112 protein-coding genes, 2 pseudogenes and 3 riboswitches (2 of these 117 only partly in view) are annotated in these 115,343 nt (G+C 38.9%); of the genes and pseudogenes, 25 read left to right on the top strand and 89 right to left on the bottom strand.

The annotated features are described in order from the left end of the window. The 8 genes from RGB74_RS04635 to RGB74_RS04600 form a co-directional block, all read right to left on the bottom strand. Positions 1-1,789, bottom strand: partial view of a carbamoyl-phosphate synthase (glutamine-hydrolyzing) large subunit gene (locus RGB74_RS04635; RefSeq protein WP_310761831.1) — the 5' portion only. It extends 1,304 nt beyond the left edge of the window; the window shows 1,789 of its 3,093 coding nt (coding positions 1-1,789); it begins with the start codon at positions 1,787-1,789; its stop codon lies off the left edge, out of view. Beyond that, positions 1,782-2,834, bottom strand: a complete 1,053-nt coding sequence (locus RGB74_RS04630) for a carbamoyl phosphate synthase small subunit (RefSeq protein WP_310761829.1) — start codon at positions 2,832-2,834, stop codon at positions 1,782-1,784. The genes RGB74_RS04635 and RGB74_RS04630 overlap by 8 nt, the downstream gene beginning before the upstream one ends. 90 nt (positions 2,835-2,924) lie before the next feature. After that, entirely contained in the window at positions 2,925-4,079 is a 1,155-nt protein-coding gene (locus RGB74_RS04625; protein ID WP_310761827.1) for an acetylornithine transaminase, read from the bottom strand. Then, positions 4,076-4,810, bottom strand: coding sequence for an acetylglutamate kinase (gene argB, locus RGB74_RS04620; protein WP_310762791.1), 735 nt, complete (start codon positions 4,808-4,810; stop codon positions 4,076-4,078). The genes RGB74_RS04625 and argB overlap by 4 nt, the downstream gene beginning before the upstream one ends. Before the next feature lie 24 nt (positions 4,811-4,834). Further along, entirely contained in the window at positions 4,835-6,061 is a 1,227-nt protein-coding gene (gene argJ, locus RGB74_RS04615) for a bifunctional ornithine acetyltransferase/N-acetylglutamate synthase (RefSeq protein WP_310761825.1), read from the bottom strand. Between the two features lie 19 nt (positions 6,062-6,080). After that, on the bottom strand, positions 6,081-7,112 hold the full coding sequence (gene argC, locus RGB74_RS04610; RefSeq protein WP_310761824.1) for an N-acetyl-gamma-glutamyl-phosphate reductase: 1,032 nt from the start codon (positions 7,110-7,112) through the stop codon (positions 6,081-6,083). A 371-nt stretch (positions 7,113-7,483) separates the two neighbouring features. Then, positions 7,484-8,263 carry an SDR family oxidoreductase gene (locus RGB74_RS04605; protein ID WP_310761823.1) on the bottom strand — a complete coding sequence of 260 codons (780 nt, stop codon included), beginning with the start codon at positions 8,261-8,263 and terminating at the stop codon, positions 7,484-7,486. A 45-nt stretch (positions 8,264-8,308) separates the two neighbouring features. Further along, a complete protein-coding gene (locus RGB74_RS04600) occupies positions 8,309-9,274 on the bottom strand; it encodes a 2-hydroxyacid dehydrogenase (RefSeq protein ID WP_310761821.1) in 966 nt (321 codons plus the stop codon). Between the two features lie 265 nt (positions 9,275-9,539). On the opposite strand from RGB74_RS04600, the gene RGB74_RS04595 reads away from it, so the two are divergent. Continuing rightward, positions 9,540-10,067 carry a P-loop nucleotide/nucleoside kinase family protein gene (locus RGB74_RS04595; protein WP_310761819.1) on the top strand — a complete coding sequence of 176 codons (528 nt, stop codon included), beginning with the start codon at positions 9,540-9,542 and terminating at the stop codon, positions 10,065-10,067. Positions 10,068-10,348: 281 nt separating this feature from the next. On the opposite strand, the gene yutH is transcribed toward RGB74_RS04595, so the two are convergent. Next, positions 10,349-11,371 (bottom strand): spore coat putative kinase YutH, encoded by a 1,023-nt coding sequence (gene yutH / locus RGB74_RS04590; protein WP_310761818.1) that lies wholly within the window; start codon positions 11,369-11,371, stop codon positions 10,349-10,351. 194 nt (positions 11,372-11,565) lie between these two features. Between yutH and RGB74_RS04585 the strand changes: the two genes are divergently transcribed. Further along, a complete protein-coding gene (locus RGB74_RS04585) occupies positions 11,566-12,063 on the top strand; it encodes a phosphatidylglycerophosphatase A family protein (RefSeq protein ID WP_310761817.1) in 498 nt (165 codons plus the stop codon). A gap of 52 nt (positions 12,064-12,115) precedes the next feature. On the opposite strand, the gene RGB74_RS04580 is transcribed toward RGB74_RS04585, so the two are convergent. From RGB74_RS04580 to RGB74_RS04570, 3 genes are all read right to left on the bottom strand, one after another. Further along, positions 12,116-12,883 carry a TIGR01457 family HAD-type hydrolase gene (locus RGB74_RS04580; RefSeq protein WP_310761816.1) on the bottom strand — a complete coding sequence of 256 codons (768 nt, stop codon included), beginning with the start codon at positions 12,881-12,883 and terminating at the stop codon, positions 12,116-12,118. Between the two features lie 68 nt (positions 12,884-12,951). Next, a complete protein-coding gene (locus tag RGB74_RS04575; RefSeq protein WP_310761815.1) occupies positions 12,952-13,608 on the bottom strand; it encodes a helix-turn-helix transcriptional regulator in 657 nt (218 codons plus the stop codon). A gap of 84 nt (positions 13,609-13,692) precedes the next feature. Continuing rightward, positions 13,693-14,133, bottom strand: a complete 441-nt coding sequence (locus RGB74_RS04570; protein ID WP_310761814.1) for a DUF86 domain-containing protein — start codon at positions 14,131-14,133, stop codon at positions 13,693-13,695. Positions 14,134-14,241: 108 nt separating this feature from the next. Between RGB74_RS04570 and RGB74_RS04565 the strand changes: the two genes are divergently transcribed. Beyond that, positions 14,242-14,511, top strand: a complete 270-nt coding sequence (locus RGB74_RS04565) for a DUF3055 domain-containing protein (RefSeq protein WP_310761813.1) — start codon at positions 14,242-14,244, stop codon at positions 14,509-14,511. Between the two features lie 100 nt (positions 14,512-14,611). Beyond that, on the top strand, positions 14,612-14,899 hold the full coding sequence (locus RGB74_RS04560; protein ID WP_310761812.1) for a hypothetical protein: 288 nt from the start codon (positions 14,612-14,614) through the stop codon (positions 14,897-14,899). Positions 14,900-14,919: 20 nt separating this feature from the next. On the opposite strand, the gene RGB74_RS04555 is transcribed toward RGB74_RS04560, so the two are convergent. After that, positions 14,920-15,195 carry a YutD family protein gene (locus RGB74_RS04555; protein ID WP_310761811.1) on the bottom strand — a complete coding sequence of 92 codons (276 nt, stop codon included), beginning with the start codon at positions 15,193-15,195 and terminating at the stop codon, positions 14,920-14,922. Positions 15,196-15,318: 123 nt separating this feature from the next. Here RGB74_RS04555 and RGB74_RS04550 point away from each other — a divergent pair, with 123 nt between their 5' ends. Continuing rightward, on the top strand, positions 15,319-15,930 hold the full coding sequence (locus RGB74_RS04550) for a YhcN/YlaJ family sporulation lipoprotein (RefSeq protein WP_310761810.1): 612 nt from the start codon (positions 15,319-15,321) through the stop codon (positions 15,928-15,930). A 52-nt stretch (positions 15,931-15,982) separates the two neighbouring features. On the opposite strand, the gene lipA is transcribed toward RGB74_RS04550, so the two are convergent. Further along, complete coding sequence (gene lipA / locus RGB74_RS04545) at positions 15,983-16,867, bottom strand: lipoyl synthase (protein WP_310761809.1); 885 nt, start codon at positions 16,865-16,867, stop codon at positions 15,983-15,985. Positions 16,868-17,070: 203 nt separating this feature from the next. Between lipA and RGB74_RS04540 the strand changes: the two genes are divergently transcribed. Beyond that, positions 17,071-18,072 (top strand): M23 family metallopeptidase, encoded by a 1,002-nt coding sequence (locus tag RGB74_RS04540; protein ID WP_310761808.1) that lies wholly within the window; start codon positions 17,071-17,073, stop codon positions 18,070-18,072. Positions 18,073-18,446: 374 nt separating this feature from the next. Here RGB74_RS04540 and yunB read toward each other — a convergent pair whose 3' ends face one another. Genes yunB through RGB74_RS04525 form a run of 3 tightly spaced genes read right to left on the bottom strand, consistent with a single transcriptional unit; the run spans position 18,447 to position 20,641 of the window. Beyond that, positions 18,447-19,310: a sporulation protein YunB gene (gene yunB / locus RGB74_RS04535; RefSeq protein ID WP_310761807.1), complete on the bottom strand. Its 864-nt coding sequence runs from the start codon at positions 19,308-19,310 to the stop codon at positions 18,447-18,449. Between the two features lie 57 nt (positions 19,311-19,367). Further along, the gene (locus RGB74_RS04530; RefSeq protein WP_310761806.1) at positions 19,368-19,850 is read right to left on the bottom strand and encodes a dihydrofolate reductase; all 483 of its coding nucleotides are present in this window, start codon (positions 19,848-19,850) and stop codon (positions 19,368-19,370) included. Continuing rightward, the gene (locus RGB74_RS04525; protein ID WP_310761805.1) at positions 19,847-20,641 is read right to left on the bottom strand and encodes a thymidylate synthase; all 795 of its coding nucleotides are present in this window, start codon (positions 20,639-20,641) and stop codon (positions 19,847-19,849) included. The genes RGB74_RS04530 and RGB74_RS04525 overlap by 4 nt, the downstream gene beginning before the upstream one ends. A gap of 131 nt (positions 20,642-20,772) precedes the next feature. Here RGB74_RS04525 and RGB74_RS04520 point away from each other — a divergent pair, with 131 nt between their 5' ends. Then, positions 20,773-21,075: a YunC family protein gene (locus RGB74_RS04520; protein ID WP_310761804.1), complete on the top strand. Its 303-nt coding sequence runs from the start codon at positions 20,773-20,775 to the stop codon at positions 21,073-21,075. 614 nt (positions 21,076-21,689) lie between these two features. On the opposite strand, the gene RGB74_RS04515 is transcribed toward RGB74_RS04520, so the two are convergent. The 5 genes from RGB74_RS04515 to RGB74_RS04495 all read right to left on the bottom strand — a co-directional run bounded on the left by RGB74_RS04515 (position 21,690) and on the right by RGB74_RS04495 (position 28,157). After that, entirely contained in the window at positions 21,690-22,532 is an 843-nt protein-coding gene (locus RGB74_RS04515; RefSeq protein WP_310761803.1) for a DUF72 domain-containing protein, read from the bottom strand. Between the two features lie 25 nt (positions 22,533-22,557). Then, entirely contained in the window at positions 22,558-23,304 is a 747-nt protein-coding gene (gene nfsA, locus RGB74_RS04510; RefSeq protein ID WP_310761802.1) for an oxygen-insensitive NADPH nitroreductase, read from the bottom strand. A 119-nt stretch (positions 23,305-23,423) separates the two neighbouring features. Beyond that, a complete protein-coding gene (locus tag RGB74_RS04505) occupies positions 23,424-24,239 on the bottom strand; it encodes an alpha/beta hydrolase family protein (RefSeq protein ID WP_310761801.1) in 816 nt (271 codons plus the stop codon). 151 nt (positions 24,240-24,390) lie between these two features. Beyond that, a riboswitch (SAM riboswitch) is annotated at positions 24,391-24,505 on the bottom strand. 193 nt (positions 24,506-24,698) lie between these two features. Next, entirely contained in the window at positions 24,699-26,153 is a 1,455-nt protein-coding gene (locus RGB74_RS04500) for a phospholipase D-like domain-containing protein (RefSeq protein WP_310761800.1), read from the bottom strand. Between the two features lie 549 nt (positions 26,154-26,702). Continuing rightward, complete coding sequence (locus RGB74_RS04495; protein WP_310761799.1) at positions 26,703-28,157, bottom strand: MFS transporter; 1,455 nt, start codon at positions 28,155-28,157, stop codon at positions 26,703-26,705. 172 nt (positions 28,158-28,329) lie between these two features. On the opposite strand from RGB74_RS04495, the gene RGB74_RS04490 reads away from it, so the two are divergent. Both RGB74_RS04490 and RGB74_RS04485 read left to right on the top strand, forming a co-directional pair. Next, entirely contained in the window at positions 28,330-29,700 is a 1,371-nt protein-coding gene (locus RGB74_RS04490; RefSeq protein WP_310761798.1) for an amino acid permease, read from the top strand. A gap of 475 nt (positions 29,701-30,175) precedes the next feature. Beyond that, positions 30,176-30,745 (top strand): hypothetical protein, encoded by a 570-nt coding sequence (locus tag RGB74_RS04485; RefSeq protein WP_310762790.1) that lies wholly within the window; start codon positions 30,176-30,178, stop codon positions 30,743-30,745. A gap of 160 nt (positions 30,746-30,905) precedes the next feature. Here RGB74_RS04485 and RGB74_RS04480 read toward each other — a convergent pair whose 3' ends face one another. From RGB74_RS04480 to RGB74_RS04460, 5 genes are all read right to left on the bottom strand, one after another. Next, positions 30,906-31,226, bottom strand: coding sequence for a (2Fe-2S) ferredoxin domain-containing protein (locus tag RGB74_RS04480; protein WP_310761797.1), 321 nt, complete (start codon positions 31,224-31,226; stop codon positions 30,906-30,908). Positions 31,227-31,268: 42 nt separating this feature from the next. Next, entirely contained in the window at positions 31,269-32,126 is an 858-nt protein-coding gene (locus RGB74_RS04475; RefSeq protein ID WP_310761796.1) for a hypothetical protein, read from the bottom strand. Between the two features lie 12 nt (positions 32,127-32,138). Then, positions 32,139-34,547 carry a heavy metal translocating P-type ATPase gene (locus RGB74_RS04470; RefSeq protein WP_310761795.1) on the bottom strand — a complete coding sequence of 803 codons (2,409 nt, stop codon included), beginning with the start codon at positions 34,545-34,547 and terminating at the stop codon, positions 32,139-32,141. A 76-nt stretch (positions 34,548-34,623) separates the two neighbouring features. Continuing rightward, a complete protein-coding gene (gene copZ, locus RGB74_RS04465; RefSeq protein WP_310761794.1) occupies positions 34,624-34,830 on the bottom strand; it encodes a copper chaperone CopZ in 207 nt (68 codons plus the stop codon). 26 nt (positions 34,831-34,856) lie between these two features. Next, positions 34,857-35,189, bottom strand: a complete 333-nt coding sequence (locus RGB74_RS04460) for a metal-sensitive transcriptional regulator (protein ID WP_310761793.1) — start codon at positions 35,187-35,189, stop codon at positions 34,857-34,859. Positions 35,190-35,531: 342 nt separating this feature from the next. Here RGB74_RS04460 and RGB74_RS04455 point away from each other — a divergent pair, with 342 nt between their 5' ends. Beyond that, on the top strand, positions 35,532-35,738 hold the full coding sequence (locus RGB74_RS04455; protein WP_310761792.1) for a hypothetical protein: 207 nt from the start codon (positions 35,532-35,534) through the stop codon (positions 35,736-35,738). A 280-nt stretch (positions 35,739-36,018) separates the two neighbouring features. Next, positions 36,019-36,207 (top strand): YfhD family protein, encoded by a 189-nt coding sequence (locus RGB74_RS04450; protein WP_310761791.1) that lies wholly within the window; start codon positions 36,019-36,021, stop codon positions 36,205-36,207. Positions 36,208-36,593: 386 nt separating this feature from the next. Here the strand turns inward: RGB74_RS04450 and RGB74_RS04445 are convergent, their stop codons facing one another. The 26 genes and pseudogenes from RGB74_RS04445 to RGB74_RS04320 all read right to left on the bottom strand — a co-directional run bounded on the left by RGB74_RS04445 (position 36,594) and on the right by RGB74_RS04320 (position 63,157). Then, the gene (locus RGB74_RS04445) at positions 36,594-37,808 is read right to left on the bottom strand and encodes a M20 family metallopeptidase (protein WP_310761790.1); all 1,215 of its coding nucleotides are present in this window, start codon (positions 37,806-37,808) and stop codon (positions 36,594-36,596) included. An 18-nt stretch (positions 37,809-37,826) separates the two neighbouring features. Further along, positions 37,827-38,795, bottom strand: coding sequence for a P1 family peptidase (locus RGB74_RS04440; protein ID WP_396136045.1), 969 nt, complete (start codon positions 38,793-38,795; stop codon positions 37,827-37,829). Continuing rightward, entirely contained in the window at positions 38,792-39,349 is a 558-nt protein-coding gene (locus tag RGB74_RS04435) for an ECF transporter S component (protein WP_310761788.1), read from the bottom strand. The genes RGB74_RS04440 and RGB74_RS04435 overlap by 4 nt, the downstream gene beginning before the upstream one ends. 74 nt (positions 39,350-39,423) lie before the next feature. Beyond that, a complete protein-coding gene (locus RGB74_RS04430) occupies positions 39,424-40,269 on the bottom strand; it encodes an energy-coupling factor transporter transmembrane component T family protein (protein WP_310761787.1) in 846 nt (281 codons plus the stop codon). 5 nt (positions 40,270-40,274) lie between these two features. Further along, positions 40,275-41,147 (bottom strand): energy-coupling factor transporter ATPase, encoded by an 873-nt coding sequence (locus RGB74_RS04425; protein ID WP_310761786.1) that lies wholly within the window; start codon positions 41,145-41,147, stop codon positions 40,275-40,277. Then, positions 41,144-42,007, bottom strand: coding sequence for an energy-coupling factor transporter ATPase (locus RGB74_RS04420; RefSeq protein ID WP_310761785.1), 864 nt, complete (start codon positions 42,005-42,007; stop codon positions 41,144-41,146). The genes RGB74_RS04425 and RGB74_RS04420 overlap by 4 nt, the downstream gene beginning before the upstream one ends. Before the next feature lie 30 nt (positions 42,008-42,037). Then, positions 42,038-43,363, bottom strand: coding sequence for an MFS transporter (locus tag RGB74_RS04415; protein WP_310761784.1), 1,326 nt, complete (start codon positions 43,361-43,363; stop codon positions 42,038-42,040). A gap of 39 nt (positions 43,364-43,402) precedes the next feature. Continuing rightward, positions 43,403-44,176 (bottom strand): SDR family oxidoreductase, encoded by a 774-nt coding sequence (locus RGB74_RS04410; protein WP_310761783.1) that lies wholly within the window; start codon positions 44,174-44,176, stop codon positions 43,403-43,405. Further along, positions 44,173-45,620: pseudogene (locus tag RGB74_RS04405) on the bottom strand (aldehyde dehydrogenase family protein). The gene RGB74_RS04410 and the pseudogene RGB74_RS04405 overlap by 4 nt, the downstream one beginning before the upstream one ends. A 15-nt stretch (positions 45,621-45,635) precedes the next feature. Beyond that, positions 45,636-46,721, bottom strand: a complete 1,086-nt coding sequence (locus RGB74_RS04400; RefSeq protein WP_310761782.1) for a tartrate dehydrogenase — start codon at positions 46,719-46,721, stop codon at positions 45,636-45,638. 159 nt (positions 46,722-46,880) lie between these two features. Continuing rightward, a complete protein-coding gene (locus RGB74_RS04395) occupies positions 46,881-48,710 on the bottom strand; it encodes a sigma-54 interaction domain-containing protein (protein ID WP_310761781.1) in 1,830 nt (609 codons plus the stop codon). A 417-nt stretch (positions 48,711-49,127) separates the two neighbouring features. Beyond that, positions 49,128-49,268: riboswitch (cyclic di-AMP (ydaO/yuaA leader) on the bottom strand. 276 nt (positions 49,269-49,544) lie between these two features. Then, positions 49,545-50,942, bottom strand: a complete 1,398-nt coding sequence (gene sufB, locus RGB74_RS04390) for a Fe-S cluster assembly protein SufB (protein ID WP_310761780.1) — start codon at positions 50,940-50,942, stop codon at positions 49,545-49,547. Between the two features lie 53 nt (positions 50,943-50,995). After that, entirely contained in the window at positions 50,996-51,436 is a 441-nt protein-coding gene (gene sufU / locus RGB74_RS04385) for a Fe-S cluster assembly sulfur transfer protein SufU (protein WP_310761779.1), read from the bottom strand. Next, complete coding sequence (locus tag RGB74_RS04380) at positions 51,426-52,646, bottom strand: cysteine desulfurase (RefSeq protein WP_310761778.1); 1,221 nt, start codon at positions 52,644-52,646, stop codon at positions 51,426-51,428. Before RGB74_RS04380 ends, sufU begins: the two co-directional genes overlap by 11 nt. Before the next feature lies 1 nt (position 52,647). Then, complete coding sequence (sufD, locus tag RGB74_RS04375; protein WP_310761777.1) at positions 52,648-53,946, bottom strand: Fe-S cluster assembly protein SufD; 1,299 nt, start codon at positions 53,944-53,946, stop codon at positions 52,648-52,650. Positions 53,947-53,965: 19 nt separating this feature from the next. After that, positions 53,966-54,751, bottom strand: coding sequence for a Fe-S cluster assembly ATPase SufC (sufC, locus tag RGB74_RS04370; RefSeq protein ID WP_310761776.1), 786 nt, complete (start codon positions 54,749-54,751; stop codon positions 53,966-53,968). Between the two features lie 508 nt (positions 54,752-55,259). Next, a complete protein-coding gene (locus RGB74_RS04365) occupies positions 55,260-55,391 on the bottom strand; it encodes a YuzK family famiily protein (RefSeq protein WP_310761775.1) in 132 nt (43 codons plus the stop codon). Between the two features lie 228 nt (positions 55,392-55,619). After that, the gene (locus RGB74_RS04360) at positions 55,620-56,000 is read right to left on the bottom strand and encodes a carboxymuconolactone decarboxylase family protein (RefSeq protein WP_310761774.1); all 381 of its coding nucleotides are present in this window, start codon (positions 55,998-56,000) and stop codon (positions 55,620-55,622) included. A 544-nt stretch (positions 56,001-56,544) separates the two neighbouring features. Continuing rightward, positions 56,545-57,363, bottom strand: coding sequence for a MetQ/NlpA family ABC transporter substrate-binding protein (locus RGB74_RS04355; protein WP_310761773.1), 819 nt, complete (start codon positions 57,361-57,363; stop codon positions 56,545-56,547). 24 nt (positions 57,364-57,387) lie between these two features. Further along, complete coding sequence (locus RGB74_RS04350) at positions 57,388-58,056, bottom strand: methionine ABC transporter permease (RefSeq protein ID WP_310761772.1); 669 nt, start codon at positions 58,054-58,056, stop codon at positions 57,388-57,390. Beyond that, positions 58,049-59,074, bottom strand: a complete 1,026-nt coding sequence (locus tag RGB74_RS04345) for a methionine ABC transporter ATP-binding protein (RefSeq protein WP_310761771.1) — start codon at positions 59,072-59,074, stop codon at positions 58,049-58,051. Before RGB74_RS04345 ends, RGB74_RS04350 begins: the two co-directional genes overlap by 8 nt. Positions 59,075-59,159: 85 nt before the next feature. Beyond that, a riboswitch (SAM riboswitch) is annotated at positions 59,160-59,278 on the bottom strand. Between the two features lie 77 nt (positions 59,279-59,355). After that, the gene (locus RGB74_RS04340; protein ID WP_310761770.1) at positions 59,356-59,700 is read right to left on the bottom strand and encodes a hypothetical protein; all 345 of its coding nucleotides are present in this window, start codon (positions 59,698-59,700) and stop codon (positions 59,356-59,358) included. Between the two features lie 120 nt (positions 59,701-59,820). Continuing rightward, complete coding sequence (locus RGB74_RS04335; RefSeq protein WP_310761769.1) at positions 59,821-60,984, bottom strand: anti-sigma-I factor RsgI family protein; 1,164 nt, start codon at positions 60,982-60,984, stop codon at positions 59,821-59,823. Between the two features lie 85 nt (positions 60,985-61,069). Beyond that, a complete protein-coding gene (sigI, locus tag RGB74_RS04330) occupies positions 61,070-61,825 on the bottom strand; it encodes an RNA polymerase sigma-I factor (RefSeq protein ID WP_310761768.1) in 756 nt (251 codons plus the stop codon). Positions 61,826-62,288: 463 nt separating this feature from the next. Then, positions 62,289-62,630: a thioredoxin family protein gene (locus tag RGB74_RS04325; protein WP_310761767.1), complete on the bottom strand. Its 342-nt coding sequence runs from the start codon at positions 62,628-62,630 to the stop codon at positions 62,289-62,291. A 179-nt stretch (positions 62,631-62,809) separates the two neighbouring features. Beyond that, positions 62,810-63,157: a toprim domain-containing protein gene (locus RGB74_RS04320; RefSeq protein WP_310761766.1), complete on the bottom strand. Its 348-nt coding sequence runs from the start codon at positions 63,155-63,157 to the stop codon at positions 62,810-62,812. 276 nt (positions 63,158-63,433) lie between these two features. On the opposite strand from RGB74_RS04320, the pseudogene RGB74_RS04315 reads away from it, so the two are divergent. Continuing rightward, a pseudogene (locus RGB74_RS04315) lies at positions 63,434-63,679 on the top strand (KGG domain-containing protein); the annotation flags it as partial. Positions 63,680-63,970: 291 nt separating this feature from the next. Here RGB74_RS04315 and RGB74_RS04310 read toward each other — a convergent pair. From RGB74_RS04310 to pyrH, 13 genes are all read right to left on the bottom strand, one after another. Continuing rightward, the gene (locus tag RGB74_RS04310; protein WP_310761765.1) at positions 63,971-64,210 is read right to left on the bottom strand and encodes a YusG family protein; all 240 of its coding nucleotides are present in this window, start codon (positions 64,208-64,210) and stop codon (positions 63,971-63,973) included. Between the two features lie 64 nt (positions 64,211-64,274). Continuing rightward, complete coding sequence (gene gcvH / locus RGB74_RS04305) at positions 64,275-64,661, bottom strand: glycine cleavage system protein GcvH (RefSeq protein ID WP_310761764.1); 387 nt, start codon at positions 64,659-64,661, stop codon at positions 64,275-64,277. A gap of 71 nt (positions 64,662-64,732) precedes the next feature. Further along, positions 64,733-65,092: an arsenate reductase family protein gene (locus RGB74_RS04300; protein ID WP_310761763.1), complete on the bottom strand. Its 360-nt coding sequence runs from the start codon at positions 65,090-65,092 to the stop codon at positions 64,733-64,735. A 188-nt stretch (positions 65,093-65,280) separates the two neighbouring features. After that, the gene (locus RGB74_RS04295; RefSeq protein WP_310761762.1) at positions 65,281-67,065 is read right to left on the bottom strand and encodes an acyl-CoA dehydrogenase family protein; all 1,785 of its coding nucleotides are present in this window, start codon (positions 67,063-67,065) and stop codon (positions 65,281-65,283) included. A 19-nt stretch (positions 67,066-67,084) separates the two neighbouring features. Further along, positions 67,085-68,263: an acetyl-CoA C-acetyltransferase gene (locus RGB74_RS04290; RefSeq protein ID WP_310762789.1), complete on the bottom strand. Its 1,179-nt coding sequence runs from the start codon at positions 68,261-68,263 to the stop codon at positions 67,085-67,087. Between the two features lie 19 nt (positions 68,264-68,282). After that, positions 68,283-70,679 carry a 3-hydroxyacyl-CoA dehydrogenase/enoyl-CoA hydratase family protein gene (locus RGB74_RS04285; protein WP_310761761.1) on the bottom strand — a complete coding sequence of 799 codons (2,397 nt, stop codon included), beginning with the start codon at positions 70,677-70,679 and terminating at the stop codon, positions 68,283-68,285. A 458-nt stretch (positions 70,680-71,137) separates the two neighbouring features. Continuing rightward, positions 71,138-72,055 (bottom strand): proline dehydrogenase, encoded by a 918-nt coding sequence (locus RGB74_RS04280; protein WP_310761760.1) that lies wholly within the window; start codon positions 72,053-72,055, stop codon positions 71,138-71,140. A 183-nt stretch (positions 72,056-72,238) separates the two neighbouring features. Next, a complete protein-coding gene (locus tag RGB74_RS04275; protein WP_310761759.1) occupies positions 72,239-72,490 on the bottom strand; it encodes a DUF2573 family protein in 252 nt (83 codons plus the stop codon). Positions 72,491-72,594: 104 nt separating this feature from the next. Next, positions 72,595-73,683, bottom strand: coding sequence for a copper resistance D family protein (locus RGB74_RS04270; protein ID WP_310761758.1), 1,089 nt, complete (start codon positions 73,681-73,683; stop codon positions 72,595-72,597). Between the two features lie 156 nt (positions 73,684-73,839). Next, the gene (locus tag RGB74_RS04265) at positions 73,840-74,712 is read right to left on the bottom strand and encodes a hypothetical protein (protein WP_310761757.1); all 873 of its coding nucleotides are present in this window, start codon (positions 74,710-74,712) and stop codon (positions 73,840-73,842) included. 151 nt (positions 74,713-74,863) lie between these two features. Next, positions 74,864-75,964 (bottom strand): Ger(x)C family spore germination protein, encoded by a 1,101-nt coding sequence (locus RGB74_RS04260; protein ID WP_310761756.1) that lies wholly within the window; start codon positions 75,962-75,964, stop codon positions 74,864-74,866. Next, positions 75,964-77,487, bottom strand: a complete 1,524-nt coding sequence (locus RGB74_RS04255) for a spore germination protein (protein ID WP_310761755.1) — start codon at positions 77,485-77,487, stop codon at positions 75,964-75,966. Before RGB74_RS04255 ends, RGB74_RS04260 begins: the two co-directional genes overlap by 1 nt. A 93-nt stretch (positions 77,488-77,580) precedes the next feature. Next, positions 77,581-78,315, bottom strand: a complete 735-nt coding sequence (gene pyrH / locus RGB74_RS04250; protein WP_310761754.1) for a UMP kinase — start codon at positions 78,313-78,315, stop codon at positions 77,581-77,583. A 363-nt stretch (positions 78,316-78,678) separates the two neighbouring features. On the opposite strand from pyrH, the gene RGB74_RS04245 reads away from it, so the two are divergent. From RGB74_RS04245 to RGB74_RS04230, 4 genes are all read left to right on the top strand, one after another. Next, a complete protein-coding gene (locus RGB74_RS04245) occupies positions 78,679-79,461 on the top strand; it encodes a hypothetical protein (protein ID WP_310761753.1) in 783 nt (260 codons plus the stop codon). Positions 79,462-79,534: 73 nt separating this feature from the next. Beyond that, positions 79,535-79,693, top strand: coding sequence for a hypothetical protein (locus tag RGB74_RS04240; RefSeq protein ID WP_310761752.1), 159 nt, complete (start codon positions 79,535-79,537; stop codon positions 79,691-79,693). After that, positions 79,686-81,044, top strand: coding sequence for an arsenic transporter (locus tag RGB74_RS04235; RefSeq protein ID WP_310761751.1), 1,359 nt, complete (start codon positions 79,686-79,688; stop codon positions 81,042-81,044). The genes RGB74_RS04240 and RGB74_RS04235 overlap by 8 nt, the downstream gene beginning before the upstream one ends. A gap of 12 nt (positions 81,045-81,056) precedes the next feature. Beyond that, a complete protein-coding gene (locus RGB74_RS04230; RefSeq protein ID WP_310761749.1) occupies positions 81,057-81,731 on the top strand; it encodes a DUF2642 domain-containing protein in 675 nt (224 codons plus the stop codon). 119 nt (positions 81,732-81,850) lie between these two features. Here the strand turns inward: RGB74_RS04230 and RGB74_RS04225 are convergent, their stop codons facing one another. From RGB74_RS04225 to RGB74_RS04200, 6 genes are all read right to left on the bottom strand, one after another. Further along, positions 81,851-82,579: a ZIP family metal transporter gene (locus RGB74_RS04225; protein ID WP_310762788.1), complete on the bottom strand. Its 729-nt coding sequence runs from the start codon at positions 82,577-82,579 to the stop codon at positions 81,851-81,853. Positions 82,580-82,888: 309 nt separating this feature from the next. Further along, positions 82,889-84,643 (bottom strand): mechanosensitive ion channel, encoded by a 1,755-nt coding sequence (locus RGB74_RS04220; protein ID WP_310761748.1) that lies wholly within the window; start codon positions 84,641-84,643, stop codon positions 82,889-82,891. A gap of 235 nt (positions 84,644-84,878) precedes the next feature. Further along, positions 84,879-85,457 (bottom strand): superoxide dismutase family protein, encoded by a 579-nt coding sequence (locus RGB74_RS04215; RefSeq protein ID WP_310761747.1) that lies wholly within the window; start codon positions 85,455-85,457, stop codon positions 84,879-84,881. 120 nt (positions 85,458-85,577) lie between these two features. Then, complete coding sequence (locus RGB74_RS04210) at positions 85,578-86,270, bottom strand: Type 1 glutamine amidotransferase-like domain-containing protein (RefSeq protein ID WP_310761746.1); 693 nt, start codon at positions 86,268-86,270, stop codon at positions 85,578-85,580. A 656-nt stretch (positions 86,271-86,926) separates the two neighbouring features. After that, positions 86,927-88,246 (bottom strand): ABC transporter permease, encoded by a 1,320-nt coding sequence (locus tag RGB74_RS04205; protein WP_310761745.1) that lies wholly within the window; start codon positions 88,244-88,246, stop codon positions 86,927-86,929. Continuing rightward, positions 88,230-88,934, bottom strand: coding sequence for an ABC transporter ATP-binding protein (locus RGB74_RS04200; RefSeq protein WP_310761744.1), 705 nt, complete (start codon positions 88,932-88,934; stop codon positions 88,230-88,232). Before RGB74_RS04200 ends, RGB74_RS04205 begins: the two co-directional genes overlap by 17 nt. Positions 88,935-89,204: 270 nt before the next feature. Between RGB74_RS04200 and RGB74_RS04195 the strand changes: the two genes are divergently transcribed. Beyond that, complete coding sequence (locus RGB74_RS04195; protein WP_310761743.1) at positions 89,205-90,848, top strand: M20/M25/M40 family metallo-hydrolase; 1,644 nt, start codon at positions 89,205-89,207, stop codon at positions 90,846-90,848. Positions 90,849-90,868: 20 nt separating this feature from the next. Here the strand turns inward: RGB74_RS04195 and RGB74_RS04190 are convergent, their stop codons facing one another. The 3 genes from RGB74_RS04190 to RGB74_RS04180 are packed head-to-tail and all read right to left on the bottom strand — an operon-like array spanning position 90,869 to position 92,915. Further along, positions 90,869-91,630 (bottom strand): DUF4931 domain-containing protein, encoded by a 762-nt coding sequence (locus tag RGB74_RS04190; RefSeq protein ID WP_310761742.1) that lies wholly within the window; start codon positions 91,628-91,630, stop codon positions 90,869-90,871. Positions 91,631-91,673: 43 nt separating this feature from the next. Then, on the bottom strand, positions 91,674-92,357 hold the full coding sequence (locus RGB74_RS04185; RefSeq protein WP_310761741.1) for a hypothetical protein: 684 nt from the start codon (positions 92,355-92,357) through the stop codon (positions 91,674-91,676). Between the two features lie 6 nt (positions 92,358-92,363). Continuing rightward, entirely contained in the window at positions 92,364-92,915 is a 552-nt protein-coding gene (locus RGB74_RS04180) for a sigma-70 family RNA polymerase sigma factor (protein ID WP_310761740.1), read from the bottom strand. 316 nt (positions 92,916-93,231) lie between these two features. Here RGB74_RS04180 and RGB74_RS04175 point away from each other — a divergent pair, with 316 nt between their 5' ends. After that, entirely contained in the window at positions 93,232-94,533 is a 1,302-nt protein-coding gene (locus RGB74_RS04175) for a murein hydrolase activator EnvC family protein (RefSeq protein WP_310761739.1), read from the top strand. A gap of 152 nt (positions 94,534-94,685) precedes the next feature. Here the strand turns inward: RGB74_RS04175 and RGB74_RS04170 are convergent, their stop codons facing one another. The 3 genes from RGB74_RS04170 to RGB74_RS04160 form a co-directional block, all read right to left on the bottom strand. After that, positions 94,686-95,462, bottom strand: a complete 777-nt coding sequence (locus RGB74_RS04170) for a protein-glutamine gamma-glutamyltransferase (protein ID WP_310761738.1) — start codon at positions 95,460-95,462, stop codon at positions 94,686-94,688. A gap of 63 nt (positions 95,463-95,525) precedes the next feature. After that, complete coding sequence (locus tag RGB74_RS04165; RefSeq protein WP_310761737.1) at positions 95,526-96,554, bottom strand: ABC transporter permease; 1,029 nt, start codon at positions 96,552-96,554, stop codon at positions 95,526-95,528. Further along, positions 96,551-97,405, bottom strand: coding sequence for an ABC transporter permease subunit (locus RGB74_RS04160; protein WP_310761736.1), 855 nt, complete (start codon positions 97,403-97,405; stop codon positions 96,551-96,553). The genes RGB74_RS04165 and RGB74_RS04160 overlap by 4 nt, the downstream gene beginning before the upstream one ends. A gap of 133 nt (positions 97,406-97,538) precedes the next feature. Between RGB74_RS04160 and RGB74_RS04155 the strand changes: the two genes are divergently transcribed. Both RGB74_RS04155 and RGB74_RS04150 read left to right on the top strand, forming a co-directional pair. Beyond that, entirely contained in the window at positions 97,539-98,366 is an 828-nt protein-coding gene (locus tag RGB74_RS04155) for a hypothetical protein (RefSeq protein WP_310761735.1), read from the top strand. A 178-nt stretch (positions 98,367-98,544) separates the two neighbouring features. Continuing rightward, complete coding sequence (locus RGB74_RS04150; protein WP_310761734.1) at positions 98,545-100,002, top strand: NAD(P)/FAD-dependent oxidoreductase; 1,458 nt, start codon at positions 98,545-98,547, stop codon at positions 100,000-100,002. A gap of 330 nt (positions 100,003-100,332) precedes the next feature. On the opposite strand, the gene brnQ is transcribed toward RGB74_RS04150, so the two are convergent. The 6 genes from brnQ to RGB74_RS04120 all read right to left on the bottom strand — a co-directional run bounded on the left by brnQ (position 100,333) and on the right by RGB74_RS04120 (position 105,144). Beyond that, positions 100,333-101,643, bottom strand: coding sequence for a branched-chain amino acid transport system II carrier protein (brnQ, locus tag RGB74_RS04145; RefSeq protein WP_310761733.1), 1,311 nt, complete (start codon positions 101,641-101,643; stop codon positions 100,333-100,335). 197 nt (positions 101,644-101,840) lie between these two features. Continuing rightward, positions 101,841-102,368 carry a YhcN/YlaJ family sporulation lipoprotein gene (locus RGB74_RS04140; protein WP_310761732.1) on the bottom strand — a complete coding sequence of 176 codons (528 nt, stop codon included), beginning with the start codon at positions 102,366-102,368 and terminating at the stop codon, positions 101,841-101,843. Between the two features lie 122 nt (positions 102,369-102,490). Beyond that, entirely contained in the window at positions 102,491-103,141 is a 651-nt protein-coding gene (locus tag RGB74_RS04135; protein ID WP_310761731.1) for a DedA family protein, read from the bottom strand. Between the two features lie 100 nt (positions 103,142-103,241). After that, positions 103,242-103,748, bottom strand: coding sequence for a GNAT family N-acetyltransferase (locus tag RGB74_RS04130; protein WP_310761730.1), 507 nt, complete (start codon positions 103,746-103,748; stop codon positions 103,242-103,244). Positions 103,749-103,800: 52 nt separating this feature from the next. Next, positions 103,801-104,715 (bottom strand): Nif3-like dinuclear metal center hexameric protein, encoded by a 915-nt coding sequence (locus RGB74_RS04125; RefSeq protein WP_310761729.1) that lies wholly within the window; start codon positions 104,713-104,715, stop codon positions 103,801-103,803. A 12-nt stretch (positions 104,716-104,727) separates the two neighbouring features. Further along, complete coding sequence (locus RGB74_RS04120; RefSeq protein ID WP_310761728.1) at positions 104,728-105,144, bottom strand: GNAT family N-acetyltransferase; 417 nt, start codon at positions 105,142-105,144, stop codon at positions 104,728-104,730. A 74-nt stretch (positions 105,145-105,218) separates the two neighbouring features. Between RGB74_RS04120 and RGB74_RS04115 the strand changes: the two genes are divergently transcribed. Next, a complete protein-coding gene (locus RGB74_RS04115; protein WP_310761727.1) occupies positions 105,219-105,530 on the top strand; it encodes an MTH1187 family thiamine-binding protein in 312 nt (103 codons plus the stop codon). Positions 105,531-105,668: 138 nt separating this feature from the next. Here the strand turns inward: RGB74_RS04115 and RGB74_RS04110 are convergent, their stop codons facing one another. Together RGB74_RS04110 and RGB74_RS04105 are read right to left on the bottom strand one after the other, a co-directional pair. Continuing rightward, complete coding sequence (locus RGB74_RS04110; RefSeq protein ID WP_310761726.1) at positions 105,669-107,237, bottom strand: flotillin lipid rafts scaffold protein FloT; 1,569 nt, start codon at positions 107,235-107,237, stop codon at positions 105,669-105,671. Between the two features lie 15 nt (positions 107,238-107,252). After that, entirely contained in the window at positions 107,253-107,789 is a 537-nt protein-coding gene (locus RGB74_RS04105) for an NfeD family protein (protein ID WP_310761725.1), read from the bottom strand. A 234-nt stretch (positions 107,790-108,023) separates the two neighbouring features. On the opposite strand from RGB74_RS04105, the gene RGB74_RS04100 reads away from it, so the two are divergent. Next, complete coding sequence (locus RGB74_RS04100) at positions 108,024-108,704, top strand: DNA alkylation repair protein (RefSeq protein ID WP_310761724.1); 681 nt, start codon at positions 108,024-108,026, stop codon at positions 108,702-108,704. A gap of 16 nt (positions 108,705-108,720) precedes the next feature. Here RGB74_RS04100 and RGB74_RS04095 read toward each other — a convergent pair whose 3' ends face one another. Further along, entirely contained in the window at positions 108,721-109,494 is a 774-nt protein-coding gene (locus RGB74_RS04095) for a hypothetical protein (protein ID WP_310761723.1), read from the bottom strand. A gap of 233 nt (positions 109,495-109,727) precedes the next feature. On the opposite strand from RGB74_RS04095, the gene RGB74_RS04090 reads away from it, so the two are divergent. From RGB74_RS04090 to thrB, 3 genes are read left to right on the top strand one after another with little or no spacing between them, the layout of a single operon-like run. Beyond that, positions 109,728-111,020: a homoserine dehydrogenase gene (locus tag RGB74_RS04090; protein WP_310761722.1), complete on the top strand. Its 1,293-nt coding sequence runs from the start codon at positions 109,728-109,730 to the stop codon at positions 111,018-111,020. Position 111,021: 1 nt separating this feature from the next. Beyond that, positions 111,022-112,080: a threonine synthase gene (gene thrC / locus RGB74_RS04085; protein WP_310761721.1), complete on the top strand. Its 1,059-nt coding sequence runs from the start codon at positions 111,022-111,024 to the stop codon at positions 112,078-112,080. Then, entirely contained in the window at positions 112,080-112,997 is a 918-nt protein-coding gene (gene thrB, locus RGB74_RS04080; RefSeq protein WP_310761720.1) for a homoserine kinase, read from the top strand. The genes thrC and thrB overlap by 1 nt, the downstream gene beginning before the upstream one ends. 350 nt (positions 112,998-113,347) lie before the next feature. Here the strand turns inward: thrB and RGB74_RS04075 are convergent, their stop codons facing one another. Continuing rightward, complete coding sequence (locus tag RGB74_RS04075; protein ID WP_310761719.1) at positions 113,348-114,523, bottom strand: glycosyl hydrolase family 18 protein; 1,176 nt, start codon at positions 114,521-114,523, stop codon at positions 113,348-113,350. A gap of 57 nt (positions 114,524-114,580) precedes the next feature. After that, positions 114,581-115,343 carry the 3' portion of a 2-phosphosulfolactate phosphatase gene (locus tag RGB74_RS04070; protein WP_310761718.1) on the bottom strand. Its footprint extends 8 nt past the window's final position, so only the last 763 of its 771 coding nucleotides appear in the window; its start codon lies off the right edge, out of view — the gene reads right to left on this strand; the stop codon is at positions 114,581-114,583.

Genomic DNA, 115,343 nt, shown 5'->3' with positions numbered 1-115,343 from the left:
TGTTGTTGATGAGTATTGCTTCACACCCCATCTTGTTTAAAGCTAATGCGCTATGCACACAGCAATAATCAAATTCGACTCCTTGGCCGATACGTATGGGTCCTGAGCCAACGACTGCAACCTTTTTCTTTGCCTCAGGTTTCTTATCGTTTTCTCCGGTCCAGCTGGAATAAAAATATGTGGTTTTTGCTTCGAATTCGGCAGCGCACGTGTCGACCATTTTGTATGAAGGAACGATGTTCAGTTGTTCCCTTTTGCTTCGGACTTGTTGCTCAGAAACCGACCAGATCCCAGACAAATACTGGTCTGAAAAGCCAAATTTCTTAGCAAGCTGCAGTTGTGATTCTTCTATTGTGTCTAGGTCCAATTCGCTTAGCGTTTTGTCGATTTGGACCATTTGGTTAAACACCGATAAAAAATAGGGTGTGATTTTCGTTATCTCATGAATTTTCGCTGTGGATACCCCGCGTCTCAAAAGTTCCAGAACGACAAAGAATCGGCGATCATCAGCTTCAGCTGCTAATTCATATAAAACATCTTCCTTCACGGATGTGAGCTCTGTTAAGTACATTCCGTTTGTTTTCAGTTCGAGTGATCGTATGGCCTTTTGGAACGCAGCTGCCATGTTTCGCTCAAGCGCCATAACTTCTCCGGTCGCTTTCATTTGCGTGCCAAGTTTTCGATCTGCTTGGTGGAATTTATCAAACGGCCAGCGCGGCATTTTTACAGCGACATAATCCAAAGCAGGTTCAAAGCTTGCAAACGTCGTCCCTGTCACTGGGTTTTTAAGTTCATGCAGATTGTATCCCAGTGCCAGCTTTGCTGCGATTTTAGCGATTGGATATCCTGTTGCCTTAGACGCCAATGCAGAAGAACGGCTGACACGCGGATTAACTTCGATCAAATAATATTCAGAATTATGAGGGTGAAGAGCAAACTGAATGTTACAGCCTCCTACGATCTCCAGTGCATTAATTATTGTTAGTGATGCTTTTCGTAATGATTGGTACTCATCATCAGTGAGCGTCTGGCTCGGAGCAACAACGACGGAATCACCTGTATGGACTCCGACAGGATCCACGTTTTCCATATTACAAACGGTAATACAAGTCCCATTCTCATCACGCATCACTTCATATTCAATCTCTTTATAGCCTGCGATGCTTTTTTCGATCAAGCATTGATTGATCGGACTAGCTGATAATCCTTGTTTTACAAGGATTGAAAGATCCTGCTTCGTTTTTGCAATTCCGCCGCCAAACCCGCCGAGTGTATAGGCAGGACGAACGATTACGGGATAGCTAGTTTTATCAGCAAACACCAGTGCATCTTGAACCGAGAAAACAATCTCACTCTCTGGAACGGGTTCGTTCAATTCTTGCATCAGTGAACGGAATGCATCACGATCTTCTGCTTTTTGAATGGAGTTAATATCTGTACCCAACAGTTTCACGTTATATTTTTTCAATATGCCTGCTTCATCCAAGTCCATCGCGAGATTAAGTCCTGTTTGGCCACCAACTGTCGCCAGAAGTCCGTCCGGTTTTTCTTTTTTTATAATTTGTTCCGCGTATTCAACTGTTAGTGGTTCAAAGTAAATTTCATCAGCAAACGTTTTGTCTGTCATGATTGTTGCCGGATTGTTGTTGATTAAGACAACTTCGATTCCTTCTTCTTTCAATGCTTTACATGCTTGTGTACCTGAATAATCGAATTCTGCCGCTTGCCCGATTACGATAGGACCAGAACCGATTACGAGTACTTTTTTTATGTCGTGTTGTTTAGGCATAACTTCTCACCTTCTCTTTTTGCTGTACAGTTGTGATGAAATCTGTAAAAATTTGAGCATGTTCTTGCGGGCCAGGCGCTGCTTCCGGGTGGAATTGCACGCTGGAAATTTCATATTGACTGTGCAACAGTCCTTCGACGCTCTTGTCGTTTACATTTTCATACCAAATATTGAACCCTGTAGATTTCAAACTGTCTTTCTTTACGACATAACTATGATTTTGCGAACTCATAGACACCTTGCCAGTTTTAACGTTCATAACAGGATGATTGGCTCCGCGATGCCCGAATTTGAGTTTCATCGTTTCACCGCCAAAAGCCAACGCAAGTATTTGATGCCCAAGACAAATGCCTAGAACCGGATAGCGTGTTGCAATGTTTTTATAGCGATGAAAATAACTCGAGAATCTCATCGGATCACCTGCACCATTTGAAAAAACAAATCCATCAGGCATTAGCTTTTCTATATCAGTCATATCTGTATCAAATGGAACGACTGTAACCGAACAGCCTTCATTTACAAGTGAGTCAACGATTGATTTTTTAAAACCAAAGTCGATAAGCACGATGTGTTTATCGCCTTTACCTGCTTTTTTTACCGTTGTTCTTGGCCAGCACACTTCTAGCTGAAAGGAATCTGCAGGAACGCTCTTTGTATGCATAACTGCCGGGACTGATCCTTCATTTCGAATTTGCTGAATAAGCGCCCTTGTGTCCACATTCGTTAGAGCAGGAATCTGTTTTTCATTTAAGTAAGATATGAGTGAGTGCCGATCTCCTTCCAATTGAAAAGGAAAGCATTCTGCCATGATAACGCCCGATACTTGAATCTCAGCAGACTCCATGCTTTCGGGCTTAAAACCATAATTTCCGATAAACGGATATGAAAACACGACGATTTGGCCTTGGTAGGATGGATCTGTCAATACTTGCTCATATCCTGTCATTCCTGTATAAAATACAACTTCACCTGTACTATATTGGTTGTCTCCCAGCCATTCTCCCTCGAATGAAGTGCCGTTTGATAAGGTAATACAGCCTTTCATGTCTAATTCCACTCCTTGTATAAAACATTTATCAGTTCGTATTTTTATTCATTTATACGTATAAAAAATAAGGATTATTCGTCCTTTGTTTTAAGAACTTATATGAAATTGATCAAACATTTGTTTAAGAATTTCTGCTGCCGTTTGTAATTCTTCTTCTGATACGGTTAAAGGCGGAAGTAATCGTATGACTTTCTCCCCAGCTGGAACAGTTAGCAACCCATGCTCCTCCAGCCATTCTACGTAACTGGCAACCGGTTTTTCACATTCGATTCCAATCAATAGCCCTTTTCCTCTAACTTCTTTTACAAAAGATTGATTTTGCAGTGATTCGGCTAATGTTTCTATAAATTGTTTTCCTTTTTCTTCGACTTCACTTAAAAATGCATCTTGGAAAATAACATCGAGGACGGATTGGCTTACAGCACATGCTAAAGGACTTCCTCCGAACGTAGTGCCGTGGCTTCCTGGTCCAAAAGCTTCTTTGCACTCATTCTTCCCTAACATCGCGCCAATCGGAAATCCGTTACCCAATCCTTTTGCGAGAGTAACGATGTCGGGATTTAGATTGTAATGTTCAAACGCATACCTCTTCCCGGTTCTTCCAATGCCTGTTTGGACTTCATCAATAATTAATAGAATTCCTTTTTCCACACACATTTTCTGAACCGTTTCATAGAAACTAGCATCTGCCATACGCAGACCGCCTTCGCCTTGATAGACTTCCATCATGATAGCGGCTGTTTGTTCATCTACGGCATTCTTTAGCTGGTCCGTATCATTCCACGGTATATGGACGAATTCTGAAACAAGCGGACCATAGCCTTCTTTAATTTTTTGCTGGCCTGTCGCAGACATCCCGCCAAAAGTACGGCCATGAAACGAATTTTCAAAGGTTATGATTTTATTTTTCCCGGTATACTTTTTAGCTAGTTTAATAGCAGCTTCGTTCGCCTCAGCACCACTATTGCAAAAAAACGCAAGATCCAATGGACTGTCCTTCACGAGTGTTTCTGCTAGTTTCTCTTGCTGTTCTATCTGAAATAAGTTAGATGTATGCCATATTTGTTCGCTCTGTTTCTTAATGGCTGAAACTACTTCTGGATGACAATGACCCAGATTCGTTACAGCAATTCCGCTTGTAAAGTCCAAATAACGATGATTGTTTTCATCAAATACATATGTTCCGCTTCCTTTTATAAGCTGAAACTTTTTTCTTTTGTACGTTGGGAATAATGCACTCATGTTGTTAAAACCTCCTTAAAAACACGTGTGCCTGTAAGGGTTTGATCTGTAATGACCACTTCCTCAATGTTTAAATCAAGGCATTTCATAGCTGCTTCTACTTTTGGTACCATGCCGCCATAAATTTGTCCGTCATTCATACCATCGTTTATTTCCGATATGCTCAATTCATTTGCTGTCTTTCCATCTATTTGAATTCCCGTCGTGTCAGTCACAAAACAAACAGAATCAGCAGAAAGTGCAGATGCTACTTCCCCTGCGACGGTATCGGCATTTATGTTAACTTCTTCGCCATCTTCTGTGATGCCTAATGAAGCAATAACAGGTACTTTTCCGTTTGCTAAGTAGCTTTTGATAACAGCTGTATCCACTTGCTTAACCTTGCCGACCAAACCGTACTTCTCTTGATTTAAGTATTCACATTGGATCAGTTGATTTTCAGATCCGCATAATCCTACTGCTTGTATGTTTGATTTCTTTATCCGCTTTACGAGGTTAGCATTTGTTGTGTTTTTAAGAGCATCCTTAACGCAAGAAAGCGTATTTTGTGACGTGACCCGTATGCCATCCATCATCTCCACGGGGAGATTTTTCTCCTGAAGCTTTTTATTGATTTCTGGACCTCCGCCGTGTACAATCACAATTTTTTCACCATTATGCAGACGTGACTGTAAACTCGTAAAAAAAGTATCTTTCAAGTTTGCTAGCGTGCTTCCCCCGATTTTAATCACATGAATCAATTTTCCCACATCCTTTTACGTTCGGTAACTAGCGTTAATCTGGACATAATCATATGTTAAATCGCAGCCCCAAGCTCTTCCGCTTCCAACACCCTCTGATAATAAAACCGTAATATGAATTTCCTGGCCTTTTAAATAATTCCGAACCTCTTCTTCAGAAAAAGGAATGGGTTCTCCATCTAATACCACTTCACTGTCACCGATTAATATCCTCATTTGATCTGGATCGAACGATACTCCGCTATAACCTGCTGCACATAAAATTCTTCCCCAGTTTGCGTCACATCCGAACACCGCCGTTTTTACAAGAGGTGAACCGACTACGGTTTTTGCAATTACTCTAGCATCTTTATCCGTCTGCGCTCCCTCAACGGTTACTTCAATGAGCTTGCTGGCTCCTTCACCATCTTTGGCGATAAGTTTGCCTAGATCTTCACAAACCATAACAAGTGCGTCTAAAAAAAGTTCCCATTCAGGGTGATCTTTGTTCAGTTCTTCATTTTCAGCCATTCCATTTGCTAGCATCAGCACCATATCATTAGTAGAAGTGTCGCCATCTACTGTGATGCAGTTGAACGTTCGGTCTACGGCATAAGAAAGTGCGGAGTGAAGGTCGGCTTGATTAATATTAGCGTCTGACGTAATAAAACCAAGCATGGTTGCCATATTTGGGTGAATCATTCCAGATCCTTTTGCAGTACCTGCGATCGTGATGTCTTTATCATTGATTTTTAATGTGTAAGCTGTATTTTTTGATACTGTATCTGTCGTTAAAATAGATTGCGAGAAATCAATCGAACCTTTGATTTCGTCATCAAGAACGAGGTTTTTAATACCTGCTGTAATTTTTTCAATCGGAAGGTGCTCTCCGATAACACCGGTTGAAGCCACACCAACAAAATGAGAAGGAATTCCAAGTTTCTGAGCCGTTTCAAGCTGCATTAGTTTAGCATCTTGAAGACCTCTTTTACCTGTAACTGCATTGGCATTTCCTGAATTGACGATAATCGCCTGCAGTTTTCCTTCTTGTTTGATGTTTTCTTGGGTGACTTTTAAAGGAGCAGCTTGAACTCTGTTCGTCGTGTAGACACCGGCGGCATTTGCGGGAACTAAACTGTATAACAGTCCTAAGTCTAGTTTCTTATGTTTTATCCCGCAATGCAGTCCGCTCGCATAATAGCCTTTCGGAGTTGCAATGTTTATTCCTGTTATTTTGTGTATAGCTGGTTTCACTGCTTGCATGCATCTTGCCTCCTTATTATTAAGGGAACAATGGTGATTGGTTAAGTCCCTTTGTTTCATCAAAATCAAACATGACATTCATATTTTGCACTGCTTGACCTGCAGCACCTTTTATTAAATTGTCGATCACAGATACAACAGTGATTCGATTTGTTCGTTCATCAATACCAAATGTAAGATCACAATAATTTGATCCGTATACTTGTTTGGTGAATAAGTCCGCTTTTTCTTTGAAAACACGGACAAATGGCTTACTGGCGTAATATTCGTGAAAGACTCGGGTTACATCCGGAGATTGAAAATCTTTTGATAAATCTGCATAAATCGTTGCCATGATGCCTCTTGTCATCGGAATGAGGTGTGTATTAAACGTAATGTTCGTATCAACATTCGCGATCATTTGTATGGTCTGCTCGATCTCAGGAATATGCTGATGGTTGTTCATTTTATAAATACTCATACTATCGTTCGCTTTGACGAAATGAGAAGCTTTCTGAGGTGTTGCCCCCGCTCCTGACAGACCGCTTTTTGCATCGATGATCAGTGAATCGGGATTAATGATTCCTTCTTTTAATAAAGGTAATATCCCGAGCAATGTGGCTGTCGGATAACATCCGGGATTTGCAATAAATCCAGCTTGCTGAATCTCTTGTTTGTTCCATTCTGTTAAACCGTACACCGCTTCATTAATAAGTGATGTATTCGGAGCTTCTTTTCCGTACCATTTCTGATAGGCATCAGCATCTTTTAAACGGTAATCCCCAGCAAGATCGATCACTTTCATTTTTCGTTCAATAAAAGGAGGAAGCAGCTTTGTAGATACTCCGCTTGGAGCCGAACAAAACAATACATCCAATTCATCTGATTCAAGCTGTTCCAAAGAACGTAGCTGATCTGTAAACCCGTATAAATGCTGAGCGTCATCAGAGAGTAAATTTCCTTCTTTGGAGGATGAATAGAGAAACACTTGCTTAATCTCCGGATGTGCAGACAATAGCCGGAACAATTCTAATCCACCATATCCGGTTACTCCAATAATTCCTGCTCTCAATTCATATCACTCCTTTAATAAGTTATGGTTCATTATAGGACTGTATAAAAATTAATTCAAGGGTATATTTATAAAATTTTATTCTTTTTCGAAAATTGTATGTATAACCATGCTGATGAGATTAGTATGAGAGGTTAGCGTCGAAATTTGCAGACTCGTGGCTAAGTATAGGAAAAGTGTGGCATTTTGTATAAAATGTCTGAGATAAAAGCTAAGATATGTGGGAATTTGAGAGAAAACTCTCGGATTTTAGTAAAAAAATGTGAGAAAATCTTTTTAAACAAAAAAATTCCTTGTTCTATCATCTAGACAAGGAATTTTTAGTAGGAGGATGTCCAAAATCGGACAGCATATTTCATTATTTATGCAGATTATTGCCTTAAAAACCCGCCTTCCGAATGAATCACTTGCCCGGTGATCCATTCTGCTTCTGGACTTGCTAAAAAGGCGATTAATTTCGCTGCGTCTTCTGGTTTCCCGATTCTTCCTAGCGGGAACTTAGGCAGCAATACCTTTTGCAGATCCTCTGTCATCCAGCCTGTATCGGTCGGACCAGGATTTACTGCGTTCACGGTAATCCCTTTGTTTCCAAGTTCTGCAGCCATAGTAACCGTAAGAGCTTCAATAGCTCCTTTTGTAGCTGCATACGCAAGTTCTCCTACCATCGGTCCTTTTGATTGACCTGATGTTAAATGAATGATACTGCCCTTATTGCCCGCAAAACACTTCGCAAATTCTATGCTCAAAAGCGTTGTTGCACGAAGGTTGATTTCATAATGACGATCCAGCACATCAACCGTTAATTCTTCCCAAGAGTGATTTTGTGAATAACAGGCATTGTTAACCAAAATAGATGGTTGTCCAATTGTCTCTTTTATTCTCGTAAACAATCGAGGAAACTCCGTTGCCTTGGTTAAATCAATCTCCTCATAAGACGCTTTCACACCAAATTCCCGCAGTTTCGCAAGCAATTTTTCGGCATCACTCTCATGGTTGCCATCGTGAAATTCTTTATCGTACACACCCCAAGTTGTAAAAAATACATTAGCGCCTTTTTTGGCAAGCTGCAAACAAGTTGCTGCACCTATCCCGTTTAAGCGGCCAGCTCCTGTAACGATTGCAGTCATTCCCATCAATGGAGTTTCTGTCATCTTTCACCCTCCTTTTTGTTGGAGATTCTAACTTTTACATAAATTTTATTTCACAGGCGTTTCTGCTTCTTTTCCTTCTAGAATTCTTGCAATATTCCTGCAAGCAAGCTCAGACATTTTTAATCTTGTTTCCACGCTGGCACTTCCGATGTGCGGTAAAGCGACTACTTGTTTCATCGCTAATAAAGGATGATTCGGATCGATCGGTTCTTTTACAAACACATCTAATCCCGCACCTGCAATCTCGCCAGTTTGGAGGGCTTCTACTAATGCATCCTCATCCACAGATGCCCCTCTTCCTGCGTTAATAAATATGGCGCTTTTTTTCATGAACTGAAATGCTTCTCTATTAAACATTCCTTTTGTTTCGGACGTTAATGGTGCCAAACAAACCACAAAATCAGATTCCTTTAATAGATCATGAAATTCTTTATATGTAGCTCCTAATTCATATTCTGTTCCGGGTTTACGGTTTCGGTTATGATACAGAATATTCATATCGAATCCTTTAGCTCGTTTTGCAACTGCTTCTCCAATTCTTCCCATACCGACGATTCCAATTGTTTTATGATGAACATCAGCTCCGGCTAATAATAGAGGCCCCCAGCTGTTCCATTTTCCTTCTTGTACATAATTTGCTGATTCAACAATCCGGCGAGCGGTAGCTAACATGAGCGAGAACGCTAAATCTGCTGTAGAATCCGTTAAAACGTCAGGTGTATTGCATACTGTAATGCTTTTATTTTTTGCTGCTTCTAGATCGATGTTGTCATAGCCTACTGCTAGGTTTGCAACTACTTTTAATGGTTTTGCATGATTGAGCAGTTTCGCATCAATTTTATCCGATAACATCGTCAGCAGACCTTGTGCTTTCTCAGCTTCAGCATACAGTACTTCATTTGGAACTGCTTCCTCCTCATGTGGCCACATTCCAACTTCGGCAGTTTCTTTTAAAACAGCCAGTGTTTCTTCCGGCAACTTTCTCGTCACATATACATATGGCTTTTTCATCTGCTTCCACCCCTTTTTCTCTATTTTCTCATTTCATAAAAGAGAAGACAAAAAATTAGGGTCGATAGTTAGTTTATTGTATGATGGCTTCCCAATTCCGGCGAAAAGAGGAGTAAAAGACTGCTAAATAGAATTATTTATTAAGTTTGAATATAGCAGTCACTTTTTCAGCAAACGTAACAGTTTGGTATAAAAGTCGATTGAGAACTTATACAGAATGATGATGAATATAATATCAAAAAGATTTTTGGGGGGGCGTATCCAGATGTTTGGAAATTTTAACTTTGACTTAATTTATCAAGAACGAGATGAATTCACCCCTCTTGTGGTAATGATGTGTGGAGTAGCTGGTTCTGGGAAAACGACTTTCTCACAACAATTAGAAAAAGAAGGTTTTGTACGTCTTTCTATTGATGAAGAAATATGGGCTACCAATGGCCGTTATGGGATTGATTACCCCATTGAAAAAGTTGAAGAATACAAAAAAGAGGCAGAAAGAAAACTACGCAACCTATTAATTGAGCTAATTCATGATAAACAACAAGTGGTGATTGACTTTAGTTTTTGGGATCAAGTAAGGAGAGATCACTATAAACAACTTATAGAAATGGCCGGCGGTAAATGGAAACTTATTTATTTAAAAGTTCATCCTGATGATTTGCGTGAACGACTTAAGATCCGAAACAAACGTTTTGATGCAAATGCATTCCCTATAACAGAAGAAATTTTAACATCCTACCTTAATGGTTTCGAAATACCAAAAGGTGAAGGCGAAATTGTAATTGAAAATTAAGCCTAACAAATAAAAACCATGAAGAATGAGAAAACGATCAGAAACAAATCTGATCGTTTTTGCTTGTTTTTACATATCCAATGATAATGCTGGTTCACCATCAAACAGCCTTGTGAATTCGATTTTCTCCTCCAAAAGAGAATATATTATCCATCCCAGAACCCATGAAATTTAAAATACTTAATATAATCTCAAATTTCCGATCATTTATACAGGACTGTATTCTAAAATGAGCATGGGAAATAAATGGTTGGGGGTCAGACCCCAACCATTTATTTTCTTTAGATGGTAGGAACGAGCCAGTCGACGATCGGAATATTCAATTCATGAACAGGCAGTCCGATCGATCTGAAGAAGCTTTTTAGAAAATATTCATTTTGTCTTTCATACGAGATTAAGTCAGTAAAGCGGCTTGAATAGAGTTCCATTCCAATTTCCCTCTCATTTTTATAATGTCCTTCAACCGTGTCGAAGTATTGAGTAGGGAAAAGCAGTCTTCCATATAACAATCTCCATGCACCTTTTGATAATGGCTTCACTTTTTCATAATCGTCGATCAGATCCACTATCTCATTATTTCTAAACTGAGGCTGATAGATTTTTTCACGGATACATTCAGCTACATCACGCATTGGACTGTCGATCAGCCAGCCTACAGGCATTTTAATATATCCATTATCCGTCTCAATCCAAGAGCGTTCGCTGAAACGATCATAGCAAATAGACGCAGAACCTATTCCTCTAGGCCCTCTTTCCATCTGATAATCCGTGATATACTGAATCGCGTTTTCAGCGAGCCCTTCATAATACGGAAATGTTGTTAAAAATAATGTATCAAAATCATTCTTTTGTTTTCTAACTGAGATCTCTGCATATTTGTTGTGCATTTCATCTACTCGCGAGATCCATAGCAGCGGCCATTGGCCATATGCGATCTGCTGGACCGGATAATACTGTTCAACACCTTTGCCGCGTTTGTGGAATTCTGCAAGTTCCATTCCTAATGAAGCAACTTTCCTTTCTTGCTTTTTATGTTCCATTCTAAAAATAATGACCGACTCTCCATCAACATACGCACTGGGCATGCCCGTGATGGTCGGCTGGAGCACAGGAAGTTCATTTTCTCCTCTTTCCTGAAGGACACTGCTTAGAAATGTCATTTCTTGCAGAAGTTCATAGGACATTTGGAGTTGAGGAATTACAATATACCTGTCACCTCTACAAGTGAACGTCCGATAACCTGACTCAGATTTTCTTTCGTCACATACTAATTGATAATAATGAAAAATGTCTCTTTCAAACAAAGGCGATCCCCCCACCTCTTCAGCTTTCCTGCGGTTGTTTAAGGGTGGCGCATTCAAACCTCCGCATATATGGATACAACATTGTATGCCCAACTAGGCAAAGTGGTTAGCGTTTTTTGATAAATTCATAACTTTAGCCTGGAAACATATACTATACAAAGCTGTGGAGACTACTATAGAAAAGGAGTACAGGGATGCCAAACAAAAAAGTGGAAAACGTCGAAGAAACTGCTCGCAAATTGCTGAATGAACGGGGCGTTACAGTAAACGATATTGCGGAACTCGTTTATTTTCTCCAAGTTCCCTATCATCCTGACTTAAAAATGGACGTTTGCAGAGAAAACGTGGATAGAGTTATTGCAAAACGAGAAGTGCAAAATGCTATACTTACGGGTATTGGGCTGGATGTATTGGCTGAAGAAAAGAAACTAAATCAGCCTCTTCAAGAGATATTAGCAAGAGATGAAAGTCTTTATGGCATTGACGAAGTAATCGCATTATCAATTGTGAATATATATGGTTCGATCGGGTTTACAAACTACGGATTCATTGATAAACAAAAACCGGGTATTCTGGAAAAGTTAAACGACAAATCCACCGGAAAAGTTCACACATTCTTAGATGATATCGTTGGTGCTATTGCTGCAGCTGCTTCGAGTCGCCTGGCTCACCGTGCAGTAAATGAAGAATAATAAAAGGGCTCGAGACAAGAGAATCATTCTTTTGCCTTAAGCCCTTTTTTATTTATTTAATTTCCCACTCGTCTAATCCATCCACCGCATAAGTTGGATGAATGTCGATGTCTTCTAAATGTTTCTTTGTTGTAACCCCTGTATGAACTAAAAGAGTGTCCAGCCCTGTTCGAATACCAGCTAAAATATCGGTTTGGTAATTATCACCGACCATGAGCGTCTCTTCCTTTTTCGTCCCCAATGTCTCTAATGCCATCTCCATAATAATAGGTTCCGGCTTTCCGATAAAAATCGGATCTGTTTGAGTAGATACCGTAATAACTGAGGTTAGAGAACCGTTCCCAGGCAGAAGTCCTCTTTCTGTCGGCAGAGCAATGTCTCCATTTGTTGAAATAAATGTTGCACCATTTCTTACAGCCAGACATGCTTTCGCTAGCTTTTCATACGTAATTGATCTGTCAATTCCGATCACGACATAATCTGGATTCTCATCAACAAGCTTTAATCCTTTTTCGGTGAGGGCTTCTCGAATACCGTCTTCTCCTATACAAAACACGGTCGCCTCTTTTTTTAAGTTGGAGATATAGCTCGCTGTTGCCATACTTGTTGTAAATACATGCTCAGAATTAGCAGGAATTTCAAATCCTTTTAAGACTTCTGCTACTTGCTGTTTCGTTTTCGATGAATTATTGGTAACAAAAAGGTAAGGCAAGTTCAGCTCATTTAATTTTTTTACAAATAAAACCGCTTCTTCTATTCGTTCTGTTCCACGGTACATCGTTCCATCTAAATCGATTAAAAATCCTTTATAAGACTTCATTTGGTATCTCTCCTTTATTCACATTTCCATTGTATCCAAGTACAAAAAAAAACACACCTGAAGTGGTTTTATACTTCAGATGTTTCTTTATTATCTTTAATGACATAGCAGCAATAATCGCCGCCTTTTGCCATACAAGTCTTACGCTCAATATGATCTGTATGGAGCATTCGTTTAAAGAGCGATAATTCACAAGAACAAGCTTGCTGATATTCGTTCGCTACTTTGGCGATTGGGCAATTATATTCGGTCAGGACATAGGTTCCCGCTTCTTCGCCTTTTTTCCAATCGACCATGTATCCAGCTTCATTTTGAATATTTGCCAGTTCATTGACCTTTTCTTCAAAGTCCGTAAGACTGTTCATCCGGTTCTTGTATTTATCTTGCAAACGATCTTCACGTCTCTGAAATAATCCATCAACCGTATTCGTACCGCTCATATCTTCCAAATCTTTTAATAACTCCACGGTTAACCCTGAGTAATTACGAGGAAATTGTTCGTCACCAGCTGCTGATAAATGGTAAAAATTAATTGGTCTACCCATTGCTTGACGAACTAAAGTCGTTTCTACAACGTGATCCCGTTCTAATGTATTCAGATGGCGTCTAACAGCCATTTCCGTAATGCCAAGTGATTTAGCCAATTCAGTTACGGTCATCCGCTTATGTCTTTTTAAAAGATAGATGATCTCATCACGAGTAGAGGTGTGATTCTTCATGGTCATCACCATCCTTTTTTACCATTTTACCGTAAAATACCGAATTCGTACATTTTTTAAACTAAAATGTATATAAACTATTCCTTCGATTTATTCAGGTAAAAAGGCAGAAACTGGTCCGAGTTCCTCTTCTAAATAACGAGTGATGTGTGATGGAAATGCCGTCAGCTCAGGCAAATATTTCGATATGGTTTCAAAGATTTTTTTCACATCTGCACTCGGATATTCTTGCACTAATGCTTTTCGAAGATTAACCACATTTTTTAATGATGTGCCTTCTTCATCAGGAAGTACTTTCTCATCAATCAATATGTCCAGAATATCTTCAAAGCTCCCTGGGTCACGCATTATAAAGCCATCTATAATCATATTCCCAATATCCATCATGGATTCAATAAGCAGATGCCCTATTCGTTCAATAGCTAGCTTTTGAATATGATCTTCCTTATACGCTGTGGTCTTAAAAGTATCAATCAATTGATTCATGTACATTAAATGCTCATTTATTTTTTTTCGGTCAACAAAATACATAGTCATCACCTTTTGTAAGTTTCTCCACTAAAGTGTAACATAAAAGAAGGAAATCCTTTACGACTTGATTTAAAATGAGAGCAGATATTCTTAAGGGGGAAACAAGAGATGTCAGAAGAAACCTTTTTCTTATATGATGATACTGAAAAAACAGAAACGCGTTTTGTAAGCTTTATGGGTAGAAATACAAGGTTTGATCTAGCAATAGTAAAATCCAATCGTCACTACGGAAAATCACTTGTCTTAAATATGCTGGGCAGCCATTTTGCCATTATTGGACAAGATGACTTGGAAGAGGAAGGCTATTTGGAGCATGCCTTTAACTTAACGGAAGAAGATGCGATGGAACTTCGAGATTTTTTAGCAGAAGTCGTTTAATCAACAACTCAAAATGTACCAAGGAACGAATCATTCTCTCTAGGACAGAATACCGTTTAAGGATATTTTTATCCTTAAATAGCCTGAGAGGGTGGTTTTTTTGTTCGAAAAAGAAAAGAAGCAGATATATACAGATTTTTCGAATGTAGAGACCGGACGCAATAACGTACTTCCAGAGGATTTGCCTGAGGGTCCGTATGGATCTCCCGTTAATCGCGAGTTAGGCAAATCAACACCATGGAGAGAAAGTCAAAGGTATTACAGTGCTTTCAACTACGAAAACAAATCCCTTCATGAAGGTTTAGAAAGACAGTATCCTGGAGCCCATCCTACCCATGATGATCCGGATCTCCATACTGAACAGCCTTATGAAGATTCTCGCGGCTAAAGAAAAACCCCTGAATGGACTCAGGGGTTTACTTTTTTTACAACAAAATACGGACAGCCGAAATTACAATATTCATATATGTATTCCGGTAACGTGCTGATTTTTGTGTCGAACGTAGCCTTTTCGTGATTATCTTCAAAGAATCCACGCAAACGAAGCTGTTCGTAACCGAGGTCACCTACGATATAATCGTATTTATGTAAAATCTCACTGTATCGCGCTTTAAATTGTTCCTCATTAAAGGCTTCCTTTACATCTTCAATCACTTCCCAGGAATAATTACCAACTGTAATCAAAAATGCTTCACCTCATTTCCTGATACTTATTTTACCATGCTTTCTCCTTTTTCAGCCAACAATTTCTTTGTAAAAAGAAAGTGATTTAAGGTCATTCTAATGAATAAGGAGGTGAACACACCAGTGAAAAAATTAGGTATGCTTTTGATTCTCTCCATCATGCTTTCCGGCTGCGGTGGTGATGACCAAAAGAAAATGGGGCAGGAATACAAATTTTCAAAAACAAATGTAAAAGATGAGAACCGGCTTGGCAGCAACCAAAACACTGGAGATTTCGGATATATGCGCCATCAATCAGGCGATAACGTAAAAAAGGGCAATCAAGTTCCTTCTCTTAATCGGCAGAAAGCTGCAGATATGATTTCAGATATGGTTCTTCAACTGCCAAATATTAAAGATGTGGGAACACTTGTAACAGATGAAGAAGTTTTCATTGCGTATAAAACAACAAATAAGGACAGAAATGCAGCAGCCGATCAAGTGAAAATGACAGCATTTTCAGTTGTTCCTCGTTATTATCATGTTTATGTATCAGATGAAAAAGGCATGATCAATAAAATTGAGCAATATCAGGCGATGAACAAGGATACAGAAAACATCGAAGGCATCATTGGCCGCTTAATCCAGCAAATGAAAAAATCACCACAAGGGAAAAAGTGGAACTATGGAGAAAACCCGAATGGTGAAATGAACGGTGAAACAAACAATATGAGAGATGAAATGACCGGAAAGTAATAAAGGCCTGGCTCAAAAGTACATTAGCTTTTGGTCCAGACCTTTTTGTATTTTAGCTATTTTGCGCAGCTGCGTTTACTTGCTCGTCTGCATGATAGGAAGAGCGAACTAACGGGCCTGATTCACAATGTTTGAAGCCTTTGCTGAAGGCAATATCACGTAATTCTTTAAATTCTTCAGGTGTGTAGTATTTTTGAACTTTTAAATGCTTTTTCGTTGGCTGCAAATATTGGCCGATCGTCATGATATCAACATTATTTGCACGAAGGTCATCCATTGTTTCAATAATTTCTTCCCACGTTTCACCTAGCCCGATCATCAGACTGGATTTTGTAGGGATATTCGCATTCATTTCTTTTGCACGGCGTAAGAATTCCATAGTTCTTTCATACGTAGCACGAGCACGAACTCTTGGAGATAGTCTTTTTACTGTCTCAATATTGTGGTTCATGATGTCTGGTTTTGCATCCATCAACGTTTTCAAAGCGTCGAAGTCACCAAGCATATCTGAAGGCAATACTTCGATCGAACAGAACGGATTACGAGCTCTAACTTGTCTTACCGTTTCAGCAAAAACATGAGCTCCTCCATCTTTAAGATCATCACGTGCAACCGCTGTTATCACGACGTGCTTTAATCCCATTTGTTCAACAGATTCAGCAACACGTTCAGGTTCTTGAAGATCTAGCTCAGTAGGCAATCCCGTTTTAACCGCACAAAAACGGCACGCACGTGTACAAATATCCCCTAAAATCATGAAAGTTGCTGTCTTACGAACAGCCCAGCATTCGTGGATATTGGGACATTTTGCTTCTTCACATACAGTATGTAGCTTCTTTTCGCGCATCATTTTTTTTAATTCTTTATAATTGTCGTTCGTATTTAATTTTATTTTTAACCATTCCGGTTTACGTAAATATTCTTCCTTCTTAGCCAAAATAATCACCCCAAATTTTATCGCTGAATATTCATTGTTTTTCAATCAAGTTGAGTGGGTTCTAAACATTCTACACCCATCAATACTCTACCATACCGCCGCTAAAACTCCAAACAGAGTTTTTTTCCAACATTTTTCCTTCATGTTTTTCATGAAGTTTAACAAACTAAAGATAAATGATAGAAAGGAGTGGATTGGAACGTATGAGGAAATTTTCAATCCTGTTCCTCACTCTGGCCGCCTTTCTTATAACTTTTCTTCCTGAAAGAACAGCTGAGGCAGCCGAGCGATATACAAAAGAAGACGTTGGAAGGCTCAGCCTCTATAAAAAAATGGAGTCCGTTACGCTTATTCCTTGGTATTACTTTGCTGGCGTTGACCAATATGAAAGAAGTGTCAGGAAAGCGCGCAGAGATATACCAGCTAGAAAAGGTTTAGTCGGTATTTATTTTTCACCGATTCAATGGTCGGGTCCCCTGAACCCAAAGATGGATGATACGAACCCTGATCGTATTTCGATGTTTGGCGGTATTGGAAGAGACGGAAATAATGATGGCATCGCCGACCGGAACAATGATGAGGACATGCTGTTTACTTTTGCAGAAATTGTTCAAAAACATGGTCACGATATCGAAAATTTTCGGATTGGTCTTTGGAGTTATTACCAAAGAGATAAAGCAGTAGACATTATTATGGAAAATGCAAAAATTTATAAAACGTATGGTACAGTTTCCCTTGATAAGCACAGTTTCGTTGTCCCATTACGATCAAATTATAGCTACCGAAACACGTGGGGAGACCGTCGCGGTTATGGCGGACTGCGTATACATGAAGGAACTGACATTTTTGCAGACTATGGTGTTCCTGTAAAAGCAGCATCCTTCGGTATCGTTGAAATAAAGGGCTGGAACCGATTTGGCGGCTGGCGTATTGGAATTCGCGATATCAATAATGTGTATCATTATTACGCTCATCTGAGCAGTTTCAATAAAGAAATTGAAAAAGGGTCAATTGTAGAACCAGGAATGGTGGTTGGATACGTAGGGAGTTCAGGTTATGGACCGCCCGGCACTTCAGGAAAATTCCCGCCTCACCTTCATTTTGGTATGTATCGGGATAATGGCATTACAGAATGGGCATTTGATCCTTATCCTTATTTAAAAGCTTGGGAACGTCAAGACAGAATTAGTGCTAGAAGAAGATAAAATGAAGGAAGCAAGCAGCTGAATTGACTGCTTGCTTTTTTGTATGCCGTGCGTATTTTCAGTATGGTGCGCATATTTTCCGCATAGCGCTCGCATTTTCCGCATGACGGTCGTATATCTTTAAAAACATATAAAAGCTGATTCGTTTTTTTGCTGAACCAGCTTTTTTCGTATATTTTTTCTAGAAAAGGAAATATGTTTGCAATATTTACGGGAACCCGCCCCAAAGATTGACCATTCTGATAACAATCATCTTAATTGGACTCGTATACATATCAGCCACCTCTTTTTTATCTGCTAATTACACTTTAAAAGCATAAGAAAAAGTGCCTGCTATACTGCCAGACACTTGAAAATTCATTTGGTTTAGGATTTTATTCTTCAGATGGTTCGGATGACTCGTGATCTGCACTCGCCTCTTCTTTTTCTGCGTTTTTATCTGATTTCTTAGTCTTTTTTTCGGCTTCCTTTTTGTCTTTTATGTCCGGATCAATTGGGAGTGCAGGCTGAATAGGGTCACCAGATTGATTATAGTAAATAGGAACTTCACCAGGAATGAATTGTCCCATGATCTGTATTGGACGGGTAACTGTAGCCGTTTCCGTTGCGAATGGAATAACTACTTTGGCTTTTACAGTTACGATAATATTAATAGAGATCCAAGTATTATTAATCCCCACTGTTTCAATCTTTTCTTCAATATCTGTATTTACGTCACCAACGATTGTAAATTTAATTGGAATTTTCGGTCCTAGGTTAGCGAGCAATGAATTGTTTGTAGCTTGCCCTAACGGAATTTCCATAATGACACCAGGCTGATTTGTATAGTTCTTTGCTAAACCTAATTTTTCAGGCTCAATGCTGTCAGGTATATGTCCTTCTTCTATTTCTTTTAAAAACTCTTGGACGACAATTGCCGCTTGGTTTTGAACACTGTTGACGACTTTTTGATTTACTCCCGCAAAAACGATGTTACCCTCGTTGTCTTCTTTAGAAATTAAAATATCCTTCATATCTGTAGAATCGAATACTTTATTCAGGATGGCCTCATTGATGGCTAATGAAGCGATTTCCTCTGTTTTCCTTTGTGCTACATACATCAACGTCGGCTCGATTCCTTTATTGACAAGCCATAGCCCTTGCAGTGTGATAAATACAAAAAGGGTGAATGAGATTAATATAACAAACCGAAATGGAAGCGGACCTTTTCGGAGTTTCATTTTCCGTCGTTTCAGCAAAAGGCAAACCCCCTTTATCTACATATATGCAGACAAGAGGGGGGCTCATTCAAACTTTTACGACTTAATTTTTTCTAATACCACAAAATCGTGAGGATATTTGTTTTTCTCATCGACCGTTCCAGATTCACGGGAAACCTCTTGCCACTCGCTCTCATTAAGCGGCGGGAAGAACGTATCGGCTTCAAATGTTTCGTGAATCTCCGTAATATATAGACGATCGGCTTTCGGCAAAAACAGTTTAAACAATTCCGCCCCACCGATTACACAAATTTCTTCAGCATCAATTTGCAAAACCTCATTTACAGAATGAACAACGGTAGTACCTTCTGCTTGATATTGCTTATCTCTTGTTACAACAATGTTCTCTCGGCCCGGAAGCGGTTTGCCAATCGACTCATACGTTTTGCGTCCCATGACAATTGGTTTGCCCATCGTTACTTTTTTAAAGTATTTTAAATCATTTGGCAAATACCAAGGCAGGTCATTGTCTTTTCCGATTGCACGGTTTTCATCCATCGCGACTACGAAAGATATCATACACTCACCGCCCCTTTTATGTGAGGATGCGCATCATAATCAACAAGTTCAAAATCGTCATAAGTAAAATCAAATATACTTGTCACGCTTGGATTCAGCTTCATTTTTGCGAGTGGTTTCGGTTCACGTGATAACTGCAATTCTACTTGTTCAATATGGTTGTTATATATATGTGCATCTCCAACCGTATGAACAAAATCGCCTGGTTTCAGGCCTGTAACTTGTGCGATCATCATCGTTAATAACGCATATGATGCGATATTGAACGGAACACCTAGAAAACTATCTGCTGACCGCTGATACAGCTGGCAAGATAACTTTCCATCCGCTACATAAAACTGAAATAGAAGATGACATGGCGGCAAAGCCATTTTCGGCACATCAGCAGGATTCCATGCTGAAACTATCAGTCTTCTCGAATCAGGATTTGTTTTAATATCATGGATTACGTTTGTGATCTGGTCGATTGTTTCTCCATCAGGATTTGACCAAGAACGCCATTGATGTCCATAGACTGGACCCAGGTTGCCTTCTTCGTCTGCCCACTCGTCCCAAATTCTTACGTTATTTTCTTTTAGGTAGGCAATATTTGTGTCACCTTTTAAAAACCAAAGCAATTCATGAATGATTGATTTTAAGTGAAGCTTTTTTGTCGTTACAAGCGGGAAACCTTCTTCTAAGTTAAACCTCATTTGCCGACCAAAAACAGATACCGTTCCAGTGCCTGTCCGATCTTCTTTTTTCGTTCCGTTATGTAAAATATCTTGAAGAAAATTTAAGTATTGTTTCATATGATTTCGCCCCCTTGTCTTTCTTTAATCCTATCATAGAAAGCTTATGATTTCGTCACAAAATTGACGCCAATACCTAACACTTTTTTCTAATTCACACATAAAAATAGTAAGGAGAAAGGAGTGGAAGCATGTTAGAGATGAACCCGATCTTCATAGAAGGACATCCATTTACCGCTGTCACCCTTCGTTTACCAAAAACTAATTTCATGGCTGTTTTTAATGAAAATGGATACATTATGTGTGGAGCTTTAGATGTCGCTTTATTGAATGACAAGCTGGCTGACCGTAAAATCATTGCAGGCCGTGCAGTAGGAGTACGTACGATTGAACAGCTTCTTGATGCACCGCTTGAGTCCATAACGTACGAAGCGCAAGCAAGAGGTATAGAGGTTGGTATGCAAGGGAGAAAAGCACTTTTAAAGATGCTTTAAAGAATGGCTGACACTAGATAAGTGTAAAAAAATAAGATGATGACCCAAGAAAAGATCCATAAATCGTTTGGGTCATTCTTTTTGTCGAAAAATCGAATATTTGTGAGTTACATGGAATTATCGAAATTAACGTGGATATATATTGGAGATTACCGTGGAATTAAATAAAAATGATTTCTTCTTAAGATCAAAAACAACAAGTTTTTGGCCAGACTAAAGGATTTATCTTGTTTTTACAATAAAATGCCGTAAAAAAGGCTTCAAAATAACAAAAAAACGACTCTAAGAGGTTCATTTATCCTTTGAGTCGTCTACTTTTTATGCTTTAAATCGGTCCCTCATGACTTTTAGGGAGATTAAGTTAATACATAATACAAGTGTGAGTATTTGGATCCTTTTGGAGTTGTTCGTTACTATGTAGACAAATAGCAAATAAAGACCGCTGACGACAAAGGCAATCTGCAAGTAGTACATCATTTGAACTAACTTTTTTAAATCCAAATGTATCCCCACTTTCTTCATCCAGTGCACTTTATAAGTATATCAAGTCATTTGAAAAATTAAATCGGATAGAGACTTTTGAAACCAATTTGTAATATTAGGAAGAAATTCTGTTAAAACAAATCTAATTGTCTCGGTGCTAAGAAGTCATATTGAATATTTAGCATCTCGATCATCTGCTTTGCATTATCGGCAGCATCTCCGCCTGAATTATTATTAAACAGGATCGTTAAGTCCCTCGTCTCTTCAGCTAAATTTTCGATCCGTTGCTTCCAATCCAATAATTCAGCTTGATTATACCGGTACAAATACCGAACCTCTCTCCAATTTGGCTGTCCTCTGTTCTCCCAGCCATAAACGTTTCGGCCATGCAAGCGGATTAATGTTTTGTCTTCGGATGTATGCATTACAATCGGAATCGATCCTTTGCCTGCTTGCGGCTCATCGCACACTGTATGAATCCACCCCGCTTCATCAATGAACTGAAGCGTTTTTTCTTCCAAATCATCCGTAAACCATGACTGATTCCGGAATTCAAGTGCTGCGGGTATATCGCCCATCATTTCTTTCGTAAAACGGAGCATCTGGACGTTCTCTTTTTTACAGTCAAACCAGGGCGGATATTGAAATAGAACCATCTCTAACTTCCCGGATGAGATAACAGGCTGAATGGATTGTATGAACGCCTCAAACATCTTTTTTACAGAATCAAAAGGGATCTTTCCACGGGAATGTCCAGTCATGCCTTGATAAGCTTTTACGACAAATGAAAAATCTTTAGGTGTGGCTGAAACCCATTTTTCATAGTTTTTTATCGGTTGTACTGCATAAAAGGATGAATCGACTTCTACCACTGGAAAATGACCGCTGTAGACGGCAAGTTTATCTTTTGCTGGCGTACCATCCGGATATAGCGAATCATGATCTCCCCAGCCAGTTACCCCAATTTTAATCATATGATCCTCACCCGCCTGTCCTCTCTTATCTTTTATTCAATCCTTTCGACCGTACAAACTCTTTCATATAAGTCCGTTTTGGTGAAGTCATACTTGCGGCCATCTGACTTACCCAGCCTTCAATACGCTTGCCGCCAGTACGTTTCGTATAATAGTCAGCGGACTCTTTTTCATATTGATTCAAATAAGTTAACGAATCTTCTTTCTTCTGATAGCTATCCTTATGGAATACGCCTTCTATAGGCATCCGAGGCTTTTTCCCCGGCTCAGCATCTGGGTAGCCGACGGCCATCCCGAACAGCGGAAGTACATAATCAGGACAATCGAGAAGTTCGGATACTTCTTTTAAATTATTTCGTATTCCACCAATATAAACAATACCCAAACCTAATGATTCAGCTGCAATGGCAAGGTTTTGAGCCGCAAGTGCAACATCTATAGTACCTACGATAAATCCTTCTGTCGATTCAACCGTGTCTTGCACATTTGTTTCCATCATTTCAGACGCAAGCAAATGGCGGTTGTAATCTAGACAAAAAACAAAGAAATAGCCGTTATCAGCAACATACGATTGATTCCCTGCCAGCTCTGCAAGCTTTCTTTTTTTCTCTGAGTCTTCTACACCTATAATCGTATAAACTTGCTGATAGCTCGACGTAGATGCTGCCTGAGCACATTCTACGAGTGTTGTAACGATTTCATCACTTACTATTTCCGACTTAAATTTTCGGACGGATTTATGAGCTAAAATGGTTTGTATAACTTTGTTCATGTCAGCAGCTCCTTTATGTAAATAGATTGATTGCATTATATCCTTTTCTTATGTAAAAAAGCGAACCGCAGAAACTCGGATTCGCTTTTACTATTCCCCTTTTTTAGACAATAGTATCTCTACATACTTTTTTTCAGGAGATAATGATGATCTATTGTCACATGCTTTAAAAGCCATTGAGAGGTCTCTGAAATAAGCTCATTAAATTGCTGAATCGAAGAAAATGTATGATTTCCCCCTTCAATTAATGTCATATCACTTCTTCCATGCGGGCGCTGTTTAGCTTGCTGATAATATAAGGTGCAATAGTCAGGCGAAATGGTATCGTCGGCAGTTCCATGGACAAAAAGGACGTTACCTTTAAATGGGTTCCAGATTGTTATCGGCGAAAAATGCCTTAAAGATGAAATGAATTTATCGGTAATAGCGTATCCTAGGTGATCAATAATTACTTTCCTTTGAGAATGGTGGTTGTTAAAACCGACGATTCGGGTAATATCCTCGAATGGATTACCTACTGCGGACCACAAAACAGCATTCTTGATCCGTTGGTCGGCAGCCGCGGTACAGGCTGCCACAGCCCCGCCTAAACTATGACCGATTAATGAGATTTGATTGGAATCAATCGCCTTCAGTTTACTGCCATAAGAAATAACTGCCTTTGTCTGATCAATAAAATCGGCAAATTCATTTTCGCCATAATCCCCATCACTTTCACCACAACCTGCATAATCAAATCGAATTACAACAAAACCAAGGTTTTCAAATTTTTGTGCAGCTTTAACGAATAAGCGATCGACACCGATTCGGGTACTTGTAAAGCCATGGCAAATAATAACTAAAGGATATATACGATCTTCAATTCTCCGTGACGGGTAATGAATGGTGAGTGCCAGTTCCTTTCCTCTCCAACTCAAACAATCCTGCTTTTGCATGGAACAAAACTCCTTTCTCCTTTTTTAAAACATAGCTCTGTTAATGGATAGAGTTGATCATCCTTGGAAGTCAGAAAATCCACTCCTTTTCCAATACAAAAAAGCCATGTTCATAAGAGAACACGGCTGATCACTTTTAATTCCGTATATTCTCTCATCTCTCAGCCTTTGCTGTTAGATTTAGCACCGTTTCAATATAAACATATTTATATTGATGGTTGCCGGGCTTCATTGGGCTAATTCCCTCTGCCTGCTCTTAATAAGAGTTACTTTTTAAATTATGGTTAATTTTAAGTCAATTAATTCTATATGTCAACTCGGATTTAATAATATATAATTTAAAATTAACTTTATACTGAATATCATTGGGCATATGGATTAAATATGACGTTTGAGCACAAAAAAATAAAACTGGATAGCCTTTATGCTATCCAGCTTACATGATAATTTTTGAGTGTTTTACTGAACAATTAGAGAAGCCGCCTGATAATTTACAGGCAAGTAATCATAAAGATCGGCTGCAGAGCTGGCAACTGTTTGGGTATACCATGTATAATCTCCAGCTATGGTTGGAGCAGTCCAGTTTGAAAAAGTAAACGTAATGCTCTGGTTTCCTAACAAGTTAGCAGTATCAATATATACATAATTTCCTGAAAATTTTAATTGGCTTGAAACGTTCGTCCCATCACTCTTTACAGCCGTTACCGTAGACGCTGTTGGATCCGGCCATTTCGGTGGAGCCATTATATCAACTTTTTGTATCGGATATGTTGAAGGTGCTTTTAACGTTACATTAACCGTTTGATTGCTTCCGGCTGCAACAGTGCTCTTATCGATAGATACCGTTCCGCGTCCATATGAACCTCGAATTCTTAAAAATTCATTATAGTATTTGTCAGCTGTCGTCTTATCATGAATAACCATCAAATTTTCGCTGTTCGAATCATTTGCATTTGCACTTGCGTTAAATGAACCTGTGACTACTGCCGCACTCGTATATCCTTTATCTGCAATAAGAACTTTGTCGTGTAATTTTCCGTTATATGGGTTATCAGCAATACTAACCGGGATTCCCTCTTTTGCTAAATAGGCAAATTCTCCATAAGGGCCGTTGCTTCCATATTGACTTTGATCAAGGATCCCTTCTACATTCACTCCACGGTTCTTTGCATTGATTAATGCCGTACGTAAGTTATCATCTGTGAAGGAGAAATAATCAAAGTAAACATTATATTTTGCATTATTAACAACATCGATAATAGCTGAAATCGGATTATCTTCCGGTGCAAAATATACTTCAACCGGGATATTTGCTGTGGAAGTGGCAACTGTTACTTTTTGTTCGCTAACAGTTGAAGGTGATGCCGTTTTTGTAAACTGATTGTATACATACATTTCCTCAAAATCTGTTTTATAGATGGATGCAAGTGAAGATGAGTCCCATAGAATCGTATTATTATAGTTGTTCGCATTACATGTATCTGTGGCGTTTGTTGATCCCATCCAAACTTCTTTTCCGTCAATGATCGCATATTTGTTATGCATCAGAGCAGACCGGTTATCTCCTTTTACTGAGATCCCTGCATCAATAAGCTGTTGGGTAAAACTGTTAGTAAGGTAGTCTGAATCTGTAACAATGCGAATGGCAACGCCGCGATTCTTGGCTTGAATAAGAGCATCTACAAATGGCTGATAGCGGATTTCATAAAATGCCCCATCAATAGTGGAAGTTGCTTTATCAATTTCTGAAACTAATGCATCTACAAGATTTACGGTTTGACCTGGTCCAAAGGAAACCGTTTCAGAATCATAGGTTGCTGCGTTTGTTTTCTGCATATTGTCCGGTACAAGATTAAATGCCAGCACCATAGAAAAAACAAGCACAGTAATTCTTTTCAAAAAGCTATGAGACATAAATTTACCACCTTTCAAGAATATGTAACATGAATATCATAGCGATTTCTTTATGCAACAATCTATGGGGCAAATGTAATTATTAAGTATTATTATTGTAAAATTCTATTTTTACCAATTATGTCCTGGTGAGGTATTTTGGTGTCTAATGAGCTTTATGATGCTTCCTGGTAGATTTATTTGGATTCGTGTATCGGATAAAAGAACGATACCGTAAAACTTGTTCAGATCAATATGTAAAGAGACTGCCTCAAAGTGTCTTCTTTACTCACTATTGGAACAGTCTCATATAGTGCTTGTGCTATCTTTTTCTAATACTAAACGTCAAAAGACTATCAAGTTCTTTCACATGTACTAGCCCTGTTTACTTAGACGTTTAATTTTAACTCAATGCTTTTGGAACCTTCACGGGATGAAAAGCTGGGCTGAAAAATAAAGCTCCACACCAGTGAGTTAGAATGATTTTCATCGCGCTTAAAACAGTGGTAGGTGCAAAAAAAAAAGACACAATTCCCTTTAAAAGAATTGGTCTTTAAACTTTAAATCAATTTAACTAGACTGCTTTCTGCTATTCTTTTCGCCATCAGCAATCTGTAATTCTTCTTCCCACCATAAAGCTTCATCTGGATTTTGCAGTACTTCTTTAATTTCACTTGGCTCTTCAACTGCTGGGAGTGATCCTCTTAGTGACCGCCCTGCCGTTTCTTTTACAAAGAAGGCGACTACAACGATACCGATCACACAGACCGCCATTAAATAGTAAGCGGGAAGCAGTTTGTTATTTGTTTCTTTTACAAGCCAAGCCACTATAAGCGGTGTTGTTCCGCCAAAGATAGAAGTGGACACATTATACGTGAGGGCAAGTGAACCATACCTTACATTGGTAAAAAATAAAGACGGTAATGTTGCAGGCAATGTCCCTTGAAAAGCAGTCAGCAAACAGCCGAGGATAAGCACACCGAAAAAGGCATTATAGCCATTCCCGTTTCCTGCGAGCATAAACGCTGGAATGCTTAACATAATAGTTAAAATCAGGGCACCTATCAATATCTTGTTACGGCCGATTTTGTCTCCCAAATAGCCCATTCCAATAACAAAGGGAATCATAATAACCATTACAATCAAAATAATGAGCAAACCTTTTGTTTCACCATAGCCTAGCTGTTCGGACAGATAGGTCGGCATGTACGTTAAAACCATATAAACAATAGTATTGTAAAAGAGGACAATACCCGTGCAAATTAATAGTGCTCCCCAATGATTCGTGAATATTTCTTTCAAAGAAGAATCGTTTTTCTTTTCTTCTTTCTCTTCTTCCATCGCTTGAAATGCCGGTGTTTCTTCTAGATGAGACCTAAAATATAACCCAATTAATCCCAGAGGCGCTGCAATAAAGAAAGGAATTCTCCAGCCCCAGTCCAGCATAGCCTCTGAACCTAGAATATAAGTCAGAAGTGTCACAAGACCTGATCCGGCAATATAACCGGCTAAAGTTCCAACTTCAAGAACACTGGACATGATACTTCGCTTTTTATCTGGTGTAGACTCTGCAATAAATGTCATTGCGCCTGCATATTCTCCACCCGTTGAAAAACCTTGAACGAGTCTGGCTACCAGTAATAGAATAGGCGCTGCAATGCCAATCGATGAATAACCTGGGATGAGCCCTATGCTCAATGTAGCAATCGCCATCATAATCAGCGTGATCGCTAATATTTTCTTTCTGCCCAGTCTGTCACCCATCATTCCAAAAATAATTCCACCAATCGGCCGTGCAATAAATGCTACCGCAAATGTGGCAAACGCATAAATAACCTGAGCGGATGGGTCAACTTCAGGAAAAAACACTTTGCCGATCGTTACTGCTAAATAGGAATAAATACCAAAATCAAACCATTCCATGGCATTACCAAGTGAAGTTCCTAAAATCGACTGCTTTGCAATCTTACTATCAACCACTGTTATGTCTTCTTGCTGCAATTTATTTCCTTTCTCTTTATCCACTGCGTTCCTCCTTATTATTCACTAAGTTAATATTTACTTAATGATTCATTTCCCTAACTCCATGCTATCTATTCATGAACTTCCTAGATTACCAACTGATTTTAATTGCCATACTAAAAGAAAATAAGATGTTAAATTGTCTTATTTGCCGCAGGAAAGGTTGTGCAAAAAGATGAAGAAAGATGAAAATTTGAAGAGGGGTTTGAAAAATCGGCATATCCAGCTGATTGCGATTGGCGGAGCAATTGGGACAGGTCTTTTTTTAGGGGCAGGGAAATCAATTAACCTTGCTGGACCATCCATCATGCTGAATTACGCACTGATTGGAGTTATGCTGTTTTTTATGATGCGTGCGTTAGGTGAAATGCTTATGTACAATCCGACATCTGGGTCGTTCACATATTTTGCTGAATCGTTCATCGGTCCTTGGGCAGGTTTTCTCACTGGGTGGACATACTGGTTCTGCTGGATCGTAACTGGGATGGCTGAGATTACGGCGATCGGACTCTACGTTAAGTTTTGGTTTCCTAGTATTCCTCAGTGGCTGCCGGCACTCGCCGCAGTACTCGTATTGCTTCTTATTAATTTGTCGGCTGTAAAAGCGTTTGGAGAAATCGAGTTCTGGTTCGCTCTTATTAAAATCATTACTATACTAGCACTCATTATTATTGGGATCGTCTTGATCGTTATGGGATACAAAAGTCATGGCACTCAAGCTTCGTTATCCAATCTTGTGAGTCATGGAGGATTTTTCCCTAATGGATTTACTGGATTTGTTCTCGCTTTCCAGATGGCGCTCTTTGCATTTGCAGGGGTGGAACTTGTCGGTGTAACAGCCGGTGAGGCACAAGACCCTGACAAAACCCTTCCAAGTGCTATCAACAACATTCCAGCACGGATTCTGCTTTTTTACATCGGATCACTGATTGTTCTTATGTCTATCTATCCATGGGATAAAATTGATCCTGAAACCAGTCCGTTCGTGTCGGTCTTTAAGCTGATTGGCATTCCGGCTGCATCAGGCATCATCAATTTTGTTGTTTTAACCTCAGCGATGTCGTCTTGCAATAGCGGTCTATTTAGTACCGGGCGAATGCTGTATACACTGGCGAATGAAGGAAAAGCTCCGAAAAAGCTTGGTTCACTCAACAAGAAGCAAGTTCCAGCCACCGCATTGATCGTGTCGACATTCTTCCTGTCCTTTGGCGTATTGCTTAATTATTTATTACCAGAAAAGGTGTTCACTCTAGTCACAAGCATCGCTACGATCTGTTTCATCTGGATATGGGGAATTATCCTTGTATCTCACCTTCGCTTTCGAAAACTGAAACCAGAGGAAGTACGAAAGATTTCGTTTAAAATGCCCTTATCACCAGTTATTAACTGGATTGTACTCGTATTCTTTGCTTTTGTGCTTGTGGTACTCGGTTTTGCATCTGATACACGTATCGCCCTTTTCATCACACCGGTCTGGTTTGTGATTATAATCATCGCCTATATGTTTACAAAGAGAAATACTGAAAAAAAGTGCAATAATAATTGATGCATTTCATCCAATTATATTAATACTACAAATGAATTCGAGAAAAATACCTTTGGTGCGACTTGCGCCAAGGGTTTTTGGCTTTTAAAAATTTACAAATTAAGACTAATTATCTAATACAATATCCTTATATAATATAAATCGACAGAATATTAAGACAAATTATTCATTTACAATTATACCCAAATAAGATAAATTGGCAGTGTCTTGGTTATTTGAAGTAAAACGCTCACAAAAATAGCCAAACAAAAAAAGCATACCTGACACGTTTTGCTAAAGCGGATCGGAAGCTTTGGAAAGGAGGAAACCTGAAACCTTATCTAATTAAGACTGGATTCAACATTGGTTACAAGCAGAATTTACTGTTCCGTCTAGATTTTAAACAGAAGCTTTCAGTATCGATCATTATTAGACGAAAGTATCTAAATAAAATAATACGGGAGTGAAAAAAATGCGAGTAAAACTTTGTATTTCCATGATAGGTTTTCTTTTAGTTGCGGTGGGCTTTACAACCTTGTCGACGTATGCAGAAAAAGATTATACGATTAAATCGTTTCATTATTTAACAATGGACGGAAATGATATTAATTCACAGGCAAACGTGAATACACAATCAGATAAAAATATAAAAGTAACGATGGTTCTTCCCATACAAAATAAAAAAGGCGATTGGCTGGCGTATGGATTTACTAGCAGGGAAACTTTGGAGACATTTATCGAAAAAGATAAACAGCGACTTCAAAATAAAGTGGATATAATGGGCAGCGGTGCTTGTTGTACTGATTTTTATGAATATAAAAACAAAGGCGGCGCCTATATTTATTGGAGAGATGGGTTTACAAACTTATCCTCCAGATGGAATGACAGAATTTCATCTTTAAGTACAGCATCCCCTTCTTCAAGCTATTCAACAACACTGTGGGAGCATACTTCATCTCAAGGATATGGCAGAGGAGTCTTATTCAGACACTCCGATTGGTATGGCAAAACGGCTAATATGGCTTCGGATTGGAACAACGTTGCATCGGCGATCGAAATCAAATAAGAGCATTAACACGAAAAAAGTGACGAATACATTTAAAAAGACCTAGGCATGCAGCCAAGGTCTTTCAATGTTTATCCGATTGGATTGAACCTTCCATCTCGAACTCAATTAATGAACACTTTCAGATGAATAAACCTTGTTAAATCTAGGTTTTCCAGGTTTATATTGTTTTAAATGATTTACCTTCAAATTTATATGAAAGAGAGTCGATTAACTTTTCGTTGTTATTTATCTTATTAATCAGCTGACTACTCTTTTTGGGAGTTATTTCTTTATACCAGTCACCATCAGGATAAACAATAACTATAGGCCCTTCTTTACATCTCCCGTTACAAAGTGTTTTTGTGGTATGAATTTTTTCCATTAATCCTAATCTTTTAATCTCTTGTCGGATTAAATTAGTCACTTCTTCTGAACCATTCTTTGAACAGCTGACTCCGTTACATAAAAGAACATGCTTTGAAACACCTGTTAGTTCCATATGATGATTCACCCCGTAGATTTGGAATTTACAAGTTAAAGATTATTTAACATCAACAACAAATGGAAAAACATGAACTTTTCCATTCATTTTAAATTCAGCCCAGATTTTGTAGATACCGGGTTTACCAAATTTTGTTGCAAATCTTGTATCTGTTTCCGATGCGGGATGAACGTGAACATACTTATCTCCACTTTCGTCTAAAATGACAACATGACCAAGAGCACCTAAATATGGCTCAGGTTTGATTTCTTTTAAGTCGAAATCTAGGACGATTTCTTCATTTGATTTAAAGGTTTCAGGAGTCATGGTTACCGTGTAGTCATCGACTGTTTTAGTAAACTCCGTATCTGGCTTTAATGAAACATGTTCACCGTGAGTTTCACCAGCGCCTACCTTGATCGGTAATGGCTTCACCTCATAATTTTTATCTTTTGGTTTAATATCTATGAACGCTTTATAGCTGCCTTCAGAAAGGTTATGTTGAACCGTAAAAGCTCCTTTCCCTTTTTTTTCAGGATGAAGGTGAAAGTATTGCTTTTGCTCATCACTAACGATGATTAGATGCATTATTTTCTCATGATTAACTTCAAGTTCCTCTCCGTCAACTGCATTACCCGCTTTATCTTTTAACTCAATATGAATCGTGTCGTCTTCATAGTGAACAGTTGGAATGACATCACTTTCAGAAGAAGTATTATCATATCTGTGTTCTCCGTGACCACCGTGTTCATCATTTTGCTTTTCCTCTGGTCCAGCAGAGTTGCTGCTTTTACCATGATCTTCATGTTCAACCGTCGTAGGTCCAGCAATACTCGCATACCCGAGATAACTCCCCATGACGATCAACAGGATTACAACAGCCGATAATGTCCATCGTAAAACGATATTGTTCCTCATCTTAAAGCCTCCCTATAGTTTTACCTTTTGAAGTCTAAGTGCGTTCAAAACTACGGATACTGAACTGAAGGCCATCGCAGCCCCTGCAAGCCAAGGTGCAAGAAAACCTAGTGCTGCAACTGGAACACCTAAAGCGTTATAAGCAAATGCCCAAAATAGGTTTTGTTTGATATTTAAAATCGTTTTTTTACTCATATAGATAGCATCAGCAATACTGTTTAGATCTCCACGAATCAACGTTACATCAGCAGCTTCCATAGCTACATCGGTACCTGTACCGATCGCCATCCCGATATCTGCTACAGCTAGTGCAGGAGCATCATTTATTCCGTCACCGACCATCGCTACTTTATTTCCTTGCTGCTGCAGTTTTTTCACTTCATCTGCTTTCCCTTCAGGAAGAACTTCAGCGATCACATGATCAATACCTACTTGATCTGCGATGTATCTAGCGGTTTGCTGGTTATCACCAGTGATCATTATGACTTTGAGATTCATTTCCTTCAACCTGGCAATAGCATCTTTAGAAGTCCCTTTAATGGTATCTGCTACAGCTATGATACCAGCATATTGATTATCAATCGCAATCAGCATGGCGGTTTTCCCCGCTTTTTCAAAAGTCTCCATCTGACTGTCTGGATCATTAATCGTAATGTTGTTTTCTTTCATTAACTTTCGTGTTCCGATAAGGAGAATCTTATTATCCACAATTGCTTTAATTCCAAACCCAGGTATAGCATCAAAATGATCCGATTTGGTTAACAGAATTCCCTTTTTAGTAATCCCTTCGACAATAGCTTGTGCAAGAGGATGCTCAGAATTTTTTTCAGCTGAACCGACAAGTTTTAATACTTCTTCTTCATTAAATGCAGATTCTACAAGTATATCTGTAAGTTCCGGTGCTCCGTTTGTAACGGTTCCTGTCTTATCTAGGATCACTGTATCGATTCGATGAGTGGTTTCTAAATGTTCTCCACCTTTAAATAGAATCCCAAACTCAGCTGATCGGCCAGATCCAGCCATGATAGAAGTTGGAGTCGCGAGTCCTAATGCACATGGACATGCTATAACGAGAACAGCTATTAATTTTTCAAGCGCAACAGCGAACTCACCTGGACTTACCCAGAAAAACCAGATGATGAACGTTAGAATGGCAATCCCAACTACTATAGGTACGAATATTCCTGAGATTTGGTCAGCGAGTCGCTGAATGGGAGCTTTCGATCCCTGAGCTTCTTCTACAACTTTTATGATCTGTGCGAGAGCTGTTTCTTTACCTACTTTGGTCGCTTTTATCTTTAGAAAACCGTTTTTGTTTATCGTCGCACCGATTACTGTGTCACCAACTGTTTTATCTACGGGAACGCTCTCGCCTGTTAGCATCGATTCATCCAAAGCGGAATGCCCTTCGATGATCTCACCATCCACCGGTACTTTTTCACCCGGTTTTACAAAAACGATGTCTCCAGTTAAAACTTCTTCAATCGGAATCTCAATTTCTTTATCCTCACGGACAACGATTGCGGTTTTTGCTTGTAGTCCCATGAGCTTTTTGATTGCTTCTGAAGAACGACCTTTCGCTTTTGCTTCAAAAAGCTTCCCTAAAACGATAAGAGTGATTAACACCGCCGATGTTTCAAAGTACATCTCAACCATTCCCTCATTGGTACCGATGGAAAGGATAGAGAGATATAAACTGTAGAAATAGGCTGCCGATGTTCCAAGAGCAACAAGTACATCCATGTTCGCACTTTTATTCTTGAGTGCTTTGTAAGCCCCGACATAAAATTGTTTACCGACAATAAACTGCACAGGCGTTGCAAGCGCCAATTGAACCCATGGGTTCATGAACATCTCAGGTAGATATATAAAAGATGCAAACTCAAAGTGGTTGACCATCGCCCATAATAAAGGGAGGGATAGTATGACAGAAAATATGAATTTCCCTTTTTGTTTTTCAATTTCTAGTGCTCTGTGATCAACTGATTCCTTGTTATCTTCCTTTATGGCTGCACCATATCCCAGTTGGTCAACTTTTTTAATCATATCTACAATAGAAACTTCAGAGGGATTATATTGAACAGACCCTGTTTCTAAAGCTAGATTCACGTTGGCTTTAAGCACTCCAGGCAGTTTGTTCAGCCCCTTTTCAATCCTTGTGGCACAAGCTGCACACGTCATTCCAGTTAGATTGAATTCAGCTTTTTCCTTGATAACGCCATATCCGAGATCCTCAATTTTTTTCTCGAGATCTGCTACCTTTAAAATTTTAGGATCATAAGAAACGGTTGATTTTTCAAGAGCAAGGTTTACATTTGCCTTCTCGACGCCGTCCAACTTATTCAACCCTTTTTCAATTCGGACTGCACATGCTGCACAAGTCATACCGGATATTTGTAAAGTTGTTTCTTTTGAACTCATGTCTTATCTTCCTTTCTATATACCTATATAGGGTATATTTTTAATAAAAAGAGAACGTGCTATAATTAGCACGCGATTATTTTACATCGTAACCTTGATCATCAATCGTATCTTTGATTTTCTCCAAGCTAACTTTTGATGAATCATATTCTACAGCAACGTTACCTTCACTAAGATTTACTTTTGTACTGGAGACACCCTCTAACTTTCCAACACTACCCTCAATAGCATTTACACAGTGGTTACATGACATTCCTTCAACACTTAATGTTACTTTTTCCATCGCTATATCTCTCTCCCTTTATCGTTCTACTTCATTAATTTTTTTACGGTAATTAATAGTTCATCCAGTACTTCTTGATCGCCTTCTTGAAGTCTCTCAACAACACAACTTTTTAAGTGACCTTCCAGTAAAATCTTACCTACACTATTTAATGCTGATTGAATGGCAGCTATTTGTGTAATGACATCATCACAATAAGTATCTCGATCAATTAGTCCTTTAACTCCTCTAATTTGACCTTCGATTCGATTTAATCTTGTAATTAAATTATTTTTTACTTTATCTGAATGATGGCTTTTTCGTTCACTTGTAACACCACAATTATCATTAGTTAGATCATCTGGTTTTTTAAATTCCATCAAGTAGCCTCCCTTTTCTACATCTTACTATACCCCCCTACCCTATGTAAAGGCAAATACTTAATTTTTTTGTGAAAATCAAAGGGGTTCAGAATTTTATAAACAAAAAAATCTTTTTTGATTAAATATAACCATTCAATAATTTCGTACTTTGCAGCGATTGTAAGTGAAAAACAAATTATAATGAAAAAACTACGATCATTTGGAGGGTTGAGCATTACAAAATATTATTTCCCTTATTATGATTTTCCTTTTAAAGTATTTTAGGTAATTATTTATAATAATAAATATTAGATGCATGGTAAATATATAGAGGTATTAAAATTTAAAGGAGAGATTCAGATGCCTCAAAATATTGATGTCAACCAATTAAACCAAGCGAAAGCTAATGTTACTTTAAGTCAATCGTTATTAAGCCAAGCGATTGAAAAATCCTCTTCCGATCCGACACTAGCCCAAGAAGCACTCAAGCAAGCAACAAATGAAATCACATCAGCTCTTACAGCAGTTAACCAAGTACAAGGAACATCAAATATTAAAAAATCTTAATAAATTTATTGTAGAAAAGCCCACTAACCCATTGAGATGATCAGGGTTATTAGACTTTTTCATTTCATATTTGAACAACTGACGGTTTTCTAAGGTATTGGGCGAAATAATTACCCCAGAATTTGGACCCGTTATGGAATAAAACAGAGAGCTTTTATTGCCCGCTGAATTTTTAACTAACGCATCTTTAGTTGAACAAGCACATATTGTTCAGGGTTTTAAAATAGACCTAGATAGCACAGTCTATAGAAGAAGCTATCAAATTGAAAGGAGAAAAAAGATGAGACACAATAGACATAAGGGAAATCGGGACAAAAACAAAACCTCTCTCCCTCAAGTTCCTAAAGCTCAAATCTCGAATTCGGAAAGTGATGAATACGAATTCGCAAAAGAATTATCAGATCAATATGAATTAGTAGCAAAACCGGGTTTTGGACCAACCGAGGTAAAACGCAAAGACGAAAAATAGGAAAAGAAATTGAGTTCATCTTCTGTTATCCCTTGTATTACAAAAAATAAATCCCTATCGGCACGAACTAAATTCAATATAAAAAAACCTTGGTATAATCCTTATATACCAAGGTCTTTTTGAGTTTACCCGATTGAATCTTCCATCTCGAACTTGATTAACGAAGGTTTTCATTAAATCGCGATAAACCATACTTACGCTTGATGTTATAGAGATAGGTTTAATAGGTTTAACAGATTTATAGAGGTATAATTCACCTATTAACTCCTGGAAGCACTTTTTGTATTAACGGCTGATTAATAATTAATCGACTTTCTTCTGGTAAAGTGGTAGAACTGTCATCTTTAGTGCCCCTCCTTTAAAATGAACGCTTTTCCTTTAATGTTCTATTTCAGAAAGTTAAGGGCGGAAAGTGTATAGATTTTTACGGTCTTAATGAGTTCATCAATATCTACATATTCATCAGCATGATGAGGAATATAGCGATCACCTGCACCTGTTGTAAGGATCGGTACACCTGCGAGATGGAGGAACGTTCCATCTGTCGCCCCTGGTACCCCATTATAGACAGGGGTATTTCCCGTAACTTGTGTATAAGCCTGCGCCACTGCCTGTACCACGTCATGATCTTTAGGCGTCTCCGTCCAAGGCCTATCTTCGATGAGTTCAAATGTCGCTTTAAAATCTGGATCTTCCTTGCTCAGCCGCTCAATAATGCCTTCTATTTCCTTCGCCAATTGCTCATGTTCCTGACCAGGTACTGTGCGGATATCAAGTGCGGTCATGCATTGTGCCGGAACAACATTAATTTGCGGCTCTCCCTTAACAGGTGCTTGTACAATAGTTGGTGTAATACTCGGCCAGCCAAGATAAGGATGTTCACCAAGCCGTTCTTTTTCTCTTTGTTCTAATTGATCCAATTCCACAATTAATTTGGCCATTCGTGTAGTAGGATTAATTCCTGTGAGTGGCATCGCACCGTGAGCCATTTTTCCGTACGTTTTTAAAACGATGCGCATCGCCCCTTTTTGTGTAATGCACAGCTGATTTTCCTCTGGCTCACAGATAATGGCTCCATCCACGTTATCAGCCCAGCCTCTTCTGATAAAATCTTTAATTCCGATCATCATCCCCTCTTCGTCACATGGGATGCAAAGTATAATTTTCCCTGTAAAAGCTGCGCCCGATTTTTTCAGTGAATGAACGGCAGAAATAGCAGCAGCTAAATTTCCCTTTGTATCACAGGAACCTCTTCCATAAATTCTCCCGTTACTGATTTCTCCGCCAAAAGGATCGTATGTCCAAGAATCAAGGTCTCCTTCAGTCACTACATCTGTATGTCCTTCAAATAAAAGGGTTTTTCCTGGAAAACCAGAGTCATAAATGGCAATAACATTTGGCCTGCCTGGTACTACTTCTTCGTAATAAACCTCTAAACCGATATTCTTGAGGTAATCAACTATGAAACGAGCTACCTTTGCTTCGTTACCACCCTCGACATTTGGACGATAGACACTTTGAATACGTATAAGAGTTCTTGTTAGTTCAACCACTTCTTTTTGATCAACATACTGAAGAATAGATTCTGTCGTAGTATTCATTGCTCAAGTCCTTTCTTATTAAGATTCATAGACATCTTTACTTGATGGAAATCCCTCAATCCCTTCAGCATTCTTAACCGCTAAGATGACTGCTTCAGCCAAAACGTCTGCAGCAATCGTCCCAATCAGATCAACAGACGCATCAATATCCCCAGTAGCCAATGAAAAAATGGTGTCTCCGTCGTACAACGTATGAACAGGATAAATTGTTCTTGCTAAACCATTATGTGCCATTGAGGCTACCTTAGAGACCTGCGATTTAGTTAACTTTGCATTGCATGCAACAATCCCTATTGTTGTATTGGTACCTGCTGTCAGGGGAATGGCGGGCTGTTCAAGCATCCACTCTATACTGCTCCTTATTCTCCCTTGATCATTTCTCGCACCGGCAATTACTTCTCCTGTTTCATTTCGAATCTCCCCCACTGCATTAACTGCAACAAGGGCTCCGACAATTAAACCATTTGGGAAAACTTTAGACGCCGAACCAAGTCCACCTTTCATGGCTCGATGGTGACCTGCAACTTTTCCAACTGTTGCTCCGCATCCTGCTCCTGAATTACCGAAAGGAAAACGTCCACGTTTCGCTTTTAATGCCGCCTGATATCCCATTTTTTGATCAGGCCGAGCAGCAGGATCTCCTACCGGCAAATCAAACAGAACGGCCGACGGAACAATCGGAACCACTCCAACTCCAACATCAAGCCCAATGCCTTGTTTTTCCAGATACTGCATGACACCGCTTGCAGCATCAAGTCCATAGGCACTTCCTCCCGCTAGACAGATACCATGCACACGGTCTACGAGATTCATAGGATTAAGTAAATCTGTTTCTCTTGTTCCAGGAGCAGAACCTCTGACTTCTACACTGCAAACAGCACCCTTCTCTAACAATAAAACGGTACAACCTGTATAACCTATTTTGTCTTCTTCATTACCAATTTTAATGCCCGGAACGTCTGTAATATTATGAAACCGTTCCACTATATTTCTCTTGAGATCTTTGATTTCTTGTTCCCACGATGGTCCAGCTTTTTCCATGCAACAACCACAGCCAGCGTGATGATAACAGAAACGATCGCTTCGGGAATTCCGTTGGTTAAAGCGATTGTAACAGCAACACCCGGAGCAATATAACCTCTAATTACCGCCATTGTCAAAACGAGTAGCGTATTCGTAAAAGCTCCAACAAATCCCGCAAGACCAATAGCAGCATATTCATTTACTCTCCTAATAGAAACGTAAGCTAAATAGGCGGCCACTCCGATAAACAGCCTAGGAATAATGGCTACTAACGGGTCTTTAAATAGTGGTATGGTCGCATCAAGAAACGACGACACACCGAAGATTAGTCCGATGACTAGTCCAACAAACGGTCCTTGCATGATGCCTCCAATGATAGCCGGGATATGCATGATGGTAGCGTTACCTGCTGCAGTTGGAACAGGAATAAAACCTAACCGGGTGACACCTAGTAAAATAGCTACTGCTCCTAAGACTCCTGCAATGACAATCTTTCTAGTAGTTAATCCTCTTTCCATTCTATTACCCTCCTTAAATTTGTATTAGATGCTATAATTGTGTGTCCTTATTACAGAAAGATCAGATTAATAATCTAATAGGGGAAAGGAAAAGCCAGTAAGAGAAAAGCAAACAAGACACAGGAAAGAAGCGCCATATAATCCCTGCTCTTCGCTTTATACTTAGTATAGATGGAACGCTCACCTCCTGGTGTATAGCATCTGGCTTCCATTGCCAGCACTAAATCTTCCGCCCGTGCTATAGCAACATTGAATAAAGGAATGATAATAGGAAATACATCTTTTGTTCTCTGGATAATTCTCCACCAGGCACCCGTTCCAAATTCTGCTCCTCTTGAAGCTTGAGCTTTCATCATTTTTTCCATTTCCATCGCAAACGTAGGAACAAACCGGATCGCAATCGTAATAATCAGCGCAAATTCATGGACCGGAAACTTCACATGTTTTAAAGGGTCCAACAAACTCTCGATCCCATGTGTAATTTGTGTGGTCGAAGTGCTTAACGTTAATACACTGCTTAAAAAAATGATCTCAATAAATCGAAGTGCAGAAACGATTACCAAGCGGATACTATCACTCGTAATCAGGATAAAGCTATAGTCAACAATAACCGTTCCGCCTGAAGCGATTTCACTATAGAACAATAGCTGCAAGACAGCTAATATCAAAATGAAAGGTATGGCTGGCTTAACTCCGGATAAACCATAGCTGACCGGAATGCGTGAGATGTAAAACAAATAACAGGCAAAAGCAAGTGCGATCATGTTTCCAACGTAGGTGTGGCATACAGCCATTGCAATAACAAGAATGGTGAAGGCTAAAAGCTTAATACGGGGATCAAGACGATGAATGAGTGAACCAGTCGGCAAATACTGGCCGATCGTAATATTGCGGGTTAATTCGAATTCAAAACTAGCCATCTCCCTCACCTCCTACAAGATTGAAGAACAGAAACGATTTCTTTTGTGGCTGCTTCTATTTCATACGCTTTAAGATTGACATCATAACCTTGCTCTTTTAACTTCGTGAGGATCTCCACCGTTTGCGGTGCTCCAATATGATGCTTTGCAAGGGTTTCATTATTACCAAAAATGTCCCGTGGTGTTCCTTCAATCAGATTTTTGCCATCTGCTAATACGTAAATTCTTTTGGCTAAATACGCTACTTCCTCCATGTTGTGAGAGACAAAGATGACGGTCATGTTTTCTTTTTTGTTCAACTGAACAATATTGTCCAAAAGCTCCTGTCGTGAGCGAGGATCAAGACCGGCTGTCGGCTCGTCCAATACCAAAATTTTAGGTTTTAGAGCCAACACCCCTGCCAAGGCGACTTTTCTTTTTTGGCCGCCGCTTAAGGCATAGGTAACCCGGTCTTTCAGTTCTTCAAAGGGAAGACCAACTAATTCCATTGCCCATTTCACACGGTTTCTTACTTCTTTTAATGGAAGCCCCATCTTTAATGGACCATAAGCAATATCATCACCGATCAATTTTTCAAAAATTTGATCCTCAGGGTTCTGAAACACAAGGCCAACTTTTCTTCGCAATCCTTTAACATCTAGCTTTGGATCAGATAAAAGTTGGCCGTCTACGATTACTTCTCCACGCTGGGGCAGCATCAGCCCATTGAAATGCTGAATTAAAGTAGATTTTCCTGATCCCGTATGTCCAATAATAGCTATGCATTCCCCACCATACACCCGCAAACTGACTCCAGAGAGCGCCTGGTGTTCAAGAGGTGTCTTTTCCATATAGATATGCTGTAAATGATTTACTTCTAAAATGGGATTATCATTCATCCTACATACACCCCTCTCTTGGCTGACAAACGCATAACCTCTTGAATAATCTCGTCATTATGAATTAAATCTGACCGAAATTCATTGTCATATTCATGAACCGATCTCGCAATTTGATTGGCTACAGGAACATCGAGTTGCAACTGATGCAGCAGTTCAGAGTGCTGAAAAATTTCTCTTGGTGTGCCAACCATTACAATTTTGCCTTTTTCGATGACAATGACCCTGCTTGCTTCAGCTACTTCTGACATATGGTGGGTTACTGAAATGATCGTCATTCCCTCGTTATTAAGCTTGCGGACAACGTCCAGAATATCTCTTCTGCCATAGGTGTCCAGCATGCTGGTTGCCTCATCCAGCACTAAACAATCGGGCTTCATCGCAAGGATTCCTGCAATGGCGACACGCTGTTTTTGTCCTCCTGAGAGATGATGAGGTGGTCTTTTCCGGAAATCACTCATTCCAACCGCTTCCAATGCAAAATCAATTCTTTCTTTCATTTCTGAAGCAGGTACTTCGATATTCTCTAACCCAAAAGCCACATCGTCTTCAACAATGGTAGCGATGATTTGGTTATCGGGATGCTGAAACACCATCCCTACCTTCTTACGAATTTCACGTTGCAGCTTTTGTTCTTTTGTATTGTAATCGCTAATAAAAACATCTCCGCTACTAGGTTTTAAGATACCGTTCAGATGTTTTGAAAGTGTAGATTTACCAGAGCCATTATGACCTATAATAGCTACATATTCACCTGGAAAAATATCAAATGAAACCTCATTCAGTACTTGTATGGAACGATTATTGTTTAAGCTATATTCAAAAGAAACCTTGTTAACCTGAATAAGAGGCTTTGTCATTAAAATCCCCCCTGTAGCTCCACCGGTTACTTATGACGATTTCTTTTTCACCAACGGTGCTTCTGTTTTTACAACCGAAATTTGTTTTTTAATGCTAAACACTAGCAAACTTGTAATAATCAAACTAAAGCCTAGAAAATATAACCCTGCCTCCATATTCCCAGTAAGATCATTTAAATAACCAATCATATAAGGACCAACAAATCCCCCGAGATTACCAATTGAATTAATTAACGCTATTCCAACAGCTGCAGAAGCTCCTGTCAAGAAGAAAGCGGGAAGTGACCAGAAAGGACCAAAAAAGCTGTAAATTCCGATGGTTGCAATGGACATCATTACAACAGACAGATACGGATTAGTAGTCATTCCAGCACCGATTAAACCTAACGCCCCTAATAATGGCGGCAATGCAGTGTGCATTCTTCGTTCCCCTGACCTGTCTGACCGTCGAGCCCACAATATCATACAAATACCGCCGGCAATATAAGGAACCATTGTAATGAGTCCCACCTGCGTATTCGTGAGAATCGATGAAAATGATTTTATGATAGTAGGCATCCAAAATCCAATACCATACAAACCAATAACTAGCGTTAAGTAGATGAAAGATAGTCTCCAAACGTGAGGATTAGTCAATACTTGACGTGCAGAATGATGCTTGTTGCTCTCTTTTTGCTCGTTTTCATGGCGAATTTCTTGAATGAGCCACTCCTTTTCTTCCTTTGTTAACCATTTTGCCTCTTGTGGACGATCGGTTAAGTAATAATACGTTACTATCCCTATGATAATTGCGGGTATTCCTTCCAAAATAAACATCCAGCGCCATCCTTGCATCCCAGCCCAACTAATGTTATCCATGATCCAAGTAGATAATGGAGCTCCAATAATATTGGAGGCTGCAAGCGCAGTCATGAATAAGGCAAAAGCTCTAGCCTGTTCTTTCGCCCGGAACCAATAAGTAATATATAAAATAACTCCTGGAAAAAAGCCGGCTTCTGCTACACCAAGAAGAAAACGTAAAATATAGAGGTGTGTAGCGCTTTGAGCCCATGCTGTCAAAATAACTACTATGCCCCAGCTGACCATGATGCGTGCAATCCACTTTCTCGCGCCAACCTTGTGGAGCAGTATATTACTTGGAATCTCAAACAGGAAGTAGCCGAAGAAAAAAATTCCAGAGATTAACCCGAAAGTAGAGCTGGCAATTGCTAACTCTTTATTCATATCTAATGCAGCATAACCAAGATTTACCCGATCAAGAAAGGCGACAATATATAACAAGAAAATAAAGGGAATGATTCTCCAAAAGACTTTTTTAGTAGTGCGCTCTTCAATCGTGACAATCGGCTGATTCATAACATTCTCCCCTTTTCATTACTGGATTTATTAAGCAATTTAGATTCCTCTTCCTCCGTCTACATTCATGATTTCCCCAGTAACAGCCTTGGAGAGATCAGAAGCAAGATACAAAGCTGCTTGGGCAATATCCTCAGGCTGGATTAGCGTACCTAATGGAACACTGTCAATAAAGATTTTCTTTTTGTCTTCCTCTACTTGTTGGGCATCGCCAGGCAAAAATTTCCCTAGCATTGGGGTTTCAGCAGGCCCTGGATTAATTGCATTAACCCGGATTTTAAATGGGGCTAATTCAAGCGCCAATGCTTTCGTTAACATAATGGCCGCTCCTTTAGATGCACAGTAGGCATTTAGTCCAGGCCTAGCCCGGATCCCTGCAATGGATGCGATATTTATTATCGATCCTTTTCCCTTCTTTTTCATATAAGGGACTAGATGACGTGTGGTTAGAAAAATGGATTTTGTATTAACTGACATAATCTTTTCCCATTCACTGATACTCATTTCTTCAATCGGTGTAAAGAATTGTGGAACCCCGGCACAATTAACTATTACATCCATATCTTCAAATGTATTGAACGTCTCATTTACAAGATTCTGGACACTTTCATCGTCTCCCACATCCGTTTGGATGACGAGAACTTGTCCAGTCTGATTTATTTCTTTTGCAGTTTGGTCTGCAGCATCTATATTTAAATCCGCTAACACCACGTTTGCTCCTTGTGCAGCAAATAGTTTGGCTGCAGCTTTTCCCATACCTGATCCTGCTCCAGTAATAATGGCGGTTTTTCTTTCTAGCAATCCAGTATTCATAGATTCATCACCACCATTCGTTCATCTGTCATTTCTTGAATCGCATAATACGGACCTTCCTTTCCAATTCCACTGTTTTTCACTCCCCCATAAGGCATAACATCATTACGGTAAGTGGATACATCATTAATAATGACTCCTCCATATTGCAGTACCTTCGCCGCCTTCATTGCCAACTGCAAATCACGAGTGAAAATCCCAGCTTGTAAACCATACTCTGATTGATTCGCAGAGTGAAAAGCTTCATCAATATCTTGATAAGGGATGATACAAACGATAGGAGCAAAGACTTCTTTACAAACCACTTTCATAGAAGGATTCGTATCCACGAGTACTGTTGGGAATAGGATCGCTCCTTCCCTCTTTATCGGAAGCAATGCTTTAGCTCCTTGTTCGATCGCTTCATTCACCCATTCCTCTGACCGAATCGCTTCTTTCTCACTAATCATCGGACCTACATCTGTTTCTGGTTTTTCCGGATCGCCGACTTTCAGCTGTTGTACATACGCTAAATAGCTTTCTGTAAACTCATTCAATACAGATTGATGCACAAACAGGCGTTGAACGGCTATACAGGCTTGTCCTGCATTATGAAAACTGCGGCTTGCGGTCAGTTTGGCAGCAAGATCCAGATCTGCGTCTTTATGAACTATATTCGGGGAGTTGTTTCCCAGTTCAAGTGCTACCGGCCGTAAACCGCTTCGTTCTTAATGTGCTTACCTACTTCACCTGAGCCGGTAAACGTATACATCGCTATCCGTTCATCATTCAAAAGCCATTCACCCACCTCACTTCCTGATCCAGTAATGATGTTCACATATCCTTTTGGCAGACCTGCTTCTTCTAAAAGTTCTACTAATTGAAAGGTAGCCAGCGGAGTTGCGGTAGCAGGCTTGATCACGATGGTGTTGCCAGCAGCGAGAGCAGGTGCAATTTTATGGACCCCTAATAACAAAGGGTAATTGAATGGGGTAATCACACCTATAACGCCTTTAGGAACACGAATGGTAAACCCTAACCGGTTGTCTGCCCCTTCTGTCGCCTGCAGTGGAATCATTTCTCCTGAAATCCGTTTCGCCTCTTCCGCTGATAAACGGATCGTGTTAATTGTTCGATCCAATTCACCTGCAGCATCTTTGCGGGTTTTTCCAACTTCTCTGACTAAAGAAAGCTCAAAATCCTCCCGTCTTTGTTCCATTAGATTTGCTGCCTTTAAAAGAATAGTAGATCGTTGAAAAGCTGTTAATTTGTCGGATTGAAAGATTTCTTCAGCTGCAGCCACGGCCTGCTCTACATGATGTTTATCCGCTTTCGCGATGGATGCAATCACTTCTCCTGTGTACTTATGGTAAACAGGAATATGATGATCGGTTTGAATATGTTTCCCGTTAATGTATAAAGGGTATTTTTTTTCATGTAATAGAGAAGTTTGTGTCTCGGTCATCCTTTTTTCATCTCCTTAAATAAAATTTATACGTTTATTGGTCATTTGCTGAAGAATAGCTTCTCCAAATTCACTGGTCGTATTTTTCCCTCCGAGGTCCGGGGTAGACACATTTCCATCAATGAGAACCTCTTCAATCGATGATACGATCAATTTCGCAATATCAGAAAAACCAAGATGCTCCATCATTAAGCTAATACTCCAAATCTGCGCAATGGGATTGGCAATTTTCTTTCCGGCAATGTCAGGCGCAGAACCATGAATGGGTTCGAACATCGAAGGATAATTTTTTTCCGGATTTATGTTTCCGGAAGGTGCTAGTCCTAAACCACCTACAATAGCTGCGCCAAGATCTGTTAAAATATCGCCAAACAGATTGCTCGCCACGACAACATCCAATTCTTCAGGTCTGGTAATAAAATAAGCTGCCAGTGCATCAATGTGATAGATGTCCGTCTGGACGCTAGGATGATGCTTGCTCACTTCCTTGACGATTTCATCCCAGAAAGGCATCGAGTGATTGATTCCATTCGATTTTGTAGCTGACGTCAGCTTTTTCCTCGTTCTTTTTTCAGCAAGCGAATAAGCATAATTGATAACTCGTTCGGTTCCGTATCTCGTAAAGACATTATTTTGTACCGCAAGCTCAAAGGGAGTGTTTTCATGTAACCTCCCTCCCATATTGGAGTACTCTCCTTCTGTGTTTTCACGCACTACGACAAAATCCAGATCTTTATGGGCTTTATAACGAAGAGGACTCTCTAAACCCCTTAATAGTTTTATAGGCCGCAAATTGATATATTGCTGAAAGGCTCTGCGAATGGGGAGGATCAATTCCCATACTGAAATGTGGTCAGGAACAGTTGGTGCACCGATGGCACCAAGCAAAATCACATCGTAATCCCGCAGAATGTCCAGGCCACTATCCGGCATCATCTTTCCGTGTTTTAAATAGTAATCACAATTCCAATCAAACGTGTCAATGGAGAAATGAATGCCTCCGTGCAGTTCCTCAATTTTCTTTAATGTTTTTAACCCTTCTGCCATGACTTCAGGTCCAATTCCGTCTCCAGGTATGGCCGCTATTGAGAAATGTTGCAAGCTATCACCTCATTTTTTGTTTGTCAATTATTAATGCAAGTTTCATGCCGATTCAGTTAATTTTAAATTTTCTGAATTTTTTAGGTATGATAGGGCATAAAAAATCAGAAATTCCACTATATTCGTTTCATTTTGCATCATCTGTTTCAAAATAAAGCATCAAAGCTTGTATTCTTTGATTTTGCGCCAAAGGGTCGATCGGTCAATTCCAAGAGACTTTGCCGCCTCTCCTCTGCTGTTATATTGTTGAAGCGCACCTTGAATTAAATCTTTTTCATTCTCTTTAATGGTCGCAATGCTGGCAATTGTTTGAGTTCTCTTCTTTCTAAGTTTAGGATAATAAAACCAGGCATCTTTAGCCGTTATGGCTGAACCTTTTTGAAGCAAGACGATTCGTTCTAAAACATTTCGTAACTCACGAATATTTCCTGGCCAGTGATAGTCTTGTAAAACTAAATAAAAATCTTCATCGATCTTTTCGATTTGCTTTTGATGCTGTTCATTAAATTGCTTTATAAAATGACAGGTAAGCAAGGGAACATCCTCTAGTCTGTTTCTTAGTGCCGGCAATTCAAGTGAAAGTACATTTAAACGATAGTATAAATCTTTTCTAAACTGCTTCTTTTCAATTTCGTCTTCGATGTTTGTATTGGTTGCTGCAATAATCCGTACATTAACAGGAATGGTTCGTTGTCCTCCGACTCTCCGGATCGATCTTTCCTGAAGAACTCGTAATAAGTGAGACTGAATTTGCAAAGGCATTTCTCCGATTTCATCCAAAAACAAAGATCCTCCATGCGCCAATTCAAACAGTCCCTGCTTACCACCTTTTTTAGCTCCTGTAAAACTGCCTTCTTCATAACCAAACAATTCAGTCTCTAGTAAATTTTCAGGAAAAGCGGCACAATTAACCGCAACAAATGGACCAATTGCCCGGCTGCTCTGCAGATGGATTCCTTGTGCAAACAATTCTTTTCCTGTCCCAGATTCTCCTGTAATGAGTACCGTTGCATCTGTTTGCGCAAAGATCTTAGCCTGTTCTTTAGCTTCACGAATCTCTTTGACTTCCCCAATAATGTCCTCCAGTCTGTATTTTGCTTCTAATCCGTTTTCATGCAATTTTTTCCTTAGTTTCATTTCCATTCTTTGCAGGTCGGTAATTTCTTTAAAATTGGATACTGCTCCAACGACAGTGTTGTTAAGAATAACGGGGTAACGGTTTATAATGATTTGGCGATCAAGTATCTTGGCTACATCCCCTATTTCTTTCTTACCAGTTTGCAGCACTCTCAGCATATCGGAATGTGGGATATATTCTGTAATGTTCCGTCCGACCACATCCCCTTCTAGCCCTAGATACTTTTTCGCATTATTATTGGTTAGTGTTATTTTCCCTTGCTTGTCTACCGCTATTAAACCATCATGAGCAGAATCGGCAATGGCCTGTACCTGGTATTTTTCTTTAAACATCTCTTTCGTCACATCGGTTAAGTTCATTGCCTGACGTGTTGCGGAAACCATGGTATCCATTGAAGGATGAACATAAAGGACATTTTCATTTCGTTTAGAAACGGGGAGACTACTTTCCCAAGAAGGAACAAGAAATGTTGTGTTTTTATTGGCGTTACCGAGTTCAACAAATTCCTTGCTGCAAATATCAAAATGGTTCTGATACATCAGAAGATTTTCAGTGTTTAACCACTTTTTTTCTTCATCTGACACCAAAATTAAGAGATTATGTTCATAAAGATTTTGTTCATTAATCGTTTTTTCGAAATCACTTAAATGAATGGAGACAGGTACAATAGGGATAGAAAAGGATTGAACCTCGTTTACATAAGGTAAAGGAGTAATTAAAACAAAAGGGTTCATCATATGATCGATAATCGATTTTTTAGAATGGAAGCAGGTTGGTTGAATACCTTGTTCGATTAATAGTTGAGTGAAGATAGCTTCTAGTGTTTTATTTAATTTATACAAAGCGATCATTTTCTCTACACTCCTTTCTTTGTTTTATAATTTAACATACAAATGCAAAAAAAGAGGCTAGGTAAATATTCTTTTTATAAAGTCTGGGTCTTTGCTTGAAGATCACCATCTAAAAGATTATTTGATTATCGTTTATAAATCCATGCACTACTAGTTACAAAAGTTCAAATATACAATAAACCCATGGCTTTTAAATTGCCATGGGTCTTTTAGGATGTTTCATGGATGAACTTGCGTACGGAACAGATACTATGTGTGTTTTTTAAGTATTAATAGGTCCTTAAACCGCAGAAAATCAACCCTTTTAAAAAATATGTGTACATTAAAATATATCAAAGTTGATACTCTTGTGGGTAAAATGCGGAAAGTTTGGTGGGTAAATTAAAATTAAAAACTTTTTAGTCTTACAAGCTTTACCTTCCTTCTCATAAACACATATGAGATTAGCTGTCGGAATCTGGCCTTTGAGTAGCCCTACCTGCTTAAGGATTCACTCCTTGGAATTAAAAAATCCAATAAACCGTTCCCCTTACCTTTAGGTTTCAGCAATTTTAGAAACTTGAAACTGTTGAATTTCATACTCATGGGTTATGTTCATTGTAAAGATGTAATTACTCACTAACACAATAATTTAAAACTACGTTTGCATCAAATACTAACATAGATGTACTTTTAACAACAGAGTAGTTACTTATTCCAAAATCTTGCCCGTTTGTTGAATAAGAAGAATTTTATAACTTAAAATGCAAAGAAATAAATTTCGAGTTGGCACGACACTAATTTGCATATAAAAAAACCTTGGTATATTCCTTATATACCAAGGCTTTTCAGACTTTATCCGATTGAACCTTCCATCTCGAACTTGATCAGGCGGTTCATTTCTACTGCATATTCCATTGGAAGTTCTTTCGTAAATGGCTCGATAAAGCCCATTACGATCATTTCCGTTGCTTCTTGTTCAGAAACACCACGGCTCATGAGGTAGAACAATTGGTCTTCAGAAACTTTTGAAACCGTTGCTTCATGCTCAAGAGTAATGTTGTTGTTTAAGATTTCATTGTACGGAATTGTATCTGAAGTAGACTGGTTATCCATGATAAGCGTATCACACTTAACGTTAGATTTAGATCCATCAGATTTGCGCCCGAAATGAGCGATACCACGGTATGTTACTTTCCCGCCATGCTTCGAAATGGACTTCGAAACAATGGTAGAAGAACAATCTGGTGCTAGGTGCAATACTTTTGCTCCAGCATCTTGGTGCTGTCCTTTACCAGCGATCGCGATTGAAAGAATAGTACCTTTTGCTCCGCGGCCTTTCATAATAACAGCCGGATACTTCATTGTTAGACGAGATCCGATGTTGCCATCTACCCATTCCATCGTTGCGTTTTCTTCTGCTACCGCACGCTTTGTAACAAGGTTATAAATGTTGTTCGCCCAGTTTTGGATCGTTGTATAACGTGCATAAGCGTTTTTCTTTACGATGATCTCTACTACCGCACTATGAAGTGAGTTTGTAGAATAAACCGGAGCTGTACATCCTTCTACATAGTGTACAGAGCTGTCTTCATCCGCAATAATAAGCGTACGCTCGAACTGACCCATATTTTCAGAGTTGATTCGGAAATAAGCTTGAAGCGGTGTATCACACTTAACACCTTTTGGAACATAAATGAATGATCCACCAGACCAAACTGCAGAGTTAAGTGCAGCGAACTTGTTATCTGAAGGCGGAATAATCGTTCCAAAGTACTCTCTGAAAATTTCTTCATGTTCTTTTAATGCAGTATCTGTATCCGTGAAAAGAATCCCTAGATCTGATAGGTCTTCCTTCATGTTGTGGTATACAACCTCTGATTCATACTGTGCAGATACACCTGCCAGGTATTTTTGTTCCGCTTCTGGAATACCAAGCTTATCAAAAGTTGCTTTAATTTCAGCTGGCACTTCATCCCAAGACTTCTCGGATTTTTCAGATGGCTTTACGTAATACGTAATATCATCAAAGTTTAAATCCTTCATGTCCCCGCCCCATTGAGGCATTGGCATTTTGTAGAACATCTCTAATGACTTCAAACGGAAATCCAGCATCCATTGTGGTTCTTTTTTCATACGGGAAATTTCTTCAACGATTTCTTTTGTTAAACCGCGTTTGGATCTGAAAATGGAAACGTCCTTATCTCTAAACCCATATTTATATTCGCCGATATCCGGCATTTTCTTAGCCATTGCAGAATCCCTCCTTACAGGATTGGCACTCTAATATCTTATATATAGGCAACCTATTCTTCTTCTTTCTTTCCTACTCCCTGCTCCATTGCTTTCCACGCTAATGTGGCGCATTTTATACGGGCAGGAAATTTAGAAACACCTTGAAGAGCCTCTATGTCACCTAAATCGATTGATTCATCATCATATTCGTTACCTAACATCATATCATAAAAAATATTTGCTAGCTTAACTGCTTCTTCTACACTTAAGCCTTTTACAGCTTGTGTCATCATTGAAGCTGATGCAAGACTAATGGAGCAGCCTTCTCCGTCAAACTTTGCTGACTCGATTTTACCATCCTCTACTTTTAAAGTGAGCTGGATTCGGTCGCCGCATGTCGGATTGTTCATGTTGATTGTCAAGGCTCCATCTTCCAAAACCCCTTTGTTGCGAGGATTTTTGTAATGGTCCATTATAACTTGACGGTAAAGCTGATCTAAATTAGAAGACATGACCGAAATACTCCTTTGCAGTTGTTAATCCCTTCAGAAAAGCATCGACATCGTCTTTTGTATTATACAGGTAAAAGCTTGCACGAGCAGTAGCTGTTACATCCAGCCACTTCATAAGCGGCTGTGCACAATGGTGCCCTGCACGAACTGCGATTCCCTCAGAATCAAGTACTGTAGCCACATCATGCGGATGAACATCATCCAGATTGAATGTGACAAGACCCGTACGTTCTTTCGGTCCAAAAATCGTTACACCTTCAAGTTCTGATAAACGTTCTAATGCATAATCAGCAAGTTCGTGTTCAAGTTTCTTAATATTATCAAGTCCAATTTCTTCAAGGAAATCGATTGCTGCACCGAGTCCGATTGCACCTGCGATGATAGGAGTTCCGCCTTCAAACTTCCAAGGCAGCTCCTTCCATGTAGATTCTTGCAATCCGACAAAGTCAATCATTTCACCGCCGAATTCAACGGGCTCCATTTTATTAAGAAGTGCTTTTTTACCATAAAGTACACCGATACCTGTCGGACCACACATTTTATGCGCAGAGAAAGCGAAGAAATCACAATCAAGATCCTGAACATCTACTTTCATATGCGGAGTACTTTGAGCTCCATCCACAACCATTATTGCGCCATTCTTGTGAGCGATCGCAGCAATTTCTTTGATCGGGTTGATCGTTCCTAAGACGTTAGAAACCTGCATAACTGAGACGATTTTAGTATGCTCTGTTATCGTTTTTTCAACATCCGCCAAGTCAATCGTGCCATCTGGCTGCAACGGAATGTATTTTAATGTTGCTCCCGTTGTTTTAGCGACTTGCTGCCAAGGGATGATATTGCTGTGGTGCTCCATTGGTGTGATCACAATTTCGTCACCTTCAGTCAGGTTCGCATTGCCATAACTTCTCGCAACCGTATTAATGGCTGTAGTCGTACCACGAGTAAAGATGATCTCCTGAGTAGATTTCGCACCGATAAATCGGCGTACCTTTTCTCGTGCTCCTTCATAGCCATCAGTTGCGCGGGTTCCGAGAGTATGAACTCCACGGTGCACATTTGAATTGTATTCTTTGTAATATTTATCTAGTGCTTCAATGACTTGAATAGGCTTTTGGCTAGTGGCGGCACTGTCAAGGTAAACGAGAGGTTTGCCGTTAACTTCCTGGTCTAGGATAGGAAACAGCTTTCTCCATTCCTTTGCACTCATACTAGCTTACTTTCCTTTCAATAACCTCGACTAGACGCTTTTTAACAGATTCAAGAGGCATTTGGCTAACAACCGGTGCCAAGAATCCGTGAATAATTAAACGCTCAGCTTCAGCTTTTGCAATTCCGCGGCTCATTAAGTAGAACATTTGAAGCGGATCAATACGGCCTACAGATGCTGCGTGTCCTGCAGTTACATCATCTTCATCGATCAAGAGAATCGGATTCGCGTCACCACGTGCTTTTTCACTTAACATAAGAACACGTTCAGTTTGCTCACCATGAGACTTTGTAGCACCATGCTCAATTTTCGTTATTCCGTTAAAAATAGAGCTGGCGTTATCTTTCATTACCCCGTGAGTAAGAATGTAACCTTCAGAATGTTTTCCGTGGTTAAAAATTTGTGCCACGAAGTTTTGTTTTTGATCTCCGCGACCAATCGTTACTGTCTTAGTATCAGTAAATGAACCGTCTCCAATAAGGTGTGTTGTATTATCAGAAACTGTATTTCCGTCATTGAACTGACCAAGTGCCCATTCAATGCGAGCATCGCGGTCTGCACGTCCTCGGCGGTTTATATATGAAGTCATTCCTTTTGCAAGGTTATCAACTGCTCCATAAACCACTTTTGAACCACTGCCAGCGTATACTTCAGAAACGATGTTTGCTACAGATTCAGTTGTGTCATTTGTAGAAAGGTAGTTCTCTACATACGTTACAGAACTGTTATCTTCCACAGCAAGGATCACGTGGTTGAATAACGCTGCTTCATCGTCTTGATAGTAAATCGCTTGAATTGGCGAAGACACCTCTACGTTTTTAGGAACGTATAGAAAAGCTCCATTTACAACTAGTGCAGCTTGAAGAGCTGTTAAACGATTTTCATCAGCCGCAACTGCCTTCATGAAGTATTTCTTCATTAAATCTTCGTTTTCTTTTGCAGCTGTAAGCAAGTCAGTGTAAATAACACCTTGTGACTTTACTTCTTCTTCTAATGTGAAATATACAAGGTTCCCGTTATGAATAACAAGAACGTTCTTTGCTTCTTCTTCCGTTCCGATCAAAGCTTTAACATCTTCAGGAAGTTCATTGAAAGCTACTGCATTCCCAGTTGCTTCATGCTTGAATTCAGTAAAATTCCATTTATCGATTTTTGTTTTGTCTGGTTTTGGCATCGGCAAGTTGTTCGCTAGTTCCAATGCTTGCAAACGAAGTTCCTGCAACCAAGCGGGTTCTTGTCTGCTGTTAGAAAAACCGGTTACGTAGTCCTTATCAAATCTTAGGCTCGTATCAACTGACATGTATAGTCCCCCTTATTGCTTACGCTTCTTGGCCAACAGTTTCGTCTTTAATACCTAGCTCTTCTTTAATCCAGTCATAACCTTCCGCTTCAAGACGTTGAGCCAGCTCAGGTCCACCAGATTTCACGATGCGTCCTTGCATCATAACGTGTACTTTATCTGGTGTGATGTAGTTCAATAGACGCTGATAGTGAGTAATGATCAGGCAGCCAAAATCAGGGTTGCGCATTTCATTTACACCTTTAGCTACTACTTTAAGTGCATCGATATCTAATCCAGAGTCGATTTCATCAAGAATCGCAATTTTCGGCTCTAGCATCATCATTTGAAGAATTTCGTTACGCTTCTTTTCTCCACCGGAAAAACCTTCGTTAAGATAACGGTGTGCAAATGTGTTATCGATTTCAAGGTGATCCATTTTTTTATCCAACTCACGGATAAACTTCATTAGAGAAATTTCTTCGCCTTCTTCTCGTTTTGCATTGATTGCAGAACGAAGGAAGTCTGCATTTGTAATACCGCTTACTTCAGATGGATATTGCATAGCTAAGAACAATCCAGCTTGCGCACGCTCATCTACTTCCATCTCAAGCAGATCTTCACCATTAAAAGTTACTTTACCAGAAGTAACTTCGTATTTCGGGTGACCCATTAACGCTGCAGAAAGAGTAGACTTTCCTGTTCCGTTTGGTCCCATAATTGCATGGATTTCTCCACCATTTATTTCGAGATCTAGACCTTTAACAATCTCTTTATCTTCAATTGAAACGCGAAGACCTTCAATCTTTAAATTAGGTGCTGACATAATACAACCTCCAATATGAAATCTAACTAAGATTTTTGATAATAGGCATAGAATAGCCATTCTCAATTTATTCTCATTCTAATCTTATAACAAATGAAAAGTATCTTCAAGGAACGAGGGTAAAAGAAATGAGGAAATAATTGTTCAGCCACTTAAAGCACAAAAATTTTTAAGTGCACACAGTCAATTTGAATGGGTTCGAATAAAGAGGCTTCTGCTTCGTTGGTTGTGTATCGTGCTTATGAAATTCCATGTATGGATTTAGAATTTCGCTCGTATTTTTTCTGATTTCCCTCGTATTATTCGAATAGCGCTCGTATTTTTCATTTTCCTAAATAACTACAATAAAAATTTAAGTGTTTTTCATTTACTTCATTTATTTCTGTCCATTTATGTCAATAAATAACGAAATGGATCTAAAAAAATACAAAAGCTGGCTCATCCATGGTTAATACCATAATTGAGTCAGCTTATCGTTTATTTATTATATTTGAATGACTGAAGGCTTTTAGTGGTTCGCCGCATTTGCTGCGATTTCTAAACCTTTTTTGTACTCTTTTTCACGTTCTTTTTCAACATCTAAGCGTTTTTCCAAATCCCTGTCATACTCTGCATAACCGCAACCATGTGATTGATGCATTGCTTTTTCCATTTCAGTAGTATGTTTTGTTTTTATGGGGTGGATAATAAATCAATCCTTTCATGATTAATTGGTTTTATCATAACAAGGATAATCACAATACCCAACTTGCATATCACACGGTACACTAGTGTATGGAGTTCTCTCGTAATGCACAGTAGACACATCAGAAACATCCTTAGAATTCCTGCCATATCCTCTCGATTTCTTTGCATAACCCCATTTAAATTAATGTCTTGGTTTATTGAGTTCCTGGATGCATTCTTGAACAAGTGTTACACCTTGACTCATTGCAGCACCGCCGCCAAATGCTGCTGAAACGCCAACAGCTTCTAATATTTCGTTTTCAGTGCAGCCTTGGTCGAGACACCCTTTAGTATGATAAATGATGCAATACTCATCTTGTGAATAAATACTGATTCCAAGTGCAATAAGCTGTTTATTCTTCTCGGATATTTCACCTTCTTTAAAACAATGTTTCGTAAATTCGCTGTATGCATGTGTAAGCTCAGGCATATGTTCGTTATATTTCCCTAATCCCTCTTTGTAGCGGATTAAATGATGCTGGGTTGAATTCGAACCTTTCATCGGCTGTTCTTCTTGTTTCATTTTTAACACTCCTGTCACTTAAATAGTAAACAAAATTAGTATGAGTTTTTAACGAAGCTGATATGTAAAAAAAGTCTTTTAATAAGGCTCTTTTCTAAAAGATTGTTGATTCTGAGGCATTTTTGTAATTTGACTCCAATGTCAGGTTGATTGGAGTGTAAGGTGTGAGACTCCTCGAAAATGAAAGTCACATTTTCTTCGTGGGATGTTTATGCTGCCGAAGCCTTCCTAGTCCTGCGGGACAGGCGGGCAGTCCGAAAAGCGAAAGCGGTTTGATCAGCCCCGACAAGCAAAAGGGAAAGGGGCTAAGAAGGCGCTTTTTGCCTTCAGGACCATTACACTTTTGACCTCGAGGGGCTAACCGCTGCAGCTAGACAGGTGAGACACTTATACGTGAAACGTACGAATGTGGCTCACCGTCTGCCCCGCGGAAAGCGAGCATCCTGTAACGGATATCAACTACTTTCAAAAGCACCAATGAATACGAAAAGAGCCTTTAATAAAGAAAAAAGGATGACTCAGTTGAGCCACCCTTTTTCACTCTTTATTTATTTACTGGTACGACTGCACCTTTATATTTCTTCTTAATGAAGTCTTGAATTTCTTTAGAATGCAATACGTTTACTAATTCTTTCACTGCTTTTTTGTCTTCGTCACCTTTACGAACAGCGATAATATTAACAAATGGTGAATCATTGCCTTCAATTGCAATGGCATCTTTTTGTGGATTTAATCCTGCATCGATTGCATAGTTTGTGTTGATCATGACAGCGTCGCCTTCGCCATTTTTATAAGCCTTTGGCAGCATCCCGGCATCAACATCAGCTTTGAACTTAATATTCTTAGGATTTTCTTCAATATCTTTTATTTGTGCTTCATAACCTGCACCTTTTTTAACTTTAATTAAGCCTTCTTTTTCTAATATAGCAAGCATACGGCCATGGTCAGCTACTGAGTTAGACATAATAATTGTAGCACCTTGCGGCAGATCTTTTAGAGATTTGTATTTTTTAGAATAAACACCGATTGGCTCAATGTGAATACCGCCTGCATTTACGAACTTATAGCCATGGTCTTTCATTTGAGATTCCATATAAGGAACGTGCTGGAAGTAGTTAGCTCCAATTTCTTTTTCGTTTAAAGATTTGTTTGGAAGTACATAATCCTGAAATGTTTTAATTTCAAGTTCGATACCTTTTTTCTTTAATAGCGGCTTCGCTTCTTCAAGAATTTCTGCGTGAGGAACATTTGAAGCTCCTACAATAATTTTTTTGTCGCTGATACCGCCTTCTGTTTTGTTGCCGCAGGCAGCAAGAGCAGCTGCAACTACAGCGAGAAGTAATACTGTTAAGATTTTTTTCATATAATTTTCCTCCTTGTTGTGGTGTTATCTTTTATCTAAAGCAGTCGTAATTCGATCTCCTATCCATTGGATAATAAATACGATCACTAAGATTAGCGCGGTGGAAACTAGTGTTACGTCAGCGTTATCTCTTTGATAGCCTTCCATATAAGCAAGGTTACCTAGCCCCCCTGCTCCTACGACACCTGCCATTGCCGTGTAGCTTACAAGAGCAATCGCTGTAACGGTGATTCCAGAGATTAGTGCCGGCAAACTTTCAGGAATAAGCACTTTAAATATGATTTGGGCATTTGTTGCACCCATTGATCTTGCTGCTTCAATTACCCCTTTATTAATCTCCCTCAAAGCGATTTCTACCATTCGTGCATAAAATGGTGCCGCTCCTATAATCAAAGCAGGTAAAGCTGCTTCTGCTCCTAGCATTGTTCCTACTAGAAAGCGGGTAAACGGAATAAGAAGTATGATCAAGATAATAAATGGAATCGAACGGAACACGTTGACAACAACGGCGATCAATCCATTTAAAAATTTGTTTTCCCATAAGTTTCCTGGCGATGTTAAAAACAAAGCTAATCCCAGGGCAAGACCTAAGATAAATGTAACGATTACTGATATTGCCGACATGTATAATGTTTCATTTGTCGCCTGAATGACTGCATCCCATTGAACATTCGGGAACCAAATACTAAGCATTATGAATCACCTCAACCTCAACCTGCACACTGTCCAAAAATTTCATCGCTTTTTCTAGGGCAGAGTCACTGCCTTTAATTTGAATAAACAGCGTCCCATACGGACCATTTTGTGTCTGCGAAATTTTCCCTTGAAGGATATTAACATCTACCTCATAATTTCGAATCAATTCTGTAATGAGCGGCTGCCCAGTACGACCTCCGACAAAAGTGAGCTGAATGATCTTGCCTTCAGGGAATCCATCAATAAATTGTTTAATTGTATCAACAGTTTCTTCAGGTTCTGTCACTTGTTTAACAAAGTCTTTGGTAATGTTTTGAGCAGGGTTTTTAAATACGCTCAATACATCTCCTTCTTCAACAACTTTACCGGTTTCCATTACGGCTACGCGGTGACATATTTTTCGGATAACATGCATTTCATGTGTAATCAGTACAATTGTTAAACCAAGTTTTTTATTGATCTCTACTAAGAGATCGAGGATGCTGTCCGTCGTTTTCGGGTCAAGTGCGGAAGTTGCTTCATCGCACAATAATACTTTTGGCTGATTCGCCAGAGCTCTTGCTATACCAACACGCTGCTTTTGACCGCCGCTAAGCTGGGAGGGATAAGATCCGCCTCTGCCTTCTAAACCGACAAGATTAATGAGTTCCTCTACTCGTTTGTTAATCTCAGCCTTTTTTACACCTGCAATTTCTAAAGGAAAAGCGATATTTTCCCGAACCGTTCTTGACCAAAGCAAGTTAAAGTGCTGAAAGATCATGCTGATTTCTTGCCTGGCTTCTCTTAACTGTTTTGAAGAAAGCTCAGACATGTTTTTTCCACCGATTGAAACTGAACCGCTCGTTGGTCTTTCCAGCATGTTCAGTATGCGGATCAGCGTACTCTTTCCAGCACCGCTATATCCGATAATCCCGTATATTTCTCCTTGATTTATTGTTAAATCTACCGTATCAACAGCCTTTACTTCACCATCTTTGGTTTGAAAGACTTTACGGACTGATCGTAAGTTAATCAAAATACCTAACCTCATTTCCTAAATAAAAAATAAAAAAATGCCTTCTGCTTCAATATGAGCAGAAAGGCATAATATATGCGCATTCTCCTCATCTCCCAAGACAAATAATGTCCTGCAGGAATTGGCACCTTTCTAGCTGACAATAAGCCAACTAGCGGTTGCCGGGTTTCATAGGGCCAGTCCCTCCACCACTCGTGATAAGTTAAAGCGTTGCGTTATTAAGTTAAAGCGAAACATTTTAAAGTCGATGTGAAGAATAATAACATCGTTGTCGATAGGTGTCAAACTTTTTTCGCATTTTTGAACATTAGCCCACTAGATATTTGTTCCCAGTGAGAACTTAGATAAAAAATCGCTTCCCATTTAAGCCGCTGTCTTAACGTCCCTTGAAACTCGACCATTTCTTGCCGCAAGAGGGTAGTCAGTTTCATCTTTCCTTCTAACATCAAAATCAGATAGTTTGGATTTCCTTTAAAAATGACAATTCGGTTGCTGTTGCCTTCTTTGTAACCTATCTTAAGCGTTGTATCATCATACATTTCGAAGTTCGGCTTAACCGGAATGTTATACAAAAGCAGATATGGACTTCTGGCAATCTGTTCTTCAAAAAAGTGTACATCCAACATAAAGATCCCCCCGAATTGATTGTTACTTTTTCTTGTTCGTGAGGAATGATGGTATACCTTTATAAAGCTTTCGACAGCTCTAAAGAATCGTTTTTGGAATTACGACAGGTTTAACCATTTTTAGTGATTATGTCTGCTTTTCCCTGTTTCGCTGCCATTATGACCGTTGCTATTTTTGCTTTGCTCATTGCTTCTTCCGTTCCCGTTCCTGCCATTATGATGGGAATCAGGGTTCGTTTTAATTTGTTCAGAATAATTTTGCTTTCGATTTTCTTGATGTTTATTGTTTGATTCATTGCTATTTTGACTTCTGTTATTGTTTTTGTAATCTGGCTTTCCGTAATTTTTTTCACGGACAGGACTATTATTATTACGGTTCTTTGACTCTGTATGCAGTTTATTATGTTTGTTCGGTTTTACAATGTATTCTTTAGATTCATGATTCCGTTGTTGTGCAGGTCGATCTGTATGATTGTTCGATTTATCAGGATCAGGTGTATGCATCTGCTTAGGATGTGGAATCACCTTTATGTCTTTAGACGAAACAGCTGCTTTCTTTTGAAGATCTTGAATGTTAGCTTCTTTAATAATCTTTTCTTGGATAGGCACCTGTTGTTTATTGGCTTTTTGAAAAGCAGTCAGTTTACCTGAGGATACACCAAGCTGCGCAGCCTTTTTACGTGTATCACGGTTTGTCTCCGTTACCGTTATTGCCACGGGGTACTTAATGACAGCTTGTTTCACTATTGAATTAACCGCTTGATCGAGCTCTGCTTCCGTTTTACCGTTTCCTTTTTCACTTGAAACGGTTGTAATCAGCATTGAATGATCTGACTTCATATATCCTTCCGCTTCATAAGCGTTTATAAGCTGGTTGGCAAACACTTGGAATGAAGGATGTTCATCAATCGACAAGTGATGCTTTTTTATTAATTGTTTAGCTTCTTTATTAAAAGCGGAAAGTTCAACAACCTTCATTTCGTCATTCACACCAACCTCTAAGCTAGGATTGATATCAAAGCTTACGTAAGCTGCTGCAGCAGACTGGCTGCCAATGGGAATAATGCCAGATAAAAAAACAAAAGCCACTAAGACGGCTACAGATAAAGATAGTGAAGGCAACGCAAAAAGACTTCTCTTTTTGAAAGAAAAATAAGAAGTCTGGTATTCCTTCCCTACGAGAGGACGTTTTCCTTTAGGTATTTTCACCGTAACAAACGTACCATCCTTCATAAGCAAAGTTGCTTTTTTATTGTTTATTTCTATAACAATGCCGCTTTTCAATGATATCCCCCCGCACGTAGCAGGATCAGTAGGAAATTGCAGGTAAGAGAATGCTTCTCTTACCTCACAATTATATTACTTCACCTTAAGGCTGAATGTAAGATTTCAGCGCTTGGAAATCGCCCAAGTATATTAATGATACTGCTATTATATACTTTCGATTTCTCTCTATCGTTTTTCGACTACAGGATACCATATTTAATAAATCTTTTATCGGTAATTGTTTCTTTTCTTTCAAGAATGCGGCAAGTTCTTCATTTTCTGCCAGTAGACGTGCGATTTCTTTAGCGTTTTCGCGTGCATCAACGTGTTTAGGACAGTGTTTGCTTAATACTTTAAAGTTTAAGCCAAACGTTTTTAACATCTTTTGGTATTCTTCAATTTCATATACACGATTCTCTACTTGGAGCTGATCTTCAAAATGATCCATAGCTGCTTTTTGTTCAGCATAGCTCTCTTCTAAACGGCCTTCTTCGTCTTCTTCATCAGGCTGAAGAAAAATCAATCGGTTTTGACGAACTTCTTTACGGATATAATCGATTACACGGCGTCTGATTACCATATCGGCAAACGATAGAAAACGGCTTCCTTGCCCTTCTTGATACTGATCGATTGCTTCATTAAAGGCAAAAAGACCTACACTAAACTCGTCCATTGTTCGATCTATATATTGACTGCACACTTTTGAAGTTACTTTTTTAATAAATGGTTGATAGTCATCTATAAGTTCGTTTCTTAATTTTTCATCTTCTCGTTGCTGGATCGTTAATACCTTGTCTTCTATGCTTGTTAGTTTATTCTTTGCTAAAGGAAATACAGCGTTTAAATTTAATGATGTCATGATTATCAATCACCTCTGTTAATAAATTGCTTACCGGTTATTTTTAAAATCAGTTATTTTTTTGTTTTAAACAAATCATTCTTATTTACCACATTTACACTGGGAGCAAACATCAATCAAGCTCTCCTAATCATTTATACCATGACTTTTGACATTTGTAGGATACAGTTCTATAACAATATTACAGCCACCGTAACATTTGTGACTTTCTTGTTAAATTACTGAATTTGCAAAAATAACAGATAATTCTTCTTTATTTACCAAAAAACCTATTCTAATAAGGCTTGTACGCCATTATCCGACATAAAAAACACACTCCTTTTTATTACATAGAAGTGTGTCAGCGACATTTAATTACCATATTTTGTTTTGAGAAAAACCCCCGAAAAAAGGACTTTTCATTAGAACTAGAATGTTGTTTACTCATTATGGGGCTTAAACCACATTTTTTTTAATAAAAAATTTACTTTCTAATGATTTCAGTCATCGTTTTATATAAATCTCCAGCGGATTGAAGTGCATAAATACGTTTTATCACAATTCCCCTTGATAGTACCAGCAGACAAGGTACGCTTGTAATTCCATATTTTTCAGCGAGCTCAGGCATGCTGTTAATATTACATACCCCTGATTGAATAGAGTCACTGCTGTCAGATTGGCCTTCAATCGTTGCCAATGCTACCTCAAACATTCTTTTCCCTACTTTGCATGTACCGCATAACGGAGTTTCTAGATAGAGAAAAAAGGGTTCCTTACGAGATAATTCTATTGTTGAATTCCAGTTATTTCGTGTGATTTCATTCATATTCATAAACTCCATACTATTTGTAATGAGATTTTGTGCTATTAGGATATCATGAAATCATGAATTTCCGCTTAAAAAAAGCTTTGACAATGGTTTCTATGTAAAAAGTCAAAAACCTCCTTTACCCGCTCACCAGGAAAAACTGATGATTACAAAGGGGGAAAAGAGGCTGTTTTTGATTATCCTAAACAATTTTTATGAATATTAAAATGAGCACCGACTAATACCTTTGCTAAATACACCAGTGGGGTTTTTGCTACTTCTCTGTACATTTTATGAATATATAAATGCTCAGCATTCGGCAGCTCGCGTTGAAGCAGCTTTCTTAATTTAAGACCAGCATCATCAGCATCCACTAAGATGTAAACATCTCTATCTTCTATAGCTATTGCAAGTTCCTCTAGTTTGCTAAGACCTAATGTTCCATTTGTACAAATAATCTCTACGGGTTCATCTAAAATCGTAGCGATCTTATCTTTGTCAGATTTGCCTTCTACAATGATTACTTTATTCATGCTTCCATTCATTACGCATCTCTCCTATACATTGAAGCACTGTTAAATGAATGCATCGATTAAATATTATATTTGCTTTATTTTATTAAAATCCTGCAAGAGATGTTCTTTAATAACATTCCCCTTTTTAGTTATTTCCTACCCTATTTTTGTTGCAGCCGCTATTTTAATGACTATTCTCTCAAAAACATTGAAAAGTGTTTATAACGTAAGGATTCAGGTTAAATGTTGAATATTGTGATTCTTAAAGTAGATAGTGATTCATCATAATTAAAAAGGAGCGATACAATGGCTGGCAATGCTGAAAAGATGAGCCGTGAAGAAGCTGGAAGATTAGGCGGTCTTAAAACCGCACGTTCGAAAGGAAAAGCATTCTTTAAAGAAATTGGAAAAAAAGGCGGTAAATCTACATCGCAAACTCATAATACCGGGTTCTACCAAGAGATAGGAAAAAAGGGCGGTATTTCTACATCAGATTCTCATGATAAAGAATTTTATCAGCAGATCGGTAAAAAAGGTGGGCTTGCATCGTCTTTGAAAGAATAAAGTAGCCGGCGAGCAGTTGTCGGATTTTGTTTGAAAATATCGATTCGTGGTTATCTGCAAATTAACGTGGGATTATTGTATTTAACGTGGATATAATTCGATTTTACGTGGAAATAAATTGAATAACCGTGGAAATATTGAAAATCACAACCGGTAAAAATGATATTTAAGTGGATTGGCGTTACTTGATTCAGGTGTACGTGAAAATAACAAAAAAACAGAGCAAAAAGTGCAGGATCTGTACTTTTTTGCTCTGCTTCCTATCAATTTTATAATAAATCAGCACCAGCCTTTGTCACACTCATCAACATATTTTGATGGATTAGGAATCTCTGCTGGTTTCTCACTTTTATAAATTTTTTCTTGATCGACTTCAAATCCTTCAGCCATCTCATACATGTTACCTTGGTTTGTAAAATGTATTTGGCCGATTTTGTCTTTTTCAAGATACAGCGACATGGAACCGCCTTTCATTTTGCCAAACACTCTTGATGTCACATCAATTTTGTTTTTGTTCATCAAAAAATCCCTCCAAAAAAGAATTTAGCAATATGCCTATTCTTTCCTGAAGAGATTTATTTCATTAGTCTTCTTTAATCAGTTCTTCATATTGTTCAGATGTCATTAAGTTATCAAGCTCAGAGGAATCTGAAAGTTCAACGACAACCATCCATGCTTTTTCATATGGAGATTCGTTTACAAGCTCTGGGCTGTCATCTAGATCAGCGTTTACTTCTACAACTTTTCCAGAAACAGGAGCATATAGCTCAGAAACTGTTTTAACAGATTCTACACTTCCAAACGGCTCGTCTGCTTTAAGTTCATCTCCAACTTCAGGGAGTTCAACGAATACGATGTCACCAAGTTCATCTTGTGCAAATGCAGTAATACCGATACGAACTTTGTTTCCTTCTTCTGATTTTGTCCATTCGTGCTCTTCTGAATAGCGTAACTCTTTAGGAAATTCCATGTGTTATCCCTCCAGCTTTTCTTTTTGTTTATAGTAACTACAATAAATAAATATCATAGTCAGTAACAAATTTACTTTTTCCAAGCCTCTTCATATTGCTCTTCTTTAAAGCCAATTGTAACCATTTTTCCGTCTGTTGCGATTGGTCTTTTGATCAGCATACCATCGGATGCCAGGATCTCAAGCAATTCTTCGTCTGTTGCTGTTTTCATCTTGTCTTTCATACCTAATTCCCGATATTTCAATCCACTCGTATTAAAGAATTTTTTGATTTCCAACCCGCTTGTTTCTACAAGGCTTTTTAGTTCTTCCTTGGAAGGAGGGTTGTCCACAATATGTACAGGTTCAAAGGCTACTTCATTTTGTTTTAGCCATTTTTTTGCTTTTTGACAAGTAGAGCATTTCGGATATTCATAAACCTTCAGTAGCATTATATCACCCCTTTTCATAGTACCACAAACATGAATTTTTACTAAATAAAAATGGACAGAAATGACTCATTCATTCATTGCCTTTATATGTGCTTTTTAATCAAAGATGATTGCAAAAAAAGGCCCTCTTACAAATGCAAGAGGGAAAGATAGAATTTTGAAGGTTAGCGTAAAATAATTGAATTAATTTAAACGGTGTAGCGTTCTTCTTCCAGAAGTACAGCGGCGATCTCCCGCTTCTTCTTAATAACATTAACTGGCGTGTAGCGTGTCAGTTTTTTTAATGCAGAAAGCATCATACGCAGCATATCGCCTTCCTCCGCAGCGATAATCGTTTCCTTCGCATGTGCTTCAATGCGATTAAATGCTTCCTGACAATAAACTTCAGTGTAAAGTAGTTTCTGCTTTGCCTTTTCCAAACCTGATTTTCCGATTGCCTTTTCTGTACGCAATAGTACAGATTCCATATTGTAAAGCTCGCTGATGATATCAGCCAGGTTTGATAACACTTCTTGCTCAGCTTCAAGCTTTGGACCAAACTTTTGAACAGCGAGTCCTGCTGTCATTAAGAAAATCTTTTTCGCCATCGATACGAGGTACTTTTCTTGCTCAAGCGCCTCAGTACCTACTTCAACAGGCATAAGCATCATCAATTCCTGCTGAAGCGCCGTTGCTTTTTGAATAAGCGGCAACTCATTTTTCATTGCTTTTTTTACAAGTGTACCCGGAACAAGCAAGCGGTTGATCTCATTTGTTCCTTCAAAAATACGATTGATACGGGAATCGCGATATGCTCCTTCAATTTCATATTCTGACATAAAGCCATATCCGCCATGAATTTGAACACCTTCATCCACTACATAATCCAGCGTTTCAGAAGCAAATACTTTATTCAATGAACATTCAATCGCATATTCTGCAATGGCTTTCGCAATTTCAGGGCCGTCGTTCTGCTTTTCTTCCGATAATGCACCAAGACGATTTTCAAACAATCCAACTGTTCTGTACACAGAGCTTTCAGATGCATACGTTTGAACCGACATGTTAGCCAATTTTTCCTGTATCAAACTAAAAGAACTGATCGGACGCTTGAACTGCTTACGCTCGTTTGCATACTTTACGGATACTTCTAAAGCACGTTTCGATGCCCCTACACAACCTAGTGCGAGCTTATAACGGCCAATGTTTAAAATATTGAACGCGATTAAGTGACCTTTTCCCGCTTCCCAAAGCAGGTTTTCTTTCGGAACAGCAACATCTTCTAAAATGAGGGTGCGTGTTGATGAACTTTTAATCCCCATTTTCTTTTCTTCCGGACCTGTGGAAACACCAGGGAACTCTCTTTCTACGATAAAAGCAGAAAATTGTTCGCCGTCAATTTTTGCATAGACGATAAATACATCAGCGAAAGCGGAGTTCGTGATCCACTGTTTTTCGCCATTCAGCAAATAATGAGTGCCTTCAGCATTTAGTTTCGCTGTCGTTTTCGCACCGAGTGCATCAGACCCAGATCCTGGTTCAGTTAACGCATATGCTGCTATCTTTTCCCCTGTTGCGAGAACAGGCAAATACTTTTTCTTTTGTTCTTCGTTCCCAAAAAGTACAATCGGCAATGAACCGATTCCAACGTGAGCTCCATAGCTGATTGAAAAACCGCGTCCACGGGCAAATTTTTCCGTAATTAAGGATGATGAAATTTTATCTAAGCCAAGACCGCCGTATACTTCAGGTACATCAGCCCCAAGCAATCCCAGTTCTCCCGCTTTCGTCAAAAGTTTGCGGGATACTTCGAAGTCGTGATCTTCCATCTTTTCAAGCTGCGGAACCACTTCTTTCACGACAAAATCTTCAGTCGTCTTCGCAATCATATTGTGCTCTTCTGAAAAATCCTCAGGGGTAAAAATATCTTCAGCAGTTAGATCCTCAATAAGAAAACTTCCGCCGATTACTGCTCTTTCCATCGTATTAGACATTCTCTATTCCTCCTTATTATTAACCTACGAGTTCAAATACTCCCGCTGCACCCATTCCGCCGCCGATACACATTGTTACAATTCCGAACTGTTCGTTTCTGCGTTTCATTTCGTGAAGCAATGTCAGAGTTAACTTTGTTCCAGAACAGCCAAGCGGGTGCCCAAGTGCGATGGCACCACCGTTCACGTTCACTTTATCTTCAGGAAGATTCAGTTCACGAATGACTTGAACAGACTGTGAAGCAAAAGCTTCGTTCAGTTCGAAAAGTCCGATATCAGAAAGTTCAAGTCCTGCCATCTTCAACGCTTTTGGTATCGCCGCAACAGGACCTATACCCATAATGTCAGGTGCCACACCAGCAACGGCAAACGAACGGAATTTCAATAAAGGCTTCAAACCTTCTGCTTCCGCTTTATCTCGGCTCATGAGAAGAACAGATGCTGCTCCGTCACTTGTTTGAGAGGAGTTTCCTGCAGTAACAGATCCAGTTGGTGTAAATGCCGGACGCAATTTTCCGAGCACATCTACCGTCGTACCAGGGCGAACTCCTTCATCAACGGAAACGGCTATTTCTTTTTCAACTAATTTGGATTGCTCATCAAGCCAGCGCTTCATAACATGGACTGGAACAATTTCATCATTAAACTTTCCGTCTTTAATGGCATTCGCTGCTTTTTGATGGCTTCTTACTGCGAACTCGTCTTGATCTTGTCTGGAAATCCCGAAACGTCTCGCCACTTCTTCAGCGGTATGACCCATTCCCATATAATATTGAGGAACCGTTTCAACGAGATATGGGTTTGGTTTTACGACATGCCCCACAACCGGAACAAGACTCATGGATTCTGCACCGCCGGCAATAATCGCATCCGCCTGACCGAGCATGATTTTTTCCGCACCATATGCGATACTTTGCAGGCCTGAGGAACAAAACCTGTTGATCGTAATAGCCGGTACCGTTTCAGGCAAACCTGCACGAGCACCTATTAAACGGGCCATGTTCATTCCTTGTTCCGCTTCCGGCACCGCACATCCGATTATCAAGTCATCGATCTCACCGTCATATCCGCCTGCGCGTTTTAACGTTTCTTGTATGGTCAACGCCGCTAATTCATCCGGTCTCATATGTGCAAAAGATCCTTTTTTGGCTTTTCCAACAGGTGTTCTGGCACCTGCTACTATGACTGCATCTTTTATCATTCTTTTCTTCCCCCCTTTAGTTTCTTAGCGGCTTGCCTTTTACAAGCATATGCTGCATTCTAGCCTGACTCTTTGGTTCTCCGGCAAGACTTAAGAATGCTTCTCTTTCCAGGTCTAATAAGTATTGTTCATCGACAAATGTTCCTTCTGGCACTCTTCCTCCTGCGAGAACGAACGCTAGTTTTTTAGCAATTTTTAAATCATGTTCTGAAATGTAATGGCTAAAATGCATCGACTGTGCGCCAAGTGCCAATGTTGCATAACCCGCTTCACCGACTACAGGTATTTTCTTTCTTGCCGGCGGCTTATAGCCTAAGTTTGAAAGAGACAGTACTTGACTCTTCGCATCATGTATTAAGTGATCCAAATTAGCAGATATGTTATCTTCATTTCGTAAAAATCCTAATTTCGCTGCTTCTTGTGCAGAAGTTGAAACTTTAGCCATAGCGATTGTTTCAAAAGCTTGATTTGCAACGTCTTGCAGATTCCCTTTAGCCCCTTCCGGCAGCTGTTCAAGTAGTCTAATGTATAGCTCTTTGTTTCCTCCGCCCCCTGGAATGAGCCCTACTCCCGTTTCAACGAGCCCCATATAGGTTTCAGATGCCATTTGCAGCTTTGCCGCTGGTAAAGAAATCTCCACTCCTCCACCTAATGTCATGCCGAAGTTTGCAGCTACAACTGGCTTTGTGCTGTAACGAACTCTTGCCATCGCTTGCTGGAATTGACGAACCATCATGTCCAGTTCGAAAAAGTTATCATCCTGTGCTTCCATTAAGATGAGCATTAAGTTCGCACCAACACAGAAGTTCTTTCCTTGGTTGCCGATTACAAGTCCTTTATAGTTCTTTTCTACTTCATCAATCGCTTGGTGAAGCATCATGATGATTTCGGGACCGATCGCATTGTTTGGTGATGTAAATTCAAACCCTGCTACATCATCACCTAAATCTAGTAATGTTGCTCCGCCGTTTTTTGCTATCACATTGCCTTTTTCTTTTAAGCGGCTCAAGTGAATCACTTTTTTGTTCTCTTCGATCGGCAGGTAAGTTCCGTTATGGTAATATGAACGGTCGCCTTCTGTTTTTGTATAGAAGGATGTTTTTTCCGATTGCAGCATTTCTTCAATCCAGCTTGGAATCGTCTCGTCTTCTGACCTCATTCGTTCAACAGACTCTTTTAGACCGATTGCATCCCAAATCTCGAAAGGTCCATGCTCCCAGCCGAATCCCCATTTCATCGCCTGATCGACAGATAATAAGTCATCCGCAATCTCGTAGCATTTTTCAGCAGAATACAAAAGTACGGGTTTAATAATGTCCCATAATAGTTTGCCAGCACGGTCTTCACTGTATAAAAGCGCTTTCACTTTTTGCCCAGTTGTTTTCATTTGCTTGGCAGCTTCCATAGTTGCCGTTTTCATTTTTGAGCGTGGTTTGTATTCAAGCGTTGATGGATCCAGCTCGAGGATCTCGCTTCCCGCTTTACTTCTTTGTTTTAAATAGAAGCCTTGACCAGCTTTACTTCCCGTCCAGCCTTTTTCAACCATTTCGTTCAGGAAATCCGGAATCTCGAAAACTTCTTTTTCTTTTCCATCTACTTGGTCATATACGTTGCGCGCTACATGCAGGAACGTATCTAAACCAACCACATCGAGTGTACGGAATGTTGCAGATTTTGGTCTTCCGATAAGAGGACCTGTTACGGAATCGACTTCACCGACTGAAACACCGTGTTTCAACATTTCTTGCATCGTTACCATTAGTCCGTATGTGCCGATACGGTTCGCGATAAAGTTAGGCGTATCTTTTGCTTCAACAACACCTTTACCTAGAACGTTTTCCGCGAATGTACGGATATACTGAACCACCTCAGGATTTGTATCTTTTGTTGGGATGATTTCAAGAAGCTTTAAATACCTTGGCGGATTAAAAAAGTGCGTACCTAAGAAATTTGCTTTGAAATCTTCTGAACGGCCTTCAGCCATCGCATTGATGGAAATTCCCGAAGTATTTGAAGTGACGATGCTGCCCGGCTTCCTATATTGATCAACTGTTTCAAAAAGATTTTTCTTAACGTCTAGCCTCTCTACAACCACTTCTATAATCCAGTCAACCTCTTTTAGTTTTTCTAAATCGTCAGATAAGTTACCAATTGTTATTAGGTCTAAATTTTCTTTCACCGCTAAAGGAGCAGGTTTTTGTTTTAAAAGTTTCTTCGCTGCTGCAATCGTGAATTTGTTACGAAATTCGGGATGATCTTCCGTGATTCCTTTCGCTTTTTCTTCTTCATTTAGAGTAGGTGGTACGATATCCAATAACAATGTTGGAATTCCGACATTTGCAAGGTGTGCTGCGATACCAGAGCCCATTACACCAGAACCTAGTACGGCAGCTTTTCGGATTTCACGAGACAAAATAGACTTCCCCCTTTTATTGAATGAATACTCATTCATTTTTCGACTATAAAAAAATTGCCTGTAATTAATATAAAATATATTCTGAATTTTAGCAATAGTTGTGTATTATTTCTTGTGATTTCTTTAAAATCCATCGGTGGGGTCTGACCCGGGTCTGTCCCCATGCCTTTTTTTGTCGAAAATTCGATATTTCATCCGTAACGTGGATTTAATGAAATTAAGGTGGAAATATTTCGATTTTCGTCGATATTTGGCTCGTTAACGTCGATATATTGGACAATAACGTGAATATAATAAAAAATCTCAGCTTCAACTGGCTTGTTCAGCTAGGATTAAACAACAATTTTGAATCAAAATTCATATTTATTTGTAAATAGCTCACTAAATAAAAAAAACTGGCTCAAAAGTGATAAATTTATCACTTTTTAAGCCAGTTCTATTTATAAGAATAAAAATTACTTTCCGAATACACCTTTTAGAACGAACATTACGTTTGCAGGGCGCTCAGCAAGTCTTCTCATGAAGTAGCCGTACCAGTCATTTCCGTATGGTACATAAATGCGCATTTTATATCCTTCTTGCAGCAATTGTTCTTGTCTTTCCACACGAATTCCGTAAAGCATTTGGAATTCAAATTGGTCATAAGGAATGCTGTGTTTATCTACAAGTTCTTTTGTAAAACGTATAATTTCATCATCATGTGTTGCAACTGCTGTATAGTTGCCGTTTAACAAATGAGTTTCGATTAATTTTTCGAAGTTTTTATCTACATCGTTCTTTTCAGGATACGCAACTTTTGCAGGTTCTTTGTACGCTCCTTTTACAAGGCGAAGAAATGGCTGGTATTCATTAAGATGTTGTACGTCTTCTAATGAACGATACAAATACGCTTGGATAACCGTTGAAATGTTATCGTATTCTTTTTTTAGCTGCTTAAAAATTTCGATCGTTTTCCCGCAGCGTGAGTAGTCTTCCATATCAATTGTGATCATCACATTATGTTTCGTTGCTTCGTCCATGATTTTTCTCATGTTGCGCAATACAAGCTCGTCGCTAATATCTAGTCCCATTGAAGTCATCTTTAACGAAAGCTGGGAATCTAGCTTTTCTTTTGCGATCGCTTTTATAGCCTGGATGCAGTGATCAGTCATTTCGGCTGCTTCCTTTTCGTTATCTACAAATTCACCAAGATGGTCAATTGTAACAGGCATGCCTTTTTCATTTAATTTTTTTATAGCAGCTATTGAGCTTTCAAGCGTTGCTCCAGCCACGAAACGGCCTGCACCGAAACGAAGTCCATACTTCTTTGCAAGGCGTGTTAACGTTTTGTTTTTTGCTAAAAATAAGAAAAAATCTCTCATTAGTTGTTCCAATCCAATTTCCCCCTACTGTAACTTCTTACTTTTATAGATTGGTTAAATCTCACTTCCATGTAACCGCTTTAAATATATCATCTTTTTCCCGAACTTTGTCGATTTTGCAAAATTTAAAATATTTACAGACAACAAAAGAAAAACAGTTTTCTACGTATTAGAAAACTGCCTTCTTATGTTCTGTTATTTTTGAGAAGAACGGTGTTTTTCGTTCAGCTCTTTTATTTCACTGACAAGATCTTTCATAGCCTCTTTCGCATCTGGATAGCTTTCATTCCAGTGCTTCACGAGAGGAGGCATACTTTTTGCAATAGAAGAATACAAAACATATGCTCTTATTTTCTCCACTTGCTCTGGTTCAGAACTTCCTATTAAAAGCTCGGCATATTTCGTTAACAAACCATCGAGCTGAGTTTCTAATTTTTCATTTGCCATTTTTTGCTCCCCCTTTTTATTTTTTGCTACTTGCTATTTGATTGTTATTTTTTATTGGAAAGCGAATATCAATAAGCGAAAAACAACCTCTACGAAAAGAGCTTTTATTGTAAGGAAAGAGTTGACATTACGGTTAAATAAAGGGCACAAGCTGCTAGCAGTGAGATGACAGCAACAAAAATCATACTAACATTTTTCTTAATCCCAATAAAAATTGCAGTGAACAGTAAAACAGCTGAAAGTAACCAGCCAGCACTTTTCAATGTAAAATCAAAGAAAAGTATAGGGTTGCCTCCGGGAACAAGGCCTGTAATGAAAGTAAACAGTTTTGATGGATTCTCCATTTTTATGGTTTCTGCAACATCGTGCGGAGGTGTCTGTTGACTCATGACCGCAGTTGCCACAAACACAGCGAAAAGAATAATCCCTTCCACTCTGATCCATTTTATCGGTTGAAACGCACCGGATTCTTCTTTCAATTTTCTTTTCATCCACACGCCGTTTATTAAACTGTAAAAAACAATGACAACTAGCAAAACATGTTTGATTAACAAGACTTGTCCGTAGTCTAACATATAACTGTTCACATATTCAGGCACTATGTATGACATCAGCCATAGTCCAGCACCGATCACTGTCAGCAAACACACAAATGCAAGCGGTGTAAACCATTTGTAAAAAGAGGACACCGGTGACTTTCCACTACTGAAAAAGCCTGTTGCGAGCAACACACCTGACCATATTGTAACCGCTAAAAAATGCAGGGTGTGCGGGATAAGACCAATTGAGCTTAATGATGCCGCGTGACTGGAATATCCAATAGAAACGGCCATCCCGGTAACTAAAACAAGCGACAAAATCGAAAAAAAACGTTCATTCTCAACATCATTAAAAGAGACCATAAAAAACAGCAATACAGAAATTCCAGTTAAAAACAGCCAACCTTTTCCTGCTTCAAACGTTAAAACGATATTCTGAAAGGTTGTCCAATATCCAAAATCGCTTCCTAGATAAAGGGTTAGTCTTATGATTTCTCCGATACCAGCTATTGGGATGAGTGCGATAAATAATAGCAGCCACTTTTTAGATAATTTAATTTCTGGCCGCATTGCTTTAGGAACCGTATAAAGAATTAATGCTCCGATAAGAAGCGCAAAACTTAAATATAAAATCGCCTTAGCTATAATAAACATAAACAAACAATCTCCTTCACATAATCTATGTCCATTGTAACAGGGAAAGGTGAAAGTAAGAAAAATTAAGTTGACAATATCAAGAAAATCGATGGAAAATTTATCATTTGATAAATAGAAAAAGCCGACCCTTTTAATGAGTCAGCTTAATAAATGTTAACGATTATTACGCTTTACTACTTTGGATAAAAACTTTACGCCATCTTCATAACTGAATTTTTTAGCAGCCCGTCTGAATTCTTTTAAACCTTTTCGAGTCACATTAAAATACGGATCTATTAGACCTTCTTCTTTTAAATGATTCGCTGTTTCAATCGTAATAGAATGCTGAATTTCTCTCATTTTATGATTGAACTGTTCCAATGTAGCATTCAGAACAAATTCTTTCCCTAAAAGCTGAACTACATCTTTTGCAGTTGCAGTCTCTACTGAATGTTCATCCTGTGCGTTTTCGTATGCATCATCTGTTTCTGAAACATCTTCTTCAATGTGTTCTGCTGCTGGTTCTAATAACAAGGAGATGCGTGCAATTTCTTGTTTAGCAAACATTAATTCTTTTTCTTTTTGAAGTAAATAGTCAATATAATCACGTTTGTCGTCTTCATGCAGATCTTCATTAATCAATCGGCTGATGATCTCGTTTTGTACTTGTTTCATTCGTTTTATCTGCTGTTCTTGCGTTATCATTGAACGTTCTAACTCTTCTTTCTCTTCATCGCTCAATGACACTTCTTTTTCCTCGACAAATTCTGTTTCTTCTTCGGTATGCTCTTTTTGTTTTTTAGAAAACGCAGGTACGAGTGATTTGCTCGCTGCTCCAAAGGCTTGGAGAGCTTCATTAAATTTCATGTAAAACATACTGCAAATTCCAATCGTAAATACTGCTAAAATAAATGCTAGCATATCAGAAAAGTGGAACGTAAATTTAGTCACAGCAATTTTAAACATGAATACCATTGAAAATAGACTGATTAAAATGATTTTAAACCATTGATTGCGGAGTTTAATTTTCTCATCTGTTGTTCTCAAAATAGGTGCCCCCTTTAAACTCGTTATTCAATACATCCTCGAAAAAAGGAATAACCATATATTTATTCGCTGTTTTTGTCATTTTTTGTCCGGTCAATGTAAAAAAAGACAGCTCTTCCAAATATCATTGAAAGCACTGCCCTATTATAAACTATTCAATTACTCCTGATTCAACAATATCGATATTTGTTGATACCTTAATCTTTAATTTTCGGTAGTTTTTTTCAAAGTCTTTAAAGTTCCAGTATTTCTCTCTTCTTCTTACTTGATCGCCCAAACCTAACGGATCAATATGCAATTGTTGAAACTTTTTCATCATTTCTTTTGATTGTTTATCCACATCTTTTTTGAATGTATCTTCGATTAATTTTATATTCGCAGGCAATTCGAGGTTTAGCCATGGTGGATATTCATGGATTTCACCTAATATCTTGATATCAATATGAAACTCAGGAATACCGTTAACTTTTTTCACATGATAATTTGTCGTCCCTTTAATATTTCGGATTACAGCATAACCTTTATTCTTTCCTTTTTTAAGATTAATTTCATATTGCCCTGTTCTGGATCCGTCGATCAATACTTTAAAAATAAAAGACTCGCGATGATTGAGCTTGCCTACATACTTATCACCTCGGAACAATGCAATTCCATCTAATTGTATTGTATCTTTTCCAGCCTTAACAAGCGGTAAGAATGGATCTAATCCTTCACCGTAATAATCATACAAAAAAACATGCAAATTAGTTTCTGGCAAGTTTTCGGTCTTAATATTTTGTTCGATTAAATCTCGTAAATACATCGCTGGAATCGGTGATGATCCATATTTTTTCGTTAATATTTCTTTTGAGCTGCCCTCTGCCACAACCATATAAAGCCGGTTTCCGACGCTTGGATTTCGATAAAGAGAATTAACGATATCCAACACTCCATCTTGGGCAAACCTATCATTAAAAACAACAACTCGCAGTTGCCCGTTCTTCAATTGTTTCGGAGATTTTGTATTCAGTTTTGAAAAAATAAAACGGCTTGTATGAGAAACAGCTGAAAAAGATTCAAAGTCTATCGTCCCATCTGGATTATAGATGGGATAGGTTGCTGTCCCTCTAATTTCATTATTTTCTTCTTTATCATATCCTACTGCATTTATCAGCTGGATTTCGTCGACGATTTCCAATGGGACACAGCCTTGCAAAATAAAAAGAATAATGGGTATGAACAATAATAATATTTTTACGTATATCCTTTTCATTATTCATCAATATCCTTTTTTAATCTTGTTTCTTTCAGCTTTTTGGGCGATGGAAGGCTAGTTTTTAAACCATTGGGCCGTTTTAACTCCCGATTATACGGAAACCTAAATATAGAATCGGTCATATCTAATATTCGAGGTGGATAAATTGGCGTTAAATAAGGTCTTCCTAATGATTCTAATCGGAGCAAATGAACCAAAACAAAAGATAGTGCAAGGATAATTCCAACTCCTCCCCACAATGCGGCAAAGAAAATAAAAGGAAAGCGTAAAATCCGTATCGTATTCGCCATTTTATAAACCGGTGTTGTAAAAGAAGCAAGTGCTGATAACGCTACGACGATCAATAAGATATTACTCGTCAGCCCGGCTGCAACCGATGCCTGTCCAATTACAATACCGCCTACAATACCAAGTGTTTGTCCTACTTTTGTTGGTAACCGGGCACCTGCCTCACGAAGAAGCTCGATCGTTAATTCCAAAAACATCACCTCTAATACCGGGGGAAAAGGGATGTTCGCCCGGGATGAAATTAAAGGTGCAAGCAGATCTTTCGGAATCATTTGATAATGAAAAGTTAAGACAGCCACGTAGATTGGTGTCGCAAACGTTGAAAAAATGACTGAAATAAACCGGATAAAACGAAACAATGATCCTAATACCCATGACAAGTAATAATCTTCAGGCGAAGAAAAATATTCAGTTATACTCGTCGGACCTAATAACGCTTGTGGAGAGCCTTCTGATAGAATAGCAATCTGGCCATAGTTCAGCATGGCTACTACCCTGTCTGGTCTTTCGGTTGACACCAGCTGCGGGAATACCGATTTTGAGTTGTCTGATATGATTTGTTCTAGCAAGGAGCTATCTGATATTACTTCAAATTCTATATCTTTAATTCTTTGAGTAACTGTGTTGATGTTTTCCTGATCTGCTACATCTTGTATATAAGCAATGATAATACGTGTTTTCGAGTATTTTCCGATAACAATTTCCTTAAATACCAGTTGAGGTACAGGCAGCCTTCTTCTTATTAGATATAAATTGCTGTCTAAGTTTTCAATAAATGCCTCTTTCGGTCCGATAACCGAGAACTCAATCTCTGAAACCGAGACAGGTCGGTTTGTCGCAAAATTTTCCGCACGGATAATCGCACATTCTTCATCATATTCATTGAATTGAATGACGATAAATCCTCTTAAAAGTTTATTCTGTATTTCCTTAATATCATTAGTAATCGTTACACTTTCAATCGGTAATATATCTTTTAAGTCTTTTAGTGACTTAAATTCTTTACTGTGAATGATGTAAGGCAAAATATCACGATGGAGTAACTCACCATCTATCATGGCTTTGTAATAAGAAATGAATACATTGTGATAGACCGTTTTTTGAGGATAATGAATAAAATCAGCTGAATCCTTCGCATGATCAATCAATTCCACTATAGAATTGTACGTGTTATCGGATAAATCCACTGTCGGGGTTTGCTTTTTAGGTTTCTTTTTAAGCCAGTTCATCATGATTTTCACCACCTCTATTCTTTCTTTAATATGAGGTTAGGTATGGCAAAATATACAAAAAAGCATTCCGGATCTTTTCCGGAATGCTTCCCCTTAAACAAGTGCCGTTTCAATATTATGACTAATAAACGTCCCTATATCTTCCCCATTGCAGATTTTATAAAATGCTCCTTCTTGATTAAAATCAAACAAATGAATCGGCAGACCATGATCTCTCGCTAGAATAAGCGCCGATTGATCCATAACTTTTAAATTATTTCGTATCGCCTCATCATAATGGAGAGTTGCATACTTCCGAGCTTCTTTAAAATGGTTTGGATCACTGTCGTAAACCCCATCTACACCTTGTTTTGCACATAAAATCGCGTCACAATTCATCTCGAGAGCCCTTTGTACAGCCGGATAGTCAGTCGTTACGTAGGGCTGGCCATTACCTCCTGCAAAAATAACAACATAGCCTTTGTTCAAATGGTGCACTGCCCGCAATCTGATATATGGTTCAGCTACAGCACTTATTGGCACTGAACTCATGACTCTGACTTCCTTGTTTAATTTACTTTTAAGTACACCTCTTAGCATCAAACTGTTAATGACGGTGCCAAGTGTACCGATCTGATCCGCTTCAACTCTTTCGATACCCCAATACTCAGCTAAATTCCCTCTGAAAATATTGCCTCCTCCAACAACAATCGCTACTTCAATACCTTGAGCAATCACTTTCGAGACTTCTTTAGCAATATGATTTAGAGAAAGATGGTCAAATCCTGTGCCTTGATTTCCTGCCATAGCCCCGCCGCTTAATTTTATTAGTACCCGTCTATAACGCATCCTTTTTCCTCCCTATCGTAAAGAAAACTTGGCGACTCAAATGTAAAAAAAAAGAACAAATGACAATGAATAGCCATCTGTTCTTCCAAAATAAAGACGATTATGTAAGTTTGATTGAAATGTTTCATAAACAAACCGTTTTCCCATCATAATCGCCTCCCGATTTTTACTTTTCAAACTATTATATACATAGAAAAGCTCTCGGGTGAACTAAAAGTTACGTTTCATAAACTTAAAGGAGAGAAAAAAATCCACGTTTGACCATTTTATAAAATTTAGACTCGTTGCCTATGCCTCTTCACTAGCATGATACATATAATGCATGGACAAGAGTAGTCAAAATCATCATCAGGAGGAAATATTTTGAAGAGAAATAAATCAAAAAATACTCTCTCATTTGGAGAGTTAAAAAACTTACTGGGTCAAACGATCAGGGTAAATGTAGGAGGTCCAGAATCTCGAGTAGGCAGATTAGTCTGCGTAGGCCAAGACTTCATCGCAATTGAAACAAACGATGGAAAAGGCAAAGGTAAAGGCAAAGGCAAAGGAAGAGGAAATGATAAAGAAATCATTTTTTATCAGCTGGTCCACGTAAAAGCCATTGTCATTGAAGCCGATCATATTTGCTGCTGGAATAATCCTAAGAAAGTCTCAAGAGATACGTTCTGCGATGTGTTGAGGCACTTTATCAACCACAAGGTAAAAGTTAATCGTTCTGGTCCAGAAAGCGTAGAAGGCGTTCTTGTAGCAGTAAACTGCAACACGATTGAAGTAATTAGAGGAGATGAAGTGATTTTTATCTCAATCTTCCATATTAAGAGCTTCAGCCAAGTTGGCGGATGTCATGAAGAAAGCAGCAGCCACTGTAAGAAGGAATCTTCTAGCAAGGATAAGAAAAAAGAATCTTCTCACCGCAAAAAAGATAAATCTTGCCACGAATCATCATCAAGTAATCCAAAATGTGAGTCAAGTCACAAGAAAGAATCTTCTTGTCATAAGCACGAGTCATCATCTTCTTCTTCATCTTCATCTTCTTCATCTGAGCATTGGAAAAAACAGAAGAAAAAGAAAAAGAAAGAAAAATGGAACGAAGAAGTTCCAGGTAGTTTGTCTGACCTGGATCAAAAAGGCTGGTTCAAACTGTAATAAGAAAGTAATGTCCTGTTTTTTCTAAAAAACAGGACATTACATGCTTTGTTACAGGCAAGGAGGTAAAAGATTGTTTTTTACGTTATTCATGATTTCACAAGGGTTTCTACTTTATTTGATCATAAAACCAGATGAGCCTCAACGCCAACCAAGCATACAAACTCCAGATCAATATATTTACATCCCATCTGTCCCTGTGCTGCAAAAAGAGGCAAATCCTAATGCATGATCTTCAAATTATACTCACAATAACGATTTTCGCACTGACGATTTTCTTCATTGTATGGAATCCATGGCGCCTAAACGAAACTATTCCCACAAGTATAGGCGCCTTTTTATTTGTTTTTTTAGGAATTGTACAAGTTTCTGACTTATTCAATATTTTCCATATGGTCAGTGGCGCTGCTATTACCATATTATCCACGATCGTAATGTCCATCGTGTTAGAAAGCATCGGTTTTTTCAATTTTGTGGCTTATAATCTTGTAAAACGGACAAAGAACTCTGGTGTAATTCTTTTTCTATATATCAATCTATTGTGCTATTTGATGACATTATTTTTTAACAATGACGGAAGTATCCTCATAACAACACCAATTATCATCAAAACACTGAATATGCTCCAATTAAAACCACATCAAAAAATAGCATTTTTACTTCCGGGAGCCATTACTGCTACTGCTTCAAGTGCACCAATCGCCATAAGTAACATTGCAAATCTAATAGCACTAAAAATTGTTGGGCTCGATATTAACAGTTACGTCACGCTCATGTTCGTACCGGCTATGATTGGTATTATCGTAATCGTTACACTTCTGTTCCTGTATTTCAAAAAAGCCATTCCAAAGAAATTGCCGCCAGCATATTTCACCGAAATGAACTATCAAAAATCCTCCCGGGTTATTCCACATCCATTATCCGTCCAAAAACGTTTAAAAGTAGATTGGTGGATGTTTAAAGTCTGTATCATCATTGTGATCGTAACAAGATTAACATTCTTTATCTTGGCACCGTTTGGCATTCCTATGGAATGGGTCGCCATTGTCGGTGCAGTCACCTTAATTTTCGTTCGCTGGTATAGAACACAAGTCGGTGTTCTTGATGTGATCAAGAACACACCTTGGCATATTTTGCTTTTTGCTTTTAGTATGTATGTTCTGATTTTCGGATTACAAAATATCGGGCTTACTTCTTTAATCGTGAAGTATTTAACTGATTTTATTCATTTTGGAAATATGGCTGCTATTGTTACGATGGGTACTTTGCTGACGGTCATGTCGAATATATTCAATAATCTGCCTGCCATTATGGTTGGAACGCTAACACTTACAGAGATGAATTTAGATCCTCATCTGTTGCAAGTTTCGTATTTAGCTACGATTTTAGGCAGCGATATCGGTGCACTATTAACACCGATTGGAACATTAGCCACCATGCTATGGATATACATTCTAAGAGAGAATGGAGTTCCAATCAGCTGGAAAACTTATTTTAAAGCAACCATTTTTGTAATTCCGATTGGATTAATCATCAGTTTAATAAGCTTATATTTTTGGACACAATGGATATTCCAGTCTTAAGGAGGATAGTTTTTGAGTATTTTTAATCAATTAATAGGAAAGACAGTCAAGCTTTCCGTCAGCGGTAATAAAGGAAGTAAAGCGATTACAGGCATGCTCATTGATTATGGTTCTGATATTGTTGTGCTGTTTAATGGTGAAAGATATATATATTTGCCTAAACTACACATTCAATCTATCAATCATTGTTATGATATTGAGATGGAGATTAGCAGACCGGACAGTATACCGATTGCTTCCGATGAAGAAACCTTATCTCTAAGAAAAGTCTTAATGAATGCAAAGGGCTTGTTTTCAGAGATATTTATCACAAGCAATCTATCCATTCATGGCTATATCACAAATATTTTGAATGATTATTTCATTTTTTACTCGCCTGTTTACAAAATGATGCTGATTCCACTGCACCACTTAAAATGGCTCACCCCCTATGAAGACAGTGAACGGCCCTATGACCTCTCGAATGAGGAATTGCCACTGCTTCCCTTTCATGTTCCAATGGCGAGAACTTTCACAGAACAGTGCAAAAAATATGAAGGAAAGCTTGTCATCTTTGATCTAGGCAAAGATTCAAATCGAATCGGTAAACTAGTTAAAATTGAAAACAATCAAATTCAATTGACAGTCGGCAGAAATGAAACCGTTTTTATTAATGTACAGCATATAAAAACGATTCATCTGCCCTAGTAAGTAAGATAAAAACCCAAAAGATACCGAGGTATCTTTTGGGTTTTTTGTTCTCTATAAAGAAGGGGTCTGACCCGGGTCTGTCCCGGGACAGACCCCTCTTTTTTTGCTTTACCCATTTAAGAAAAATGAGTAAGCACTAATGAGCTTAATAAGCCCAATGAAGTAATCAATCCTACGGCTGCGCCTGCATCCTCATGTGCCTCTGGCAGCATGGTTGAGGAAACCATTGCCATGATTCCTCCACCTGCAAATGCGCCAATCATGGAAAGAAAAGAATCAGAAGCCTGTTCTAAAAACAGAAAACCGAGTGCTGCTGCTATCGTTGATAAAATAAAGACAGCAATCCACATTCCTATAATCTTTTGTTTTGAGAAGCCTTCTTTTAATAAACCAATTGAACTTGATAGACCTTCCGGAAAATTGCTTAAAAAGATGGCAATAACCAGCAGCCAGCTTACCTCACTTTGGTCGATTAAGCTCGCTCCAATTAAAATGGATTCTGGTATTGCGTCTAATAGTGTACCGAAGAATATAGCGACTCCTGCACTTTTTGTTTTTTTTGAGGTCGATTTTTTTCTTTCGTGCCCGCCTTTTTTAGCGAGGATTGCGTTAATGATAGTAAACACGGCCGCACCTAGTATAAACCCTGTCGATGTTACTTTTAAGTCACTTTGCTTAACTGCTTCTAATAAAAGTTCAAAAGATACAGCACCAATCAATATCCCTGTACCAAAAGCCATAATCCAAGCCGTCCATTTTCTTGGAATCCGGAAGGCGATCCCTGTAAATGATCCGAGCAGTACAGCAGATCCGGCTATTCCTCCCCATAAGGCAGCTTGCAGCATCATTCATAATCCTCTCCTGTTTTTTATCACCTTTTCCTTGATTAATTCTTTCTATACATCGAGAAAGATAAACAGAAAAAAGAATAATGGACTTGTTCAAAGCCCATTATTCTTTTTCTTATTTTTTTGCTCTGTTAATTGATAGTGTTGATAATCCCTGGAAGTCAGAAAATCCATTCCCTTTCCGCGGACGAACCGCCAAGCCTTCTCGTCGTACCTCCTGCGGGGTCTCGGCAGCCCGCTTTTCCGATGGAGTGTCGCAGATTTTTTTTGCCATTTCAACAGCGATGTTTAACAGAGCCTATTTTTTTAATAATCGTTTCGTTTAGGATCATCTTGATCATTTATGCCAAACTCTTCGCTTGGTTTATTAAGATGATTAAATTGTCGGTCACGAGCAATCGTATGTGGTTTGTCTAAATCAAGATCAGATGTTGATTCTTTAGAACTTTGTTCCTTCGAACGCCCCGTACTGAAGTCCGCTAGTTTTGTTTTATCCTTCCATTCAGCGGGATCAGGGCTCTGAATCGTCGTCTGTTCCATTCTTCTGCTCAATTTATTCAGTGTTCGTGCAGCTGTTTCTCTGCCGCCTAGTCCAAAGGCTAGACCGAAAGCAATTGTAAACCCGCCTAATACTAAGATGAACGCAGCATTTACAATTGTTTTTGCAACACCTAACTGATCAAGTGCCATGAAGAAAGCTAACGTAATAATTGTATATTTTGCGATATTGCCTAATAGTTTGCTTTCTGTTTCTTGTTTTACCATGCTCATTACAACACGTTTTACTAGATCCCCTGCGTAAAATCCAATCCCTAAAATCAGAACAGCAGTTAACACCATCGGGATATATGCTAGAACGACTGTTAATATACTTACTAAACTTTCAAGATTCACGAGGTGTAATGCTTCAATCGTAAACAACAGAACTACAACAACTTGAGCTGCGTAACCAATTATTTCTGAAATGGTTAGGGTTTGGCTGCTCTTATGAAGAGAACCGAGTCCCATTTTATAAAAAATACCGTTAAACCCAATACGTTCTAATAATGAAGTAACTGCATGCTTTACCCATTTTCCGACCCATAATCCTGCTGCAACAAGGATAATCGCAACGATAATGTTCGGAATCATATCCATAATACGGCCCAGCATTCCTACAGCAGGCCCTGAAATCCCATGTATGTCTAATGTTTCAAGAGCCGAAATCACAACCGGTATTAGGATGAACACATAAACAATTGTACCGATTAATTGTGAAAGCGATGTCTTATCAAGCGCTCTTTCCGCACCTAATTTTGAAGCAAGTCGATCTGTTCCAATACTCTGCAAGAAGTTTACGAGAATCTCTTTTACAATCTTCGCCACAAGCCATCCTACAAATAGAATAATAGCTGCGCCAAGAAGTTTCGGGATAAAGGCAAAGAATCCATTTAGCATCCCTTCAAGTGGCTTAGAGATTGCGTCGATGCCTAATGCCGAAAGAACAGCAGGCAAGAAAAGTAATAGCGTCAGATAAAATACTGCTTTTGCAGCAGATTGAACTGCTTTATCAGCATGAACTTGATTACTCGTTAATCTAAAACGATACAACAAGCTTTGAAAGCCCTTATTACGTCCTACTTTTCTGATCAACATAGCTAGTACTGATGCGATCAGCCAAGCTACAGCTGCAATAAGTACAGCTTTTAAAATATTTGGAATTGCAGCAGCGATAACTCCCAGTGCATTTGAAAGGGGCTGTGCAACATAAGGAAGACTAAGCATATTCAAGAACATTACAATGGCAACAGCCATTAAGATCCAGAACACCACTTTACTTACGATCTCTTCCGGTGAATATTTAGTGGATCTCTGTTCGATCCTGTCTTGGTCTGTATCTGGTCTCATCCATCGTGCTATCTTATTGTCAAAGTCAGTTTTATGAAGTGCACTTTTTACCGCTTTTGCAACTAGCGAGGCGATTAGCCACCCAATTAAGAGGACAAGAATTGCGAGTAATAAATCAGGTAATCTACCGAGGTATGCCATCCAAGAATCTGTTACTGTGTTGTAATCGTACATTTTCTTCCTCCTTTTTAATACGTAATATAAATGATGTCTCATTTGGGTACTTTCCCACTGAAAGTTTTGTTTAAACTACAAGATAGGTTTTTTGTTCGAGGATATATTTTACAACTTGGTAAGATTACTGCTGCAAACAGCTTTCGCATATAAAACGGCGGGCTTTATAAGCAGGTAAGTGAAATAAAAAAAGCTGGCTAAAATGTCATAGATTGACATCGCGCCAGCGTCTTTTTTATTTCTTAATAACTCCACAGAGTACTCTGTCTCCAGAATTCCCTGCAGGATCTGTTTTGTAATCATCTTCTTGATCGTGTATCACAAGTGCGGTACCGCCGTTGTTGTAAAGTGAATTCGACTTACCTGCTTCAAGCGTTACCATTGCAGAGATTACTTCTCCATGTATGACACCGCTTTTGTTGGCTGTTATATTCTCAATATCGCCGACATGTGGCCCTTTTGGATTTAAAAAACCATGCTGTTTATTCGTTACGTTAAAATGACTTCCAGAAGATTTAAAATCCGGAGGGGTACATATGGCTTTTTCATGAAAATGTATGCCGTGTTTCCCCGGTTTTACACCAGTGGCGTTCACTCCAATTTTAACCCCATCAGCTGTTTGAGTTAACGTGGCTTCCCCAGCTTTGTCGCCATTCGTATTGATTAAATTTACAACAACAGTTCCTGTTCTAGCTTTGCTAGATGCAGCTTTTGATTCCTTCATTTCATGATCTTTATGCTTGCTCTTGTTTCCGCAAGCCGAAAGAGCTAACGCAAGCAAAATGATAAATATAATGTGCAGCCACTTTTTCAAAAATAAAACCTCCTGATGATTTGATGGTATATTCTCCGCCCAATCATCGGGAGTTTAAACCTCTTTTTGAAGAAAACTTGTCTGAGGGTAGGGTCATTTCTTCTGCAAAAGTTCAACCAATTATTTTAAAAATTGAGTATCCAGCATGCTTTCAACAACTTTCCCTTCAACCAAATGGACATAGTAGGCTTTCGCATTTTCGCTGGAACTTACCGATTTCAATAATTTTCCGTCGATAAAATGCAGTGCTGCACCATCATCTGCAGCAAATCCAGCTTTTAACCCTTCTTTAATCAGTTTCTGATATGCTGGTCTTCGCTCTTCTTCCCCATCATAATGAGGACAATGACTTCCGGGCAGCCATCCTAAACATTCAATGCCACGCAGAGGTCCAAATGAATCCGTTACCCCTTCTTCAAACCAGCAAAGAGAGCCTGCGCTTAATCCCGCTAAAATTTTTCCGTCTTCATACGCTTCTTTTAATAACGAATCTAGCTCCCATTCTCTCCACAACGCAAGGAGGTTCTTTGTATTGCCTCCACCTACGTAAAAGATATCCTGTTTCTTAATGAACTCTTCCAAATGAAGTGGCGGTGAGAACAACGAGATATGGTTTGGTGTACAGTGTTCATTTTCGAACGCTTTATAAAATCGATCAATATAGTCCTTTGAGTCACCACTTGCTGTTGGTATAAAGCAAATATGCGGTTTTTCAGCACGACTTTGTGAAAGGATATAGCGATCGAGCCTTTTATTTTCGGGTTCCATCGAAAAGCCGCCCCCGCCCATGGCGATGATTTGTTTCTGATTCATTATTGCGACACCCCTTTTACAAAACAATTCGATTTGTATCAGTTGCTTTCCTGTTTGGATTTTGGTAAAGAGGCTTGGTGCCAAAGTAATGTATACCTTAGGACTAGCCTCTCGGCGGGAATATACGGGTGTGTCTTTTCAAGACGGACATTAAATTTTTATAGATAAATTTTTGTTTGAAGAAACTCCGTTTTTGTTTGAAAGACTCTTATTTTTGTTTGATAGATATCCATTTTTGTTTGATAAGCTCTTATTTTTGCTTGATAGATATCCATTTTGTTTAATTTAGGTTTTCATAACCTGATTGTGTTTTTCTCACGAAGAAAATCAGGTTCTACCGTTTGTGAAAGGATGTTTTGCATACAGTTTTTCAACTTAAATCCAGATTTTTCATTATATCGTTCAACCGAGCAAAAATTTTCACACGTGAGTACCAACGAGCAAATCTTGCCCCAAAACTTCGAGTTGCGACGAGTAACCGCAGGAGCACAGTAGTTGACGCAGAGATTCGATGCTTATCAACCTTCCATAAAAGTTAATTCAGAAGCAAGAAGGTCAAGGAAACAACGGGTCGAGGACACGGATCGTATTCTTCATACGTGAGTACCACAGACCCTAAGTTGACGCAGAGATTCGATGCTTATCAATTAACTTATTTACACGTCTCTGCGAAGAGCCATTAATACATCAACAGTTGTCGCCTTAGCTGCTGGTCTCCAGCCGGACAGCAGTGTGACTCCCATACAGATCGTAACGGATATTACTGTTAAACTCCATGGAATGTAAGAAAGCATGAATCCTTCAGGTGCTGTTTCGTGCATGAACTGTTCAATAATAATCGGGAATACGAAGTTTACACTGTAACTTATGATATAAGCCAAGATCGTACCGAGGGCAACTCCCCACAAACCGATATAACCGCTTTCCAAAAGAAAGATTCTTTTAATTGTTTTTGGGGTCGCTCCGATTGCTTTCATAATTCCAATGTCTTGTGAGCGCTCGGTTACTGCCATTGTCATCGTATTAAAAATACCGATCGAGGCGATTAAAACAGCAATAGCACCAATCAAGATTAGCCCTGCTTTAAAGAGCGTGAAGTAAACGTTCATCTCCTTTAATTCTTTGATAATGGAATACGTTTGGTAATCCATTTTTTCAATTTTATCTGTGACTTCTTTCACATCTTCTGCTGTTGATGTATAAACTTTTACCTCATCATAAGACTTAACTTCCTCGGCTGATCCGGATTCTGCTCCCTCTGTGCCTAATAGGGAGATAACTTCATTGTGCAGATCATCAGTAATAAAAACTGTGTTATCGCTTACCCATTCTTTTGTCGGTTTTTTGCCGATCCCGACTACTTTAACTACAAGTGTCTTTTCAGGAGTTGATGACTTCGTTTCGCTGTCCTGGCTCTTCAAATGATAAGTAAGTGTTTGGTTTAAAATATCTCCTTTATAGGAGTACTCTTTTAGCTTTTTTTGAGTTTCTTTCTCACTAAGACCCTTCGCAAAATCTTTAGGTGGAGTCTTTTTTAATTCCTGCGCAAACTGATAACCAACAACGACTTCATTTTTACTTGCAGGCATTCTTCCTTCAGCTAGTTCGAATCCTGCTTTCTTTTCTGAAGGCATATGTGCACTCATGACACTTGTCATGATTTGATAGTCTTCAATTGATAGACGGTCGGCCGGGGTATATTTTTTGCGCGTAACAGCTTTAACATCTTTAATTTTCTCAAGCTTTTTAACATCATTTTCATTCATCTGTCCATCTTCTTTATTAACCGTAATTTCGTTAACCATTCTAAACTCCATGACACTGTCAATTGCTGATTTATGTACAGCAAATCCGACTGAGGCGAGCATAATTAGAAAGGCACAGCCGATTGTGGAAGCTATAATCGTCATCCATACACGGGTTTTATTTTTCTTCATATTGCTTCTTACAAATCGATGTTTATCTTTGAACTTCATGAAGTTTTCTCCCTTCTTGTAAGTAACCATCAACGATTTCTACTTTTCGATGTGCGATCGAAGCCACTTCATGATCATGAGTGATCATTAAAAAAGTAATTCCGTATTTTCTATTCAGCTCTTTTATAAACGCTAAAAGTTCTTTTTCATTTTCTGAATCCAGACTGCCTGTTGGTTCATCTGCCAAAATTAAAGGAGGGTTCAAAATAAGCGCTCGCGCAATACTGACACGCTGCTGCTGTCCGCCTGAAAGTTCTCCTGGGTAATGAGTTTGATAAGATTCCAGTCCAACGCGCTTTAGCATCTCGATCGTTCTTTCTTTTCGTTCTTTTTCTCCTATTCCTTGTAAGACAAGTGGAAATTCAACATTTTCAAATGCTGTCATGGAAGGGATTAATTGAAAACTCTGAAAGATGAAGCCTAGGTGATTCAGGCGAAACTCTGCCCACTTCGATTCTGAAAGCCCGCTTACTTTCGTGCCATCTATTTGAATAGAACCGACCTCCGGCTGAATAAATCCAGAAATCAAGTTTAATAGGGTCGATTTTCCAGAGCCGCTTCTTCCTACGACTGCAACAATTTCGCCTTGTGCAACATGCAGGTTTATATCGTGAAGCACAGGGACAATATTTTCTTTTCCTTTTTTCCCTATCTTAAAGGCATAAGATAAATTTTTTACAGAAATCATGTGAACACCCCTTTATGTATTAATTGTACTAATTAATATAATACACTTATATCACGCATTCTTCATGACTGTCAATACATTCCATTACATTTAAAAAACTGTCTTCTAAAATGCGCTGTGGACTCTCACTGCCCACCCCGCGGATAGCAACATCCTGAAGTACAAATCTACCAAATAGCAGGATATTTACGAAAAGAGCCATCTTTAAAAAGAGGAATTAACGGGAAAGAATCGTATAGTATCAAAAGCGGACAACTAGGAGGGATACATATGTTTAAATGGCAAACCAAAGAGGGTTATACAAATCTAGTAAAAGACCTCGTTTCCATCCCAAGTATCACACACCAAAATGGTGAAATGCTGATGGCTGAGCATCTTTATCACATCCTCTCATCACTGGATTATTTCACGGAGCACCCTGAGCATGTACGGCATCATCCAACTCCTGACGGGAGGAAGCTTGTTACAGCATTTGTGCAGAATGATCCTTCTGTTAAAGAGACTATTATTCTGTTAAGCCACTTTGATGTTGTACCTGTAGAAGACTTTGGAGAGTGGAAGCACTTAGCATTCCGACCCGATGAATTAACCGAAAAAATAAATGCCAATATAGATTTACTGCACCCTTTCGTGCAAGAAGATATTAAAAACGGAGAGTGGCTGTTCGGCCGCGGTACCATGGATATGAAAGCCGGAGTAGCTCTTCATTTATCAATGATTGAAAAAGCAGCAACAGGACATTTTAAGGGCAATGTTCTCATGATCTCTGTTCCCGATGAAGAAGTTCATTCAGCAGGAATGCTTGCCGGGGTCAGTGTTTTAAGACAGTTGCAGGAAGAGTACGGTATTCATTACATTACGTGCTTAAATGGAGAGCCTAGCTTTACCAAATACCCTGGTGACACCTCTCACTATATGTATACCGGCTCAACCGGAAAGATTTTACCTGGCTTTTTATGTTTCGGTAAAGAGACACATGTTGGCGAGCCTTTTGCAGGCTTGAACGCAAATGCTATGGTCGCCGAGATTACACAAGAGTTAGAATGGAATATCAATTATTGTGAGAAGTTTGGTGATGAAGCAACTCCAGTCCCTACTAATCTCATCCAAAAAGATTTAAAAGACCATTACTCGGTTCAAATTCCACATGCAGCTGTAACTCTATTTAACATTATGATGTTTAACAGACCTTTAGCTGAAATTACCGATATGCTTTTTAAAAGTGCACAGCAGGCGGCAAATCGCTTAGAAGACCACCTTTATAAAAGGAGTCAGTCATTCTCTAAAATAGTTCCGTTCACACCGAAAAAAGAGAAAATCAATGTCATTACGTTTAATGAGCTTTATGAACATGCGGTAGAAAAGTACGGACAAGAAGAACTCGACCGGCGTGAAAACATGCTGCAGTCCAGCAATCCGAATGCGGATGAAAGGGAACTTACGATTCAATATGTCTATGAGCTGGCAAGCATCTGTAAGGATTTAGCACCCATGACGGTTCTGTTCTACACGCCGCCATTTTATCCTGCTGTTTGTTCGAGTGACCACCCTTTGATTCAAATGACAACAGATCAAGTGATCGACCATACTAAGAATCATTTTAAAAACAATGTAAATCAAGTTCATTATTTTAGCGGTCTTTCCGATTTAAGCTATGTATGTTTTAAAGGGGAAGCTCAAGACCTATCTTCTTTTACAGCCAATTTCCCTTTGCTGGGATCACGCTATCATGTCCCGTTCGAAGATATGAGAGCGCTTGATGTTCCTGTATTAAACATTGGTCCCATGGGAAAGGACGCACATCAATGGACAGAACGTCTTGAAATAAACCGTACAATAGAAGAAACACACCCGCTTATCATTTTTGCGATGGAATCTTTATTTGAAAACTATAAAAAGCTGGCTCAAGAATAATGAGCCAGCTTTTTTTCACGTTATGAATAATAGATATCTCTGATTTTTTGCGCAATCATATCCACGTTATTTGCTACTTGCTGTACACCGTACCCCATATAGAGCGGTGATGTAATATAACGAGGCATAATTTTGCAATACGTTTTTTCATGCTTTTGATAGAAGAACAAATTATAACTTGTGCTGTTCTTGCTAAAATGATGAAGTATAAAATGGGCGGCATTTTGAATACAATCTGCAAACAGTGAAAGTTCAGCATCATTTTCCCAGACGACATTCAGTTCATAAAACCCTACTCGTGGCTCAGTGGAAACGGTAAACCTTACTCCGGCTGCTTCCAATATTGGAATTCCTTCAAATTGGCTTTCTGAAAAATTATGCAGGCAATCCACTTCATTTAGTCCGATAATCTGCATATGCGGATGGCGAATCGTCCCGCCTGATAATGGTCCATGGTTTTTAAAAAACATAACCGACCGGTAATTTCCGCTATTCATCATCTGATGCCAATGCTTCAAACCAAAATTCAGAAGTCTGTATAAATGTTCTTTGGAATAAGATGACAACTCTCCTTCACATTCATCCGTCTCTATTAAAACGGTTTGAAATGCATGATCGAGCACCGTGTATTTGTTTTTCACAAGAATGATCGATCCCTCTTGATCAAGCACTTCTTCTAACTGATCAATGCGGCAAAATGGACATGGAGTTTCTTTGTTCCGTATGCTATTTGGTTTTTGTGCTCCTACACTTGTAAAGAAGGTAAGTTGTGTATGTTTCATATGACTCTCTCCGCTATGTTGGTTTCCTGCCTATTTTCTATACTTAATTCAAAATTCCTTTTTCATAAGGAACATCATCTGAAATTTTTTCCCACTTTAGTTTTCCATTCTGTGAGTCAATCGTGCCTACCCAGTCATAATTGAGTGCAATATTTAATCTTGCTGCCAGGCTCTGATCATTTGATGTTGTCGTATAGACTTTTACATTAACATAATTCCAGAGCTCGCCCAAATAACTTTGTGCTCCATAGGGCTCATTTAAAGTAAGATGCGATACTTCTTTTAAATAAGTTTTTGTTAAAGCGAACTGTTCATTCGCTGATAAATCATCTGGATAAACGAGATATACAGTTAACGTATCACCGCTCTGACTCGCTACCGTGCTTTGGATATTATGCTGAAGCCTCATATCGTGTCTTACTTTTGTTAAAATTGCATGATTTGCATATGGAACTTCTAGAGCCTCTTCTGCAGCTTTCTCAATATCTTTATTTGAAGTCTTCGGGAAATCCTGAATGAATTGAACAAATATAATGATGCATGCAACCCCGAGAGCTAAACTCAAACTTTGATGAAACCAGTGGTAAAACCAGCTTTTAGGCGCAGGCGGTCTATGGAGATCCCTTGCCTTTTGGAGAACTTGCTGCCTGTGTTCTTCTTTAAAAGTAATGGATTTAAGGCGTCCATGATTCAATATTTCCGGCAGTTGTTTTAATGGATCTTCCATGTTTCATCACCTCTTTTCCAGTTTTCGTTTTAGCATCTCTCGTCCCCGCTGAAGCAGAGTCCGGATTGTCGGTTCTTTTTTATAAAGAACTTCACTAATTTCCTGGACGGAAAGTTCTTTAAAATAATACAAAAGGATAACCTCTCTATATTTCAATGGGAGTTTCAGCACTTCATCAGCCAATGCTTCATGCTCACTTTTCTGCACGATTGTAAGTTCAGGTGATAAGGATGAGGAATGTTTTGACTTTCCAAACCGATCGATGACTTGAATATATTTTTTCCAGCCACTTCTTAAATAGTCCTTACAAAGATTGATGGTTATGGCATAAACCCATGTTTTTACAGAGGACTCATTTCGGAATCCTTCTTTATGTATAAAGCATTTTACAAACACTTCTTGAGCCAAATCTTCTGCCAGTTTACGGTCTTTGACATACGTATAAGCCAGCTTTATTACCTTATCCTGATAAAGGTCCATAATTTGAATGAGCCATTCATCTTGCGAAAGATTCTTCCATTCCGTTTCATGAACATTCATTTTTGAAAAGTGTTTCAAGTCCTCTCCTCCTTCCACTCTTACCTATTCAATTTTTAGACGGTTGATGATAAAAAAATGATTCACTTATTTTTCATGTAATATTTCTTATATTCAATAACCTACTTTTTTTTGTTAATCTACTAATCTAAATATACCACTTTAATTCCATTAAAATACATTTATTCCCTTCTGGCAGTCGAATTGTGTTTTTTATTGTAATAATTTGAAATATAAATGTAATATTATTTCGCGATAATTGACGTAAAAACAATGTTATAATCTTTTTTGTACTGTGAAATTGGTAACATTTACACTTTTAAGGAGGAGTACCATTTTGAAACGTAAGCTTGTCATGGCTACATTATCTCTTAGCCTAGCATTTCAAACATATACTACTTACTCTGCTTCGGCGGAATCATTGTCAGAAATAAAACAAAAGCAAGAACAAAATAAATCAGATCAAAACAAGAAAGAAAATGAACTTAACGAAAACCACGGTCAACAAGATACGACACTAGAACAGATTGAAGCGTTACAAAGTTCTATCCAGAAAACTGCACAAGATATTAACAACAAACAACGATCAATTGAACAAACAAAAGCGAATATCGAAAATCTAAAAAAAGAAATCAGCGTTCTTGAAAAGAGAATTGCTGAGCGAGACAAACTGCTTAAAGAACGAGTTACTTCGATGTATGAAAGCGGTGGAGCCGTTTCTTATCTAGATGTTTTATTAGGTTCTAAAGATTTCGGTGATTTTATTGAGCGTGTATTCGCTCTTAATGTGATCGCTGAACAAGATAAAACAATTCTTGAAGAACATAGAAAAGATAAAATGGCAGTAGAAGAGAAAAAAGGAAAAGTGGAAAGTGAACTTACTTCCCTCAGCCAGGAATTAAAGGAATTAGAAGGACTTAATCAGCAATTAAACAGCCAAAAGAAACAAAAAGATACATTGCTTGCTAGTTTAAAAGAAGAAGAGAATCATATTCATGAAGATATGATGAATCTTCAAGAACAAAATGAACTATTAGCTGCCCAAGAAGCAACGATCAAAGCAGAAATTGCTCGTGCAAAACGCGAAGAAGAAGAACGTAAAAAACGCGAAGCTGCTGCGGCCGCTGCTGCAGCGAAAGCAAAGGCAGAAGCAGAAGCAGCTGCAAGAGCCAAGAGCAGTAATTCTAGTTCATCACCAGCACCACGACCAGAACCCGCTCCTGCTCCTTCTTATAGCGGGCATCGCGATTTCATAAAGCCTACACAAGGAATTGTAACTTCTGAATTCGGAAACAGAAGCATGGGTATGCACGAGGGTATGGATATTTCAAAACACGGCAGCAATGTTCCAGTTGTAGCTTCAGCTTCCGGTACTGTTTCTAGATCTTACAAATCATCTAGTTACGGAAATGTTGTATTCCTTAGTTCATATATTAATGGACAATTATATACAACAGTCTACGCACATATGACAATGAGAACCGTAAGCTCCGGCCAAACCGTTTCTCAAGGTCAGCTGCTAGGCTACCAAGGTAATACAGGTCATTCTTTTGGTCAGCACTTGCACTTCGAATTGCATCGTGGAGAATGGAACCAAGCTAAATCAAACGCAATTAACCCTAGACCATATATTTACTAAACATTAAAAGACGCAGAGATCCTTTTCTCTGCGTCTTTTTTGCACAATAAGTACTATAAATTTAAACATGACTCAGTTAGCGACTGCTTTAAGCCGCTAGCATACGTACAGCTAAGGCTGACGCAGGAAGCTTTGGGTGAGCCAAGTTATCTTTACATGACTCCTCCGAGCAGCCGCCGTATAGGATGACGGGTGTATTCTGACATAAGCCGGTAATTCGGACGAATAATCTCCGGAATAAGATAAGCAGATACCGTTGCGCCAGGAAATCTCTTTTTGTTCAGCACATCAATAATTTCTGAATATGTCCCCGTACCGATACCATGGCCGAATACAGAACCGTTCCCAAGATCGATCACGTTTTCGCCTTGCCATTGCGGAGTTCTAGGATCATGTTCCGGATTTTTAATATATCTTACATCGCCAGGTATTGAAGAACCGGAGGGATATGCTGTAATCTGCATATCTTCGTCGTGTTCCGTACTGTAGAGAAGCAAGCCATTAAACAGTTGATTAAACATCCTCGACCCGATACTTTCTAGAACCGCTTTGTATAACATGATCATGATCGCGGTCGTACATTCAAATCCATATTTTTTGCCGTTTATAAAAATGTCTGTGACGGCATCAGATGGACGAACATCCGGCCGAAGTGAAAAACCGCCATATGCTGTACGTCTCCAATATGCTGGGTTACAGCGGGCATTAACAAACGTGGCAAAACCAGCACCGCTATCGCGTAAAGCATTTGCAGCAGAAACAGTGTTTGCGCGCACGACTGTTTCAAACAAAAACTGATGTGGACTTGTATAATAGAAAGATTCTCTTGATTCACCTAGCCTTCGTCCAATTTGTTTTTGGGCAGCAGTAAGCTGGTTAAAGCCAGGAATTTGAGCAGGTTCGACTGAATACCCATTAATAAAAATCAATTCTCTCCCCCCTGTCTGCACAGGATATTACATACTATGGCAGTATGAGAGAAGTGGTGTTTTTTATGCCCCTCTATTTTGGAGGAATGTAAATTTTAATTTAAAATTCATGGCTTTATTCCTGCCATCTTCAAATACCCTTTTCTTTTTAACACGAACGGCATTTCTCGTTTTCAAATACGCGCCAAACCCTTCCCCTAGAAGCTGAAAAGCGTAGATCGCAATGGCAAACATAATAATGGGACCTAATGCAATAAACGGTTTCGCCATAATGAGGTTATAATAATCGCCGACTAGACCCGACCATTCATTCGATATGGATGTTGGCGGATCTGCCATCATTGGATTATAGTCAACATCAGTACCACCGAAAAAGAGTTTAAAATAACCCAGATGCGCGAAGATGATCAGTACTTGCACGCATTGCTGACACCATACGATGATAAGCTTTGGCAGCAGATGCGGCATCACATGCTTCCGAAAGATTCTCCAGCGACTCGCTCCTAATACTTTCGCGCCTTCGATAAAATCTTCTTTTAGCGTTGATGCGAGCATGTTTCCGATCAGAGAACTTAATAACGGTACAACCAATATCGTCAAAATAAAGATCTCCAGCCCTACCCTCTCGGTAAATGAATAAATAAAATACTCTTTCTTCTCAGGTAATTTGAGCTGTTCTGTTAAAATCGGTGACAAAATAAAAATGGCGATGATGGTAAGCGGAATAAAATAAAAAGCATTTAATAACTGCTCAAGTCCATTTCTTACTCTCTCTGACAGATAAAATGTAACGGGTATGGCAACGAGCAATCCTGCAAAAACTCTCAAAAAACCAATTACAATTACACTGATCAGCGTATATTTTGCACCTTGTAAAACTTTCATAGAAATATCATACCCAAACATATCCGATCCGAGGGGAAACATGAGTGATGGCTCAAATGGGGCAGAATCAATCAATTCACCTGTATCATCATACAAATTAGTAACTTGCTTTATATGGCTGTCATAGAAGATTTCATGGATAAAACTAGCTGTAATCAAACCTGCAATAATGAAAAATCCTAGCCAAAATTTAAAATTCCTGATCATACTATCTCACCTCTTTTCGAAAATCTTAAAACGATCCATTCGAGCAAGGAATAGACAAGAAAGAAAGGAATGACGAGTAATATTAAACATGCCGCGAGCATTACCGGCCTGAAATCATGATACATATAATGGGTGATGCCATGAATGTTAAAGATAATTTCTACTAGCAGCAGGTTGGAAATCATAAACCAAAGAACTGATTTTGAAAAGTGAAAAATACCTTCACTCGTATTTCTCGTTACATGGACAATTAACACGTAAAGCCTCTTCATCCCTTTTGCGATTCCCATCTCCACATAGGGTTTTTCCATTTCATCCTCTGTTAGCAAGACCATCATTTTATAAAAATAAACAAACGGCAAGATCATTAAGCAAATAATCGGAACGGCATAAATTCGTTCTTCCCCAAGTGATGCTACATTGGAAAGAAGTACCCCAGTATGCTTATAAACATAAACGATGATCATTTGTGCGATTGCAAAAACTAAAAGATCAGGCATTGACTCGAGAAAGGTGAGAAAGTTTTTGATTCCTCTTCTCATAAATTGAGGAAGCATGGATGTGCCCCAAGTTAAAAGCTGTGCCAGACAAAAGGCGATGATTAAAGACACAAACAAGATCGTCAATGAATATAAATAGGGCTCAATAATATCCGGAAAGAACATCCTTTCTTTTCCCTGGTTAAAATAAGTCATTTTGTTGAAATGGATAACTTGCACAAAAACTTCTTTCACTTTTTCTATATAAGAAGAAAAGTCCTTTTTCATAAGCAAGTCCGGCAGTCCGCTAATTAATATAATAGAAATAATCGTTAGAACAAGCTGTATGATCAGCTTTTTTACAACTTTCATTTTGTCTCCCCCTCTTTCTTAATTATTTTGACGAATGACCTCTTTCATTTCATTCAGACTTTTTAATTTCACGGATAAAAACTTCAATTTAAAACCATATTAAGGAAGAGAAAACACGGAATCGAGGATTTAAATGCTAAAGAAATCAGCTATTGTGGCAGTACTCACTATTTGTTTTCTTTTCTTGTCCCAGCAACCATCACTTGCGAAAGAACCTTTAACTTATTTCCCTATTGCAAAAAAGGGAGAGATTCTAAAATGGAATGAAGTAAAAGAACTTCTTCCAAAAGGCTCTACTTTTAAAGTCATTGATCTTGAAACAGGCTTCTATTTTAACGTTCAAAGAAGAGCTGGTAATCGGCATGCTGATGTCCAGCCATTAACAAAGGACGACACTGCCGTTTTAAAGCACTTGTACAACGGTAAATGGAGCTGGAATCGGCGTGCTATTCTCATTCCTGTAAACGGAAGAATGCTCGCAGCCAGCATGCATGGAATGCCCCATGGGAGTGGGGCTTTACCGAATGGTTTTCCAGGACATTTTTGCATTCATTTCCTTGGCAGCTCTACTCACCGTTCACGAAATGTTGACCCTTCTCATCAGCTCATGATTTTAAAGGCCGGTGGACAACTCGAAAGATATGCATCAGGAGCAAGTGCCAAAGAAGTCGTTTCCATGTTTCTTGTTGGCATGAAGCAGCAAGATTATAAAATTGCGAGACCATCACTAACCGTGCAGATGCAGCATGACGAAAGAATCAAAGACCTATTCAAAGGTATAACGAGTATGCAATATGAAATAAAGAATAAGAGTCAGCGGTACCCACCGATCATAAGAACAGAAATAATAGCAAAAATTAACAGTTTTGATGAAAACGGAAAACACAACTTAACCTATTCCTTTTTGCTAGAAAGAAAATCAATGACAGAAGGCTGGAAAATCACAAATATCGAACGATAAACGCCTTAAGCAATGAACTTTTTGTGCTTAAGGCTTTTTCACGAGGTAATAAAACACGAATTATTAATTATATTTTTTGTTTAAACGTTCGTATTTTTATTGAAATTCAATTGTTTTTTTGTTATATTTACCAATGGAGAAAGAAAATAAGTTCGATTACGCTTCCAAGGGGGACATTATGAATACCCATTATGACGTTATTGTTGTTGGTGCAGGACCTGCTGGTATTTTTACGAGCTATGAATTAACGAGACAGCTTCCAGATGCTCAAGTTTTATTGATAGATAAAGGCCATGATATTTATGCCCGGTCTTGTCCAATATTGGAAAAGAAAATTCAAAAATGCCCTCCTGCAGCAGGAAGAAAAGAATTTGCAGGCTGCCTTCCCGCTTGTTCCATTACAAATGGTTTTGGCGGTGCAGGTGCATATTCAGACGGAAAATTTAATATTACGAGTGAATTCGGCGGATGGATGACAGATTATCTTTCAGAAGAAAAAGTCGTTGAATTGATTAAATATGTCGATGAAATCAACTTGGAACATGGAGCAACTGATTCGATTACAGATCCTTTGACACCCGAGGTAAAAGATATCGAGAAACGCGGATACGCTGCTGGACTAAAACTTTTACGCGCACAAGTCCGCCACCTCGGAACAGAACAAAATCTGCAAATCCTTAAAAGAATTTATGAGCATTTGAAAACAAAAATAGATATGAAATATAAAGCTGAAGTTGAAGATCTGATAACTGAACGTACAGAACAAGGTCATGCTGCAAAAGGAATTTTGTTAAAAGACGGTACTTCCATTACTGCCGAAAAGATAGTCATCGTTCCTGGTCGTGACGGATCTTCATGGCTAACGAAAATATTAAAGAAACGCCGAATTAAAATGACCGCAAATCAAGTAGATATCGGTGTTCGTGTGGAAACATCAAATATCGTGATGGAAGAAATCAATAAACATTTGTACGAAGGTAAATTTGTTTTCAATACTTCCGTCGGGACAAAAGTAAGAACCTTCTGCAGCAACCCTGCTGGCCATGTTGTTGTAGAAAACCATTCAGGCATCATGCTCGCAAACGGCCATGCTTACAAAGATCCTAAGCTTGGCAGTGAAAACACAAACTTCGCTCTTCTTGTGTCTCACCAATTTGCAGAACCTTTTGATCAGCCTACTGAATATGCACATGAAGTTTCCAAGCTTGCCAACCAGCTTTCAATGGGCGGACTTGTCGTGCAAAAATACGGCGACATCCTAAAAGGCAGACGTTCTACTGATAAGCGTATTAAAGAGGGGTTTTTGCGCCCTACACTTAAAGAAGCTGTACCTGGTGATCTCGGTCTGGTTCTGCCATATAATACGATGAAAAGTTTGATTGAAATGACCGAAGCACTCGATAAAGTTACACCAGGTATCGCATCAGAGCACACATTGTTTTACGGAGTTGAGGCAAAATTCTATTCCGCACGACCGAAGCTGGATGATCAGTTCGAATCCGAAATCAACGGTCTTTATGTAGGCGGAGATGGTGCAGGAATTACAAGAGGACTTGCTCAAGCAAGTGCATGCGGTGTTTGGATTGCAAGAAATGTAGCGGTGAAATTGAAAGAAAACATGCCTCTTATGGCTTAATATCAGATAAGACTGGTTCTAGAGCTAGTGTGATTACACACTTATCAAGAACCGGTTTTTTAGCTTTTAAGACTTATTTTTAGTAAAAATGAGCATTATTAATATCTAGAATAATGATTATCATGTATCCGGATTTTCTTTATTGGGTCTAATTTTAAAAAATTGAGTCTGTTTTGGTATGAATTGAGTCTGATTCGAAATGATTGAGTCTAATTTGGTATGAATTGAGTCTGATTTTAAAAAATTAAGTCTTTCTACACATTTCGACATCCTGCAACGAATAAAAAGACTCAAAAGGCGGCAAGCCCTTTGAGTCACATTCCTAAATGATTAGGTTGAAAAAATAACGATTCTTCCTTTTATGAGTGCGATAATAAATCCTGCTGCTGTACCGATCAATGCTGGGATCAGCCAGCCGATGCCTTCAGTATAAAGCGGAATGAAAGAATAAACCTTTTCAAGAGCTCCTAGGTCCAAGCCAAATGCTTTTAAACCATCAGCAATCGATATGAGAGCTGTCGCGATAATTGAGCAGATATATACTTCTTTACGGCCAGAAAATACATTATGGAAGAACGATAACAAGATGAGTACAATCGCAATTGGATAAATCGTCGTAAGCACTGGAACTGACACTTTGATCAATTGACTTAATCCTAGATTAGCAACACCGGCACTAAAGATGGATAAAATCAAAATAACACGGTTGTACGGAAGTTTTGGAAACATTTTTGATGCAAATTCTCCGCTCGCTGTTACCAACCCTACAGAAGTTGTTAAACAAGCTAGCGCAACAGCTAAGCCAAGCAATATATTTCCTGGCTGTCCAAACAATTGGTAAACAATGTTTGTTAAAATTTGTCCGCCATTTTCTGTTTTGCCGAGAACTTGGCTTGTTGATCCAAGGTAAGCTAGTATGCCATAAACACTTGCTAAACAAACTGCGGCAATGATACCTGCCTTAACAACCATTTTCGTGATTTGTTCTTTTTTCATACCTGGTTGTTTTACAGCTGTAATGACAACGATCCCGAAAGCGAGCGCTCCTAATGTATCCATTGTTAAGTAGCCGTCCATAAATCCTTTTACAAGGGGATTGCTTGAATACTCAGGCGTTGCAGTGCCTGCCTTGCCAATCGGTGTAAAAATGGCTTTCACTAAAATAGAAACGATTATAGCCAGCAATAGCGGTGTTAACACGTTCCCGATTCTGTCAACGAGCTTCGAAGGGTTTAGTGCTAGCCAATACGTAACCGCAAAAAATAAAACAGTAAACAGAAAAAGAGACAGCCCGCCTTCAAATCCTCTCGGTAAAAAAGGCAAAGCAGCCATTTCAAACGCAACTGTACCTGTTCTCGGAATTCCAAAGAACGGGCCGATTGCTAAATATAAAACAACAGCAAATCCAGCTCCGAAAAGAGGATTGACCCGTTCCGTCAGCTTTTCAAGTCCGCCGCCTGCGCGTGCTAATGCAATAACGCCTAATAAAGGAAGCCCTACTCCTGTTATAAAAAATCCGATCATAGATTTCCAAACCAGATCACCAGATGCTTGACCAAGTGCTGGCGGAAAAATTAAATTCCCTGCTCCAAAAAATAATGCAAACAACATCAATCCCACTGAGAGTGTTCTTTTATTCATGTTGTATAGTACCTCCTCTGTGGTAACGATAAGCTTCATTGTTATATAAACATAATCGAATTTTGTCGAATAGTTATATTTTACTTATGTATTTGTAACATGATTAAAGATTGGAGTCAATATTCAGATATAATGAATTTTCTAACAAATCTTAACATAAAAAGAACCGGGGTAGACCCACGGTTCTTTTTCTAACCTTAACGTTGTGTCGGGAATATTCTTTTTACAGTATCGTTAAATTCTTTGAAGAAACCAGAAACAGGATTACCTTTATTGATTTCGTCTGCATAGCCTCTCATTCGATCACCAAAGTCAGGGTTTGTGGATACAAACACATCATTAATATCAGGGTCTACGCTTTTCACTGCGTCTGAAATTTTCTTCTCAGTCTCTTTCGTAAGCTTCATGCTTTCTCCGCCTTCAAGCTTCGCAGCAACATATGCATTTTCATCTGTATTAATAACTGTTGCATCTTCTACTTCTTTTAAATCCGTAACTTTCTTAGCTGCTTCATCCGCTACATCCATGCGTGTATTTTCATTGATCGTTGGGTTATTGATGTTATTGTAACCCATGTCATTTGTACGGTTGTCGTAATTCACATTCGTCATGTTTTTACGGGATTCTTGACCAAGGTTGTTTTTACCTTTATTGTTCATGCCGCAAGCTCCAAGAACAGAAGTAAGCATTAGAGCCGTAGCCGTTACCATAATTAACTTTTTCATTACGATGACACTCCTTTAATTATTTTTTGACTGTCATCTTATAAAATTTGTACATTTGAGAGAAAATATACATGGGAGATCTGGTTATTTAAAAACAAAAAACGTCTCCCGAGGGAAACGTTTTATTTATACCAATTGTTTGAATAGGAACTTTTGTTTTTCGGTTTGAAAATAATCCACGCAATGACGCAAACAGCAAGTATAAGAAAAGCATAGATCCCAATTTTGTGGATGGTGTCCATCAAATAATACCAGCGGCCAGCAAGCTGATGGCCGATTAAAATAAAAGTGGTACACCAAAAGATCCCACCTGAATAAGCATAAATCGCAAATTTCTTGAAAGATAAAGAATACATACCTGCAAAATAAGCGGTTAAATGCCGGACTCCTGGAACAAAATAGCCTAAAAACAAAGCACTCTTGCCATATTTATTAAAAAAGTTTTGAGTTTTATTAATTTTTTCTTCTGATATGCCAATTTTAGGTCCTAATTTATACAATAAAGGTCTTCCGCATAACGTGCCGAAATAATAGCTTCCCGTAATTCCTGTTAGCGCTCCCAAAAAAGCACTCAAAACAGCAGGAACAACCGGCAAATCTCCAGTAAAAATAAAATAACCGATTGTAGCTAATAAAATTTCATCAGGAACAGGAAGCCCAATAATCCCTAATGCAAGTAAAAGGAATATCCCTAAATAGCTATATTGATAAATAATATTTATTAAGTCAACATGCATCTCGTCACCAACTTCTGTTTTTACACCTTCTACCATTGTAACGATAATATAGGGTATTTGGGAAGGGGAAATTATAATTTGGCTTCAAAATTAGCCTAACTTAATTTATGCAAGATGGGACGAGGCGGATACCTATTTAAATAAAGGATAATTTTGACCATGCATAACATTCTTCTAACAGCTCTTGTTGACCAATCGTAATAAGCTCTTCATCCGTTTTTTCAGCCCCTAATGATATGTATACCTGTTTTGATGGATTATCAGCGAGCACCCATACGACCATGCTTTCTTTGCCTTCGTTCTTTATTTTTTCAGCAAAAGCTTTTATTAATAGGGTGCCATACCCTTTTCGCTGAACTTCTTTTATCAAATACAAAGCGTATATTTCACTATCATACGGATGTTCAGAGCGTATTTTGCCTCCTGAAATAAACCCTGTCACTTTTTTATTGTCTTCAAGCACTAATACATGGTGCGTGGGATCTGCATAAATCCAATCCTTCCATCTACCAGTGCGTTCCGAGATGGACATGCTTTGCAAATAGCATTCCTTTACAAGACCTTTATATGAACTTTGCCAGCTTTTCACTTGAACTTCTGCAATGCTTGCTGCATCCTCTAAGACTGCTTGACGTATATTCACTCTTATTCCTACTTTCAGTTCAAATGTTTTGCAAACTAAAAATAGCTTAAAGTTACACCCACCATTTTTCTTGCGGGATTAGCGAAACGGGGATCTGAAATTGTTCTTCAAACCATTTCTTTAGTTGTGTTGCATGCACCAAGTATTCTGATGCAGCATGTGATACACCAATTAGACTCATCGATGTTTCCTTCAAATACTCTTTCATTTCTTTGTATTTTTTTCTGCCATAGTCGTTATCAATGTGACAATGAACTTCACCTGTAAGGTAAGCTTGTGCACCTAAATCTTCCGCATCTTTCATGGCATACACTTTGTCACCGCATCCTGCCGCAATTGCTATTTTCGTAATTTCAGAATGTTGCGGTCCTTCAACATCAGCATATGGGATTCCGAAGATTTCTTTTGACTTTTCAATGAGCGCTTCGGTTGAGATCGGAGGAATCTCGCAAATGACACCGCATGCTCCTTTCTCCTCTTTAAAAAACTCAGAAACGACTTTTGCTCCTATCGCTTCAGCAACTGCATCACTTGTGCTGATTGTTCTCGAATAATCCAGTGGAACGTGGAGTGTAAATACAGATAAGCTCTTTTCTTTCATCTGCTGGATAAGGTGAGGCTGGATAGGAACAAACCCTTTACCCCACTCCCCCCTTGGGTCTCCGCATTCCATTACGAGTGGATGATGCATGAATAATAGATCACCAGCTTCGCCTTCAGATATAAAGCGGGTTAAAACATCATCAGTTGGGAAAACGGCTAAAAATACACGTCCTACTTCTTCCACACCTTTTATCATTATCCCGTTAAACAACTGATTAAATTCCGGTTCAAATTGGTCCCGCCATGGATATTGAATCGGGTCATATACCATAGGGATAAAGCGGCTAAATGCCGGATCTGTCCCAATTTCTCGATAACGAAAGAGTTCATCGATAGCTTGATCGATCTTTTGTAGTTTTGCCATTTGATTATCTCCTTATATGGATTTGAAATAAATAGTCTCAGGATCGCCTTCGTCCAGATTTTCAATATAACCGCTTTTCTTGTAGCCGCATCTATTAAAAACGCTATGCATAGTTTCGTTTGATTGATTGGTAGATGAAAAAATTTTCTTAGTAGGTGAAAACTTCTCCATGCTCATTAAAAGTGCTTTTGCTAGACCTTTTCTTTGAAAAGAAGGCTTAATCATTAAAAGTGAAATAAAACAGCATTCAAAAAATTCCGTATGATAAATCAGGAAACCGGCAAGTTCTGATTGTTCATGAATAACTAGACATCTTTCTTGATGAACCCCTTTTTCGATTTGTTTTTTTCTTAGATTATGGCCTATCATTTCTTGATCTAGCTTGACTGCTTGCTGAATATCGTTCTGATTTGCTAACCTGATTTTCATTGATCTGTCCTTCTTCATGTTTTTGATATTGGATTTATGTTTGTTACAATAAAAAAAGAATAGGAGATGAAACTATGCCAATTGTAGACATTACTATTATTCCAATAGGAACTGAGACCCCAAGTGTCAGTTCTTATGTAGCTGAAGTGCAAAAGGTGCTTCAGCAAAACAAAGATAAAGTGAACTATCAGCTTACTCCGATGAGTACCTTGATCGAAGGAGAGCTTCCTGACCTTTTTGATGTGATCCAGCAGCTTCATGAAGTTCCCTTTACAAAAGGCATTCAACGTGTAGCCACGAACATCCGTATCGACGACCGCAGAGATAAAAAATCAACAATGGCAGGCAAGCTTCAAGCTGTTGAAGAGAAGTTAGACCAGAAATAAAGCAGATCGCTCTGTGGGTGCGCGTATTTCTCGTATGGCGCGCGTATTTTCAATTTACATCCGTAAATTGAAAAGTTTTTAGAAAAAAAGCTTACTCATCCCGGCGATTCCAAAGCCGTTTGAGTAAGCTTTCTTGTTTTATTCTCCTTTAGAAACGATTACTTCACTTTTTTCTTTCGTATTCTGTGCGTTTGGTTCTTTTTTCGAGAATTCGATACGCAGGTCGTCAATGCTTTGGCGAACGTTCCCTTTTCCAGAGAAGTTCTCAAGTAATTCTTTCATGTCGATGCCTGAAGAAGCTTTAAGTGTTTCTTGCAAGGATGACATTAAGTTCGTTGCATAACCAGTAATGCGGTTTGCTCCGCCGTTTTCTCCACCGCCGCCAGTGTCAACGACAGTAATTTTATCAATGTTCGATAAAGGTGCCGCAACTTGCTTCGCATATTCCGGAAGCATCTTGATCATCATATCCATCATGGCAGCCTGGCCGTATAATTCGAATGCTTCAGCGATCTTCTGTTTCGCTTCCGCCTCTGCGAGACCTTTTAAACGGATAACTTCTGCTTCAGTTTCCCCTTTTGCACGCTCAGCTTCTGCTCTTGAAAGACCTTCTAAACGAACTTTTTCAGCATCGGCTTTTGCCATTGCTTCTACACGATATTTATGAGCATCTGCTTCTGCCAGCTGTTTACGTTTTTCTGCTTCAGCTGCTTGCTCAACAGAGTATCTGTCTGCATCCGCTTTTTTCTTAACTTCTGAATCATACTGCTTTTCACGGCGCAAAATTTCTTTTTCTTCTAATTCGATTTGCTTTTGACGTTCGATGATTTTGATTTGCATTTGCTGTTCGGTTACTTCTTGTTTAGAGATCGCTTCTTCTAAATGGTAAGCTTGGTCAGCACGCGCTTTTGCGACATCTTGCTCGCGTCGGAATTCAGCAACTTTCAGCTGATTCATTTTTTCAGCCTCAGCTACTTCTGTTGCACGGCCTAACTCTGATTGTTTTGCTTCTTTATCTGCTTCAGCACGTTTGATGCGCGTTTCTTTTTCCGCTTCTGCCATTGCCATATCAGCATCCCGCTTAACTTGTGCGATTCGCGGTTTCCCTAGTGCATCCAGGTATCCGTTTTTATCACGCAGGTCTTTAATCGTAAATGAAACAATTACTAAGCCCATTTTTGCTAAGTCTTGAGAGGCAACACGCTGAACCTCTTGTGAGAATTTTTCACGATTCTTATAAATTTCTTCAACCGTCATCGAACCTAGAATAGAACGCAAATGACCTTCCAATACTTCGCGTGCTTCGTTTTCACGGTCTTCTTTTAATTTACCTAAAAATTGCTCAGCTGCGGTTGCAATTTCGCCGATTGAGCTTCCTACTTTTATGATCGCTGTTCCATCAGCCATTACTGGAACACCTTGCTCCGTATATACTTCAGGAGTTTGAACATCCAATTTGCTTGTCAATAAGCTTAGCGGTTTTGCTTGTTGGAAGACAGGAAGTACGAACGTTCCGCCTCCGCGAACGATCTTGATTTTATTACCTGATTCATCAATATTGACGTTGCGGCTGCCTAAAAAACTTCCTGTAACGATCAATGCTTCATCTGGGCTTGCTGTACGGTATTTTGTAATAAAAACACTGATAAGAGCAACTACTAAAAATACGGCGACACCAACTACAATGAATAACGGTGTAAATGACATTTAATTTCCCCCTGTTTAATGAATATAAGTTTGTACTGCTTGTTCATACGGCATTACAGTAACTACGCCTTTTTGAATGTCGATAATAAGAATTTTCATTCCTTGTGGGATTGGCTTATTATCTATACTTATTGCGGATTTCGAAATCCTTCCGCTGATGCCGTCAATTAAAATTTCTCCAAATCCATCGGACGGAACCGATGTAATAACGGTTCCAACTCTCCCCTTTAGATCTTCATCGTGATATCCAAGCGACTCCTCGGCTGTCCGGATCGGCATCAGTACAAAAACGTTCAGAAGCGTAACGAGAAGAAGTGAGAGCAAGCTGCTGAATACAAGAATGAATCCACTGTTAATACTCGTCATAATCTCCAATAAATACCCTGAGGCTGTAGTAATCGTAAAAAATGACAAAACGAGTGAAGGATGCAAGAAATCCAGTGCAACAGCATGCAGCATGTCGCCAAATAAAATATAAATAAATGTGATGCAGCCAAAAGCTATAAAACTAACTAAATAGATGCTAGACAGCGGATACCCAAACAGTTCCATATTCACATCTCCTATACTGCAGACTGTTTAGAACCAGTGAACTTTTTCTCTTCTGAACCTCCTTGTCGAATTAATTTAACCATAACAAAAACAAATAGAAATTTTTGTAAAAATTTGTCGACGTTTGAATAATTTCCAATATTGGTTTTATATGTAAATTTACGAATGGTTTCCTAAAAAGTTTCAGTTTGTTAACAACTTTTTGTATAATTTATGAAAAGGGGATGGAATATTATGTATACAGAGGATTTATGGTCATTTTTACATGCACGGGCAAACAAAGAGGATGCAGAACCCATGAAAAAATATATGCGCGATCAGTTCGAATTTTTTGGTCTCCGTTCTCCAATCATGAAAGAAAGTTTCAAAGAGTTTCTAAAAGAAAACGGACTTCCTTCACACGATGAACTAGGTAGCGTTTTGAAACAATTATGGAACCAGCCTGAGCGCGAGATGCAATATGCTGGATTAACATTGGCAGACAAATTAAAAAAACACATGACAAAAGAAGATATTTCTTGGATTGAACATATTATCGTAACGAAGAGCTGGTGGGATACGATTGATCATATCGCCAAAAATATAGCAGGTTATTATTTTATGAAGTTTCCTGAAGAAATTCATCCGGTAACCGAACGGTGGGTTGCTTCGAAAAACATTTGGCTCATGCGTTCTGCTATTTTGTTTCAGCTTGGATATAAAGATAAAACGGATAAGGAATTGCTGTCACACATTATTAAAGAAACGAAATATGACGGGGATTTCTTTATTCGAAAAGGAATCGGATGGGCATTAAGAGAGTATGCAAAAACAGATCCAGATTGGGTATGGGAATTTGTTCACGACGTTGAACTTAGTCCATTGTCATATAAGGAAGCCATTAAAAATATTAAAAAAACAAAGCAGCCGTCATAATGAGCGGCTGCTTCTTTTATTCCTTTTCTAATCGATAGCCAAGTTTTGCAATGACGTAAAGAATGGCATTACGAAATGAAACGAATGACAGCTGATTCGTTTTGATGCCTAAATCAACCATATCCTTCACCATCTCCGTTGTAAATCCGCAATAAAGGACGGTTGCACCCATTAACTCCACTGCACTCGTTAGCTTTTGAACTTCCTGGCCTAAATCTGAATCGGCGAGTGTCGTAACACCCGAGAAGTCCAAGAGCACATATTCCGCTTGATTTTTTAAACATGCGTTTAATAACTTGCTTGTAAGACGTTCCATTCTCTCAATCGACAATTCCCCGACTAACGGTACCAATAAAGTATTTTCGGCAACTGTTGGCAAAATAGGAGCTGATAATTCATCAATCAGCGCTTGTGTTTTTTCTTTTTCTATTTCAATTTCAGTTATGTCACGCCAATTAAGGATATACCCGATTTTCTCTCCTCGAATGATGAATGCTTTTACAACCAATCTTGCAACGAATCGGTTGAACAAATTAAGCTGCATATCAATTGGAAAATCTCCATTTTCAAGAAGATTAATTTGGTAATCAGGATTTTTATGAAACCGTGAAATAGATGTTCCGATTAGATCCTCTGCTTTTTCAAACTTAAGGTAAGACTTAATATTATCTATAAATGTGTAAGCTGATTGATTCATCCATGAAATTCGATATTCTAAATCAATGATAAAAATATTCTCATCTAAACAATCTAATGTTTCTGTAATGACTGACTCTAATTGCAAAACCATGAAAGTTATCCCCTTAAACTATATTCTTGCTCTAGCTTTTATCATAGCTGAATTTATGTAAATCTACTATATAATTCCTTCCCTTCCCTAAAATTGGATGAACATAAACTAATCATAAAAGCGTTCTCTTAATCTTTACAATTTCCCCTGTTGTGTGATTCATAATCGCCATGTACAATGTCTCTATTGAACAAACAAATGTATTTTCTAAAAAGACAAAAGGAGTGGATGAAATGGTTGATCATGTGTCAGTTGGGCTTTTAGGATTAGGAACAGTCGGAAGCGGTGTCGTTAGAATGATTGAAAGTAACCGTGAAGAATTGCAGCACCGTGTTGGATGTCCTGTTTATATTGGAAAGGTTTTGGTTCAAGACATTCAAAAAGAGCGGCTTGTTTCCATTAAAGAAGATTGGCTCACTCAAAAGCCAGAAGACGTTCTTGAGAATACCGGCATCCATGTTGTAATTGAAGTTATGGGAGGAATCGAACTAGCCCGTGAATATATTACACTCGCACTAAAAAATAAGAAGCATGTGATAACAGCAAACAAAGATTTAATGGCGCTTCATGGGGCAGAGCTTCTGCAAGTGGCAAACGAAAACGGCTGTGATCTTTTTTATGAAGCAAGTGTTGCAGGCGGAATCCCGATTATCCGCTCATTAGTGGACGGACTCGCCTCTGACAGAATCACAAAAATCATGGGAATCGTTAATGGAACAACAAATTATATTCTTACAAAAATGGATAAACAAAAGCGCAATTATGAAGAAGTACTTAAAGAAGCACAATCGCTTGGATACGCTGAATCAGATCCGACTTCAGATGTGGAAGGCATTGATGCAGCCAGAAAAATGGCCATTCTCTCAACACTTGGATTTTCGATGCACATTCATTTAGATGACGTGAATGTTTCTGGTATTTCCAAAGTGACACAAGAAGATTTGGAATATGCAAGACAGTTTGGCTATACGCTGAAACTAATCGGAAATGCAAAGAAGGATAATGGAAAAGTTGAAATCAGTGTCGAACCGACGATGCTGCCTGATTCACACCCGCTTGCAAGTGTGAATGATGAATATAACGCAGTCTATGTTTACGGTGAATCCGTTGGTGAAACAATGTTCTTCGGACCAGGCGCTGGCCAGCTGCCAACTGCGACATCTGTTGTTTCAGATTTAGTGGCCGTTGTAAAAAACATGCGCCTTGGTGTGAACGGGAAAAATGCTGTCGGTCCGCAATTTTCAAAACAACTAAAAGAGCAAAATGAGATTCAGGGAAAATTCTTTTATCGATTGCATCTTAAAGATGAAGCTGGTGCTTTCTCAGCCATTACATCATTATTTGCACTGCATGAAATCTCGCTCGAAAAACTGATTCAAAGCCCCGTAAATAGTACTGGTTTTGCAGAAGTTGTCATCGTTACACACGGAACGAATAAGAATCAAAATAACAAAGTTTACAATCTGCTGCGGGACTCCGATGTTGTTCAAGAAATTAAAAGTCATTATCGCGTGGAAGGAGCTTAATATGTATTGGACTGGACTGATCGATCAATATAAGGATTACTTGCCCGTGAGTGACAGTACTCCACTTTTATCATTAAATGAAGGCCTTACACCACTCATTCCACTTGAACACTTATCAAAAGAATGGGATATTTCCTTATACGCTAAATATGAAGGAGCAAACCCGACAGGTTCTTTTAAAGACAGAGGTATGGTGCTTGCTGTAGCAAAAGCGAAGGAATCCGGCAGTAAAGCGATTATATGTGCATCTACCGGTAACACTTCAGCCTCTGCCGCAGCATACGGAGCACGTGCAGGTTTGCGCTGTATTGTTGTTATTCCTGACGGAAAGATAGCACAAGGAAAACTTGCACAAGCAAAAATGTATGGTGCTGAGATTTTTTCTATTCAAGGAAACTTTGATGAAGCATTAGAGATGGTTAAAAAAATGAGTGAAGAAGAAGGTTATACCCTTGTTAACTCTGTTAATCCCTTTCGATTAGAAGGGCAAAAAACGGCTGCTTTCGAACTAGTAGATGCATTAGATCTTTCACCTGACATCTTAGCCATTCCTGTTGGAAACGCTGGAAACATCAGTGCATATTGGAAAGGATTTAAAGAATATGATGCTGTTAAATCTACAGGACTGCCAAAAATTCACGGCTTTCAAGCTGCAGGTGCAGCACCTATTGTAAATGGTGCTGTTGTAAAAAATCCGGAAACAATCGCAACTGCAATCAGAATAGGAAACCCTGCGAGCTGGAATCTTGCAGTTAAAGCTCTAGAAGAATCGGGTGGAGTTATTAACAGTGTAACTGACGAAGAAATTCTTGAAGCATATCAAATGCTTGCCTCAAAAGAAGGTGTTTTTGCAGAACCCGCTTCCTGCAGTACGATTGCAGGTCTTTATAAACAGCATAAAAATGGCCTTCTGCCAAAAGGTGCTAAAATCGTTGCCGTATTAACAGGCAATGGCTTAAAAGATCCAGATATCGCTTTAAAGACAGTAGCTGTTGAACCCATTGTAATTCCGAATGACCTTGAAATTTTACGTCAAGAACTAAAAGGAGTTGTTGTCTAATGTTCAATGAATCGTTTTCCATTCACGTACCTGCAAGTTCAGCCAATCTCGGTCCCGGCTTTGATTCTGTTGGCCTTGCGCTCAATCGCTATTTAACGGTTTATGTAGAACCATCAAAAGCGTGGCAAACTCTTTTTTTAGGAAATGAACTTAACATCCTTAATCAAGAGGAAGAGGATTTGATCACGAAAGCAGCGCAATATACGGCGGATCAATACGACAAAACACTGCCGCCATGCAGACTGGAAGTTCAAAGCAACTTTCCTCTTTCTAAAGGATTAGGAAGTTCTGCAACTGCTATCGTTGCGGGAGTGGAGATTGCGAACACTTTATTAGACCTGCAACTTTCAAAAAAAACAAAAGCATTAATAGCGAGCCGTTTAGAAAAACACCCTGACAATGTCATTCCAGCCATTTATGGGGGATTAACTATCAGTTACTTTAATGGTCATGAACTTGAAACGGTACATGTTCCGGATGTGGCTGTTGAGCTGATCGTAGCGATTCCGGATCATGAGCTTTATACGAAACAGGCGCGGGAATCCCTGCCTAACCTTCTCCCTTTTAATAAAGCGGTAGAAGCAAGCGCAATCAGTAATGTGCTAGTGGCAGCACTAATAAAAAACAACTGGAAAAAAGCATCAGCAATGATGAATCGAGATTTATTTCATGAACCATTCCGTTCGAAGTGGGTTCCATTTTACGATGAATTGAAAACAACTGCTGTATCTCTTGGTGCTTATGGTGCAGCGATCAGTGGTTCAGGACCATCAATCGTATGCTTTACACCACACCAAAAAGCAGCCTCTATAACAGAGCAGCTCTCTTTATTATTTCCGCAATATCGCTTTGAAACAGTTTTCCCGGATCGAAAAGGAGTTCATATTGAAAAAACAGCATCCGTATCGGCTGTTTAATTTTAAAGCTCTGTTAATTGAAAGTGTTGATAATCCTTGGAAGTCAGAAAATCCACTCCCTTTCCTAATAACCCAAAGGGTCAAGGAGGCTCACCGCCCGCCCCACGGAAAGCGAGCATCCTGTAACGGAAATTAACCACTTTCAAGAGTAACAAGGATTGCCAGTACAGACATTGTGAAAAATATCCAGTTTTCTGCAAAGCTAATGAATAATCCCACGGATTTTTTAATATACTCCCGAACTTACAATAATAAACAAAATTCTACAATGAAGGCTCTCCACACAAAAAATGAAGAAGAGGCGTGGACCAAAAAAGCTTTATACCTTTTTGGATCCCGCCTCTTATTTTTTAACGTTTTGCAATATTAAATTCGTCGTGCAGAAGAATCCAGTTCTCTGGGAATGGTTCTCCAAGCACCCAATATGCAAGACCGCGCAGCTTATATTGTTTTACAAGCTTATTTTTTGCTTCGGCACTTTGTTCATTTTCAAACCAGACCACGTGCTGCTTACCGTCATCCCCTTTGTAATTAAAGAATGGCGCTTGTGCCTGATTGTCATATTTCACTGTTGCTTTTTCTTTTAGAGCCAAGTCATGAGCTTCTAATGGTGCGATACGCTTTGCAAACTTATTGCCCTTTTTATATGGAAGTGTCCAGTCATAACCATACAATGGAGCTCCCATAATAATTTTCTTTGCCGGAATAACCGATACTGCGTAATCTACAACTTCCTTTACTTGCGGTACTGGAGCAACGGCCATTGGAGGTCCGCCTGACCAGCCCCACTCATATGTCATTAATATAACGAAATCAGCTAGTTCACCATGACGTTTATAGTCATGTGCACCATGCCAAGCACCGCCTTGTTTGTCACTTGTTTTAGGAGCAAGTGCAGTAGAAACTTTAAATCCTTCTTTTTGTACTTTTGGAATAATCGTTTCTAAAAAGCCATTATAAAGTTCACGGTCTTTTTCCTTAATATGTTCAAAATCAATATTTAACGCTTTATAGCCTTTATTTTTCATTGTGCTGATAACACTGCCAATGAGCGTTTTGGATGCAGCTTTATCTGTAAAGATGTTATGCGCAATTTCCGGTGAAAAATTGCCTTCTGAGAAGTTTGTTAAAACCATCATTGGCATTGCTTTCGTTTTTTTGATTTCTTTAAGTGCAGCCCAGTCTTTGATAGGCTTGAGCGTTCCATTTTTGTTCACCTGATAACTGAAGAACGCGATATAAGTAAGATCATTTTCAGCTTCTTGTACATCGGAGACTGATTTTTTCGGATCCATCGGCTCTAAAAACCCGATTGTTTCCACTTTGGTTTTACCATGAACAACTTCTTCTTTTGATGTATCTTGCTGAGTTTTAGTTGGAGAATTGATTTGTTCCAACCGGGGACTCTGCCTTGTCTTTGTATTCATATTTTCAGGCGATGCTTCACTTTCCTTCATCTTGCTAGCTCCGCCGCAGCCACTTAAAACAATAGTGAACGCCGCAAAAAACGCGACTAATTTTTTCATAAACTTACCTCCTCTATTTTTGTTTATTTTTCCTAGAGAAGGCCCGTAATATTCTATTTAATTTTTTACACGCAGATCAAAATTGACGAAATGATTATTTGATAATAAGGGCACTGTAGAACTTATATTAAACCGAGTACAAAACGATACATCCTCAGAAAAACCTCGTTCTATAAGCTCTCTTCCGCTTCCACAATCCTTAATCAATGCGGTTAAATCGTCATTTACAGCTTGAAACGTTTTTTGACAGATCTGGGCTTCAGGAGAAAAAGTACCAGTTAATGATGAAAGAATTGCACCTGCCCCTAAATAATCTTCAATCCCTGGTCTCAGTTCATTTTCGTGATCAGATGGATTTTCCCATCTTTCCCCGCAAGCGATGATTGTTATATTTCTTTTTGTCACCGCTCTCACATTCATTGCAGCATGAGCTGCAGCTTCTGCATTCAGCAATGAACCAATCAAAAGGGCAGGTACTTTTTTTGCAGCTTCCACACAAGCCGCTCCATTTAACGAACATAGCACGAACGATTTTCCTGAGTCTGCTGACGAAAATGAGACAGGTGAAAGTGAATGCTGTCCTGTTTTTATTGCCTCAGCTCTCCCAACCACAAGTTCCGCATTAATCTCTTGAGCATATTGAAACGCTTCATTATTTATTGGCGGCGGAAATGGATAAATATTTGCACCATACTGAAGAGCAGCTGTTACAGTTGACGAAAAGCTAAGTACATCAACAATGATGATTATGTCTTTTCGATACGCTGCTTCCCTTGCACCTCGAATTCCCCAATCAAATTTTATATCGTAAGGTGATTGA

Source organism: Bacillus sp. NEB1478 (assembly GCF_031582965.1).
Lineage (GTDB): Bacteria > Bacillota > Bacilli > Bacillales > Fictibacillaceae > Fictibacillus.
Note: the sequence above shows the minus strand (reverse complement) of the source record. Positions and strands in the feature narration are given on the sequence as shown.

Excerpts from the sequence above, each read along its gene's own strand:
- RGB74_RS04630 (WP_310761829.1), bottom strand. The coding sequence starts at position 2,834 with ATGAAAGGCTGTATTACCTTATCAAACGGCACTTCATTCGAGGGAGAA.
- RGB74_RS04625 (WP_310761827.1), bottom strand. The coding sequence starts at position 4,079 with ATGAGTGCATTATTCCCAACGTACAAAAGAAAAAAGTTTCAGCTTATA.
- argJ (WP_310761825.1), bottom strand. The coding sequence starts at position 6,061 with ATGCAAGCAGTGAAACCAGCTATACACAAAATAACAGGAATAAACATT.
- RGB74_RS04605 (WP_310761823.1), bottom strand. The coding sequence starts at position 8,263 with ATGACAGAAACTCCATTGATGGGAATGACTGCAATCGTTACAGGAGCT.
- RGB74_RS04600 (WP_310761821.1), bottom strand. The coding sequence starts at position 9,274 with ATGAAAAAGCCATATGTATATGTGACGAGAAAGTTGCCGGAAGAAACA.
- RGB74_RS04595 (WP_310761819.1), top strand. The coding sequence starts at position 9,540 with ATGTTTGGAAATTTTAACTTTGACTTAATTTATCAAGAACGAGATGAA.
- RGB74_RS04585 (WP_310761817.1), top strand. The coding sequence starts at position 11,566 with ATGCCAAACAAAAAAGTGGAAAACGTCGAAGAAACTGCTCGCAAATTG.
- RGB74_RS04580 (WP_310761816.1), bottom strand. The coding sequence starts at position 12,883 with ATGAAGTCTTATAAAGGATTTTTAATCGATTTAGATGGAACGATGTAC.
- RGB74_RS04575 (WP_310761815.1), bottom strand. The coding sequence starts at position 13,608 with ATGACCATGAAGAATCACACCTCTACTCGTGATGAGATCATCTATCTT.
- RGB74_RS04570 (WP_310761814.1), bottom strand. The coding sequence starts at position 14,133 with ATGTATTTTGTTGACCGAAAAAAAATAAATGAGCATTTAATGTACATG.
- RGB74_RS04565 (WP_310761813.1), top strand. The coding sequence starts at position 14,242 with ATGTCAGAAGAAACCTTTTTCTTATATGATGATACTGAAAAAACAGAA.
- RGB74_RS04540 (WP_310761808.1), top strand. The coding sequence starts at position 17,071 with ATGAGGAAATTTTCAATCCTGTTCCTCACTCTGGCCGCCTTTCTTATA.
- RGB74_RS04530 (WP_310761806.1), bottom strand. The coding sequence starts at position 19,850 with ATGATATCTTTCGTAGTCGCGATGGATGAAAACCGTGCAATCGGAAAA.
- RGB74_RS04525 (WP_310761805.1), bottom strand. The coding sequence starts at position 20,641 with ATGAAACAATACTTAAATTTTCTTCAAGATATTTTACATAACGGAACG.
- RGB74_RS04520 (WP_310761804.1), top strand. The coding sequence starts at position 20,773 with ATGTTAGAGATGAACCCGATCTTCATAGAAGGACATCCATTTACCGCT.
- RGB74_RS04515 (WP_310761803.1), bottom strand. The coding sequence starts at position 22,532 with ATGATTAAAATTGGGGTAACTGGCTGGGGAGATCATGATTCGCTATAT.
- nfsA (WP_310761802.1), bottom strand. The coding sequence starts at position 23,304 with ATGAACAAAGTTATACAAACCATTTTAGCTCATAAATCCGTCCGAAAA.
- RGB74_RS04505 (WP_310761801.1), bottom strand. The coding sequence starts at position 24,239 with ATGCAAAAGCAGGATTGTTTGAGTTGGAGAGGAAAGGAACTGGCACTC.
- RGB74_RS04500 (WP_310761800.1), bottom strand. The coding sequence starts at position 26,153 with ATGTCTCATAGCTTTTTGAAAAGAATTACTGTGCTTGTTTTTTCTATG.
- RGB74_RS04490 (WP_310761798.1), top strand. The coding sequence starts at position 28,330 with ATGAAGAAAGATGAAAATTTGAAGAGGGGTTTGAAAAATCGGCATATC.
- RGB74_RS04485 (WP_310762790.1), top strand. The coding sequence starts at position 30,176 with ATGATAGGTTTTCTTTTAGTTGCGGTGGGCTTTACAACCTTGTCGACG.
- RGB74_RS04480 (WP_310761797.1), bottom strand. The coding sequence starts at position 31,226 with ATGGAACTAACAGGTGTTTCAAAGCATGTTCTTTTATGTAACGGAGTC.
- RGB74_RS04475 (WP_310761796.1), bottom strand. The coding sequence starts at position 32,126 with ATGAGGAACAATATCGTTTTACGATGGACATTATCGGCTGTTGTAATC.
- RGB74_RS04470 (WP_310761795.1), bottom strand. The coding sequence starts at position 34,547 with ATGAGTTCAAAAGAAACAACTTTACAAATATCCGGTATGACTTGTGCA.
- copZ (WP_310761794.1), bottom strand. The coding sequence starts at position 34,830 with ATGGAAAAAGTAACATTAAGTGTTGAAGGAATGTCATGTAACCACTGT.
- RGB74_RS04460 (WP_310761793.1), bottom strand. The coding sequence starts at position 35,189 with ATGGAATTTAAAAAACCAGATGATCTAACTAATGATAATTGTGGTGTT.
- RGB74_RS04455 (WP_310761792.1), top strand. The coding sequence starts at position 35,532 with ATGCCTCAAAATATTGATGTCAACCAATTAAACCAAGCGAAAGCTAAT.
- RGB74_RS04450 (WP_310761791.1), top strand. The coding sequence starts at position 36,019 with ATGAGACACAATAGACATAAGGGAAATCGGGACAAAAACAAAACCTCT.
- RGB74_RS04445 (WP_310761790.1), bottom strand. The coding sequence starts at position 37,808 with ATGAATACTACGACAGAATCTATTCTTCAGTATGTTGATCAAAAAGAA.
- RGB74_RS04435 (WP_310761788.1), bottom strand. The coding sequence starts at position 39,349 with ATGGAAAGAGGATTAACTACTAGAAAGATTGTCATTGCAGGAGTCTTA.
- RGB74_RS04430 (WP_310761787.1), bottom strand. The coding sequence starts at position 40,269 with ATGGCTAGTTTTGAATTCGAATTAACCCGCAATATTACGATCGGCCAG.
- RGB74_RS04425 (WP_310761786.1), bottom strand. The coding sequence starts at position 41,147 with ATGAATGATAATCCCATTTTAGAAGTAAATCATTTACAGCATATCTAT.
- RGB74_RS04420 (WP_310761785.1), bottom strand. The coding sequence starts at position 42,007 with ATGACAAAGCCTCTTATTCAGGTTAACAAGGTTTCTTTTGAATATAGC.
- RGB74_RS04415 (WP_310761784.1), bottom strand. The coding sequence starts at position 43,363 with ATGAATCAGCCGATTGTCACGATTGAAGAGCGCACTACTAAAAAAGTC.
- RGB74_RS04410 (WP_310761783.1), bottom strand. The coding sequence starts at position 44,176 with ATGAATACTGGATTGCTAGAAAGAAAAACCGCCATTATTACTGGAGCA.
- RGB74_RS04395 (WP_310761781.1), bottom strand. The coding sequence starts at position 48,710 with ATGATCGCTTTGTATAAATTAAATAAAACACTAGAAGCTATCTTCACT.
- sufB (WP_310761780.1), bottom strand. The coding sequence starts at position 50,942 with ATGGCTAAGAAAATGCCGGATATCGGCGAATATAAATATGGGTTTAGA.
- sufU (WP_310761779.1), bottom strand. The coding sequence starts at position 51,436 with ATGTCTTCTAATTTAGATCAGCTTTACCGTCAAGTTATAATGGACCAT.
- RGB74_RS04380 (WP_310761778.1), bottom strand. The coding sequence starts at position 52,646 with ATGAGTGCAAAGGAATGGAGAAAGCTGTTTCCTATCCTAGACCAGGAA.
- sufD (WP_310761777.1), bottom strand. The coding sequence starts at position 53,946 with ATGTCAGTTGATACGAGCCTAAGATTTGATAAGGACTACGTAACCGGT.
- sufC (WP_310761776.1), bottom strand. The coding sequence starts at position 54,751 with ATGTCAGCACCTAATTTAAAGATTGAAGGTCTTCGCGTTTCAATTGAA.
- RGB74_RS04365 (WP_310761775.1), bottom strand. The coding sequence starts at position 55,391 with ATGCATCAATCACATGGTTGCGGTTATGCAGAGTATGACAGGGATTTG.
- RGB74_RS04360 (WP_310761774.1), bottom strand. The coding sequence starts at position 56,000 with ATGAAACAAGAAGAACAGCCGATGAAAGGTTCGAATTCAACCCAGCAT.
- RGB74_RS04355 (WP_310761773.1), bottom strand. The coding sequence starts at position 57,363 with ATGAAAAAAATCTTAACAGTATTACTTCTCGCTGTAGTTGCAGCTGCT.
- RGB74_RS04350 (WP_310761772.1), bottom strand. The coding sequence starts at position 58,056 with ATGCTTAGTATTTGGTTCCCGAATGTTCAATGGGATGCAGTCATTCAG.
- RGB74_RS04340 (WP_310761770.1), bottom strand. The coding sequence starts at position 59,700 with ATGTTGGATGTACACTTTTTTGAAGAACAGATTGCCAGAAGTCCATAT.
- sigI (WP_310761768.1), bottom strand. The coding sequence starts at position 61,825 with ATGACATCATTAAATTTAAACGCTGTATTTCCTTTAGCAAAGAATAAA.
- RGB74_RS04325 (WP_310761767.1), bottom strand. The coding sequence starts at position 62,630 with ATGAATGAAATCACACGAAATAACTGGAATTCAACAATAGAATTATCT.
- RGB74_RS04320 (WP_310761766.1), bottom strand. The coding sequence starts at position 63,157 with ATGAATGGAAGCATGAATAAAGTAATCATTGTAGAAGGCAAATCTGAC.
- RGB74_RS04310 (WP_310761765.1), bottom strand. The coding sequence starts at position 64,210 with ATGAACAAAAACAAAATTGATGTGACATCAAGAGTGTTTGGCAAAATG.
- gcvH (WP_310761764.1), bottom strand. The coding sequence starts at position 64,661 with ATGGAATTTCCTAAAGAGTTACGCTATTCAGAAGAGCACGAATGGACA.
- RGB74_RS04300 (WP_310761763.1), bottom strand. The coding sequence starts at position 65,092 with ATGCTACTGAAGGTTTATGAATATCCGAAATGCTCTACTTGTCAAAAA.
- RGB74_RS04295 (WP_310761762.1), bottom strand. The coding sequence starts at position 67,065 with ATGTCTAATACGATGGAAAGAGCAGTAATCGGCGGAAGTTTTCTTATT.
- RGB74_RS04275 (WP_310761759.1), bottom strand. The coding sequence starts at position 72,490 with ATGGCAAATGAAAAATTAGAAACTCAGCTCGATGGTTTGTTAACGAAA.
- RGB74_RS04270 (WP_310761758.1), bottom strand. The coding sequence starts at position 73,683 with ATGTTTATTATAGCTAAGGCGATTTTATATTTAAGTTTTGCGCTTCTT.
- RGB74_RS04260 (WP_310761756.1), bottom strand. The coding sequence starts at position 75,964 with ATGAAAAGGATATACGTAAAAATATTATTATTGTTCATACCCATTATT.
- RGB74_RS04255 (WP_310761755.1), bottom strand. The coding sequence starts at position 77,487 with ATGATGAACTGGCTTAAAAAGAAACCTAAAAAGCAAACCCCGACAGTG.
- pyrH (WP_310761754.1), bottom strand. The coding sequence starts at position 78,315 with ATGCGTTATAGACGGGTACTAATAAAATTAAGCGGCGGGGCTATGGCA.
- RGB74_RS04235 (WP_310761751.1), top strand. The coding sequence starts at position 79,686 with ATGCATGATCTTCAAATTATACTCACAATAACGATTTTCGCACTGACG.
- RGB74_RS04225 (WP_310762788.1), bottom strand. The coding sequence starts at position 82,579 with ATGCTGCAAGCTGCCTTATGGGGAGGAATAGCCGGATCTGCTGTACTG.
- RGB74_RS04220 (WP_310761748.1), bottom strand. The coding sequence starts at position 84,643 with ATGTACGATTACAACACAGTAACAGATTCTTGGATGGCATACCTCGGT.
- RGB74_RS04210 (WP_310761746.1), bottom strand. The coding sequence starts at position 86,270 with ATGAATCAGAAACAAATCATCGCCATGGGCGGGGGCGGCTTTTCGATG.
- RGB74_RS04205 (WP_310761745.1), bottom strand. The coding sequence starts at position 88,246 with ATGAAGTTCAAAGATAAACATCGATTTGTAAGAAGCAATATGAAGAAA.
- RGB74_RS04200 (WP_310761744.1), bottom strand. The coding sequence starts at position 88,934 with ATGATTTCTGTAAAAAATTTATCTTATGCCTTTAAGATAGGGAAAAAA.
- RGB74_RS04195 (WP_310761743.1), top strand. The coding sequence starts at position 89,205 with ATGTTTAAATGGCAAACCAAAGAGGGTTATACAAATCTAGTAAAAGAC.
- RGB74_RS04190 (WP_310761742.1), bottom strand. The coding sequence starts at position 91,630 with ATGAAACATACACAACTTACCTTCTTTACAAGTGTAGGAGCACAAAAA.
- RGB74_RS04185 (WP_310761741.1), bottom strand. The coding sequence starts at position 92,357 with ATGGAAGATCCATTAAAACAACTGCCGGAAATATTGAATCATGGACGC.
- RGB74_RS04165 (WP_310761737.1), bottom strand. The coding sequence starts at position 96,554 with ATGATCAGGAATTTTAAATTTTGGCTAGGATTTTTCATTATTGCAGGT.
- RGB74_RS04160 (WP_310761736.1), bottom strand. The coding sequence starts at position 97,405 with ATGAAAGTTGTAAAAAAGCTGATCATACAGCTTGTTCTAACGATTATT.
- RGB74_RS04155 (WP_310761735.1), top strand. The coding sequence starts at position 97,539 with ATGCTAAAGAAATCAGCTATTGTGGCAGTACTCACTATTTGTTTTCTT.
- RGB74_RS04150 (WP_310761734.1), top strand. The coding sequence starts at position 98,545 with ATGAATACCCATTATGACGTTATTGTTGTTGGTGCAGGACCTGCTGGT.
- brnQ (WP_310761733.1), bottom strand. The coding sequence starts at position 101,643 with ATGAATAAAAGAACACTCTCAGTGGGATTGATGTTGTTTGCATTATTT.
- RGB74_RS04140 (WP_310761732.1), bottom strand. The coding sequence starts at position 102,368 with ATGAAAAAGTTAATTATGGTAACGGCTACGGCTCTAATGCTTACTTCT.
- RGB74_RS04135 (WP_310761731.1), bottom strand. The coding sequence starts at position 103,141 with ATGGTAGAAGGTGTAAAAACAGAAGTTGGTGACGAGATGCATGTTGAC.
- RGB74_RS04125 (WP_310761729.1), bottom strand. The coding sequence starts at position 104,715 with ATGGCAAAACTACAAAAGATCGATCAAGCTATCGATGAACTCTTTCGT.
- RGB74_RS04120 (WP_310761728.1), bottom strand. The coding sequence starts at position 105,144 with ATGAAAATCAGGTTAGCAAATCAGAACGATATTCAGCAAGCAGTCAAG.
- RGB74_RS04115 (WP_310761727.1), top strand. The coding sequence starts at position 105,219 with ATGCCAATTGTAGACATTACTATTATTCCAATAGGAACTGAGACCCCA.
- RGB74_RS04110 (WP_310761726.1), bottom strand. The coding sequence starts at position 107,237 with ATGTCATTTACACCGTTATTCATTGTAGTTGGTGTCGCCGTATTTTTA.
- RGB74_RS04105 (WP_310761725.1), bottom strand. The coding sequence starts at position 107,789 with ATGGAACTGTTTGGGTATCCGCTGTCTAGCATCTATTTAGTTAGTTTT.
- RGB74_RS04100 (WP_310761724.1), top strand. The coding sequence starts at position 108,024 with ATGTATACAGAGGATTTATGGTCATTTTTACATGCACGGGCAAACAAA.
- RGB74_RS04095 (WP_310761723.1), bottom strand. The coding sequence starts at position 109,494 with ATGGTTTTGCAATTAGAGTCAGTCATTACAGAAACATTAGATTGTTTA.
- RGB74_RS04090 (WP_310761722.1), top strand. The coding sequence starts at position 109,728 with ATGGTTGATCATGTGTCAGTTGGGCTTTTAGGATTAGGAACAGTCGGA.
- thrC (WP_310761721.1), top strand. The coding sequence starts at position 111,022 with ATGTATTGGACTGGACTGATCGATCAATATAAGGATTACTTGCCCGTG.
- thrB (WP_310761720.1), top strand. The coding sequence starts at position 112,080 with ATGTTCAATGAATCGTTTTCCATTCACGTACCTGCAAGTTCAGCCAAT.
- RGB74_RS04075 (WP_310761719.1), bottom strand. The coding sequence starts at position 114,523 with ATGAAAAAATTAGTCGCGTTTTTTGCGGCGTTCACTATTGTTTTAAGT.